The 107,768-nt window shown below is 62.5% G+C and carries 90 protein-coding genes and 1 tRNA gene (1 of these 91 cut by a window edge); 36 read left to right on the forward strand and 55 right to left on the reverse strand.

Annotation, left to right across the window (positions count from 1 at the left end):
- Positions 1–217, reverse strand: partial view of a hypothetical protein gene (locus BHQ40_RS01955; RefSeq protein WP_070151628.1) — the 5' end (the start) only. The gene continues 848 nt to the left of window position 1, outside the view; 217 of the gene's 1,065 nt are visible here — the first part of the coding sequence; its start codon is at positions 215–217; the stop codon falls past the left edge of the window.
- Positions 218–392: 175 nt separating this feature from the next.
- Between BHQ40_RS01955 and BHQ40_RS01960 the strand changes: the two genes are divergently transcribed.
- On the forward strand, positions 393–1,802 hold the full coding sequence (locus tag BHQ40_RS01960; RefSeq protein WP_070151629.1) for a porin: 1,410 nt from the start codon (positions 393–395) through the stop codon (positions 1,800–1,802).
- 79 nt (positions 1,803–1,881) lie between these two features.
- On the opposite strand, the gene BHQ40_RS26620 is transcribed toward BHQ40_RS01960, so the two are convergent.
- Together BHQ40_RS26620 and purD are read right to left on the reverse strand one after the other, a co-directional pair.
- Positions 1,882–2,733: a helix-hairpin-helix domain-containing protein gene (locus BHQ40_RS26620; protein ID WP_139139138.1), complete on the reverse strand. Its 852-nt coding sequence runs from the start codon at positions 2,731–2,733 to the stop codon at positions 1,882–1,884.
- Positions 2,734–2,905: 172 nt separating this feature from the next.
- Positions 2,906–4,186, reverse strand: a complete 1,281-nt coding sequence (purD, locus tag BHQ40_RS01970) for a phosphoribosylamine--glycine ligase (RefSeq protein ID WP_070151631.1) — start codon at positions 4,184–4,186, stop codon at positions 2,906–2,908.
- An 8-nt stretch (positions 4,187–4,194) separates the two neighbouring features.
- On the opposite strand from purD, the gene xseA reads away from it, so the two are divergent.
- From xseA to BHQ40_RS01985, 3 genes are read left to right on the forward strand one after another with little or no spacing between them, the layout of a single operon-like run.
- The gene (gene xseA / locus BHQ40_RS01975; protein ID WP_070151639.1) at positions 4,195–5,676 is read left to right on the forward strand and encodes an exodeoxyribonuclease VII large subunit; all 1,482 of its coding nucleotides are present in this window, start codon (positions 4,195–4,197) and stop codon (positions 5,674–5,676) included.
- 31 nt (positions 5,677–5,707) lie between these two features.
- A complete protein-coding gene (locus tag BHQ40_RS01980; RefSeq protein ID WP_070151641.1) occupies positions 5,708–5,935 on the forward strand; it encodes a DUF2093 domain-containing protein in 228 nt (75 codons plus the stop codon).
- A gap of 2 nt (positions 5,936–5,937) precedes the next feature.
- Entirely contained in the window at positions 5,938–6,855 is a 918-nt protein-coding gene (locus BHQ40_RS01985; protein ID WP_083276638.1) for a M23 family metallopeptidase, read from the forward strand.
- Positions 6,856–6,858: 3 nt separating this feature from the next.
- Here the strand turns inward: BHQ40_RS01985 and BHQ40_RS01990 are convergent, their stop codons facing one another.
- A complete protein-coding gene (locus BHQ40_RS01990; RefSeq protein ID WP_083276631.1) occupies positions 6,859–7,413 on the reverse strand; it encodes a hypothetical protein in 555 nt (184 codons plus the stop codon).
- A gap of 413 nt (positions 7,414–7,826) precedes the next feature.
- On the opposite strand from BHQ40_RS01990, the gene BHQ40_RS01995 reads away from it, so the two are divergent.
- The 4 genes from BHQ40_RS01995 to BHQ40_RS02010 all read left to right on the forward strand — a co-directional run bounded on the left by BHQ40_RS01995 (position 7,827) and on the right by BHQ40_RS02010 (position 14,532).
- Positions 7,827–10,904, forward strand: coding sequence for a TonB-dependent receptor domain-containing protein (locus BHQ40_RS01995; RefSeq protein ID WP_070151645.1), 3,078 nt, complete (start codon positions 7,827–7,829; stop codon positions 10,902–10,904).
- On the forward strand, positions 10,798–12,141 hold the full coding sequence (locus BHQ40_RS02000; RefSeq protein WP_253183226.1) for an aspartyl/asparaginyl beta-hydroxylase domain-containing protein: 1,344 nt from the start codon (positions 10,798–10,800) through the stop codon (positions 12,139–12,141). The genes BHQ40_RS01995 and BHQ40_RS02000 overlap by 107 nt, the downstream gene beginning before the upstream one ends.
- A gap of 43 nt (positions 12,142–12,184) precedes the next feature.
- Positions 12,185–14,188, forward strand: a complete 2,004-nt coding sequence (locus tag BHQ40_RS02005) for a tetratricopeptide repeat-containing sulfotransferase family protein (RefSeq protein ID WP_070151649.1) — start codon at positions 12,185–12,187, stop codon at positions 14,186–14,188.
- Between the two features lie 71 nt (positions 14,189–14,259).
- Positions 14,260–14,532 (forward strand): hypothetical protein, encoded by a 273-nt coding sequence (locus BHQ40_RS02010; RefSeq protein ID WP_139139139.1) that lies wholly within the window; start codon positions 14,260–14,262, stop codon positions 14,530–14,532.
- Between the two features lie 77 nt (positions 14,533–14,609).
- Here the strand turns inward: BHQ40_RS02010 and clpB are convergent, their stop codons facing one another.
- The gene (gene clpB / locus BHQ40_RS02015) at positions 14,610–17,186 is read right to left on the reverse strand and encodes an ATP-dependent chaperone ClpB (RefSeq protein ID WP_070151653.1); all 2,577 of its coding nucleotides are present in this window, start codon (positions 17,184–17,186) and stop codon (positions 14,610–14,612) included.
- A 196-nt stretch (positions 17,187–17,382) separates the two neighbouring features.
- Here clpB and BHQ40_RS02020 point away from each other — a divergent pair, with 196 nt between their 5' ends.
- A complete protein-coding gene (locus BHQ40_RS02020; protein ID WP_070151655.1) occupies positions 17,383–20,286 on the forward strand; it encodes a M16 family metallopeptidase in 2,904 nt (967 codons plus the stop codon).
- Positions 20,287–20,327: 41 nt separating this feature from the next.
- On the forward strand, positions 20,328–20,630 hold the full coding sequence (locus tag BHQ40_RS02025) for a hypothetical protein (RefSeq protein WP_070151657.1): 303 nt from the start codon (positions 20,328–20,330) through the stop codon (positions 20,628–20,630).
- A 162-nt stretch (positions 20,631–20,792) separates the two neighbouring features.
- On the opposite strand, the gene pal is transcribed toward BHQ40_RS02025, so the two are convergent.
- The 16 genes from pal to BHQ40_RS02105 all read right to left on the reverse strand — a co-directional run bounded on the left by pal (position 20,793) and on the right by BHQ40_RS02105 (position 32,546).
- Positions 20,793–21,299: a peptidoglycan-associated lipoprotein Pal gene (gene pal, locus BHQ40_RS02030; protein WP_070151659.1), complete on the reverse strand. Its 507-nt coding sequence runs from the start codon at positions 21,297–21,299 to the stop codon at positions 20,793–20,795.
- Positions 21,300–21,413: 114 nt separating this feature from the next.
- The gene (gene tolB, locus BHQ40_RS02035) at positions 21,414–22,751 is read right to left on the reverse strand and encodes a Tol-Pal system beta propeller repeat protein TolB (RefSeq protein ID WP_070151661.1); all 1,338 of its coding nucleotides are present in this window, start codon (positions 22,749–22,751) and stop codon (positions 21,414–21,416) included.
- Positions 22,748–23,605 carry a cell envelope biogenesis protein TolA gene (locus BHQ40_RS02040; protein ID WP_070151663.1) on the reverse strand — a complete coding sequence of 286 codons (858 nt, stop codon included), beginning with the start codon at positions 23,603–23,605 and terminating at the stop codon, positions 22,748–22,750. The genes tolB and BHQ40_RS02040 overlap by 4 nt, the downstream gene beginning before the upstream one ends.
- A 13-nt stretch (positions 23,606–23,618) precedes the next feature.
- A complete protein-coding gene (locus tag BHQ40_RS02045; protein ID WP_070151665.1) occupies positions 23,619–24,095 on the reverse strand; it encodes an ExbD/TolR family protein in 477 nt (158 codons plus the stop codon).
- Positions 24,095–24,802, reverse strand: a complete 708-nt coding sequence (tolQ, locus tag BHQ40_RS02050) for a protein TolQ (RefSeq protein WP_070151667.1) — start codon at positions 24,800–24,802, stop codon at positions 24,095–24,097. Before tolQ ends, BHQ40_RS02045 begins: the two co-directional genes overlap by 1 nt.
- On the reverse strand, positions 24,799–25,299 hold the full coding sequence (locus tag BHQ40_RS02055) for a YbgC/FadM family acyl-CoA thioesterase (protein WP_070151670.1): 501 nt from the start codon (positions 25,297–25,299) through the stop codon (positions 24,799–24,801). The genes tolQ and BHQ40_RS02055 overlap by 4 nt, the downstream gene beginning before the upstream one ends.
- 246 nt (positions 25,300–25,545) lie before the next feature.
- On the reverse strand, positions 25,546–26,568 hold the full coding sequence (gene ruvB / locus BHQ40_RS02060; protein WP_070151672.1) for a Holliday junction branch migration DNA helicase RuvB: 1,023 nt from the start codon (positions 26,566–26,568) through the stop codon (positions 25,546–25,548).
- Complete coding sequence (locus tag BHQ40_RS02065) at positions 26,565–27,116, reverse strand: hypothetical protein (RefSeq protein ID WP_070151674.1); 552 nt, start codon at positions 27,114–27,116, stop codon at positions 26,565–26,567. Before BHQ40_RS02065 ends, ruvB begins: the two co-directional genes overlap by 4 nt.
- Positions 27,113–27,718 carry a Holliday junction branch migration protein RuvA gene (gene ruvA / locus BHQ40_RS02070; RefSeq protein ID WP_070151676.1) on the reverse strand — a complete coding sequence of 202 codons (606 nt, stop codon included), beginning with the start codon at positions 27,716–27,718 and terminating at the stop codon, positions 27,113–27,115. The genes BHQ40_RS02065 and ruvA overlap by 4 nt, the downstream gene beginning before the upstream one ends.
- A 72-nt stretch (positions 27,719–27,790) precedes the next feature.
- Positions 27,791–28,228, reverse strand: coding sequence for a hypothetical protein (locus tag BHQ40_RS02075; RefSeq protein ID WP_139139140.1), 438 nt, complete (start codon positions 28,226–28,228; stop codon positions 27,791–27,793).
- 29 nt (positions 28,229–28,257) lie between these two features.
- Positions 28,258–28,695 (reverse strand): hypothetical protein, encoded by a 438-nt coding sequence (locus BHQ40_RS02080; protein ID WP_139139141.1) that lies wholly within the window; start codon positions 28,693–28,695, stop codon positions 28,258–28,260.
- A 303-nt stretch (positions 28,696–28,998) separates the two neighbouring features.
- Complete coding sequence (gene ruvC, locus BHQ40_RS02085) at positions 28,999–29,487, reverse strand: crossover junction endodeoxyribonuclease RuvC (RefSeq protein ID WP_070151682.1); 489 nt, start codon at positions 29,485–29,487, stop codon at positions 28,999–29,001.
- Positions 29,488–29,524: 37 nt separating this feature from the next.
- Positions 29,525–30,268, reverse strand: coding sequence for a YebC/PmpR family DNA-binding transcriptional regulator (locus BHQ40_RS02090; protein ID WP_070151684.1), 744 nt, complete (start codon positions 30,266–30,268; stop codon positions 29,525–29,527).
- A gap of 112 nt (positions 30,269–30,380) precedes the next feature.
- Positions 30,381–31,262: a sigma-70 family RNA polymerase sigma factor gene (locus tag BHQ40_RS02095; RefSeq protein ID WP_070151686.1), complete on the reverse strand. Its 882-nt coding sequence runs from the start codon at positions 31,260–31,262 to the stop codon at positions 30,381–30,383.
- Between the two features lie 39 nt (positions 31,263–31,301).
- Positions 31,302–31,751: a carboxymuconolactone decarboxylase family protein gene (locus BHQ40_RS02100; protein WP_246524935.1), complete on the reverse strand. Its 450-nt coding sequence runs from the start codon at positions 31,749–31,751 to the stop codon at positions 31,302–31,304.
- A 75-nt stretch (positions 31,752–31,826) separates the two neighbouring features.
- On the reverse strand, positions 31,827–32,546 hold the full coding sequence (locus BHQ40_RS02105) for a dienelactone hydrolase family protein (RefSeq protein WP_070151688.1): 720 nt from the start codon (positions 32,544–32,546) through the stop codon (positions 31,827–31,829).
- 128 nt (positions 32,547–32,674) lie between these two features.
- Here BHQ40_RS02105 and gpmA point away from each other — a divergent pair, with 128 nt between their 5' ends.
- The 4 genes from gpmA (at position 32,675) to BHQ40_RS02125 (ending at position 35,642) form a co-directional block, all read left to right on the forward strand.
- Positions 32,675–33,361, forward strand: coding sequence for a 2,3-diphosphoglycerate-dependent phosphoglycerate mutase (gpmA, locus tag BHQ40_RS02110; protein WP_070151690.1), 687 nt, complete (start codon positions 32,675–32,677; stop codon positions 33,359–33,361).
- A gap of 179 nt (positions 33,362–33,540) precedes the next feature.
- Positions 33,541–34,026 (forward strand): 5-(carboxyamino)imidazole ribonucleotide mutase, encoded by a 486-nt coding sequence (gene purE, locus BHQ40_RS02115; protein ID WP_070151692.1) that lies wholly within the window; start codon positions 33,541–33,543, stop codon positions 34,024–34,026.
- 10 nt (positions 34,027–34,036) lie between these two features.
- Positions 34,037–35,107: a 5-(carboxyamino)imidazole ribonucleotide synthase gene (locus BHQ40_RS02120; RefSeq protein WP_070151694.1), complete on the forward strand. Its 1,071-nt coding sequence runs from the start codon at positions 34,037–34,039 to the stop codon at positions 35,105–35,107.
- Between the two features lie 28 nt (positions 35,108–35,135).
- Entirely contained in the window at positions 35,136–35,642 is a 507-nt protein-coding gene (locus BHQ40_RS02125) for a dihydrofolate reductase (RefSeq protein ID WP_070151696.1), read from the forward strand.
- 113 nt (positions 35,643–35,755) lie between these two features.
- On the opposite strand, the gene BHQ40_RS02130 is transcribed toward BHQ40_RS02125, so the two are convergent.
- Complete coding sequence (locus tag BHQ40_RS02130) at positions 35,756–36,064, reverse strand: hypothetical protein (RefSeq protein WP_070151698.1); 309 nt, start codon at positions 36,062–36,064, stop codon at positions 35,756–35,758.
- A 121-nt stretch (positions 36,065–36,185) separates the two neighbouring features.
- Between BHQ40_RS02130 and BHQ40_RS02135 the strand changes: the two genes are divergently transcribed.
- From BHQ40_RS02135 to BHQ40_RS02150, 4 genes are all read left to right on the forward strand, one after another.
- Positions 36,186–37,127, forward strand: coding sequence for a bifunctional riboflavin kinase/FAD synthetase (locus BHQ40_RS02135; RefSeq protein ID WP_070151700.1), 942 nt, complete (start codon positions 36,186–36,188; stop codon positions 37,125–37,127).
- 155 nt (positions 37,128–37,282) lie between these two features.
- Positions 37,283–40,168 (forward strand): isoleucine--tRNA ligase, encoded by a 2,886-nt coding sequence (gene ileS / locus BHQ40_RS02140; RefSeq protein WP_070151815.1) that lies wholly within the window; start codon positions 37,283–37,285, stop codon positions 40,166–40,168.
- 145 nt (positions 40,169–40,313) lie between these two features.
- On the forward strand, positions 40,314–40,817 hold the full coding sequence (lspA, locus tag BHQ40_RS02145) for a signal peptidase II (RefSeq protein WP_070151702.1): 504 nt from the start codon (positions 40,314–40,316) through the stop codon (positions 40,815–40,817).
- A gap of 5 nt (positions 40,818–40,822) precedes the next feature.
- Positions 40,823–41,239, forward strand: a complete 417-nt coding sequence (locus tag BHQ40_RS02150; protein ID WP_070151704.1) for a DUF3035 domain-containing protein — start codon at positions 40,823–40,825, stop codon at positions 41,237–41,239.
- Between the two features lie 164 nt (positions 41,240–41,403).
- Here BHQ40_RS02150 and dxs read toward each other — a convergent pair whose 3' ends face one another.
- From dxs to BHQ40_RS02165, 3 genes are all read right to left on the reverse strand, one after another.
- Positions 41,404–43,329 (reverse strand): 1-deoxy-D-xylulose-5-phosphate synthase, encoded by a 1,926-nt coding sequence (gene dxs / locus BHQ40_RS02155; RefSeq protein WP_070151707.1) that lies wholly within the window; start codon positions 43,327–43,329, stop codon positions 41,404–41,406.
- 52 nt (positions 43,330–43,381) lie between these two features.
- Complete coding sequence (locus BHQ40_RS02160; protein ID WP_070151709.1) at positions 43,382–43,840, reverse strand: Fur family transcriptional regulator; 459 nt, start codon at positions 43,838–43,840, stop codon at positions 43,382–43,384.
- A 110-nt stretch (positions 43,841–43,950) separates the two neighbouring features.
- On the reverse strand, positions 43,951–45,258 hold the full coding sequence (locus BHQ40_RS02165) for a dicarboxylate/amino acid:cation symporter (protein ID WP_070151711.1): 1,308 nt from the start codon (positions 45,256–45,258) through the stop codon (positions 43,951–43,953).
- A 184-nt stretch (positions 45,259–45,442) separates the two neighbouring features.
- On the opposite strand from BHQ40_RS02165, the gene BHQ40_RS02170 reads away from it, so the two are divergent.
- The 3 genes from BHQ40_RS02170 to BHQ40_RS02180 all read left to right on the forward strand — a co-directional run bounded on the left by BHQ40_RS02170 (position 45,443) and on the right by BHQ40_RS02180 (position 49,821).
- Positions 45,443–46,840 carry a M20/M25/M40 family metallo-hydrolase gene (locus tag BHQ40_RS02170; RefSeq protein ID WP_083276632.1) on the forward strand — a complete coding sequence of 466 codons (1,398 nt, stop codon included), beginning with the start codon at positions 45,443–45,445 and terminating at the stop codon, positions 46,838–46,840.
- Between the two features lie 58 nt (positions 46,841–46,898).
- Positions 46,899–48,056 (forward strand): aromatic ring-hydroxylating oxygenase subunit alpha, encoded by a 1,158-nt coding sequence (locus BHQ40_RS02175; protein WP_070151713.1) that lies wholly within the window; start codon positions 46,899–46,901, stop codon positions 48,054–48,056.
- A gap of 157 nt (positions 48,057–48,213) precedes the next feature.
- Positions 48,214–49,821, forward strand: coding sequence for a phytoene desaturase family protein (locus BHQ40_RS02180; protein WP_070151715.1), 1,608 nt, complete (start codon positions 48,214–48,216; stop codon positions 49,819–49,821).
- Between the two features lie 114 nt (positions 49,822–49,935).
- On the opposite strand, the gene BHQ40_RS02185 is transcribed toward BHQ40_RS02180, so the two are convergent.
- From BHQ40_RS02185 to BHQ40_RS02195, 3 genes are all read right to left on the reverse strand, one after another.
- A complete protein-coding gene (locus BHQ40_RS02185; RefSeq protein ID WP_070151717.1) occupies positions 49,936–51,216 on the reverse strand; it encodes an amino acid permease in 1,281 nt (426 codons plus the stop codon).
- 94 nt (positions 51,217–51,310) lie between these two features.
- Positions 51,311–53,677: a TonB-dependent receptor gene (locus BHQ40_RS02190; RefSeq protein ID WP_070151718.1), complete on the reverse strand. Its 2,367-nt coding sequence runs from the start codon at positions 53,675–53,677 to the stop codon at positions 51,311–51,313.
- 158 nt (positions 53,678–53,835) lie between these two features.
- Positions 53,836–55,641 (reverse strand): tetratricopeptide repeat-containing sulfotransferase family protein, encoded by a 1,806-nt coding sequence (locus tag BHQ40_RS02195; RefSeq protein ID WP_070151720.1) that lies wholly within the window; start codon positions 55,639–55,641, stop codon positions 53,836–53,838.
- Between the two features lie 75 nt (positions 55,642–55,716).
- On the opposite strand from BHQ40_RS02195, the gene BHQ40_RS02200 reads away from it, so the two are divergent.
- From BHQ40_RS02200 to BHQ40_RS02215, 4 genes are all read left to right on the forward strand, one after another.
- The gene (locus BHQ40_RS02200) at positions 55,717–56,739 is read left to right on the forward strand and encodes a 2-oxoadipate dioxygenase/decarboxylase family protein (protein WP_070151819.1); all 1,023 of its coding nucleotides are present in this window, start codon (positions 55,717–55,719) and stop codon (positions 56,737–56,739) included.
- Positions 56,740–56,936: 197 nt separating this feature from the next.
- Positions 56,937–57,332, forward strand: coding sequence for a DUF2946 family protein (locus BHQ40_RS02205; RefSeq protein WP_070151722.1), 396 nt, complete (start codon positions 56,937–56,939; stop codon positions 57,330–57,332).
- Positions 57,333–57,424: 92 nt separating this feature from the next.
- Positions 57,425–59,752: a TonB-dependent receptor gene (locus BHQ40_RS02210; RefSeq protein ID WP_083276640.1), complete on the forward strand. Its 2,328-nt coding sequence runs from the start codon at positions 57,425–57,427 to the stop codon at positions 59,750–59,752.
- Positions 59,740–61,104, forward strand: coding sequence for a PepSY-associated TM helix domain-containing protein (locus BHQ40_RS02215; protein ID WP_070151725.1), 1,365 nt, complete (start codon positions 59,740–59,742; stop codon positions 61,102–61,104). The genes BHQ40_RS02210 and BHQ40_RS02215 overlap by 13 nt, the downstream gene beginning before the upstream one ends.
- A 50-nt stretch (positions 61,105–61,154) precedes the next feature.
- Here the strand turns inward: BHQ40_RS02215 and treF are convergent, their stop codons facing one another.
- A complete protein-coding gene (gene treF / locus BHQ40_RS02220; RefSeq protein ID WP_070151823.1) occupies positions 61,155–62,705 on the reverse strand; it encodes an alpha,alpha-trehalase TreF in 1,551 nt (516 codons plus the stop codon).
- Between the two features lie 28 nt (positions 62,706–62,733).
- Positions 62,734–63,777, reverse strand: coding sequence for an alpha/beta hydrolase (locus BHQ40_RS02225; RefSeq protein ID WP_070151727.1), 1,044 nt, complete (start codon positions 63,775–63,777; stop codon positions 62,734–62,736).
- Positions 63,778–63,976: 199 nt separating this feature from the next.
- Here BHQ40_RS02225 and BHQ40_RS02230 point away from each other — a divergent pair, with 199 nt between their 5' ends.
- From BHQ40_RS02230 to BHQ40_RS02240, 3 genes are read left to right on the forward strand one after another with little or no spacing between them, the layout of a single operon-like run.
- The gene (locus BHQ40_RS02230; protein WP_070151826.1) at positions 63,977–66,418 is read left to right on the forward strand and encodes a TonB-dependent receptor; all 2,442 of its coding nucleotides are present in this window, start codon (positions 63,977–63,979) and stop codon (positions 66,416–66,418) included.
- Positions 66,419–66,425: 7 nt separating this feature from the next.
- Positions 66,426–67,844: a sulfatase family protein gene (locus BHQ40_RS02235; protein WP_070151729.1), complete on the forward strand. Its 1,419-nt coding sequence runs from the start codon at positions 66,426–66,428 to the stop codon at positions 67,842–67,844.
- Positions 67,844–69,397, forward strand: a complete 1,554-nt coding sequence (locus BHQ40_RS02240) for a sulfatase family protein (protein WP_083276633.1) — start codon at positions 67,844–67,846, stop codon at positions 69,395–69,397. The genes BHQ40_RS02235 and BHQ40_RS02240 overlap by 1 nt, the downstream gene beginning before the upstream one ends.
- A 51-nt stretch (positions 69,398–69,448) precedes the next feature.
- Here BHQ40_RS02240 and atzF read toward each other — a convergent pair whose 3' ends face one another.
- The 8 genes from atzF to BHQ40_RS02280 are packed head-to-tail and all read right to left on the reverse strand — an operon-like array spanning position 69,449 to position 79,519.
- Positions 69,449–71,215, reverse strand: coding sequence for an allophanate hydrolase (gene atzF, locus BHQ40_RS02245; RefSeq protein WP_070151731.1), 1,767 nt, complete (start codon positions 71,213–71,215; stop codon positions 69,449–69,451).
- Positions 71,212–74,802: an urea carboxylase gene (gene uca, locus BHQ40_RS02250; protein WP_070151733.1), complete on the reverse strand. Its 3,591-nt coding sequence runs from the start codon at positions 74,800–74,802 to the stop codon at positions 71,212–71,214. Before uca ends, atzF begins: the two co-directional genes overlap by 4 nt.
- On the reverse strand, positions 74,799–75,434 hold the full coding sequence (locus tag BHQ40_RS02255; protein ID WP_171905731.1) for an urea amidolyase associated protein UAAP2: 636 nt from the start codon (positions 75,432–75,434) through the stop codon (positions 74,799–74,801). Before BHQ40_RS02255 ends, uca begins: the two co-directional genes overlap by 4 nt.
- Positions 75,435–75,465: 31 nt before the next feature.
- Positions 75,466–76,290, reverse strand: a complete 825-nt coding sequence (locus BHQ40_RS02260; RefSeq protein ID WP_070151735.1) for an urea amidolyase associated protein UAAP1 — start codon at positions 76,288–76,290, stop codon at positions 75,466–75,468.
- Positions 76,287–76,796: a CopG family ribbon-helix-helix protein gene (locus BHQ40_RS02265; RefSeq protein ID WP_070151737.1), complete on the reverse strand. Its 510-nt coding sequence runs from the start codon at positions 76,794–76,796 to the stop codon at positions 76,287–76,289. Before BHQ40_RS02265 ends, BHQ40_RS02260 begins: the two co-directional genes overlap by 4 nt.
- A 12-nt stretch (positions 76,797–76,808) precedes the next feature.
- Positions 76,809–77,591, reverse strand: a complete 783-nt coding sequence (locus BHQ40_RS02270; RefSeq protein ID WP_070151740.1) for an ATP-binding cassette domain-containing protein — start codon at positions 77,589–77,591, stop codon at positions 76,809–76,811.
- A complete protein-coding gene (locus tag BHQ40_RS02275; RefSeq protein WP_070151742.1) occupies positions 77,588–78,403 on the reverse strand; it encodes an ABC transporter permease in 816 nt (271 codons plus the stop codon). The genes BHQ40_RS02270 and BHQ40_RS02275 overlap by 4 nt, the downstream gene beginning before the upstream one ends.
- Before the next feature lie 30 nt (positions 78,404–78,433).
- Positions 78,434–79,519: a putative urea ABC transporter substrate-binding protein gene (locus tag BHQ40_RS02280; RefSeq protein WP_070151743.1), complete on the reverse strand. Its 1,086-nt coding sequence runs from the start codon at positions 79,517–79,519 to the stop codon at positions 78,434–78,436.
- A gap of 209 nt (positions 79,520–79,728) precedes the next feature.
- Between BHQ40_RS02280 and BHQ40_RS02285 the strand changes: the two genes are divergently transcribed.
- The 5 genes from BHQ40_RS02285 to BHQ40_RS02305 all read left to right on the forward strand — a co-directional run bounded on the left by BHQ40_RS02285 (position 79,729) and on the right by BHQ40_RS02305 (position 86,715).
- Positions 79,729–80,817 (forward strand): MBL fold metallo-hydrolase, encoded by a 1,089-nt coding sequence (locus BHQ40_RS02285; RefSeq protein ID WP_070151745.1) that lies wholly within the window; start codon positions 79,729–79,731, stop codon positions 80,815–80,817.
- Between the two features lie 17 nt (positions 80,818–80,834).
- Entirely contained in the window at positions 80,835–81,848 is a 1,014-nt protein-coding gene (locus tag BHQ40_RS02290; RefSeq protein ID WP_070151747.1) for an MBL fold metallo-hydrolase, read from the forward strand.
- Between the two features lie 30 nt (positions 81,849–81,878).
- Complete coding sequence (locus BHQ40_RS02295) at positions 81,879–82,805, forward strand: Vgb family protein (protein ID WP_070151749.1); 927 nt, start codon at positions 81,879–81,881, stop codon at positions 82,803–82,805.
- A gap of 313 nt (positions 82,806–83,118) precedes the next feature.
- On the forward strand, positions 83,119–84,093 hold the full coding sequence (locus BHQ40_RS02300; protein WP_070151751.1) for a sterol desaturase family protein: 975 nt from the start codon (positions 83,119–83,121) through the stop codon (positions 84,091–84,093).
- 195 nt (positions 84,094–84,288) lie between these two features.
- Positions 84,289–86,715: a TonB-dependent receptor gene (locus BHQ40_RS02305; protein WP_083276634.1), complete on the forward strand. Its 2,427-nt coding sequence runs from the start codon at positions 84,289–84,291 to the stop codon at positions 86,713–86,715.
- A 100-nt stretch (positions 86,716–86,815) separates the two neighbouring features.
- On the opposite strand, the gene BHQ40_RS02310 is transcribed toward BHQ40_RS02305, so the two are convergent.
- The gene (locus BHQ40_RS02310; RefSeq protein WP_070151754.1) at positions 86,816–88,384 is read right to left on the reverse strand and encodes a tetratricopeptide repeat-containing sulfotransferase family protein; all 1,569 of its coding nucleotides are present in this window, start codon (positions 88,382–88,384) and stop codon (positions 86,816–86,818) included.
- A gap of 520 nt (positions 88,385–88,904) precedes the next feature.
- Here BHQ40_RS02310 and BHQ40_RS25495 point away from each other — a divergent pair.
- The gene (locus BHQ40_RS25495; RefSeq protein ID WP_139139144.1) at positions 88,905–89,243 is read left to right on the forward strand and encodes a hypothetical protein; all 339 of its coding nucleotides are present in this window, start codon (positions 88,905–88,907) and stop codon (positions 89,241–89,243) included.
- A gap of 118 nt (positions 89,244–89,361) precedes the next feature.
- Here the strand turns inward: BHQ40_RS25495 and BHQ40_RS02315 are convergent.
- The 6 genes from BHQ40_RS02315 to BHQ40_RS02340 all read right to left on the reverse strand — a co-directional run bounded on the left by BHQ40_RS02315 (position 89,362) and on the right by BHQ40_RS02340 (position 95,273).
- Positions 89,362–89,437, reverse strand: a tRNA-Lys gene (locus BHQ40_RS02315).
- A 123-nt stretch (positions 89,438–89,560) separates the two neighbouring features.
- A complete protein-coding gene (gene rodA, locus BHQ40_RS02320) occupies positions 89,561–90,667 on the reverse strand; it encodes a rod shape-determining protein RodA (RefSeq protein ID WP_070151756.1) in 1,107 nt (368 codons plus the stop codon).
- The gene (gene mrdA / locus BHQ40_RS02325) at positions 90,664–92,712 is read right to left on the reverse strand and encodes a penicillin-binding protein 2 (RefSeq protein ID WP_070151758.1); all 2,049 of its coding nucleotides are present in this window, start codon (positions 92,710–92,712) and stop codon (positions 90,664–90,666) included. Before mrdA ends, rodA begins: the two co-directional genes overlap by 4 nt.
- Complete coding sequence (gene mreD / locus BHQ40_RS02330; RefSeq protein ID WP_070151760.1) at positions 92,709–93,221, reverse strand: rod shape-determining protein MreD; 513 nt, start codon at positions 93,219–93,221, stop codon at positions 92,709–92,711. Before mreD ends, mrdA begins: the two co-directional genes overlap by 4 nt.
- On the reverse strand, positions 93,218–94,207 hold the full coding sequence (gene mreC, locus BHQ40_RS02335) for a rod shape-determining protein MreC (protein WP_083276635.1): 990 nt from the start codon (positions 94,205–94,207) through the stop codon (positions 93,218–93,220). The genes mreD and mreC overlap by 4 nt, the downstream gene beginning before the upstream one ends.
- Before the next feature lie 19 nt (positions 94,208–94,226).
- The gene (locus BHQ40_RS02340) at positions 94,227–95,273 is read right to left on the reverse strand and encodes a rod shape-determining protein (protein WP_070151762.1); all 1,047 of its coding nucleotides are present in this window, start codon (positions 95,271–95,273) and stop codon (positions 94,227–94,229) included.
- Positions 95,274–95,421: 148 nt separating this feature from the next.
- On the opposite strand from BHQ40_RS02340, the gene mutL reads away from it, so the two are divergent.
- Positions 95,422–97,215, forward strand: a complete 1,794-nt coding sequence (mutL, locus tag BHQ40_RS02345) for a DNA mismatch repair endonuclease MutL (protein WP_070151764.1) — start codon at positions 95,422–95,424, stop codon at positions 97,213–97,215.
- Between the two features lie 18 nt (positions 97,216–97,233).
- On the opposite strand, the gene BHQ40_RS02350 is transcribed toward mutL, so the two are convergent.
- The 7 genes from BHQ40_RS02350 to ychF form a co-directional block, all read right to left on the reverse strand.
- Entirely contained in the window at positions 97,234–97,866 is a 633-nt protein-coding gene (locus BHQ40_RS02350) for a LysE family translocator (protein ID WP_070151766.1), read from the reverse strand.
- A gap of 85 nt (positions 97,867–97,951) precedes the next feature.
- Positions 97,952–98,419 carry a MaoC family dehydratase gene (locus BHQ40_RS02355; RefSeq protein WP_070151768.1) on the reverse strand — a complete coding sequence of 156 codons (468 nt, stop codon included), beginning with the start codon at positions 98,417–98,419 and terminating at the stop codon, positions 97,952–97,954.
- 10 nt (positions 98,420–98,429) lie between these two features.
- Positions 98,430–99,701 carry an alkaline phosphatase family protein gene (locus tag BHQ40_RS02360; protein WP_070151770.1) on the reverse strand — a complete coding sequence of 424 codons (1,272 nt, stop codon included), beginning with the start codon at positions 99,699–99,701 and terminating at the stop codon, positions 98,430–98,432.
- Between the two features lie 77 nt (positions 99,702–99,778).
- Positions 99,779–101,149, reverse strand: a complete 1,371-nt coding sequence (locus BHQ40_RS02365) for a hypothetical protein (protein ID WP_253183222.1) — start codon at positions 101,147–101,149, stop codon at positions 99,779–99,781.
- Positions 101,150–101,202: 53 nt separating this feature from the next.
- Positions 101,203–101,529: a hypothetical protein gene (locus BHQ40_RS02370; RefSeq protein WP_070151772.1), complete on the reverse strand. Its 327-nt coding sequence runs from the start codon at positions 101,527–101,529 to the stop codon at positions 101,203–101,205.
- Positions 101,530–101,570: 41 nt separating this feature from the next.
- Positions 101,571–102,068 (reverse strand): DNA-deoxyinosine glycosylase, encoded by a 498-nt coding sequence (locus BHQ40_RS02375; RefSeq protein WP_070151774.1) that lies wholly within the window; start codon positions 102,066–102,068, stop codon positions 101,571–101,573.
- Between the two features lie 99 nt (positions 102,069–102,167).
- Positions 102,168–103,268 (reverse strand): redox-regulated ATPase YchF, encoded by a 1,101-nt coding sequence (gene ychF, locus BHQ40_RS02380; protein WP_070151775.1) that lies wholly within the window; start codon positions 103,266–103,268, stop codon positions 102,168–102,170.
- A gap of 177 nt (positions 103,269–103,445) precedes the next feature.
- On the opposite strand from ychF, the gene BHQ40_RS02385 reads away from it, so the two are divergent.
- Entirely contained in the window at positions 103,446–104,132 is a 687-nt protein-coding gene (locus BHQ40_RS02385) for a DUF2490 domain-containing protein (RefSeq protein ID WP_070151836.1), read from the forward strand.
- A 129-nt stretch (positions 104,133–104,261) separates the two neighbouring features.
- Here BHQ40_RS02385 and pth read toward each other — a convergent pair whose 3' ends face one another.
- From pth to BHQ40_RS02400, 3 genes are all read right to left on the reverse strand, one after another.
- On the reverse strand, positions 104,262–104,831 hold the full coding sequence (gene pth / locus BHQ40_RS02390; protein WP_070151777.1) for an aminoacyl-tRNA hydrolase: 570 nt from the start codon (positions 104,829–104,831) through the stop codon (positions 104,262–104,264).
- A gap of 126 nt (positions 104,832–104,957) precedes the next feature.
- Positions 104,958–105,569 (reverse strand): 50S ribosomal protein L25/general stress protein Ctc, encoded by a 612-nt coding sequence (locus BHQ40_RS02395; RefSeq protein WP_070151779.1) that lies wholly within the window; start codon positions 105,567–105,569, stop codon positions 104,958–104,960.
- 265 nt (positions 105,570–105,834) lie between these two features.
- Positions 105,835–107,661: a DUF885 domain-containing protein gene (locus tag BHQ40_RS02400; RefSeq protein WP_070151838.1), complete on the reverse strand. Its 1,827-nt coding sequence runs from the start codon at positions 107,659–107,661 to the stop codon at positions 105,835–105,837.
- Positions 107,662–107,768: the final 107 nt, after the last annotated feature.

Raw genomic sequence — 107,768 nt, forward strand, 5'->3', positions numbered from 1 at the left:
GGCGCACCGTGTTTCCGAGCCAGCCCACCGCAACAAGCAGTATCGTTGCAGCAATAGTCACGAAAATATCGTTGAAGCCTGTCAGCAACCGGAAATGTTCTTCATCGACCAGGGGACTCGCGCGAAGCCGGGAAACATGGGCGCGAAGCGCCTCTGCCGCCTCGGCGCTAATGGCTCCGGCTTCCACGGCATTCTGGAGGTCACTCTCGCTATACATGGCCGATTTCCTCTCTTTGGCCGGAAGATAGCAGGGGTGTGTTGATATAGCAATACACATGCGGCGCGCCGTGATTGCAATAAAACTGTCATTAAAATTCCTCGAAACGGAAACAATACAGTCATAATTGCCCAGCGCGGACACGGCCGGACAACCGGACAAGGAATAGATATAGATGCGTATAAGATTGTTCGGAGCGACCGCGATTGCTGCTCTCGCCTGGCCGCATGCTGCTATGGCGCAAGGGTTGAGCGCCGAGGAGGCCGCGCAACTGCGTGCCGAAATCGCAGCGCTGAAAGCGCAGGTATCGAAGCTGGAATCCCGGTTGGACGGCGTGGAAGCCGCGGCGGCCGCACCTACTCCCGGCGCTGGCGCCGCCGGTGGAGCGCCCGGAACGCCGGCGCCCGCTCAGGTCGCCAGCGCGGCCCAGCCCGAAACCAAGATCGGCTGGAAGGGATCGCCGCTGTTCAGCCGTGGAGACGCCAGCTTCAAGGTGAAGGGGCGCATCCAATATGATGCGGGCTATGTCTCCGCGCCCAAGAGCGTTAATGATCGCGCGGTCGGTTTCTCCAATGAGCTTCGCCGCCTGCGCCTGGGGGGCGAGGGCAAGCTGGGCGGCGGGTTCGGCTATAAGCTGGAGACGGAGCTTTCCGACAATACCGTCGATCTGGTCGACACCTATATCACCTATGAGCATGGAAAGTGGCTGGTTACGCTTGGCAATCACAACCAGTTCCAGTCGCTGGACGAGTTGATAAGCGACACCGCCGGATCGGTGATGGAGCGCGCCGCGTTCACCGACGCTTTCGGATTTGAACGCCGCCTGGGCCTTTCCGTGCAATATCAGAACGGCCCGATCTTCGCGCAGGGCGGCATCTTTTCCGACAGCGCGGACTCCCTCACCAACGCCAGCGACGGTCCCAATGGCGGCGACGAAAATAACAGCTTTGGGCTCGACGGGCGGCTGGTGTTCGCGCCCAAATTGGGACCGGTGCAGCTCCATCTCGCCGGTTCCTATCATTGGCGCGATTTCAAACGCTTGTCGGAAACGCCGCAGCGGTACCGCCAGCGGGCGTTCCTGCATTCGATCAACAGCCGCTTCCTTTCGACCCAGGCCATTCCCGCAGAGGGGGAGAGCCATTACGGCGCTGAGGCCGGAGCGATTATGGGGCAATGGCATGTCGCTGGCGAGGCGCATTGGTTGCGGGTATTCCGTCCCGGCCTGGCCGATCCCACTTTCTTCGGCGGTTATGCGGAGATTGGCTATTATATCACCAAGGGCGATTCCCGGCCCTATAAGGCCGGCATCATGGGAACGGCCGATCCCAAAAATCCGGTCAGCAAGGGTGGGCCGGGCGCGATCCAGGTGAATCTGCGCTATGACTATCTGGATATGAATGACATGGGCATTACCGGCGGCAAGCAGAACGCCTATATCGCCGGCATCATCTGGACCCCGATCAACTATCTGCGCTTCAACATGAATTATGCGCACATCAGATATGACGACGCCGCAATCCTTGCAGGAACCCGCGCGGACTACGGCGTCGATGTGATGGGTGTGCGGGCCGAACTGGATTTCTGACGGCCAGCCCTGAAAGGTCCGGCCTGAATTGAGGAAAGCCGGCTTGCTCCTGTTGTCGCAGGAGCAAGCCACCCCAAGCCTAGAGCTTCCCGTATTTCGCTTCGAAACCGGCGATGTCGCCAGCCGCGAGATATTTTGCCTGATCGACCCAATGGTCGCGGACCGGGCGGCCCTTGAACGCGCCCAGTTGGGCATCGATCTTGGCGAGGTCTGTGTCGGTCCATCCCGCAATCTGCGCAAAGCTGGTGACACCAAGGTCGACGAGCATCGTATTCAGCTTGGGACCTACACCCTTCAACAGCAGCAGATCGTCGGGCGCTGAAGGCGCTGCGGGCGCGGGCTTTGCGGCCGCGGGTTCAGCCGTTTTCTTTGGAGCCGCCTTGGGCTTGGCTGCCGCCGCGGCAGGCTCCGCCTTCGGTTTCACCTCAGCCTTGGGTTTTGCAGGCTTTGCGGCGGGCGTTGCAACGGGTGCGGCGGCGGGCGCTGTGCTGGCCGCCTTCGGCGCGGCGGCTTTCTTGGGGGCTGGTTTCTCAGCGGCTGGAGCAGGCGTTGGAACTGCCGGCTCCTTAGCTGTTTTGGCTGCAGCTTTGGGCGTCTTGGCAGGGGCGGGTGCATCCACAACCGGCTTTGCGGCCGCCGCCTTTTTCGCGGCTGGTTTTTTCACGGCCGGAGCGGGTTCGCTGACCAGAGCGGCCGCTTTCGCAGGGGGAGGCGCGGCGGCGGGTTCGGCGGCCTTTGCCGGTTCGGGCGCTGGCGCAGGTTCCGCGGCGGCCTTGCTGGTCACCGGAGGCTTGATTTCCGTGGCGGCTGGCTTGATCGTTTCGGACGGTGGAGCGGCGTCCTTCTTGCCTGACAGGAAGAAGAACAGCACGATGATGATCAGCAGCGCAATCAGAAGCCACAGGCCATAGTCGGCAAAAAATGTGCTCATGTGGATAATCCTTTCCCGAACTAGGAATGATAGCGGGATGAACGGCCGAGTCCACATGCAACGCCCTGCAAAGGCAAGGGTTCATGCGGCATAATGGGACGACTGACGGGCCTTCGGCGCAAATTATACGGTAAGTTGCTGTTTTACAGTCATTCCTGCCGTCGATTTGGCATCATCCCGCCTTTTCGCGTTCCACCTCGCGCCAGCCAATGTCGCGGCGGCAGAAGCCGGTCGGGAAATCGATCCGGTCAACGGCGGCATAGGCGATGGCCTGCGCCTGTGTCGCGGAGCCGCCGGTCGCTGTGACATTCAGTACGCGCCCGCCATTGGCGACGAGCTTTCCATCTTTTAGCGCGGTGCCGGCATGGAAAACCTTTGCCCCATCCTGCTCAGCGCCATCCAGGCCGGAAATGGCGCCGCCCTTTTCCGGCGTGCCGGGATAGCCATTCGCCGCCATGACGATGGTCAGTGCCGTCTCATCGCGTAGCGTGACAGGGCCATGCTCCGCCAGCTTGCTCTGCGCCACGGCGAGCAGCAGTTCGACCAGATCGCCCTCCAGCCGCATCATCAGCACCTGGCATTCCGGGTCGCCGAACCGGGCGTTATATTCGATCAGTTTCGGCCCGGCGTCGGTCAGCATCAGCCCGGCATAGAGTACGCCGCTGTAAGGCATGCCTTCCGCCGCCAGCGTGTCCACGGTCGGCCGGATGATTTCCGCCATGACGCGCGCTTCCAGCTCCGGGGTCAGGACAGGCGCAGGGCTGTACGCGCCCATGCCGCCAGTGTTTGGGCCAGTGTCGCCATCGCCGACGCGCTTATGGTCCTGCGCGGAGCCGAAGGGGATGACCGTAGAGCCATCAGTTAGGGCGAAGAAGCTTGCCTCCTCGCCGGTCATGAACTCCTCGATCACCACTTCCTCGCCGGCCTTGCCGAACGCGCCGGAAAACATCTCGGCGATCGCGTCCTCGGCCTCCTGCCGCGTCATGGCGATGATGACGCCCTTTCCGGCGGCGAGGCCATCCGCCTTGATGACGACCGGTAGGCCGAAATCGTCGAGCGCGGCGAGTGCGCCATCCTTGCTCGTCAACCGCTCGTAACCGGCCGTCGGAATATTCGCACGCTTGCACAGGTCCTTGGTAAAACCCTTTGATCCTTCAAGCTGGGCGGGCTTCTTGTCCGGGCCGAACACCGGCACGCCCATGGTGCGCAGATTGTCGCCCAGGCCATCAACCAGCGGCGCTTCCGGCCCGATGACGACCAGGCCGATCGAATGGCGGATGCAGAAATCGAGGATGGCGCGATGATCGGCCGGATCGATATCGACCAGCTCCGCATGCTGCGCTATGCCCGGATTGCCCGGCGCGGCGTAAAGCTGCGTGAGCAGAGGCGATTGCGCCATCCGCCATGCCAGCGCATGTTCGCGCCCACCGCCGCCAAGCAAAAGGATGTTCATCGCCCGTCATGTCTCCTGAATATGATCCCGCCGGCCGCCTGTTAGCGGAGGAAACCCCCGGCGACAACGCACCCCCCCTGAGTGTCAGCGAATTGTCAGGCATGTTGAAGCGCACGGTTGAGGATCGCTTCGGCCATGTGAAGCTGCGCGGCGAGATTTCCGGGTTCAAGCGCGCGGCGTCCGGCCATCTCTATCTGGCGCTGAAAGATGACAGCGCCGTCATTGACGGGGTGATGTGGAAGGGCGGGGCGGGGCGTCTCGCCTTTTCGCCGCAGGATGGCGTGGAGGTGATCGCCACCGGCAAGCTCACCACCTATCCGGGCCGGTCGAAATATCAGATCGTGATCGATCGGATGGAACTGGCGGGTGAGGGCGCGCTGATGGCGCTGCTCGAAAAACTCAAGCGCCAGCTCGGCGCGGAGGGGCTATTCGATCCCGCGCGCAAAGTCCCGCTGCCCTTTCTGCCCAAGGTGATTGGCGTAGTGACCTCGCCTACCGGTGCGGTCATCCGTGACATTTTGCATCGGCTGGAGGATCGCTGCCCGACGCATGTGCTGGTCTGGCCCGTGCTGGTGCAGGGCGAGAGCGCGGCGGCGCAGGTGGCGGCGGCGGTGCGCGGCTTTGATGCGATGCGCCCCGGCGGTCCAGTGCCGCGTCCCGATCTGGTGATCGTCGCGCGTGGCGGCGGGTCGATCGAGGATCTCTGGGCGTTTAATGAGGAAGCCGTGGTGCGTGCCGTGGCCGAGTGCAGCATCCCGATCATTTCGGCCGTCGGGCATGAGACCGACACGACGCTGTGTGACTATGCGGCCGACGTACGCGCGCCCACGCCCACCGCCGCCGCCGAAATGGCGGTGCCGGTCCGCGCAGAGCTGCTGGCGATGTTGACCGAAAGCGGTCTGCGCGCTGGGCGGGCTGTGCGGCGCGGTGCGGGGCAGGCGCGAGAGCGGCTGGAAACGCAGGTCCGCCTGATGCCTCGCCCCGACACGCTGCTCGCGCCGCAAAGGCAGAGGGCTGACGATCTGGGTAAACGGCTGGGGCGCGGGCTTCGCCATCGCCTTACCGACGCGCGGCGGGAATTGTCGGACGCGGGCGGTGCGCTTCGCCCCATCCTCCTGCAGAACCGCCTCGCGCGGGAGTGGCAGCGGTTGCAGGGTGCGCGGCTGCGCCCGCAAATGCTGACCCGTCCGCTGGCTGACGGGCGGCAGGCGCTTGACCGGTTGTGGCGTCTGGCGGTTTCGCTGGACCCCGACCGGCCGCTTTCGCGCGGCTTCGCCAGGGTGATGGCGGGCGGCAAACTGATAAGGAGTGTGCATGACGCCAAGGCGGCAGGACACGTTATGTTGCACTTCCAAGACGGCGAAACCCCCGCCAGCATCGGCGGTGGGGTTGAGAAAGCGCCTCCGGCCGATATATCGGAACATAAGCAAGGCACGCGCAACAAGCCGCGTGCTCCTGATGAGACGCGGCAGCAGGACTTGTTCACCTGACTTGCCACAGATACGGACCGGAATATCGCCTATGCTCATGTCCAACAGCGAACGTCCGCCGGCGCGGCTTCATTACATGGCGTACAGCTTTCGCGTGCTGACCGCCGGGGACCATGTGGTGTGCGCGGTCAGCGGCGCGCGTATCCCGCTGGAGGATTTGCGATACTGGAGCATCGCGCGGCAGGAAGCCTATGCGACCGCGCAACTTTCGGTCGAGGCGGAGATCAAGGACCGGGCCGCGCGCGGATTGCCGGGGTGAACATGCGCATAGCGCCGGGACTTGCCGTCCTTGGCCTTCTCGCCGGATGTGCGGCGCCCAGGCAGGCTGGACCGGAACCAGCCATCGCCAGCGTGCCAGAGGTCAAGATCACCCAGGAGCCATCCCGGACTGACTTCGCCTTTGAAGGCGCAATCACCCAGGGCGGTGCCGTCATAGGCACTGCGCCGAGCGGCACAGTGGCTTTGCGCTTTGGCGCCATGACGGTTCCCGTCGCTGATGACGGGCGCTTTCTGATCGCCTTCGACCGTGATGCGGGACCTGTCGCCACGCTGTCCGCGCGCTTGGCGGACGGAACAAGCATCGCCAAATCGCTGAACGTCCTCCCGCGCGCCTGGCGGCTGGAGAGGGTCGATGCCCCCCTGCGCCCGGTCGCCAGCAGCGAAGCCTTCATGACAATCCGCAAGCCGGAACTGGACCGTATTGCGGCTGCCCGCGCCGTCCAGACCGGCAGTCAGGGATGGCGTCAGCGGTTCATATGGCCACGCACCGGCCGCATCTCCGGCCTGTTCGGCGCGCAGCGCATCTATCGCGGGGAGCCTGGGGCCTATCATGGCGGCATCGACATCGCCGCCGCGACGGGCGCGCCGGTGCTTGCGCCCGCCGATGGCGTCGTCATCCTCGCCGCCGCTGCGCCCTTCACGCTGGAGGGGTATCTGCTGATGATCGATCATGGCGCCGGTCTCAACAGCGCCTTCCTGCACCTCTCGCGTATAGACGTGAAGGAAGGGCAGGCGGTGAAGAAGGGGCAATTGATCGGTGCGGTGGGCAGCACTGGCCGGGCGACCGGTGCGCATCTCCACTGGGGATTGAAATGGAACGACGCGCGTATCGACCCGCTGCTGCTTACGGGGCCGATGCCGGGCGCTGGTGCGTCTGATCCCGGTATGCCCAGCGACTAGCAATTACCCGACGCGTTTGATCTTCACCGCTGGCCAGCCGTTGACGCTGGCCTTGTAAGAGCCGAGCGCTGCGCGTTTTATGCTGATCTTCAAACCTGGCTTTGGCGTGCCGTAGGGCATTGGATCGGCTGTCTGCCACTGCGATCCGTCCTCAAGTGTGAATACCCAGATGCCATAGGACATAGCGCGAAGATTTTTGATTGTGTCATCGATTTGCGTGACTCGGTTTTCGTCCTCATCGTCATTTTTGTCGTCATCACCGCCGCCCAGAAAAGGCAGCTTCGGCATGGAAAAGCCGAACAGGGATCGGCGGGTCTGACGCACATCCTCTTTGTCCATCACGACGACTTCATTTTTCTCTGTCGCCGATTCGATGGCGGAGACCTGTTCGTCATAGCAGGCGAGACGGGCGGCTGAATCCGTGATCGCGCGGCAGTCCAGAAGTTTGCTCAATGCGCGGGGAGGAGCTTTTTGCGCGGCTTGTACGGGGATTGCCAGCACAATGCCGGCGCACACCAATGTCGCGCCGATCCTGGTGGCTATTCTGTCCTTCTGCACCCCGGTCCTCCACATTCAGCAACGCTGCGGACGCTTATAGGAGCAAATGGGGACGGGCCGCTAGACCAAGGCAAGCGTGGTGCGCGGCAATGGCTTGGGCAAGCAAAAAACTATCTGGGCCAAAAGCCTGACTTTTCCTGTCGAATTCGCATTTTTTGTAACAACAAAATTGCAAAACCTTAAGATTTTGAGTCAATGGGCAGGCATGTGGTAAATTTGCTACACGATCGTGCAAAAGCAAAAACCAGCCATTCCCGCGCTTTACAGCCGTTGTGCGCCCGCGCAGATTGCGCCGCAGCCGTTTGGGATGTCACGCTGTCGGGCACTCCATCCTGAACGCAAGTAAATTGGGGCAGGCAAAAAAAGCCTGTCACAACTCCAGAGCAAGGGACTGGATAGTGAAAAAAATATCTATGACGGCGCGACTGCGCTCGACCGTTGCACCTGCCATTTTTGGTGCGGCGCTCATCTCCATGCCTGCTTTTGCGCAGGACGCCCCCCAGACCGCCGATGACGCCTCCGAAGGCGAAGCGATCATCGTTACCGGTTCGCGCATTCAGCAGGCGAACCTGACGTCGGCCGCTCCGGTCACCGTCGTCAACGTCAAGGATATCCGTGCACAGGGCACGACCCGCGTTGAAGATCTTCTGAACACTCTGCCGTCGGTGTCGGCTGGCCAGTCGAGCGGCGTGTCCAACGCCGCAACCGGCACGGCGACCGTCGACCTTCGCGGTCTTGGCGTGGCCCGTACGCTTGTTCTGGTCAACGGCCGCCGCCTGATGCCGGGCGATCCCGCTGACTCCTCGGCGGATTTGAACGCGATTCCCGCCACCCTGATCAAGCGCATTGAAGTGCTGACGGGCGGCGCATCGTCGACTTACGGCGCGGACGCGGTTGCCGGCGTTGTCAACTTCATGATTGATACCGACTATACGGGTTTCCGTCTGGACGCCCAGTACAGCATGTATCAGCACAACAACCGCAACAAGGTGGTTCCGCCGCTGCTCGATGCGCGTCAGCAGGCCGGCTTTGACGGTTACAGCTATCCGAGCGGCAGCGTCCTTGACGGTGGCACGATCGACCTGTCGGCGACTGTCGGCACCGACTTCGATGACGGCCGTGGCCATATCACTGCCTATGCCGGCTATCGCAAGGTCAAGGCGATCACGCAGGATCGTCGCGACTACAGCGCCTGTACGCTGCAGGATACCGCGACTGCGCTGCAGTGCGGCGGTTCGGCGACTTCGGCCGAGGGCAACATCGTTGCCTATGCGGACGGCACGTCGACCTTCTTCAACTTCGGCCCCAACCGCACGCTGCTGCCTGGACCGACGCGCTACAACTTCGCGCCGACCAACTATTATCAGCGTCCTGACGAGCGTTACACCGCCGGTTTCTTCGCGAACTATGAAATCAATGACTCCATCAAGCCTTATGTGGAGTTCATGTTCATGGACGACCGGACGCTGGCGCAGATCGCGCCGTCCGGTGACTTCGGCAACACGCTGCAGATCAACTCGGACAACCCGCTAATCTCGGCTCAGCAGCGCGACATTCTGTTCAGCGCGGACAATCTGGTGAACGGCTATCTCGGCAGCTTCCCGCTGACCAACGTGTCCAATCCCGGTTTCGCTCCCAGCACCTTCATCGATCCGACGACCGGTGCGACCTACAACCGCGGTTTCATGCAGTTGCTGCGTCGTAACGTCGAGGGCGGCCCCCGTATCGCTGACCTTCAGCACACGCAGTTCCGCACGATCATCGGTTCGAAGGGCGATCTGTCGCCTGCCTGGTCCTATGATGCCTATTATCAGTATGGCCGCACCAACTACTCGCAGGTCTATTCCAACGAGTTCTCGGTTGCTCGCCTGACCAACGCACTGGATGCCGTTACCGACACCCGTGCAGGTAGCGCGACTTTCGGTCAGCCGATCTGCCGCTCGGTCCTGAGCGGCTCGGATCTGAACTGCGTGCCTTACGACGTGTTCTCTGGTGCGCCCGCTTCGCAGGCCTCGATCGATTATCTGTCGGCGACCGGCTTCCAGAAGGCGGTTCTCTCCGAACAGGTCGTCAGTGCGTCGATAACCGGTCTGCTTGGCGAATATGGCTTCAAGTCGCCGCTGGCTGAAGATGGCGTCGCGCTGAACCTGGGTGCTGAATATCGTAAGGAATCGCTGGACCTGAAGACCGACCAGGCCTTCTCGACCGGCGACCTGACCGGCCAGGGTGCACCGACCCTGCCGATCCAGGGCAGCTTCAACGTCAAGGAAGTGTTCGGCGAAATCCAGATCCCGCTCGTCCAGAACGGCTTCGTGGATACGCTCGCCCTGAATGGTGGCTATCGCTACTCGAAGTACAGCATTTCGAACGGCAACGAGTTCAGCACCGACACCTACAAGTTCGGCATCGAATTCGCGCCGGTCAGCGATATCCGCTTCCGCGCCAGCTACAACCGTGCGGCGCGTGCGCCGAACCTGCAGGAACTGTTCGCTCCGAACATCATCGCGCTCGATGGTTCGACCGATCCGTGCTCCGGCTTCGTGATCACGGCAGCCGACGTTGGCTGTCTTGCCCAGGGCCTGGCCATTGGCGACACCGTCACGCCGAACCCGGCTGGCCAGTATAACGGTCTGATCGGTGGCACGGCGACGCTGCGTCCCGAAAAGGCGACCACGAAGACTCTGGGTGTCGTGATCCAGCCGCGCTTCCTGCCGCGTTTCGCCCTGACTGTCGATTATTACGACATCAAGGTCGATGGCGCGATCCAGGGCTTCGGTTCCGACGCGATCGTGAACTTCTGTACCGCTACGGCTGATCCGACGGCTTGCGCCCTGATCAATCGTAACCCGGTCAACGGTTCGCTGTGGCTGACGTCCGATGGCTACATCACCAATCTGCAGCAGAACATCGGTGGCGTCCGCACGAAGGGTATCGACGTCGGTGCTTCCTACTCGCACGACATCGGTGAAACCGGCACCGTCAGCCTGAACTTCCAGGGCACCTATCTCGACAAATTCTATGTCGATAACGGTCTCTCGGAGCCTTATGACTGCGCTGGTTACTATGGTTCGACCTGCTCTGCCGGTGGCGTTCCGTCGGCTCCGAACGCTCGTTGGAGGCACAAGGCTCGCGCCAGCTTCGACATGCCGAACGGTCTGGGCTTCTCGCTGCAGTGGCGCTATTTCGGCCCGGTCAAGGTCGACTTCCGCAACCCCAGCTCGACGACGCAGGGTTCGTTCGATCCGTTCTCGTCGCGCCTTGGCGCACAGAGCTACTTCGATCTGTCGACCAGCTACCGGTTCGCTGGCAAGTATGAGTTCCGCCTGGGCGTGAACAACATTCTTGACCGTCAGCCGCCGCTCGTCACCTCTGGTCGCTCCAGCGGTGCCAACAACCAGTGCCCCACCGGGCCCTGCAACGGCAACACCTATCCGGCGGTGTACGACGCTCTTGGTCGTTACATCTTCGCAGGCATCACGCTCGACTTCTAAGCGTCATGCAGGGATAAGGAGAGGCGGCGGTCCCAAGGGCCGCCGCCTTTTTCTTTGCCTTCCGCGGAGACAGAATTTGCAGGAAAGCGCACAGCCCCTAGCTGCTCAGGCCGATCGCGCAGCGGCTGCGGGTGATTTTCCTCAAGCGCGCAGATTGTTGCAGTCGGCCATTTCAGGGGAAAAGGCCAATGTCGATCTCTGGTTGAAACTCGCAGCGATCTGCCGTGCGCAAGGCGATATTCCCGCGGCTCTTGCAGCAGTTGCTGAAGCATTGAAGCTGGAGCCTCTGCACTTCGTTGCCCTGTTGTTGAACGCCAGCCTTTTGGAACGGCATGGGGCGCCGGATGCGGACGAACATTTCGGGCGCGCGCTGGCGCAAATGCCCGATGAACCGCTACCGCCGCAAATGGCCGCGATGGTTCGCCATGCTCAGGAACGATATCGCGCTTTTCAGGCGCAGACAGACGCGCATTTGTCTGCGGCCATCGGCAACGCCGTGCCTCAAGCCAGCGAAGGTGACGCAAGACGGTTGAACCGGTTCCGCACCAATGTCGCGCGTATTACGTCCACCTATCATTCGGAACCGACCGACTATCATTATCCCGGACTTGCGGAGTTCGAATTCTTCGACCGGGACCGGTTCGATTGGCTCGAACGGCTTGAAGCGGCGACCGAAGGGATCGCCGAAGATTTTGCGCGCGTTGCTGCTGCCGAACGCAGGGAACTGGTGCCCTATGTGCAGTATCCGGAAGGCGTGCCGCTACGCCAGTGGGAGGCGCTCAATCATTCGCGCGACTGGCTCGCCATCCACCTCGTGCGTAATGGCGAAATCGTCGAGGCGAATGCCCGGCATTGCGGATTCACGATGGACCTGCTCAGGACGCTGCCCCAGCCCGCCATCGATCAGGTTTCGCCCAATGCGATGTTTTCGCTGCTCGCTCCCGGCGCGCATATCCCGCCGCATCATGGGATCACCAATACCCGTCTTGTTTGCCACCTGCCGTTGATCGTCCCGGAAAATTGCTGGTTTCGCGTTGGCGCGGACCGGCGTCTATGGCGACGGGGCGAGGCTTGGTTGTTCGATGATACGATCGAACATGAGGCGGCGAATGAGAGTGATGCGCTGCGCGTGGTGTTTATTTGTGACATTTGGCATCCAGACTTAAATGCGCAGGAGCGCGCTGGCGTTCGTGCCGTGATTGAAGCGCATGAGAACAGAGGTAATGGCGCCCTCTAAAGCCCATATATGTCTCTGCACTATTCGTTGATGGGAGAATGACTTGCAGCAACTCACCCCTGCCGTCGCGGCGGCGCTGCGAGAAACAATGGCGCTCGCCAGTCGCGGCAATCTTAACGGTGCGCGCGCTTTTGCCGAAAAGGCGTTGAGGGAGAATGGTTCACAGGGGCCGATCCACGCGCTGCTTGGCATGATTTGCTGCCGCGCGGGCGATCTGAGTTCAGGCATCGAACATATGCGCGAGGCTTTGCGCAGCAATCCGAACGACCCGGTAATCGCCGCCAATCTGACCACTGCGATGATTGACAGCGGACGGTTTGGCGAAGCGGTGGAGATATGCACGCAGCAACGCGCAATGAACGATCCTTCGGGACGCATGTGGCGTCTCCGCGGCTTCATTCTGCAACAGACGGACGATCACGCGGCCGCCGCCAGCGCCTATGAACAGGTCGTGGCTATCGCGCCTGATGATTTTGAAAGCTGGAATAATCTGGGTAACGCCAGGGTGACTGCCGGCGAAATGGATGCCGGCATTGCCGCACTGGAACGCGCATCGGCACTGGCTCCCGCCAATGGCCCGGTGCATCTCAACCTTGCGGCGGCCTACAGCAACGCCGGCAATCTGACTGCCGCAGCGGACATTCTCAGCCGCTATACAGCCAAGGTACCGGATGACGCCACGGCGCTGGTGGAGCAGGCTACGGTGTTGCGCCATTTGTATCGCGATTCTGAGGCGCTGGAGGTTCTCGAAAAAGCCGTCGCCGCTTCGCCGGGCAACATCGATTTGCTGGTGCAAATGGGTGAGGAGCAGGGGGCTGCATGGCGCTTTGCAGATGCGGAAAAGACGCTTCGCCGGGCGCTGAACATGGATCGGCGACATGGCAGAGCGTTTGTCCAATTGGCGATCTTGCTAGAACATCTGAATCGCGAGGATGAGCTTCCGGTGCTGCTCTCTGAGGCTCAGTCCGCTGGCGCCGACCAGGGCACGGCGCATTTTCTACAGGCGCTTATCTGCCGCCGGGAAAAGCGGTTCGAGGAAGGGTTGCGTTTTCTGGCGGAAGTGCCCCGCGACATTGAGCCAATCCGGCTGGCGCAGTTGGAAGGGCAATTTCGTGACCGGCTGAACGACGCGGACGGCGCTTTTGCGGCATTCACCGAAATGAATGAACTGTTCAAGCAGGACCCATCCGAACCATTGGTCCGCGCTGCTCGCTACCGGTCCGCACTGCAGGCCGACCGGGACGTCGTGACGCCGGAATGGTTTGCGGGCTGGCGAGATCTTCCGCCAGGCGCAGGCGAGGGCAGTCCGGTCTTTTTGATAGGCTTTCCCCGATCCGGCACGACATTGCTCGACACCATGTTGATGGGGCACGACAATGTGCAGGTGCTGGAGGAACGCCCTACGCTTCAGAAGGTCGAGGAACGGCTGGGCGGGATAGCCCGGCTTGCTGACCTGAGCGGGGAGGAGGTAGATGATCTAAGGAAGCTCTACTTCCATGAGGTTTCCAACCATATCGAACGGCGACCCGGCGCCCTGCTCGTGGACAAATCGCCTTTGCATATGACCAAAGCGCCGCTGATCCAGCGCCTGTTTCCTGACGCCAAATTCATTTTGGCGCTGCGACATCCATGCGACGTGGTGCTTAGCTGCTTCATCACGAGCTTCCGATTGAACAATGCGATGTCGAATTTCCTGGACCTCGGCACTGCAGCAGAATTTTACAACGCCTGTTTCGGATATTGGGAACATTGCCGCAGCATCATCCCAATTCAGGTTCACCCCATATTCTACGAGCAGATGGTGAATGACAGCGAGGCGGAACTGCGGCCGTTGTTCGACTATCTGGGTCTGGATTGGCGGGAAGGGGTACTGGATCATCAGCGCACAGCGGCGGCGCGAGGTCTGATCTCCACGGCAAGCTATGCGCAGGTCACTGAACCTATATATCGCCGCGCGGCGGGCCGCTGGACCCGCTATCGCGATCACCTTAACCCCGTTTTGCCGGTTCTTCAGCCCTGGGTGGAACGGTTCGGCTACAGCATCTAGCATCTTGCCGATCGCGGAATTCCCATTGATAATGTTGCCAATCGAATTCCCGATGTTTCAAGGGTGATGAAATGGCTCGTATTTCTGCACTGGCGCTTGCCTCGATGATCGTTCTTGCGCCTGTATCCCTCCATGCTGCTGATGAACCGGCGAAGGCCGATCCGGCTGGCGACAAGGCCAAAAGCGATCGGGTCATCTGCAAGACCACCGAGGAACTGGGTACGCGGCTCAAGCGTAACCGGGTTTGCAAGACCGCGGCTGAGTGGAACACGGAGCGGCAGGAAAATCGCGCAATGTTGCAGCGTATGCAGACCAACAAGTCTTGCGGTGTCGATGGCTGCTAAGGCTTTTCGGCAAACTGTTTTACACATAGTATTTGAGCAAAAGAAACGGGCGGACCATCGATCCGCCCGTTCTTTTATTAAGTCTGCAGCACCAGCGCGCCATCTCCGTCATCGACCTTGACCGTTGATCCGTCGGGCACGTCGCCGCGCAGGATCAGGTCAGCGAGCGGGTCCTGCAGGTATCGCTGCACAGCCCGCTTCAACGGCCGCGCGCCATAGACGGGGTCATAGCCGACCCGGCCCAGCCACGCCCGCGCCCCGTCGGAGAGGTCGAGGGTTACCTTGCGGTCCTTCAGCAGCTTCTGCACCCGGCTCACCTGGATATCCACGATCGGCGCCATATTGTCGGCCGACAGGCGGTGGAACAGGATGATCTCATCCAGCCGGTTCAGGAATTCCGGGCGGAAATGCGCGCGGACGATTTCCATCACCTGCGGCTCCACCTCGGACATCTTCTGCCCGTCCGCCATCCCGGACAGATATTGGCTGCCCAGGTTCGACGTCAGCACGATGATCGTGTTGGTGAAGTCGACGGTGCGGCCCTGTCCGTCGGTCAAACGGCCATCGTCCAGCACCTGCAGCAGCACGTTGAACACGTCGCCGTGCGCCTTCTCCACCTCGTCGAACAGCACGACCTGATAGGGCCGCCTGCGCACCGCTTCGGTCAGCACGCCGCCTTCCTCATAGCCGACATAGCCGGGGGGCGCGCCGATCAGCCGGGCAACGCTGTGCTTTTCCATGAACTCACTCATGTCGATGCGCACCATCGCCGCACTGTCGTCGAACAGGAATTCGGCCAGTGCCTTGGTCAACTCCGTCTTGCCGACGCCCGTGGGGCCAAGGAACAGGAAGCTGCCCAGCGGCCGGTTGGGGTCCTGAAGGCCTGCGCGCGCGCGCCTCACGGCCGTCGATACCGCCCGCACCGCATCGGCCTGGCCGATCACGCGCTTGCCGATCTCCGCCTCCATGTTCAGCAGCTTCTCGCGCTCGCCCTCCATCATCCGCTCGACCGGAATGCCGGTCCAGCGAGCAACGACGCCGGCAATGTCCTCCGCCGTCACTTCCTCGCGCAGCATCGCGCCCTTGGTGACGGTCTCGGCCTCCTCCAGCTTGCGGGTCAGGTCGGGGATGGTGCCATAGGACAGCTCACCCGCGCGTGCGAGGTCGCCCGCCCGCTGGGCCTGCTCCAGTTCCAGCCGCGCGGCGTCCAGTTGCTCCTTCAGTTTCGCTTCGCCCGCAATCTTGTCCTTCTCCGCCTGCCAGCGGGCGGTGAGTTCGGACGATTGCTGCTCCAGATTGGCGAGATCGTCCTCCAGCGTTTCCAGCCGGTCCTTGGACGCCTTGTCGGTCTCCTTCTTCAGCGCCTCGCGCTCGATCTTGAGCTGGATGATGCGCCGGTCGAGATTTTCGATCTCCTCCGGCTTGCTTTCCACTTCCATGCGCAGGCGTGATGCGGCTTCGTCCATCAGGTCGATGGCCTTGTCCGGCAGAAAACGGTCGGTGATGTAACGGTTGCTCAGCGTCGCTGCCGACACAAGCGCGCTGTCGGTGATCCGCACGCCGTGGTGCAGCTCATATTTTTCCTTCAGTCCGCGCAGGATGGAGATAGTGTCCTCCACCGTCGGCTCGCCGACGAATACGGGCTGGAACCGGCGCTGCAGGGCAGGGTCCTTCTCCACATGCTTGCGATATTCGTCCAGCGTGGTCGCGCCGATGCAGTGCAGTTCGCCACGGGCGAGGGCGGGCTTCAGCAGGTTGGACGCGTCCATCGCGCCTTCGCCCTTGCCCGCGCCAATCAGCGTGTGCATCTCGTCAATGAACAGGACGATCTGCCCCTCTGCGCCTTTCACCTCGTCCAGCACGCCTTTCAGCCGCTCCTCGAACTCGCCACGATATTTCGCGCCCGCGATCAGGCTGCCCATGTCGAGCGCCATCAGCGTGCGGTCCTTCAGCGTGTCGGGTACGTCGCCATTGGCGATGCGCAGGGCGAGGCCCTCGGCGATCGCCGTCTTGCCGACGCCGGGTTCGCCGATCAGCACGGGGTTGTTCTTGGTGCGACGCGCCAGAATCTGCACGGTACGGCGGATTTCCTCGTCGCGGCCGATCACCGGGTCCAGCTTGCCGTCCTTCGCCGCCTGCGTCAGGTCGCGGGCGAATTTCTTGAGGGCGTCATAGCGATCCTCGGCGCTCTGCGTGTCGGCGGTACGGCCGCCGCGCAACTGGTTGATGGCGGCGTTCAGCGCCTCGGCCTTCACGCCCGCCGCAGCCAATGCCTTGCCCGCCGTGGTGGTGCTGGAAAGGGTGAGGGTGAGCAGCAGCCGCTCGACCGTGACATAGCTGTCGCCCGCCTTCTGCGCGACTTGCTCGGCGGAATCGAGGACCCGCACGGCGTCATTGTCCAGGCCCGGCGTCACCTGCGCGCCGCTGCCCGACACGGCGGGCACCTTGGCCAGCGCAGCGTCCGTCTCGCGCATGGCCACCGCCGGGTCGCCGCCCGCCGCCCGGATCAGGCCGGACGCCATGCCCTGATCGTCCTCCAGCAGCGCCTTTAGCAGATGCTCCGGGCTGATCCGCTGGTGGCTCATGCGGATGGCCACGGTTTGCGCGGATTGCAGGAAACCCTTGGCGCGATCGGTGAACTTCTCGATATTCATGACACCCTCTTGATGACTGTGGCAGCGATATAGTGTTGCCTATTTGCAACACAAGAGGCGTCTCCTCCCATCATCGATTTCACCTACAACTTTCTCCGGCTGAAACCGTATTGCACCGCTATAACGCCTTGCCTATTCTCCCGCCATATCGGGCTGCTCCGGCGCGGCCCTGCACGGTCATGCAAAGGATCCCCCCATGCTTCGTTCGATCGCTCTTGGCCTGATGGCCTCGTCGCTGGCGCTATCCTCATCCTTGGCCCATGCGCAAACCGCCGCACCCGTAGCGGCCGCCGCGCCAGCTCCGGCGGCGCCGGTCGAGGCGCTCGTCGCGGCGGTGGACATTCCCTACAAGCAATTCACGCTGAAAAACGGCCTGCGCGTCATCGTTCATACCGATCGCAAGGCCCCCGTGGTGGCGGTATCCGTCTGGTACAATGTCGGGTCGAAGAATGAGCCGAAGGGCAAGACCGGTTTTGCCCATCTTTTCGAACATCTGATGTTCAACGGGTCGGAAAACGCGCCCGGCGATTTCTTCGAACCCCTGCAGCAGATCGGCGCGACGGACCTCAACGGATCGACCTGGTTCGACCGCACCAACTATTATGAGACCGTGCCCACCTCTGCGCTGGAGGTGGCGCTGTTCCTGGAGAGCGACCGCATGGGGCATCTGCTCGGCGGCATCGACCAGTCGAAGCTGGATAACCAGCGTGGCGTTGTCCAGAACGAAAAGCGGCAGGGCGACAATCAGCCTTATGGCCTTGTCGAATATGCGCAGCTTGCCGGCCTGTTGCCGGACGGTCACCCCTATCAGCACTCCACGATCGGCTCGATGGCGGACCTGGACAGCGCCAGCCTGGCCGATGTGAAGGACTGGTTCATCGGACATTATGGCCCGAACAACGCGGTGCTGGTGTTGGCGGGCGATATCGACGTGAAGACGGCAAAGACGCTCGTCACCAAATATTTCGGCGATATCCCGGCGGGGGCGAAGGTCGCGCCGGTCAATGTCCCCGTGCCGACGCTCCCGGCGCGCAAGGATATGGTGATGAAGGACCATGTGGCCACCACGCGCCTCTATCGCTGGTGGACCGTGCCGGGCCTCAACGATCCCGATTCCGTGCCGCTGGGCATCGGCGCCAGCGTGCTTGGCGGCCTTGCGTCGTCGCGGCTCGACAATATTCTGGTGCGCGATGAGCAGCTTGCCGTCAGCGTGACGGCCGATGTTCAGGACTTTGCGCAACTCGCCTTCTTTGAGGTGACGGCCAATGTGAAGCCCGGCATTGACCCCGCTGTCGTTGGCAAGCGGCTGGACGAAATTCTCACCGACTATTTCGCGAAAGGCCCGACCGCCGACGAGGTGAAGCGGGTGGCGACCACCGATCTGTCTGGGCGCATAGGCGGGCTGGAGCAGGTGGGCGGTGACGGCGGCAAGGCCGTCACGCTGGCCGAGGGCGAGCTATATTCCAACGATCCAGCCTTCTACAAGAGGGAGCTGAAGGAGATGGCGGCCGCCACGCCTGCGCAAGTCACCGCCGCCATGCAGAAATGGCTGACCCGCCCTGTATTCGCCCTGACCGTCGAGCCGGGCGAACGCGACGCCTATGAGGAAGCGGGCGGAAAGGTGTCGAAGCGTACCGGCATCGTCGCCGCGCCGGCGCATTATGTGGCGGAGGATGGCGAGACCGCTCCTGGCGCATCGGCGAAGGGACCGCTCGCCGCCGTTGATCGCAGCAAGCTGCCCGACGTCGGGCCGATCCCGAATATTGATTTCCCGGCCGTGGAAACGACGACGCTCTCCAACGGCGTAAAGGTGTATTTCGCGCGACGTGACACCGTGCCGACGGTTCGCATGTCCGTGGTGTTCAACGCGGGCAATGCCGCCGATCCCAAGGATGCTTTGGGTACCCAGGCGCTGATGCTGACGATGCTGAAGGAAGGCACGCGGACGCTGAACAGCGTCCAGATCGCGGAGGCGCAGGAACGTCTCGGCGCCGCGATCGCCACCAGCGCCAGCATGGATAGCACGTCCGTATCCATGTATGCGCTGACGCCCAATCTGGCGCCTTCGCTCGACCTGCTGGCGGACGTTATCAAGAACCCGGCGTTCGATGCGAAGGAGCTTGAACGCATCCGCGCGACGCGGCTTGCGCAGATTGCGCAGGAACTGACGGAGCCTCGCGCAATCGCCAGCCGCACCTTGCCGCCCCTGCTTTATGGGAAGGACCATCCCTATGGCCGCCCCACCAGCGGCACTGGCGATCCCGCAGTAGTGGCGAAGCTGACTCGGAACGATCTGGCGAGCTTCCACAATAAATGGATTCGCGGCGACAATGCGGCGATCTTCGTTGTCGGCGACACCACGCTTGATGTCCTGAAGCCCATGCTGGAGGAACGGTTCGGCACCTGGCGGATGACCCGCGATCTGCCGGGCACCAAGGATTTCAACGTGCCCGTACCAGCCGCCAAGCCGCAAATCGTGCTGGTCGACCGGCCGCAATCGCCGCAATCGATGATTTATGCGGGCCAGTTGCTCGACGCCAAGGGAACCGACGATCTTGTCGATTTCCTGCAGGCGAATGATATCGTGGGCGGCAATTTCCTCAGCCGCATCAATATGGATCTGCGCGAGACAAAGGGCTGGTCCTATGGCGTGCGCTCGACGATCAACCGGTTTGAGGGGCAGATACCCTTTGTCGTTCTCGCCCCGGTTCAGGCGGACAAGACGGGCGCGTCGATTGCCGTCCTGAAACAGCAGATTGGCGATTTCCTGACGACAAAGGGGATCACGCAGGCTGAACTGGAGCGCACCATTAATGGCAGCATCCGGGAGCTTCCGGGCAGCTACGAAACGTCAGCCGATGTGCTGGGCGAGATGCAGCGGGACGTCATGTATAAGCGGCCGTTCGATTTCGTCGAGACGCTGGCGGAGCGATACAGGAAGTTGACCGCGCCGGAGCTGGATGCGGTCGCGCGCAAGATGATCGATCCGGCCAAGCTGACCTGGGTCGTCGTGGGCGACAAGGCTCAGGTGCTGCCGCAGCTCAAGGAGCTGGGCATGCCGATCACTGTCGTTGACAGCAAAGCCGCACCCGCGAAATAAGCGCGGGCAGGGTCGATACGCATCAAGAATGGAGACGAAGAATGGCCAAGGTAGACGGCGCCTATGATTGCATCACGAAAACGCCGATGGGCGATCAGCCGAGCGTTTTCACGGTCATAAGCAGCGGCGACAGCTTTCACGGCACCAATGCCGGGCCGCTCGGTTCCCTGGACGTCAAGGACGGGGAAGTGGACGGCAATCGCCTGACCTGGAAGATGGAGATGACAGTGCCCATGCCCATGGTGCTGGAGGCCGAGGCGATCATTGAGGGCGACACGCTGACGGGCACGATCCAGCTTGGCGCGTTCGGATCGGCGGCGATGACGGGAACGCGGCGCAAGTAGCGCCAAATCGAAAGAATGCCCGGCTTCCGTTCGCCCTGAGCGTTAGGAGTGCTGGGCTTCGACAGGTTCAGCCCGAACGGCCCAAATGCGACGGCATATGCTTCCAATAAAAACCCGCCGATCTCATCGATCGGCGGGTCTTCTTTTTTACCTGCGCCAGTCTTACTGGACGGTGACGGTCACCGCGCGGCGGTTCTGCGCCCATGCGCTCTCATCCGAACCCATCGCAGCCGGCCGCTCCTTGCCGTAGCTGATGGTGGTGATGCGGCTGGGATCAATGCCGATCGAGGCGAGATAGTTCTTGGCCGAATTGGCGCGCTTCTCGCCCAGTGCCAGGTTGTAGTCGCGGGTGCCGCGCTCGTCGCAATGGCCTTCGATGGTCACGCGAACGGTCGGGTTGGCCTGCAGCCACTGGGCCTGGCTCTGCAGCGTCGCCTGATCCTGCGCGTCGATGTCGAACTCGTCGGTGCCGAACAGCACGCGGTCGGACGATACGCTGGCCAGGAAGTCCTCCTGGCTGCCCTTGATGGGGCCGCTGGGTGCGGGCGGCGGCGCAGGCGTGCTGTTGTCGACGGGAGCGGGGGGCAGCTCCTCTGGCGGCTTCTTCGAGCATGCCGCCAGCGCGATGACGGCGGTGGCCATCATCAGGGTACGGGACACTGTTTTCATGTTTTTCTCCTCATTACGCATGTTGGATAGGTGCCTGCACCAGTGAAAATCAAGACTTCTGCGAGATTGTTACGCTGTCAAGACGATTGAGTTCCATGCCGTTGAAAATTCATTTCACGGAAGCAACGGGCCCCATGCCGGATCGGAGCCGTTAAGCGGGGTCGGAATGCGCCGTTCGTTGACGCCCGTAAGGTCGACTTGCCACACCTGACTGCCGCCGCTGCGGCCCGGGCTGGTGCGGAAGAATTGCAGGACGCGGCCGTTCGGCGCCCATGTGGGCTGCTCATCCTGCCAGCCATTGGTCAGGATGCGCTCATTGTCGCCGCCCGGCGTCATGACTGCGATTTTGAAGTCGCCGCTAATCTTGGTGAAGGCGATCTGGTCGCCGCGTGGGCTCCATTCCGGCGTGGCGTAGCGGCCGCCGCCATGGCTGATCCGCTGCTGGCCGGAACCATCGGCATTCATGACGTAAATCTGCTGACTGCCGGAACGGTCGCTTTCAAAGACGATCTTCGAACCGTCGGGAGAATAGCTGCCGCCCACGTCGATGCCCGGCGAGGTTGTCAGGCGGACGGGCGTGCCGCCGGCGGCGGGAACGCGATAAATGTCCGTATTGCCCGCAACCGCCATCGAGAACAGGATGGAGCGGCCGTCCGGCGACCAGCGCGGCGCGAAAGTGGCGTTCGAGCTTTCGGTCACAAGCCGCTGTTTTCCCGTGCCGATGTCATAGACGAAAATGCGGACGCGACGATTGAGATAGCTCACATAGACGATCGAGCCATAATCCGGTGAGAAGCGTGGGGTCAGCGCCAGCGACTGTCCGTTGGTGATGAAGCGGTGGTTGGCGCCATCCGAATCCATGATGGCGAGCCGCTTCACGCGGTTATCCTTGGGGCCGCTTTCAGCGATGTAGGCGATGCGGCTGTCGAAGAAGGGACTTTCGCCGGACAGGCGCGCATAGATGGCGTCGGCGCATTTGTGCGCGGCGCGGCGCCAGTCGCGCGGCGAGACGACATAACCCTGACGCGTAAGCTCGGATTTCAGGGCGACATCGTAAAGATAGCAGCCAACGGTGATTTCGGCATCTCCGCCGGTGGAGCGGACATAGCCCTGCACCAGCGCCTCCATGCCCATGGAGGACCAATGATCATATTGGGGGAAGGTGACTTCCGGCACTGTCACCGCCTTCAACCCCGCCGGACCGGAAGGTTCGAACAGACCCGACCCCTTAAGATCGGAGGCAATGACTTCCGCTATCTTGCGGCCCAACTCGTCGGTGGTGCCCGCAGGGGTCGAAACCGATTGTTGCGCCGGCATGGCGGGCACGGCGATTTTCAGGTTCGATGCGCTTTCATCCGTCACGTCGACGCTGAGCTGCGCCTGTGCTGGGGCAGCGAGCGCCACGAGGGCTGTAGCGGTGGCGAAGGCGATCCTCTTGATAATGGGGGTCATTGTGAGAGCCTCTTGTCGAATGCGATACGAAGGGATTTCCAGCCGTCATAGAGATCGGCCGGAAGCTTGAAGGGAGAAGCAAGCTTGATGGCCTTGATGGCCTGTTCCTGATGCAGCTTGACCTGCGAACGATTGCTGGCGGTTTGTCCGGTAGTCTCAAAGATCTCCGGCGCGCCGGAGATAGAGCCGTCCCGGTTGAGCTCTACGGCGACTGTGGTGCGCAGCAGTTCCACATCCGAACCCGTCGGGGATTTCCAATAGGGTTTGAGCTGGCGACGGATTTCGGCGTCCAGCGCCGCCTTCTGGGCAGGCCCAACGGACGTTGCCGGAGGCGCGGCGGCCTTGACCTTGCTCGGCGCTTCGGTCTGGATGCCCTTCAGGAAATCGTCGCCCAGCAAGGATCCGCGCGGCCGGTCGGTCTTGCCCTTGGCGGTCGAATTTGACGGCTTGGCGGGCGTTTCCTTGGGCTTTTCCTTGACCGGCTTTGGTTTCTCCGCCGCCTTTGCGGGGGCGGGCGGCTTGGGTTTCGCTTTTTCGGCTTCCTTGCGCGGCGGCGCAGGCTTGGGCGGCGGCGGCGCGGGCACGACCTCCGGCTCCACTTCGCGTGGAGAGGGCGCGGGCGCGGCTTCCTCCGTCGGTCCCTTCTCCGGCGCTTCGCTGGGCGGCGGCGGCTCGACGGAGATTTTCGGCGCGGCGGATTTCAGCGCGATCTCATCCACCATCGACACGTCGATCGGCGGGGAGTTGAGCTTCAGCGGATTGGGCGTCGAGAGAAAGGTCGTCGAAAGCGCGCCAAACAGCAGCACGTGCGCCGCCGTCGCGATTCCAAGGCCGATCTTTTCCGTTCTTTCCATGCCGGGGAGGACCTTATGGCTCTCTTTCTGAATCCATGCTGACAGGGCGGGTGCGTTCCTGCGATGCCGTGCTGACCAGCGCGACCTTGTTAAGGCCCGCGCGGTTCAACTCGCCGAGCACAAGGCTGACGCGGCCATAATCGATCCCTTTGTCCGCCCGCAGGAATATCTGCGGGGGCTGATCATCCTGCGTTCCCGCCGACCGGATTTCCGCGAGGCGGCTGGGCAGATCGGTTTCCGTCACCTCTGAATCGTCGACGAAGATCGCCCCGTCGCTGTCGATGGAGACCACGGAGGGTTTCTGGTCCTGATCCAGCGCCTTGGCCCGGTTCTGCGGCAGGTTCACGGGCACGCCAGTCACCAGCAGCGGCGCGGTGACCATGAAGATGATGAGCAGCACCAGCATGACGTCGACCAGCGGCGTCACATTGATGTCCGCCATCGGCGCGCGGCGACCGCCCCGGCGGTTGGAGGGGGAGCCCATGCCCATTATTTCTGGGCCTCCAGCTCACGGCTCAACATGGCGTAGAAACCGTCGGCAAAGCGCGCCAGCTTCGCCTCCAGCCGGTTGATGCCATGGCTGAACCGGTTGTAGGCGATGACGGCCGGGATCGCCGCGAACAGGCCGATGGCGGTGGCGAACAGCGCCTCCGCAATGCCCGGCGCGACAACCGCGAGGCTGCTATTCTGCTCTGCCGCGATCGAGGTGAAGGCGCGCATAATGCCCCAGACGGTGCCGAACAGGCCCACAAAGGGCGCGACGCTGCCTACAGTTGCCAGGATATTCAGGCGGTCGGAAAGCTGGTCGATCTCGGAAGCGGACGCGCTGCTCATGGCGGTGGCCAGACGGTCGCGGGTGCCGTCGCGGTCGATGGCGCGGGCGGCGGTGGAGCGGCGCCACTCGGTGACGCCAGCGGCCATGACCTTCGCGGCCGGAAGGTCGGACTTCGACTTGCCTTCGAAAAAGCGGTCAATATCCTCGGTCCGCCAGAAATCCTTTTCGAACTGGTCGCATCCCTTGCGGGTGCGGGAAAGCTTGACGCCGAAGCTGATGATGATCGCCCAGGTCCAGATGCTGGCGAGCAGCAGGCCCAGCATGACGATCTTCACGACGATATCGGCCTGAAGAAACAGGGCGACGGGTGAAATTGTGGCAGCGCCGGTGGCAAGGCTGACGCTGGGTAGGGCGATGCTCATATGCGGAGGTCTTCCCCTTGGCTGAGGCGGGTGAAAATTTCGATCCAGTGCCGCGGCTGACGCCGGGGGCGGCCCTGGGGTGTGATAAAGGCGACAGTGACGGTGCCTTCGGTCAACATATCCTCGCCGCGCAGCACCGACTGGTGGATCGTGCATGTCGCGGCGCCGATCGATTGCACCGTACTTTTCACCACCAGGTCATCGTCCAGGCGGCCCGGACGGCGATAGGCGATGGAGAGATCGGCAACCGCATAGACGCCTTCGCCCCCCTCCAGGTTCCCGCGCTGGTCGATCCCGGCCAGGCGCAGCATGTCCGATCGCGCGCGCTCCATATAGCGGAGATAATTAGCGTGATAGACCACGCCCCCGGCGTCGGTATCCTCAAAATAGACCCGCACCGGATAATAATGGACGCCCGACGCAAACAACCCGCCCACAGGCGCAGGCAGGCAAGGCGCATCAGGAAGTGCCGGCTTGGGCTGAAGGCGGGCAGGCATTGGGCCTTTAACCATGATGCGACTCGCAGGCAAAGCAAGAAATGACGGGAACGAAACCATTTGCGGAGCGGATGGCTCGGTTCGTCCTTGATGCGGAACGGCAGATCGATGGCCTATGGCTGCGGCTTTTCTATCGATCCGTTCGCCCTGAGCTTGTCGAAGGGCTGCACTTCTCTTTGGTAAGGACAGCACTTCGACACTGACAAGAGTCACGCGCCTCTTGTCAGCAGTCCGAACGGATCCGCCTTAATCGAACAGCCCGTCCTGCGACCCTTCGGGCGGGGTGAGGCCCAGATGCTTCCAGCCGGGACCGTTGAGGCAGCGCCCCCGCGCGGTCCGGGCGATGAGGCCCAACTGGATCAGATAGGGTTCGATCACTTCCTCAACCGTGTCGCGCGGTTCGGAAAGACCAGCGGCCAGCGTCTCCACGCCCACGGGGCCGCCGCGATAAACGTCCGCGATCATGGTGAGATAGCGCCTGTCCATCAGGTCGAGGCCCAGATGGTCGACCTCCAGCCGGTTCAGTGCGGCGTCGGCGACCTTCGCGTCGACTTGCCCCGCATTCGCGACATTGGCGAAATCGCGCACCCGGCGCAGCAGCCGTCCGGCAATGCGCGGCGTCCCGCGAGACCGGCGGGCGATCTCGGTCGATCCCTCCGGCGTGACTGTAAGGCCAAGCAGCCCGGCGGCGCGGCGCACGACCAGTTCCAGCTCCGGCACCGTGTAGAATTGCAGGCGCACGGGAATGCCGAAACGGTCGCGCAGCGGCGTCGTCAGCAACCCCTGCCGCGTCGTCGCGCCGACCAGCGTGAAATTGGGCAGGTCGATGCGCACGGAACGGGCCGACGGGCCTTCGCCGATCATCAGGTCAAGCGCGCGGTCCTCCATCGCCGGGTAGAGGATTTCCTCGACAGCGGGGTTCAGGCGGTGGATTTCATCCACAAACAGCACGTCGCCCTCATCCAGATTGGTGAGGAGCGCGGCAAGGTCGCCGGACTTGGCGATGACGGGGCCGGACGTGGCGCGGAAACCTACGCCCATCTCCTTCGCCACGATCTGGGCGAGAGTGGTCTTGCCAAGGCCGGGCGGGCCGAAGAACAGCACATGATCCAGCGCCTCGCCTCGCTGCTTCGCCGCCTGGATGAAGATGCGCAGATTCTCCCGCGCCGCCTGCTGCCCAATGAACTCGTCAAGCGACTTGGGCCGCAGCGCGGCGTCCGCGTCCTCAGCGCGGCGAGCGGGCGTGATGAGGCGGTCGGTGTCGGTCAATGATTAGAACTCTGGAAATCGTGATGCTCGTTGTGTGTTGGGATCGAAGAGGGCAGAGGCGAATATATTAGCATTATGCCGACGCTGATCACTCCGAGGGAAAAGAAGACGGCAGACGCCCAACCTGCAACCTGAGTAGGCCTAGCTTGCTGCACTGCAGATTGAATTTTCTGGTTGATCGCTTCGAAAGCTTCGGGGAGCAATTCGCCATCGTGAGCGACCGTTATCCAATAGCCCATCAATTCACCAAGCGGTCCAATAAGTGCCCGATTGGCGCGCTGACTCAGATAGCTACTCAATAGAGCTGCCATTATTCCTAGATAGAATAAAATCGCAATTATAACTCTCGCTCTAATGGAAATTAGCTGAAAGCTGAGCAAAGTGAAAATTCCTGCACTATTGATAGCCAGCAGAGAAGCAAGAAGCCACTTGTATGCGTCTTGATGAGCTTCCAATAAAACAGTTCTTGAATGAGTTGCGCTAGCAAGCTCTAACTCTCCAACCCGCCGTATAATGTCGGGATTAATATCGGTTGCGTCGTTGCTCACTTCGCCGCCTTCCGTAGCGCCAGCCGCACCAGCGCATCCAGCGTTGCGCCGTCACCGGCCTCCGCTTCGGCCGCTGCCACGGCGGCGCTGGCTTCGGCGGGCTTGAAGCCCAGATTCTGGAGGGCGGATACGGCGTCGGCGCTATGGCTGCCGCCGGGAAGGGGGGCGGTCCCCGCAGCAATCGCCGCGCCCGCCGGAGCCACGCCGATCTTGTCCTTCAATTCCATGACGATGCGCTGGGCGAGCTTCGGTCCGACGCCATTGGCGCGGGAGACCATGGCCTTGTCGCCCATGGCTACTGCTCGGTGGATTTCGGCAGGCTCCAGCGCGGACAGGATGGCCAGCGCCACCCGCGCGCCCACACCCTGCACGCCGGTCAGCAGGCGGAACCAGTCGCGCTCCTCCGCGCTTGCGAAACCGACGAGGCGGATGGCGTCATCGCTGACCAGCATTTCGGTGTGGACGGTGACCGCTTCGCCTGCAAACCCAAGCGCGGCGAGGGTGCGGGACGAGGCGCCGACAAGATAGCCGACCCCGCCGACGTCAATGACGGCATGGTCGATGCCGGTGCTGTCCAATATGCCCCTCAGCTTCGCAATCATGCGATGGGCTTAGCGATGTTCCCGGTTCGTTTCGAGCGGAAAATTAAGCGTATAGCTAAATTGCGGGTGCAATCACCCGTAGGTGACTGACCATGTATGGATCGCCGCCACGCCATTCCCCCGCATCGGCTCCATGCCCAGCGATACGCCATTGAACCACTCATTGCCGGTCAGCACGCCGCGGTTCATCAGGAAGGTGTAAGCCCCTTTGATATCCAGCATTCCCGTGAGCAGATCGCCGCTGCCGTGCAGGAACATGACGAAATCGTCCACCTTCGTCACTGTCCAGCTTCGCCCTGCATTGTCGACATAGGTGCCGATGGGCGTGCCGCTGCGCGCGAAGGACGCGGACCGAGGAGTGCTGTGCGTGTAGAATCCGATCTCCAGCTTCGTGCCGAAATCCTTCGCCGCGCCCGTCAGGAAGGATTCCGCCAGAATGTTGAACTCGCCATCCCCCGACAGGGACATATCGAACTGCATGGAGAGGGTGCGGATGTTCTTCACCTGCATCGGCTGCATCTTCGCCGCGCTGTTGACGGTCAGATAATGGCCGAAGGTGATCGCGTTATAGCCATAAACGCCGCACCGGGAAACGGTCGGGTAATTGTCCGGGACTTTGCCGAAATCACGACATCATTGGGGAAGGTCGATCGCAGGATGCTGATGGTGTCGACGATATTGCGGCCCACCGCCAGCGAAGGGTCATAGGTCGCGCACCAGGGCGAGGCATAAGCGAAATAATCGCCCGGTGCATAAAGCGTGTTGTCGGGCAGGAGCAGGCGCTCCTCGGCCGCCGCTGCAGCGGGCGAGGAGGTCGGTGCAGGCGTAGGGGCCTGGGCTGGCAAAGCTGTCGCCACGCCCGCCTGCTCACCCTTTTGGGATGATGCCGATACCGGCGCGCCATCGGACCCGCCGCCGCATGCGGCAAGGCCGCCAGCCATCATCCCCAGAATCGAGGACTTCCAAACAGATTTCATGATTGCCCACCGCAATAGTGCGGAACTTACGTCCGCGTGTTAATGGTTATCGCATTGCACCATTACAGTAAATTTAAAGCTAAGCTCTTATTCGCTGCGGAGTAAATTTGCCTTTTTTCTTATTAACTTAAGTCAATAAGTTTCATGGTTAACGCGATATTGGCCTGTCCGGCGCCGCGTGAACAAAACGGAAATATTGGAGTGAATTTGGTGCAGCGCCAACGAAGAAATTAAGCTTTTCCGGGGGTCGATTCGCTGTCGTCACAAGGCCGTCGGGGAGCCAATATTGCCCCGGGAGGCTATCTATCGTGCAATGCGCCGCGCCGTTGCCTGATGATGGGCATGGGTGATCGCCACAGCGAGGGCATCGGCCGCATCGGGACCTGCAATGGCCGCGCCCGGCAGAAGGCGGCCGACCATTGCGTGAATCTGATCCTTGCTGGCGTTGCCGACGCCAACGACTGATTTCTTGACCAGTCGCGCCGCATATTCGCCAACGTCCAGATTGGCGCGCGCTGCGTTCAACAGGCAGACCCCGCGCGCCTGGCCGAGCTTCAGCGTGGATTGCGGATTGGCGTTGACGAACACTTCCTCGACCGCCGCGCCGCCCGGCCGATGCATCAGGATCAGGTCGGTGAGCGCAGCGTCGAGGGCAAGCAGGCGTTGGGCGAGGGGCGCCTTAGCATCTGTCCGGATCTGGCCGTTGGCGACATGGCTCAGGCGATTGCCATCGGCGGAAATAATGCCCCAGCCGGTCGTGCCCAGGCCGGGGTCGATGCCAAGGATCAGCATGACGACAGCCCCTCTCCGTCCGGGGAGGGGCCAGTCATCAGCCCAGCTTCTCCATCACCGCGTCGGAGACTTCGTAATTGCCCCAGACCGTCTGGACGTCATCATCATCTTCCAGCGTATCGACCAGCTTGAGCAGGGTCGCCGCGTTGGTCTCGTCCATCTCGACCGTGGTCTGCGGCTTCCACGCAAGCTTGGCGCTCTCGGCCTCGCCCAGCGTGGCTTCCAGGGCCTTTGCGACTTCATGCAGGGCATCCATCGCGGTCCAGATCTCATGCTCGTCCTCGGACGAGGCGACATCCTCGGCTCCAGCTTCCAGAGCGGCCTCGAACACCTTCTCGGCGTCTCCCGCGGCGGCGGGGTAGGTGATCAGGCCCATGCGATCAAAACCATGGCTGACCGCGCCGGATGCGCCCAGATTTCCGCCATTCTTGGAAAAGGCCGTGCGGACGTTGGTGGCGGTGCGGTTGCGGTTGTCGGTCAGCGCCTCTACAATGATCGCGACGCCGCCGGGGCCGTAACCCTCATACCGCACTTCTTCATAATTCTCGCCGCCCGCCGCAGCCGCCTTGTCGATCGCGCGCTGGATATTGTCCTTGGGCATCGACTGCGCCTTGGCCGCGTTGACCGCCAGGCGCAGGCGCGGGTTCATGTCCGGGTCGGGCATGCCCATCTTCGCGGCGACGGTGATTTCGCGCGAAAGCTTGGAGAACATGGCGGAGCGCTTCTTGTCCTGCGCGCCCTTGCGATGCATGATGTTCTTGAATTTGCTATGGCCGGCCACGGCCTGCTCCTGACATATCTGGTGTGAAGTGGGGCGCTGTCTAGCGGGCGGTCCCCGTCGAGGCAACATCTCGATGATATAGGCGGCTGGGCCGTTAATTCGGGCCACTAATTCAGGCTGGCGACGACGCCAGTTGCGCCAGATGGCGGAGCTTGTGCGGATTGCGGATGATGTAGATCGCCTTGATCCGCCCATCCTCGATGTCGAAGGCCGTGGATTGCAACGTGTCCCCCCGCTCCATGCTGACATAGCCGGGCAGGCCGTTGATCCGCCCGCGCCACAGGATGCGGCGTGGATAATCGCCGGACTTGTGCACGATGCCCAGGAAGAAGCGCGCCACCTTGTCCGCCCCCTTGATGATGTTCATGGCGGCGATCTTCACGCCGCCGCCATCGCCATGGAAGGCGACATCATCGGTCAGCAAACTGGCGAAAGCGCTGGTCTCGCCGCTCTGCGACGCTGCGAGAAAGGCGTCGACAAGCCGGTCGCCTTCATCCTGCGCAATGCGGAAGCGGGGCTTGTCGGTCTGCACATGCGCCCGTGCGCGCGCTGCAAGCTGGCGGCAGCTCGCTTCCGAGCGGCCGAGCTGGGAAGCGACCTCCGGATAATCCATGTCGAATATGTCGTGCAGCAGGAACGCTGCGCGTTCGAGCGGAGAAAGGCGCTCCAGCGCCAGCAGCAGGGCGACGGAGAGGGAGTCGGCGCGCTCCGCCTCGACATCCGGCCCGACGCCTTCGGCCACGGGGTCCGGCAGCCACGGGCCGACATATTCCTCCCGCCGCGCCCGCGCCGACTTCATCTGGTCTAGGCACAAATTGGTGACGATCCGGGACAGGAAAGCGCGCGGATTGGCGATACCGTCCTGCTCCGTCCGTTCCCAACGCAGCCAGCTTTCCTGCACGATGTCCTCCGCCTCCGCCAGCGAGCCCAGCATCCGGTAGGCGACGCCCAGAAGGTGCGACCGGTGGGTTTCGAAGGCGTGGGCGGGGAGCATCGGCGGGTTCTACAATCCGGCGCGAGGGACGGGAATGGCCTAATTCCGCAGCGGGTGGACCATGCCGAAGCCGACGCCGAAGCGGTTCCAGCCGTTGATCGTGACGATCAGCAGCGTCAGTTCCACCTTTTCCGCATCGGTGAAATGCGCGTCGAGCGCTTCATGGGCCGCCGCATCCGGGTGACCGGAGGCGAGCGAGGTCATTGCTTCGGCCCACGCCAGCGCAGCGCGTTCGCGCCCAGAAAATACCGGCGAATCGCGCCAGCCGCTCAGGACGAAGATGCGCTGCGGATTCTCGCCCGCCTTGATCATGTCGTGGCTGTGCATGTCCATGCAGAAGGCGCAGCCGTTCATCTGCGACACCCGCATGCGGACCAGCTCGGCCAGCGGCTTTTCGATCGCGCCTTTCAGCACCGCGCCCTCCAGCGCCATCATGGCCTTTGCGGCGGCGGGCTGGGCGTCCATCCAGTTCAGTTGCGTATGCATCATCTTGTCCTTTCATCAGGTGATGCCGACAAGACGAGACAGCCCCATGCTCTGTGACATGGGGTGCGCATTTTTTGTTCAGGCGAAGATTTCCTCCAGGAAATCCATCGACGCCTTCCAACTGCGGCGGTCCGCATCCGGGCTATATCCGAAATGCTGGCCGGGCATGTTGACCGATTCATCGGTGAAGGCATGGCCGGTATGGCCATAGGCGTGGATCTGCCAGTCGGCCTTGCCCTCGGTCAGTTCCTTCGCCAGCGCGGCCGTGGCATCCGGCGGGCATAGCGGATCGTCCCACCCGTGGCAGACCAGCACTTTCGGCCCGATCGGCGTGACGTTGGGATAGGGCGGGGCGTCATAGACGCCGTGGAAACTGACGACGCCCTTCACATCCAGGCCAGCGCGCGCCATGTCGAGAACGCATTTGCCGCCGAAGCAGAAGCCGAACGCCGCGCATTTCGACGGGTCGGTTTCCGGCATGGCCTTCAGCGCATCCAGGGAAACGCCAAGCCGCGCCTTCAGCAGCGTGCGGTCATTGTTCAGCTCCGTCATGTAGCGCGCCCTGTCCGGGTCGTCGCGGGTGGGGCGCTTGCCCTGGCCGAAGACGTCGGCGACAAAGACCGAATAGCCCAGCGCTGCAATCTTTTCGCCACGCAGGAAATCATCCTCCTTGGTGCCCAGCACGTTCGGGATCAGCAACAGGCCGGGGCGCGGTCCCGCGGCCGGATCGGCAATGGCCATGCCCTCGAACGGGCCGCCGGGGCCGTCATATATCGTCACGCGCCGCTCGATGCCCATATCTCACTCCTCCTCTATGGCGCGGCTGTCCTTCCATGAAACAGTTGGGCGGGGCAAGTTGCGCAGGACGGATTTGCCGTTATGGAGGGCCGCAATTGGGCAAACCTAGCTTACGGAGACAGCGACCCATGCCGACACTCGTCCTCATCCGCCATGGCCAATCCGCGTGGAATCTTGAAAACCGCTTCACCGGCTGGTGGGATGTGGATGTGACGGAGAAGGGCGCGGGAGAGGCGCGTGCGGCCGGCCAGTTGCTGAAGGAGAAGGGGCTTGATTTCGATTGCTGCTTCACCTCCGTCCAGACCCGCGCGATCAAGACGCTGAACATCGTGCTGGAGGAAATGGGGCGTCTCTGGCTCCCCGTCGAAAAGGACTGGCGCCTCAATGAACGCCATTATGGCGGGCTGACCGGTCTCAACAAGGCGGAAACCGCGGCCAAGCATGGCGATGCGCAGGTCAAGGTGTGGCGCCGCAGCTTCGATACGCCGCCGCCGCCGCTGGAGGCGGGCGGCGAGTTCGATCTGTCGAAGGACCGCCGCTATGACGGCATCGCCATCCCGTCGACCGAGAGCCTGAAGGACACGATCGCCCGCGTGCTGCCCTATTGGGAAAGCCGCATCGCGCCGGAACTGAAAGCGGGCAAGCGGGTCGTCATCTCCGCCCACGGCAATTCGCTGCGCGCGCTGGTCAAGCATCTGTCGGGTATCCCGGATGCGGAGATCACCGAGCTGGAGATCCCGACCGGCCAGCCGATCGTCTACGAACTGGACGACAATCTGGCGGCGCTCGACCGCTATTATCTGTCGGAGCGCTGAGAGGCTTATCATGATCCGTTCGGGCTGAGCGGAGGCGAAGCGGCTTCGACAAGTTCAGCTATGCCCTTCGACTTCGCTCAGGGCGAACGGATGTATGCTGGACGGCGCAGATTCATCCGGTTAAGGGGCTGTGCTTCCGGGCGGCGCAGCCGCGCGCTTTAGGGGTGGGAAGCACGGCAATGGCGGATCAGGTTCAGGTCGGCATCATCATGGGCAGCAGGTCCGATTGGGAGACCATGCGCCATGCGGCCGAAATACTGGATGCTCTGGGGATCACGCACGAGTGCAAGGTGGTGTCCGCCCACCGCACGCCGGACCGCCTGTATGATTATGCGAAATCGGCCGCCGGGCGCGGACTGAAGGCGATCATCGCGGGCGCGGGCGGCGCTGCGCATCTTCCCGGCATGGCGGCGGCGATGACGCGCCTGCCGGTGCTGGGCGTGCCGGTGGAATCCAAGGCGCTCTCTGGCATGGACAGCCTGCTTTCCATCGTTCAGATGCCGGCCGGCATTCCCGTCGGCACGCTGGCGATCGGCAAGGCGGGGGCGACCAATGCGGCCTTGCTGGCCGCAGCGATGCTGGCGACCACGGACGATGACCTCGCCGGACGGCTTGAGGTCTGGCGGGCGAAGCAGACGGACTCCGTTGCGGAAACGCCGGAATGAAGGCGCGTTGATGACGGTCATTCCTCCCGGCTCCACCATCGGCATATTGGGCGGCGGCCAGCTTGGGCGAATGCTGGCGATGGCGGCGGCGCAGCTTGGCTATCGCACGCATATCTTCGCGCCGGAGGAGAGCGGTCCGGCGGCCGATGTTTCTCCCCACTGGACGCAGGCCGACTATACGGACGGGCAGGCGTTGGCGAAATTCGCCGACATGGTCGACGTCGTCACCTATGAGTTTGAGAATATCGACACGGCGGCGCTGGATGTGCTGGCGGGCCATGGCTTGGTCCGGCCGGGCGTCAACGCCTTGCGGATCGCGCAGGACCGGCTGGCCGAGAAGCGCTTCGTCTGCGACCTTGGCGGCGTGACTGCGCCTTTCTCACCGGTCGATAGTCTCGACGATCTGGAGACGGCGCTGGAGCGGATGGACGCGCCCGCGATCCTCAAGACCAACCGCATGGGCTATGACGGCAAGGGGCAGGTGCGGATCGGCGATGCTGGCGAGGCAGTCGGCGCATGGAATGCCGTGAAGCGCGCGCCGTCGATCCTGGAAGGATTTGTCCGCTTCGATCAGGAGTTTTCCGTCATCCTGGTGCGCGGCGGCGATGGCGACCTGCGCTTCTGGGACAGCGCGGCCAATGTCCATGTGGGCGGCATATTGGCGACCTCCACTGTTCCTGCCGGACCGGTGATCGCCGGACAGCTTGACGCGGCGCGCAGCATGGCGCGGGCCATTGCCGAGAAGCTGGATTATGTCGGCGTGCTGGCGGTCGAGTTCTTCGCGTCCGCCGAAGGACCCGTGTTCAACGAAATGGCGCCGCGCGTCCACAATAGCGGCCACTGGACCATCGAAGGGGCGCTGACCAGCCAGTTCGAAAACCATATCCGCGCGATCTGCGGCCTGCCGCTCGGCGACACCGGCCTTGCCGCAAGGACGGTCGAGATGCGGAACCTGATCGGCGACGAAGCGGCGGCATGGCCGGAGATACTCGCCGATCCGGCCAGCCATCTCCATCTCTATGGTAAGCATGAGGCGCGGCCGGGCCGGAAAATGGGCCATGTAACCCGGCTGGGGTTTTGATGATGCACCGAGGAAGGGAAAACGACCGATGCCGCTGACCCATCCCGCCACTCACCCCGAAATCGTCCTGATCCTGGCCCGCGCGGACAATGGCGTTATCGGCCGCGACGGAAAGTTGCCCTGGCATCTCCCGGCCGACCTGCGCCGGTTCAAGACATTGACGCAGGGGCGGCCGATGGTGATGGGGCGCAAGACCTTCGACAGCCTGCCCGGCCTGCTGCCCGGCCGCCGCCATATCGTGCTGACCCGCGACGAGGCGTGGAGCGAGGAGGGGGCGGAGGTCGCCCACAGCGTAGACGCCGCCATCCGGCTGGCGAATGCGCCGTCCATGTCGGTGATTGGGGGGGCGGAAATCTATGCCCTGTTCCTGCCCCATGCGGACCGGATCGAACTGACCGAGGTGCATGCCGATGTCCCCGGCGACGCCAGCATCCCCTATCCCGATCCTGCTGCGTGGCGGGAAATTGCGCGGGAAACGCATCCGGTGGAGGGGGTAAGGCCGGCCTTCAGCTTCGTGACGCTGCGGCGGGCATAGGAGCTGGAAGAATCATACCGTTCGGGCTGAGCTTGTCGAAGCCCTGCCCTTCACCTCAAAGAAAAAACAGCCCCCCTACGGCGAAGTTCAGGGCGAAATGTCAAACGCCTCGCTTACGCATAACTGCCGTCAGCCCGTTTCGGCCTCATCTGCGCCTCAGCGACCTTGCGCACGGCTTCTGCGATTTCCTTGTCGATCGCAGTGCGCTGTTCGGTGGAGAGCCCCTGATATTGCGCCTCCGACAGGTCATGCTTCTTGAGCACAGCGTCGCGGGCGCGCTCCATCGGCGTTTGATGGCCGACCTTCTTCAATTCGTCGAGAATGGCGTCGAAGGCGGTCTTTACGCCCTTTGCGGCGGCCGGTCCGGCGACCGCCGATGTGGCGGCGCTGGCGATGCCGCTGATTGCGGAAGCGATAGTCATGCAAAAGTCCCCCCGGATATGTGGCTGCACCATGCCGCATCATGCTTAACATCGGGTTTCGGCGTGCCCGCGCGGGGCTTATGGATTGCGCGGGTTCGCCTGCCCCCCTATAGCCCGCGCCATGCGGCGGCTGGATAGCGGCGCACCGATGCCCGCCGACCTGCGCGGAGCCATCGTCGCGCTGGGCAATTTCGACGGATTTCATCTGGGTCATCAGGCCGTGGTCGCGCGCGCCGTCGAACGGGCGCGTGCCGAGGGGCGGCCTGTTATCGTCGCGACCTTCGATCCCCATCCCGTGCGCCTGTTCCGCCCGGATACGCCGCCATTCCGCCTCACCAGCCTGGACCAGCGGGAAAGGCTGTTCGCGGCGGCGGGCGCGGATGCGATGCTGGTGTTCCATTTCGATCATGCGCTGGCCGCAAAGACAGCCGATGATTTCGCGGCGATGCTGGTCGACGAAATTGGCGCCGCCGCGGTGGTCACGGGCGAGGATTTCACCTTCGGCCGCAACAAGAGCGGCAATGTGTCCCGCCTTGCCCAACTCGGCAGGGCGCTGGGCATCACCAACGAAGCGGTGACGGCGGTCGTCGATGCGGAGGGGAATGTCGTATCGTCCAGCCGCATCCGGGACGTGCTGAAGGCCGGGGATTGCGCCACGGCGACAGCGCTGATGACGCGGCCCTTCGCCATTCAGGGTACCGTCCAGCATGGCGACAAGCTGGGCCGGACCATCGGCTATCCCACCGCCAATGTGGATATGGGGAAATATCTGCGCCCGGCCTACGGCATCTATGCGGTGCGCGGCGTGCTGCCGGATGGCCGGGTGCTGGACGGGGCGGCGAACCTGGGCATCCGCCCGACCTTCGACCCGCCCAAGGAATTGCTGGAACCCTATTTCTTCGACTTTTCCGAAAGTCTCTACGGCCAGTGCATAGAGGTGCAGTTGATCGAATATCTGCGGCCGGAGGCGAAGTTCGACGGGCTGGACGCGCTGGTCGCGCAGATGGACGCCGATTGCGATCGCGCGCGGCAAATCCTTGCGGCGACGCCACGGGTCGCCTAATGCCCCCGGGATATTTCTCTCAGCCGTTCGTGCTGAGTAGGGACTGAGCTTGTCGAAGGCCCGTATCGAAGCATCCGCGCAGGTCCTTCGATATGCCATTTCGACAAGCTCAATGGCTACTCAGGACGAACGGGGTTTTGTTTGACCGGACCCGCATGACCGACCAGCCTGACTTCAAAGACACCGTATTCCTTCCCAAGACCGACTTCCCCATGAAGGCGGGCCTGGCGCAGAAGGAGCCGGCGATCGCCGCGCGCTGGGCGGAGATGGACCTGTACGGCAAGCTGCGCGAGAAGCGGAAGGGGCGTGAGCGCTTCATCCTGCATGACGGCCCGCCCTACGCCAATGGCGACATCCATATGGGCCATGCGATGAACAAGGTGCTGAAGGACATCATCGTCCGCAGCCAGTCGCTGCTCGGCAAGGATGCGCCTTACATCCCCGGCTGGGACTGCCACGGCCTTCCGATCGAATGGAAGATCGAGGAGGAATATCGCAAGAAGAAGCTGAACAAGGACGAGGTCCCGGCGGCCGAGTTCCGCGCCGAGTGCCGCGCCTATGCGGAGAAGTGGGTCGCGGTGCAGCGCGCGCAGTTCGAGCGGCTGGGCGTCATGGGCGACTGGGAAGACCCGTATCTGACCATGAAGTTCGACGCCGAGGCGACCATCGTCGGCGAATTGCTGAAGTTCGCGCAGAGCGGCCAACTCTATCGCGGCGCGAAGCCGGTCATGTGGTCCCCGGTCGAAAAGACCGCGCTGGCCGAGGCCGAGGTCGAATATGAGGATGTGACCTCGACCCAGATCGACGTGGCGTTCGAGATCGTCGAAGCCCCGAACGCGCCGGAACTGGTCGGCGCGCATGCCGTGATCTGGACGACGACGCCCTGGACGATCCCGGTGAACCAGGCTTTGGCCTATGGGCCGGAGGTTGAGTATGTGCTTGCGGAGATTAGCGGTCGATCATTTTTGGTTGCGCTGGCGTTGTTGCCAGCTTTCGCGCGCAGAATGGGTTATCAGGGTCTAAAGGCTGCAAATACTGATGCGGAATTTTCGCAAGGCGTAATCGATCTGCCGAATGCTTCCACGCTGATAAAGGGCTCCCAACTCGCCGGTGCCGTCGCCCGCCACCCCATGCACCACCTCGGCGGCTTCTTCGCCAAGCCGCGTCCGTTCCTGCCCGGCGATTTCGTCACCACTGACGCCGGCACCGGCCTCGTTCATATGGCCCCGGATCATGGCGAGGATGATTTCGAGCTGTGCAAGGCGAACGGCATCAACCCCGTCTTTGCGGTCGATGGCGACGGCAAATATCGCGAGGACTGGCTGTGGCTCGGCGGACAGGGGAGCGTCATCAACCCCAAGTTCGTGAGCAAGGATGGGCCGATCTGCACCGACCTGCGCGAAGCGGGCGGACTGCTCGCGGCGTCTGACGATTTCAAGCACAGCTATCCGCATAGCTGGCGCTCGAAGGCGAAGATCATCTTCCGCTGCACCCCGCAATGGTTCATCCCGATGGACAAGGCGCAGGAAAGCGGCGTCGTGGACTTGGACGGCGGCGTCCTGCCCACGGCGGTCGCCACCGGCAACGGCCCGACCCTGCGCGAAATCGCGCTGGACGCGATCGCCCATACCCGCTGGGTGCCGGAGCGCTCCACCAACCGCATCCGCTCGATGGTCGAGGGCCGCCCGGACTGGGTGATCTCCCGCCAGCGCGCATGGGGCGTGCCGATCGCGCTCTACGTCAATCGCAAGACCGGCGACTATCTGGTTGATCCGGCCGTGAATGCCCGCATCGTCGAGGCGTTCCGGGCGGGGGGGGCGGATGCGTGGTTCGGCGCGGACCATCAGGCGCTGCTGGGGACCGACTATGACCTCAATGACTATGAGGTGGTGAACGACATTCTCGATGTTTGGTTCGACAGCGGCTCGACGCACAGCTTCGTGATCGAAGGGCGCTATGGCGAAGGTGTGCGCGCCGATCTGTATATCGAGGGGTCGGACCAGCATCGCGGCTGGTTCCAGTCCTCGCTGCTCGAAAGCTGCGGCACGCGGGGGCAGGCGCCCTATGGCGCAGTGCTGACCCACGGCTTCGCGCTGGACGGGCAGGGCAAGAAAATGTCCAAGTCGCTCGGCAATGTCGTCGATCCGCTCAAGATCATTGCGGAGAGCGGCTCCGACATCCTGCGCGTCTGGGTCGCCAGCACCGATTATTTCGACGATGTGCGCATCGGCAAGGAAGTGCTGGCCGGATCGTCCGACGCCTACCGCAAATTACGCAACACTTTCCGCTATTTGCTGGGTGCTCTTTCCGACTTCACGGAGGAGGAGCGCGTCGCCCCCGCCGACATGCCGGAGCTTGAGCGCTATATGCTGCACCGGCTGGCGGAACTGGACGCGGAGATGCGCTCGGTCGTCGACAAGAGCGCAGGCAGCGAGAACTGGCTGGAATTCAGCCGCTACACCCGCGCCCTGATGGACTTCGCCAATAGTGACCTGTCGGCCTTCTTCTTCGATATCCGCAAGGACTGCCTCTATTGCGATGCGCCGTCCGATCCCAAGCGCCGGGCCTATCGCACCGTGCTGGATACGCTGTTCCATGCGCTGGTCCGCTATGCCGCGCCGATCATCCCCTTCACGGCGGAGGAAGTGTGGCAGAGCCGCTATCCCGACCCGGATGACAGCGTGCATTTCCTGGACTGGCCGGAGGTTGACGCTGACTGGCTGGATGAGGGGCTGGGCGAGAAATGGGCGAATCTCCGCGCCAAGCGCGATGAGGTGAATGAAGCCATTGAACCGCTGCGCCGCGAGAAGATCGTTCGCTCCAGCCTGGAGGCGGATGTGACCATGGGCGAACTGGTCGCCGCCGGAGATGTGGATTTCGCCGAACTGGCGATTGTGGCGCGGGTGGAAATGGGCGTTGGCGACGGGATCACCGTCAAACCCTCCGACTGGCACAAATGCGGCCGCTGCTGGCGTCTGCTTCCCGAAGTGACGGATGACGGCGCGCTCTGCGACCGCTGCGACGATGTGCTGAAGGCATGAGCGCTCCTCTCCCTTATCGTCATCCCGGACTTGATCCGGGATCCACGAGCATCGGCGCTTGTGCGATGGAACGACCAGTGAGCCAATGGATCCCGGATCAAGTCCGGGATGACGAAGTGATAATAAAAGGCCAAGGAAGGTCGGTATGAACCTGCATCACCGCCCCCTGGGCTTGTCCGTCGCCGCGCTGATCTATCTGGCCGATCAGTTCGTCAAATATGTGGTGTCGGTTCCGCTGGCTCTGCGTTCCCGCGCGGACGCAGGGATAGAGATATTGCCCTTCTTCAACCTGCGCTGGCTGGAGAACAGGGGCGTATCGATGGGCTTCTTCCATGCGAGCAGCGACACGATGCGCTGGGCGCTGGTGGGCATGACCACGGCCATCGCCGCCTTTGTCGCCGTCTGGCTGTGGCGGGAAAAGGCGCGGCAGGACGTGCTGGGCCTCGCGCTCATCCTGGGCGGCGCGCTGGGAAACATTACCGATCGCGTGCGTCTGGGCTATGTCATCGACTATGCCGATTTGCATTTCGGCGAGTGGCGGCCCTTCCTGATTTTCAACCTGGCTGACGCGGCGATCACCATCGGCGTGCTGATCCTGCTTGCGCGGGCGTTGCTGCTGCGCGAGAAGACGGTAAATACGGAGTCATGATAGCAATGCGTAAATTCCTCCTCGCCGCCGGTATGCTTGCCGGTCTTGCGGCTGTTTCGGCCTGTGGTTCGCGGGGCCTTTCCGGCCGCGACCGCCCGGATGAATTCGCCGTGTCGCGTCAGGCTCCTTTGATCATTCCGCCTGATTTCGCGCTTGTCCCGCCTGCTCCGGGCGCTGCTCCGGCAGCTTCGGCCGATTCCAGCCGGCAGGCGATGGACGCCATGTTCGGCGGCGCGGCCGCCCGCAGCCCCGCCGAAGCCGCTGCGCTCCGCGCCGCTGGCCGCGACAGCGCTACGCCGGGCATCCGTTCCGAAGTCGGCGAGACCAGCGGTACAGTGGTGGACAAGGGCGCGACCGCCCGCGACATCATCGCAGCGCCGGAAGGCGACGGCCAGAATGCGAAGGCGTCGATCCCGCAATAAGCGGTTTCCTCGACACCATTGGAAAGGGCGCCTCAAGGCGCCCTTTTTGTTTTGCGGGATTTTTATTCGTTCGGGCTGAGCGACGTCGGAGCCTTCCGCCGAACGCAGTGCGGTGCTTCGCCTCCGCTCAGCCCAAACAGAATTGAGCTTATCCGATCTGGATACTAGGCCCGCGCGCCTTCGCTGACGCCGGCGCTGTTGTGGCGCAGCGCGGTCAGCACCGTGTTGACGATCCCGTCGGCATCAAGCCCGGCGTCGGCATATTGCTTTTCCGGCTTGTCCTGATCCTGGAAGATGTCCGGCAGGCGCAGCGTCCGGATTTTCAGGCCCGCATCGGTCAGGCCGGTATCGCTCGCCAGCGTCAGCACATGCGCGCCGAGGCCCCCGACCGCGCCTTCCTCGACCGTGATCGCCACTTCATGCGTGGTGAGCAGCTTGCGGATCAGCGCTTCGTCCAGCGGCTTGGCGAAGCGCAGGTCGGCAACCGTGGTCGACAGCCCGCGCGCGTCCAGCGCATCGGCGGCCTTCAACGCTTCCTCAAGCCGGGTACCGAGCGAAAGGATCGCCACCTTCTTGCCCTCGCGGACGATACGGCCCTTGCCGATTTCCAGCCGTTCGGGCGTTTCAGGAAGGGCGACGCCCGTGCCGTTCCCGCGCGGATAGCGCACAGCGATCGGTCCGCTGTCATGAACGGCGCAGGTATGGACCATATGGACCAGTTCGGCCTCGTCCGCCGCCGCCATGACGACGAAATTGGGCAGGGTAGCGAGGTAAGTCACGTCGAAGCTGCCCGCATGGGTGCTGCCGTCCGCGCCCACCAGACCGGCCCGGTCGATGCCGAAGCGCACCGGCAGGTTCTGGATCGCCACATCATGCACCACCTGATCATAGGCACGCTGCAGGAAGGTCGAGTAAATGGCGCAGAAGGGCCGCATGCCCTGCGCAGCCAGACCCGCAGCGAAGGTGACGGCATGCTGTTCGGCGATGCCGACGTCGAACGTGCGGCCGGGAAAGCGGTCCTGAAACTTGTCCAGGCCCGTGCCGGAGGGCATGGCGGCGGTGATCGCCACAACGCTCTCGTCCCGCTCCGCTTCCGCGATCAGGGCCTTGGCGAATATATTGGTGTAGCTGGGCGGGCCGGGAGGCGCCTTGGCCTGCGCGCCGGTAACGACATCGAATTTCTGCACGCCATGATATTTGTCGGCGGATTTTTCGGCCGGGGCGTATCCCTTGCCCTTCTTGGTGACGACATGGATCAGGCACGGCCCCTCGGCCGCGTCGCGCACATTCTCCAGCACCGGGATCAACTGGTCCAGATTATGTCCGTCGATCGGGCCGACATAATAGAAGCCCAGTTCCTCGAACAATGTGCCGCCCATCGCCATGCCACGCGCATATTCGTCGGTTTTCTTGGCGGCCTTGTGCAGCGGCCCCGGCAGCTTGCGGGCGAGGCGCTTGAGCGTATCGCGCACGGACAGAAATTCGCGGCTGGACACGATCCGCGCCAGATAGGCCGACAGGCCGCCAACCGGGGGCGCGATCGACATGTCATTGTCGTTCAGGATGACGACCAGCCGGTTGCCCGCCTCCCGCGCGTTATTCATCGCCTCATAGGCCATGCCGGCGGACATCGCGCCGTCGCCGATCACCGCGATCGCCTTGCCCGGCTTGTTGGTCAGCTTGTTGGCGATGGCGAAGCCAAGCGCCGCACTGATCGATGTGGAGCTGTGCGCCGCGCCGAACGGGTCATAGTCGCTTTCCGCCCGCTTAGTGAAGCCGGACAGGCCGCCGCCCTGGCGCAGGGTGCGGATGCGGTCGCGCCGCCCGGTCAATATCTTGTGCGGATAGCATTGGTGGCCGACATCCCACACCAGCCGGTCATCGGGCGTGTTGAACACATAATGGATGGCCGTCGTCAGTTCGACCACGCCCAGGCCGGAACCCAGATGCCCGCCGGTGGTGCCGACGGCGGAAATGGTTTCCTGCCGCAGTTCGTCGGCGAGCTGGCGGAGTTGGTCGGGCGCCAGCTTGCGCAGATCGGCCGGCACATCGACCCGGTCAAGCAGCGGCGTTTGGGGACGGTCGTTCATGAAAGGGAATCGATCCTTATGGACTCTGGCCTATACTTAGCCTCAACCGGCCTTACGCGCACTTGGCGCAGGTGCCGAGCACTTCTATCACCGGGCGCTCGGCCGTGAAGCCTTCATGCGCGGCCACTTGCCGGACATCCCCCGTCAACGCATCGTCATCAACATGGGTTGCCTCACCGCATTGGCGGCAAACCAGGAAAATGCAATCGTGAAGGCAGCCGGGATGGGCATTGGCCACATAGGCATTGGCGCTTTCGACCCGCATGGCCAGGTTGCTGGACACGAACAGGTCAAGGATGCGGTACACGCTGTTGGGCGCGACTCGCTTGCCGCGCGCCTTCGACACCGTATCGGCTATGTCATAGGCTGATGCAGGCTTCTCCTCGGACGCCAGCGCATCGAAAATGGCGGCGCGCATGGGCGTCCACTGCTCTCCACGCGCCTCAAGCGTGCTGCGCGCGGCATCCGACAGGGACGGACCGGCATGTTCATGATGATGGTGCGAAGCCATCCATCCTATCTATGCCTCTGAGGTCAAAGCGGCAAGGGGCAGGAGGTAGGTCGGTTTAGCGGGGAGCGTGCTCCTGCCATCTCAGGCGCGCTCTCCATTGGGATTGAGGTTCAGGCCGGAACGGCGGTTACCGGGGCCTCGTTCAGCGCATCCGCCTCCAGCAGCCCTTCCTGCTTGGCGACAATCGTCGCGACCAGCACCTGCCCGGCGACATTGACGGCTGTCCGGCCCATATCGAGGATCGGATCGATGGCGAGCAGCAATCCCGCGCCTTCCAACGGCAGGCCAAGCGTTGAAAGGGTGAGCGTCAGCATGACGATCGCGCCCGTCAACCCGGCCGTGGCGGCGGAGCCGATCACTGATACGATGACGATCAACGCATAGTCCATCGCGTGCAAGGGAATGCCATAGAAGCCCGCCACAAAGATCGCGGCGATCGCCGGATAGATTGACGCGCACCCGTCCATCTTGGTGGTCGCCGCAAGGGGGACGGCGAAGGCAGCATAGCCGCGCTCCACGCCCATGCGCTCCGTCACGCTCTCCGTTACCGGCAAGGTGCCGACCGAGGAGCGCGAGACAAAGCCGAGCTGGATCGCGGGCCAGGCGATCGAGAAGAAGCGCAACGGATTGATGCCGTTCAGGATCAGCAGCAGCGGATACACGCCCAGGATGATGATCGCGAGGCCCAGATAGACGGCCCCCGCGAACGATCCGAGCTGCGCCAGCGCTGTCCAGCCATAGGTCGCGACCGCCGTGCCGATCAGGCCCGCCGAGCCGATGGGCGTCAGGCGGATGATCCAGCCGAGCAGGGTGCGGACCACGGCCAGCAGGGAGCGCACGAACGCCAGGAAGGGATCGGCCCGCTCACCGAGCTTGAGTGTGGCCAGGCCCACTGCAATGGAGATCACCAGCAGTTGCAGGATATTGAACGACAGGCTGGTCGTCGCCTTGCCGTCATCCGCGATCTTGGTGCTGCCCGACAGGCCGAGCGCATTGTCGGGGATCAGCCCCTTCAGAAAGTCCAGCCAGCCGCCGACCGATGTGACATGCCCGGCGGGTATGGGCGCGCCCTTGGCGCTGAGGCCCGGCTGGATCAACAGGCCGACGGCCAGGCCCACGACCACGGCGATCAGCGCGGTGATCGCAAACCACAGCAAGGTGCGCCCGGCGAGCCGCGCCGCATTGTCGAGCGCGCGCAGATTGGCGATGCTGGCGACGATGGCGGCAAACACCAGCGGCGCGACGATCGCTTTCAGCAATTGCACGAAAATGCCGCCGATTGTCTTGAGCGCCTGTGACAGCGCATTGAGTTCACCGTCCGGCCCGGCGCCCATGGAGCGCGCCAGCAGGCCGAGCAGCAGTCCGATGACCATGCCGGCCAGAACCTGGAATCCGAAACTGCGATAATTGAGCGTCATGGCGTGGCGTCCCTAGCTTGGCTTTGCATATCGGCAGCCAACAGCGATCTTGCGACCAAGCTTTTCTAGCAGCCGGGAAAGCGCGGATAAGGAGGCCCTCTTTCCGCAAACGCCAACCTTCGCGATTGGCGAGCGGTTCCCTCTATGCCACACATGGCGCAACAATCCATCGGGGAGCAAAAAAATGAAATTGTCTGCCACATATCTGGGGTCGGCCCTGATGGCGCTTGTCCTGATGACGCTTGTCCTGTGCGGCGCGCCGGCGATGGCCGCGTCGGACCCGGAGGCGGCCAAGGACGTGCTGAAGCGTTCCGTCGCGTTCGAATCCTCCCTGGGCAAAGGGCAGGTGCCAGCGCTGGCCGCTTATTACGCCTCCGTGCTCAAACAGGCCGGTTATGCCGATGGCGACATAGAGATCACGCCCATGGGCGAAACGGCGACGCTGGCCGCGACGCTCAAGGGCAGCAATCCGAAGCTCAAGCCGATCCTGCTCAGCGGCCATATGGATGTGGTGGCGGCCAACAAGGCGGACTGGACGCGCGACCCCTTCGTGCCCGTGGAGGAGAATGGCTACATCTTCGGCCGGGGCGCGGAGGATAATAAATATGACGTCGCGATGATGATATCGACGATGGCGCGACTGAAGAAGGAAGGCTTCCGGCCGAAACGCTCGATCATCTTGCTGCTGTCGGGCGACGAGGAAACGTCGATGACGACGACGCGCGCGCTGGCGCAGAAATATAAGGACGCCGAATTGCTGCTGAACGGCGATGGCGGCGGCGGCACGCTGGGTGAAGATGGCAAGCCTGTCCTCTACAAGATCCAGGCCGGGGAAAAAACCTATGCCGATTTTGAGGTCAGCTTCACTGATCCGGGCGGCCATTCCAGCGCGCCGACCGCGACCAATCCGGTGTACCGCATGGCGAAGGCGATCGGGCGGCTGGAAGCGTTCAAATTTCCGCCCATGTCGAACGAACTGACCCGCGCCACGCTGAAAGTCGCGGCGGGCCGGGCCGGGGGCAGCGACATTGGCGCGGTGCTTGCCCGCTATGCCGCCGATCCCACGGATGTCGCAGCGGCCGACCAGCTTTCGACGCACCCGGAATTTATCGGCCAGGTCCGCACCACCTGCATTCCCACCATGGTCAACGGGGGGCATGCCGAAAACGCCCTGCCGCAGCGCGCGGCGTTCAATATCAATTGCCGCATCTTCCCCGGCGTGCCGGTTGAGACGGTGAAGGCGGAGCTGGTCAGGGTTATCGCCGATTCCAGCGCCACCGTCACCACCAAGGACGATCCCACCTCCAGCGATGCCTCGCCCTTGCGCAAGGATGTGACGGCGGCGGTCACCAAAGCGGTACGCGCCCGCTATCCTGGGCTGGAGGTCGTTCCCGGAATGGATGCGGGGGCGACGGACAGCCTGTATTTCCGGGCGCTCGGCGTGCCTTGCTATGGCGTGGCGTCGCTGTTCACCAAGCCCAGCGACAGCTTTGCTCATGGCCTGAATGAACGTGTTCCCGTCGCGGGCATCGGCGCGTCGCTGGACCAATGGTATTCCGTGGTGACTGATCTGTCGAAATAGACGCGCATCTTGCGTGAATCGTCATCCTGTTTTACACTCGAACAACAGGAGAAAATATTTGGTCGCACTGGCACCCGTCGCATCGCAACCCGACCCGCTGGAAGGATGGAGCCTTCCTGCGTGGACCTATGACGACCCGGATTTTTTCCGGGCGGAGCAGGAGAAGGTGTTTGCGGCAAGCTGGCAGGTGGTGTGCCATGTCAGCGACGTGCCGGGGCAGGGCGACTGGCATGCCCTCGAATTTCTGGGTGAGAGCATCATCGTCGTGCGCGGAGAGGACGGCCAGGTCCGCGCCTTCACCAATGTCTGCCGCCACCGCGGGTCGCGCATCGTCGATGGCGCCAGTGGCTGTGCAAAGAAGCTCGTCTGTCCTTATCATGCCTGGACTTATAGCCTTGACGGGCGCCTGACCGGCGTGCCGCAGAAAAGCGATTATCCCGGCCTCGATACCAGCCGCCACGGGCTGACCCTCGTGGACATGGAGATATGGCGGGGCTTCATCTTCATCAGGCTGGCGGGCGGCGGTCCTTCGGTCGCGGATATGATGGCCCCCTATGATGCGCAGGTGGAGCCGTATCGGTTCGAGGATCTGCGCGCGCTGGGCCGGGTCACGCTGCGCCCGCGCCCGGTGAACTGGAAGAATGTGGCGGACAATTATTCCGACGGCCTGCATATCCCGGTCGCGCATCCCGGCCTCACGCGCCTGTTCGGGCGCAGCTATGGCGTCGAGGCGGAGGCGGAGGTCGACCGCATGTGGGGCGATCTGGTCGAGCGGCCCTCGGCCAACTGGTCCGAGCGGTTGTATCAGACACTATTGCCTTCCGTGCCGCATTTGCCGGAGGCGAACCAGAAACGCTGGCTCTATTTCAAGCTCTGGCCGAACGTCGCCTTCGACATCTACCCGGATCAGGTGGATTTCATGCAGTTCCTGCCGATCAGCCCCACCGAGACGCTGATCCGGGAGATCAGCTATGTGTTGCCCGACGACCGCCGGGAGATGAAGGCGGCGCGCTACCTCAACTGGCGCATTAACCGCGAGGTGAACGCAGAGGATACGGCGCTGATAGCCCGCGTGCAGGACGGCATGCGTTCGCGCAGCTTCTCCATCGGCCCGCTGGGGGAGAGCGAGGTGTGCCTGCGCAGCTTCTGCCGCCGGATGCGCGCGCTGATCCCCGAAGCCCGGCGCGAGGAGCGGCCTGCGGCGGGGTGGTCCTGAAATTCCCCTCCCTTTCAAGGGAGGGGCTAGGGGTGGGTGCGAGCGCAGTGAGCCTCTCCCACCTTTCTGTCAAAAGTGGCGGAGGGGGCATTGAGCCCCCGCCACCCCTTCACCCACCCCCGGCCCCTCCCTTGAAAGGGAGGGGGGAGATTATGCGATGACCAAGAGATACGACGCCATCATCATCGGCGCAGGCCATAACGGCCTCGTCTGCGCCTTCTATCTTGCGCGGGCGGGGTTAAAGGTGCGCGTGCTGGAACGGCGCAATGTCGTGGGCGGCGCTGCGGTGACGGAGGAATTTCACCCCGGCTTCCGCAATTCGGTGGCGAGCTATACCGTCAGCTTGCTGCAGCCCAAGGTCATCAAGGACATGAAGCTGGCCGATTATGGCTATCGCGTCATCGAGCGGCCGATCTCCAATTTCCTGCCACAAGAAAATGGCGACTATCTAAAGCTTGGCGGCGGGCTTCAGCGGACCCAGGCGGAGTTCAAACGCTTTTCGGCCAGGGACGCCGCTGCGCTGCCGGGCTATTATGACGCGCTGGAAAATGTCGCGGAGGTGCTGCGCGGGCTGGCGCTGAAGGCCCCGCCGAATATCGGCGACGGCCTGCGCACTATGATTGACGGCGTGAAGCAGGGCAGGGCGCTCTCCAGGCTGACGATGGAGCAACAGCGCGACGTGCTGGACCTGTTCACCAAATCCGCCCGCACTTTCCTGGATAGCTGGTTTGAGAGCGAGGCGGTGAAGGCTGCTTTCGGCTTCGACGCGGTCGTCGGTAATTATGCGTCCCCCGACACGCCGGGCAGCGCCTATGTCCTGCTCCACCACGTCTTTGGTGAGGTGAATGGCAAGAAGGGCGCATGGGGCCACAGCATCGGCGGCATGGGTACGATCACCCAGATCATGGCGCGGATATGCCGCGACCTGGGCGTCGAGATCAGCATTGAAAGCCCGGTTGCGCAGGTGCTGACGGACGGCGCCACGGTCGCGGGCGTGCGGCTGGAAAGCGGGGAGGAGATCGCCGCCAAATATGTCGTCGCCAATGTCGGGCCGAAACTGCTCTACGAACGCATGATGGCCCCGTCCGACCTGCCCGCTGATTTCCTGAAGCGGATCAAGGCGTTCAAGGCGGGATCCGGCACCTTCCGCATGAATGTCGCCCTATCGTCCCTGCCGCGCTTCACCAGCCATCCGGAACCGGGCGAGCATCACCAGTCCGGCATCATCATCGCGCCGACGCTCGATTATATGGACAATGCCTTCATGGACGCGAAGCGCGACGGCTGGTCGAAAGCGCCGATCGTCGAGATGCTGATCCCCTCGACCGTTGACGACAGCCTCGCGCCGGAGGGTTGCCATGTCGCCAGCCTGTTCTGCCAGCAATTCGCGCCCGTCCTGCCCGACGGCCGGGACTGGGATGACGAGGAAGAAAAGGCGGCCGACGCGATCATCGATACGGTCGAGCGTTATGCGCCCGGTTTCCGCGACTCGATCATCGCCCAGACGCGCCTCAGCCCGAAGGGGCTGGAGCGCAAGTTCGGCCTTGTCGGCGGCGACATCATGCACGGCAACATGTCGCTGGACCAGCTATGGGCCGCGCGCCCGGTGCTTGGCCATGGCAGCTATCGCGGGCCGCTCGCCGGCCTCTACATGTGCGGCGCGGGCACCCATCCGGGCGGCGGCGTCACCGGCGCCCCCGGCCACAACGCCGCCCGCGTCATCCTGTCCGACGGCAGCCTGTTCGGCCGGATGCGGGGGAAATAGATCCCTGTTTCCTGCTCCCGTTTGCCAGATCAAACCAACACCCGTTCATTTCGAGCGTAGTCGAGAAACCAGCGCACAGGCTTCTCGACTATGCTCGAAGCGAACGGATATTCTCTAGGCCAGGGCTGCCCCGGCTTCTCGCCGCGCCATCCAGTAGAGCGGAAAACCCACCAGCATCAACAGTAGGCTATAGCCGCTGATATCCAGTCCCGCGCCCCACAGGGTCCAGAGCGAATAGACCACGCCTACCGCCGCCACTGGCAAAACCAGCCGGAACTTCAATGCCGTCAATGCGCAGCACAGATACAGCCACAGCGTCGCTGAGGTGGAGAGCAACGCCATCGTCTGGAACAGGTCACCCATGCCGCGCAGACTGTTCGAAAGCAACAATAGGCTGCCAATGATGCTGGAGATAATCAGCGCGCGGACGGGCGTTCCGCGCCCGTCGGTCTTTGCCAGCCATTGCGGCAATTGCCCCGCCTTGGCCATGGCGAGCGGCACCTCGCCCTGCAGCAGCAGCCAGCCGTTGAGCGCGCCGATCGCGCTGATCGCAGCGAACAGGGCGATGAAATAGGATGGGCCGGGCGACCAGAAACGCGCGACGAAGGTAGCGAAGGGCGCGTCGCTGTGCGCGGCGACGGCTTCTGGAAGCAACAGGGCGATTCCGGAACAGATCAGGAGATAGATGAGGCCAGTGACCGCCGTCCCGATCATCGTCGCGCGCGGGATCGTCCGTTCTGGATCGGCGACCTTGCCCGCGCAGGCGCTGGCGGATTCAAAGCCGAGCAATGCCCATAAGGTGAGCGCCGCTGACGCTGTGACGGCGGGAAGGCTCAGCCCCTCCGCAGGGAAAGGACGCAGCGGCGCTGTGCCCTGTGTCGTCAACACCAGAATGATGATGACGAATACGACGAGCAGCGGGACCAGCTTGAGCGCCACGGTCAAAATCTGGAAACCGCCCGCCGCCTTCGCCCCCCGGATGTTGAGCAGGGTCAGCAGCCAGAGCAGGGCAAAGCCGGACGCCGCCGCCAGTCCCGGCACTTGTCCGATGATGGGCATGAAGATGCTGAGATAGCTGACCGCCGCGATGGCGATGGCGACATTGGTGGTCCAGATGGACACCAGATAGATCCAGCCGACCGCGAAACCCGCGATCGGTCCGAACGCTGCGGCGACCATCTCCGGCGGGCCGCCCGTCCCCGGCAGGCGCTTTGTCAGCGCCGCAAGCACCCAGGCCAGCGATAATGCGCCGCCGATGGTCAGCACCCACCCGGCAACGGCGTTCCATCCAAAGGGCGCGAGCGCGGCCGGAAGCAGGAACACGCCCGATCCGATCATGTTGCCCATGACCAGCGCGATGCAGGCGAGGAGGCCCAGCGGGCGCGTGGATGTCATCGCTGCATCAGGCCCCAAATTGCGGCCGAATGCAAGCTGCCGTCACCGGCGGAGGAGGCAGCCCCTCCGCTGATGACGGAGGGGCGCATCCCGGTCAGAATTTGAAGCCCACCTTGGCGCCGATGGTGCGCGGCTGGATGGGCGTGCGATATATTTTCGGCCCGATGGCGGTCACGCCGTCCGGGTCGCCGCAGGTCGTTTCCAGACATTGAACGCCAACTGTCGAATAGGCGCGCTTGTCGAACAGGTTGTTGGCGAAGATTTCCGCCGACCAGATGCCCATGGTGAAACCGGCGTTCAGATCGACAGTGGCGTAACCAGGCAAATCTCCCCTGATCGCTTTTTCGACAGTGCGCAGGTCCGAGGTCCGCTTGCCTTCATAGACCATCGCCGCCTGCAGATGGACGTTGGAATCCCCGACCGGGAATTCGTAACGGGCGACGGCATTTGCCTTCAGCTTCGCGGTGACGGGAAGGCGCGTGCCTTTGGGCGCGAGGATCGCATCCCCTGGCGAACAGTCGGATTCGCAATAATCCTTGGTCAGTTTAGCGTCATTATAGGATGCGCTGCCGGTCAGGGTCAGGCCGCCGAACGGCCGGGTCCACAATTCCGCCTCCACGCCGCGGATGCGCGCGCGGCCTGCATTCTCGATCTGCGTCAAGCCGTTCGCGCCGAGCACGGAAATCTGCAGGTCGGTCCAGTTGAGCTGATAGATTGCGCCGTTGAACCGAATACGATTGTCGGCCCAGCTCGTTTTCCAGCCGATCTCGTAATTCTCGATGAAGTCGGCGTCATAAGGCGGCAGGTCCCCGCGCCGGTTGATGCCGCCCGGACGATAGCCGCGCGAGGCTGTGCCGTAGATCAGTGCGTCGTCGGTGAACTTGTACGTGACGTTAAGCTTGTGAAGCCAGCCGACATCCTTGGTGCTCTTGTCCAGATTGGTGCAGGGCGAGCCTCTTACGACCGCCGGACTTTGGCAGGCATAGACCGGATTGCCGCTGAAACCGGGATTATTATAGCCGAAGAAGCCGACCAGGCTGTTGTCATATTTATAAACGCGCGCGCCCATGGTGACGCTCAACTTCTCGGTTACATCGGCGGTCAGCTCGCCGAAGGCCGCATAGTCGCGGTCCACGCGGAGCTGCTTGGTCAGCCAGATATTGTCGATCGTGCCGGGCACCTGTTGAGCATCGGACAGATTGTCGATGATATAATGCTGCTCGATATTATGCGCCTGCCGCTGGTAGAAAGCGCCGCCAACGAAACGGACGACGCCATCGGACGGGGACGTGAAGCGCAGTTCGTGGCTCTGCTTGGTGAAGCGGTCTATGCCCCGGATATACTGGTTCGGGCTGATGACGTTGCCGGCATTGTCGTAGAGATAGGCGCCAGACCCGAACAGCGCGTCATAGAAATAGGAATAGTCGGCATAGTCGCTGTTCGTCGTGACCTTGCGCTTCAGATAGGAGCCGGCATAGGTGACATCGAAGCTGCCGATCTTGCCCTCGATGGTCAGGGCCGCCTGATACCAGTTGTCCCTCGCGCCCTCCGGGTTGAACTGCATCGTCTGCAAATCGCCAAGGCCGCTTTCGACCGCGAAGCTGCCGTTCGATTTCTGCTTCTGGCCCATGATCTGCGGCGTGACGGTCCAGTTGTCGTCAAGGTCGATCTTCAGCGCGGCGCGGCCGCCATAGGTCTCGACGTCATTATAGTCCTTCTCGACATAGGGCGCATTGTCGAGCGTGACGCCGGATGAGGGGAAGGTCAGGCTACCCGCGATATTGTCGATATAGCCGGCGTCCTTCTTGTACCAGCCGACCGCGCGCAGGGCCATGCGGTCATTGAAGGGCACGTTGATGAAGCCTTCCGCCGTATAGCCTTCACCGCCCTTGGATACGGAATTGACCTCGAAATCGGCGCCCATCTCGAACTTGCCGGTGTCCGGCTTGTTGGTGATGATGCGGATCGTGCCCGCCTCGCTCGACGCGCCGTACAGCGTGCCCTGCGGTCCGGCCAATGCCTCGACGCGCGCGATGTCATAGACATGGACGTCCAGCGCGCCCTGGATCGTGGTGATCGGCTGCTCGTCCAGATAGATGCCGACCGACGGCTGCGATGCGGAATGGTTGGCGTTTTCGCCGCTGGCGACGCCGCGGAAATAGACTTTGGCCGATCCGGGGCCGCTGGTCTGGTAGGAGACGCTGGGCAGATAGCGGGCATAATCCTCGAACTTCTGCACCTGCATCTGTTCCAGCTTCGCCGTGCCGAAGGCGGTGATGGCGATGGGCACGTCCTGCAGATTCTCGGACCGCTTCGTCGCTGTGACGATGATCGCGTCGCCGTCCTCCGCCGCAGCCGCCGCTTCCTGGGCGAAGGCTGCGCCGGACAGTGTCAGCATGGTGGATGCAAGGAGGATCGCAGCGCCGGTCTTGCCTGCGCGCTGGAGGGAAGTGAACTGCATGGACGGCCCCTTTTGCCTGCTTTGTTCTCTTGCGGCAGTTCCCCACTTTTTGCGGCGCAGAGCAAGCCGGTTTTTTACGATCGTATGACAGGCGCAGACGAATTTGCCCCGCTGTTGCAGGTTTGACACGATTGCTGCCGTGAATCAGCGTGATCGGTTCATTCTGGCCAGGTTTTCGCGACATCGCCCAGCGCATCGCGCAATGGCCCCAGCCATGCGTCATAGTGCCGCCATCGATCCATGCCGTCCCGGTTGATCGGGCGGCGGACCTGTTCGCTGCTGGCCGTCCGCACAGCGCGGTCATTCTCGTGAAAACGCAGGCAGGCGGGGTCGAAGGGCAGACCGATATGGTCGAGCAGGCGGCGCACTTCGCCTTCCGGGTCGTCCACCAACCGCTCATGGATCACCCGGTGCACCCGGCCGGGCAGCACCGTATCGAAATGCCGCATCAGCCGGACATAATCGGCATAATAGCCGCCCATATCGGCCAGATCATAGCTGAACGCCTGCCCGCGCGCGAAATGCTGGCGGAAGTTGGAGAAGCAGCAGTCCATCGGGTCGCGCCGCGCATCGATGATCGTCGCATTGGGCAGGATCAGGTGGATGAAGCCCAGATAGGTCCAGTTGTTCGGCAGCTTGTCGATGAACAGCGGCCTGTCCGTCTTGCGCTGGATGCGCGTGCGGTCGAGATATTCCGCGCCAAGCTCGGCCAGCCTTTCGCTCGTCATGTCCGCAATGGCGTCCACCCATCCGCGCGGCCCGCCGCCGCTGTCCCGCCCTTCGCGCAGGGCCATGGCGGGAATGTCGGGCAGTTCCATTGTCCCCTCCACCTGCGGGTGGGAGGCGAGGATTTGTTCGATCAGGGTCGATCCGGCGCGCGGCATGCCCAGGATGAAGATGGGGTCGCGGGCGGCGTGGCCCTGCCCGGCGCGGGCGGCGAGAAATTCGGGGGTGAAGCGCGCGATGATGGCGTCGACCAGCCCGGACATGTCGGCCATGTCATAGTCCAGTTCCGCTTTCCGCAGGCGATTGCCCTCCGCATAGTGGCGGAAGGATGGCTCCCATTGCCTGGCGTCCTCCATCGCCTTTCCAAGCGCGAAATGGAGGTGGTAGCGATCCTCCGCCGATGCCGCGCCGCTGTCCAGCGCCGCCTGCATCGCATCCACATCCGCCCCGGTAAATCGGACGGTTTTCAGATTGGCCAGGCTCCACCACACTTCGCCCAGCGCCGGCTCGGCCGCCAGTGCGGCGCGGTACGCGGCGATGCTGTCCTCCTGCCGTCCGACGGTCTTGAGGATATGGCCATGGCTCATATGAAGTTTGGCGTGATCAGGGAAACGGCGGGTCAGCGCGTCATACAGCGCCACCGCCTCCTCATAGCCGCCAATCCGGCCCAGAGCCGCCGCTTTCAGATTGCTGCTGGAGGGATCGTCCGGTTCGTCGGCCAGCACCAGATTGAGTTGCTCGATCGCATCCCCGAACCGGTTCTGCTTGTAGAGGACAGTGGCAAGGTTCGCCCGCGCCGCGCCGAAGCCGGGCGCAAGTTCGACGGCGCGGCGCAGCAGGTTTTCGCTGTCCGTCAACCGGCCGATGCGGGCGGCGAGTTCCGCCAGCATGCGGATGGCGGCGACATCGGTGGGCTGTTCGCGCAACCGCCCTTTCAATATGGGTTCGGCGACGTGCAGTTCATTCTGAAAGAGCGCGCTCGCCGCCTCAATGAGTTCAGGATCGTGGATCGACTGGCGCACCGCCTCCAGATCGGCGGCTTCGCCTTCCTCCGTGCGGCCCAGCTTTCGCAGGGCGAGCGCGGCCAGGCGGTGCGCTTCGGCGGTCTCCGGCTGCACGCCGATGATTTCCCGCAATTGCGCCAGAGCGACCGCAGGGTTTGCGGGCAGGGTGCGCCGGGCGAAAGAGAGCGCTTCGGCAATTGAAATAGCAGGGGCGGGCTGGGTTCGGGCCGTCATGGATCCGGTGATAGCGCGTCCCGCAGGTCACGCCTAGCGGCGCGCACGGGCCTTCGCTATATAGAGGGCATGAATATGACATCTGTAAAACTAGCTGCGCTGCTGAACGCCACGCTGGGCGAGGATACGGCTGCGGCGATCGACGATATCGTCATTCCGGCTGGCGTGGCGGACAGTGGACCCGATAGCGTCACCCGCGCCGAGTTCGCGGTGGCGATGACCGTAGCGCTTCACTGGGGGCTGCTGCAGCGGGTGCCGACGGGCGAGGCCTATGCGGCGGACTGCCGGGCGGCGGGGCGTAAGATCATGCTGGACCATGGCGCGCTCCGCACCATCGCCTTGCCCGGCGGCGCGCCCACAGGCGCAATCCCGGCGGGCGTCGCGGCCTTCTCGCGCATCCTGGAACCGCTGGGTTATGTGGTGGCCGACGCTTATCCGCTTGAACGGCTCAGGATGACGGGCTTTGCCTATTGTCATCAGGATGCGCCGGACGAGATCGCCCAATTCTTCATCAGCGAACTGCATGTCGACCGGTTCGACGGCGCATTTGCGGATGCGGCGGGCAGGTTGTTCGGCACGACTGCCGATCCTCTGGACGCCGCGGCGCGTGAGGCGCTGGCGGTATTCGCCAGGGACGGAAAGGCGTCGCTCGACGTCGCCATGGCGGCGATGCCTTCCATTGTCGGGGCCTTTGACCGGCACCATGCCTTGCCTTCGCTTGCCGATTATGAAGTGCTGAAGGGCCAGAGCGCGGAGGCGGCGTGGATCGCGACGGAGGGCAATGCCTTCAATCACGGCACTGACCGGGTGGAGAATGTCGACAGCGTCGCCGACGCGCAGCGGGCGCTGGGCCGGGCGATGAAGGACAAGGTGGAGGTGTCGGGCAGTGGCCGGGTGCGTCAGACCGCCTATCGCGCCGACTGGGTTGAGCGCGATTTCACGGGTGAGGCTGGCGAGGTGCTGACCTTGAAGGTGCCCGGCTCCTTCTATGAGTTCATCGATCGCGCAAAGGATCCGGAGAGCGGAAAGCTGGACCTGAAGTTCGACAGCGCGAACGCGCAGGGCATATTCAAGATGACGGCATCGCTCGACGCCTGAGTCCGTCGGCCGCGCGGACGGGTTGGCGCCATAGGAAAGCCGCAGAAATGCGCGCTTTTCCTGAAGAATCCAACAGCATGTCCAACAGCCATGCCCGCTTTCCAACAGTGCGCGCGGATGGGCGCGCCGGTACGGCCGCTGGGCTATGACCGTTCGTCCTAGTGACATCGCTCCCGCGGCGCATTAAGGCGCATCCCATGCTGGGGGCGATAAGGCATTCGGATAAGGCACGGGCGCTGTTCGCGGCGCTGGCTTTGCTCGTGCTCGCAATGCGCGTGGTCATGCCGAGCGGCTTCATGCCCGTCGCCACCGCGCATGGCGTCGTGGTGACGCTGTGTACCGGGCAGGGCGCGGTCAATGTCATCGTCGATCACGGCCAGGCCCCCGCCAAGCCCGAACCCAAGAGCATGGCGGGCGAACATTGCCCCTTTGCCGGTGGTGCCGCCCCCCTGCTTGCCGACGCCATGCTGGGCGTCACGCTGCCCACCTGGCAGCTTCCGAACGGCCCGGTCGCCTTTGCGCTGCGCACCGGGTGGATCGCGCGGCTGGCCGCGCCGCCGCCGCCATCGTCCGGGCCGCCCGCGGCCGCCTGACGCGGCGGTTCTCCTACCACAGATCTTCGAACCGCCTTTCCGTCCGGGTGCGCCGCGCCCGGACGTCTGACGCTTTTTCGAAGGTTCTTTTTATGCCCATTCCACGACATGCTTACACCGTCGCGTTCCTCATCGCATTTGCAGGACTTTCGCCGCCCCTTCATGCCGGGGAGGATGCCGCTGACAGACCCGACATCATCGTCGTCGGTCAGAGCAATGCGCCCATGACAATTGAACCGCGCGGCCTCTCTGTCAGTCTGGGCGAGGAGCAGTTTGCAGGCGTTAACGCCTTCAATGTCGAGGATTTAATGAAATATGCGCCCGATTTCTTCGTGCGCAGCCGCTATGTCGGCGACAATAATGGCGTGCCCGGATTTCGCGGCACCCACTCCACGCAGTCGGCGCGCGCGCTGGTGATGGTGGACGGTTTTGTCGTCTCGAATTTCCTCGGCAACAGCTTCGCCTTTCCACCTGCCTGGGGTGTGATTTCTCCCGGCGAAGTGAAGCAGTTCGATATCGTCTACGGCCCCTATTCGGCGCGCTATTCCGGCAATGCGATGGGCGGGATCGTCAACATCACGACCCGCGCCCCGGAACGGACGGAGGCGTTCGTGAATATGCAGGGTTTCGTGCAGCCCTATGACCAATATGGCACGCATGACGACTATTGGGGCTGGTCCGGCGAGGCGGGTTTCGCGCTGAAGCAGAAGGACGGTCCCTTGTCCCTGCGCGTGTCGGGCCGGCGGCTGATCAACCGGGGGCATCCGCAGCAATTCTATCAGTTCGGTTATAGCGCTGCGAACTATGGCAATCCCTCTGCCGGAACGCCGGTCACTGGCGCGGTCGTGGACAACGGGATGGTCCCGGTAACGGGTACAGCGATCCGCGCGCCCATCGTCGGCGACTATTCCTCGGTCGATACTCGGCAGGATCAGTTGCGCGGCCAGCTTCGCTTCGATCAGGGCGATGTCCATGCCGAGGCTTTCTTCACCTATTGGTGGAATGAGGAAAAGACGCTCGACCCGCAAAGCTATCTGCGCGACGCCAATGGGCAGCCCTATTATGGCGGCGGTCTCGTCAGCTTCGGCGGACATACCTATAGCCTCAACGCCGCCTCTACCTTCAATTGGGGGATCGCCCGCAAGGATGAATGGCTGGCGGGCGTGAAGCTGGATGCGCCGCTGCTGGGCTTCGACACGCGCACCACGCTGTCGACCCTGCGATTCGACCGGCAGGATGCGCTGCAGTCCAGCGGTTTCGCCAATGGCCGGAACAATGGCGCGGGGCAGATCACATCGCAGGGACCGACCGGCTGGTATACCGGCGAATTTCAGGCCAGCCGCATCTTCGGCGCACACAGCATCGCCTGGGGCTTGTCCGGGAATCGCTACGACACGGACCGCAGCGTTTACGGCACGGCCAACTGGCGGGATGCGACGGGGCGGACCTTCCGCAACCGGACGTTCGGGCGGACACGGCTGCTGGGGGCCTTCATCGAGGATGAGATTGCGATCGGCGACGCGATAACCTTGACCGCCGGGTTGCGGGCGGAAAGCTGGCGCGCCTTTGGCGGCGGGCTGACGGCTCTTGCCTCAGCCGGAGCGCAGGCGGGGCAGGCGGTGACGCAGCGTTATGCCAGCCGGAAGGACAGCGCATTCAGCCCGAAACTGGCGTTGCGCACGATGCTTTCACCGGACTGGTCGGCGGAGCTGAGCCTGGCCACGGCCACCCGTTTCCCGACCGTGGGCGAACTGTTCCAGGGGTCGCTCAATGGCGACGGCAGCTTCAACCAGAATAGCTTCGACCCGAATTTGAAGGCGGAGAAAAGCCGGGACGCCAACCTGCTGCTGCGCCATCATATGGGTCCGGTGACGCTGACCGGCAGCCTGTTTTACCAGCGGGTGCGCGACGCAATCTTCAGCTATATCGGTTTCAACCAGAACGGCGTGTCGACATCGAGTTTCAAGAATATCGACCTGACCCGGCAATATGGCGCGGAGCTGATCATGGAGAGCCGCAACTGGCCGGTCGAGGGGCTGGACATGGAGGCGAACGCGGCATGGATCGATGCGGAAACGGTGCGCAATAGAGCCGATCCTCTATCGGAAGGGGTGCAATTCCCGCGCATCCCGCGCTGGCGGCTGAACGGCAGCATCCGCTATGCAGTGACGCCCACCCTGCAATCCTCGCTGGGCTTCCGCTATGCCTCGCGGCCCAACACGGACCTGGATGGTCTGCAGCGTGGCGACACTTATGGCTATACGTCGGAACTGTTCGCGCTGGATGCTAAGCTGACCCAGCGGTTCGGAAACGGAATGCGTGTTTCGGCCGGGGTCAACAATATCACCAATGACAAAGCCTGGGTGTTCCATCCCTATCCGCAGCGCAGCTTCCTGATCGAAGCGGGGTGGACGCTGTGAGGGAGGAGAATCTCTACCGCACCGTCTGGCGCTGGCATTTCTATGCCGGGCTGTTTTGCGTGCCCTTCATCCTGTGGCTGTCGGCGACCGGCGGGCTGTATCTGTTCAAGCCGCAGATAGAGGCGATGATCGACCGGCCCTATGCGGGCCTGCAATATACCGGCCCGCTCGCCAGTCCTTCGGCACAGGCGGGCGCGGCCATGGCGGCGGCGCCGGGTTCGGTTCTCCATCGCTTCGTGCTTCCCGACAGGATCGATCAGGCGACGCAAATCGTTGTTGGCAAAGGGGCGGAGGAGACGCGCATCTACATTCATCCGCAGACGCTGGCCGTCCTGAACAGCGTGGGTGAGGAGGACCGGTTGATGCGGCTGGTCTTTCGCCTGCATGGGGAGTTGATGGCGGGCGCCGCAGGTTCGCTGATCGTTGAACTGGCGGCGAGCTGGGCGATTGTCATGCTGCTGACCGGACTGTTCCTCTGGTGGCCGCGCTCCGGCGCGGGACTGGCGGGGACTGTCTATCCCAGGCTCCGCCGGGGCAAGGCTGCATTCTGGCGGGACTTGCATGCGGTGACGGGCATATGGATTTCCCTGCTGGCGATATTCCTGATCCTGACCGGGCTGCCCTGGGCCAATAATTGGGGCAATTATCTCAAGGCCGTGCGCGGCATGGCCGCCAGCTATTCGGAGAAACAGGACTGGTCGGCGGGCAGCGCGGCCGATGCGCGCGACCGGGCGGCGCTCGATAGGGGCGCGCGTATGATGATGGGCGAACATGCGGAACATGGCGGAATGGTCATGGCGCATGCCGCCGGTCCTCTGGGCGCGCTTGATCTGATCGTGCCGCGCGCGCAGGCGCTCAATCTGGCGGAGCCAGTCGAGATTTCGCCCCCGGCCGGGCCGGATAATATGTGGCTGGTGAAATCCAATGCCGCCAACCGGCCGCTCCGCACCACCATCGGCATGGATGGGAACACGGGCGAGATCATGAGCCGGGAGGATTTCGGCCAGCGGCCCTTTATCGATCGCGTGATCGGCATAGGCGTTGCCGCGCATGAGGGCGCGTTGTTCGGATGGGTGAATCAGGCGATCGGGCTTGTAACGGTGCTCGGCCTTATCCTGCTTGCCCTGTCCGCGATTGTCATGTGGTGGCGCAGGCGGCCGGGCGGGGCGCTGGGCGCGCCATCGCCGCAGGGAATGATCCGGCATAGCTGGCTGCTGGTCGGACTGGTGGTGGCGCTGGCCTTTCTGGCGCCGCTGTTCGGGGTCAGCCTGGCGGTGGTGATCGCTTTCGAGCGGCTGTTGCTGCGGCGTGCGCAGGGACCGGCGCGCTGGCTGGGGTTGCGGGCTGGGTGAGCGGCTAGGCAACCGGTCAGAGGATCGCTGAGAATCCTCCGACCCTTGGCTCACAGGCCGGGATATTTCGCCATGATCGCGCTGGCGACGCCGTTGGTCCATCCAAAGCCGTCCTGTGTCGGATATTCGCCGCCGCCGCCGGGCTTGCGTTCCTCGACATCATATTTTTCCAGCATCTTGCCCGTCTCGACATAGGCTGCGGTGACCGTACCCAGCCAACGCTGGGCGATGTCGCGCGCGAGTGCGGGCTGGCCGGACCGTTCCAGTCCCGCAATCGCGATCCACTGCAGCGGCGCCCAGCCATTGGGCGTGTCCCACTGCTGTCCGGTCCGCAAAGTCGTCGTGCGCAGGCCGCCGACAGCGAGCAGGTCACGCTTTACAGTCTCGCCGACAGCTTGTGCCTGCTTCGCGGAGGCAGCGCCCGCGAACAGCGGATAGAGCGTCGCGGCCGAAAGACGCGGGGTCGGCTTTTTGGCGATCCTGTCCCAGTCGGCATAACGGCCCTCGCGCGCGACCCAGAAATAGCGGTTGAGCGCATCGCGCCGTTGCGCCGCCAGCCGCGTAAATTCGGTGACGCACGCGCTGTCCTTCACCTCTGTGCAGCGGCGGACGATGGAGTCCTCCATGATCAGCATCAGGCTGTTGAGATCGACCGGCACGATGTCGGTGGTCCGAATGGTGGACAGGCGCTTTGGGTCGTCCAGCCATCGGCTGCTGAAGTCCCACCCGCTTTCGGCTCCGGCGCGCAGATGGCGGTACAGGACCTCGGCGGGCCGGGACTGATCCTCAGCGGCGGTGGCGACATCCTCCGCATAGGATTCATCGCGCGCCTGGGGGATATCGTCCCAGTACCGGTTGAGCAGCGCGCCATTCGGCATGCGCACCACGCGCGCGCAAGCGCCGTTGGCGTCCAGGCAATTCGCTCCCTTCATCCAATAGGCATGCTCACTGCGCAACGCCGCCAACCGGCGCGCCGCCAGCGTGGCGTCGCTATCTTTTGAGAGGTCGAGCATCAGCGCAAAGAAGGGCGGTTGCGACCGGCCAAGATAATAGCTCCGCATGCCGTTAGGGATATGGCCGTATCGCTCGATGGTGGCCGTGAAATCCGCCAACATGGATTCAATGAGCGGTTGCTGCCCATCGACTGCCAGCCCCAGCATCGTGAAATAGCTGTCCCAATAATAAATTTCGCGGAAGCGGCCGCCGGGCACCACATAGGGCGCATCCATGGGCAGGGCGGAGCTGCCCGGTTTGACAGCTTCCGGTTGCCGCACAAGCGTCGGCCACAGCGTCTGGATATGGCGGCGCAGCGACGCTGCATCGCGATCATTGATGCCCGGCACAGCGAAATTGGCGAGTATGAAGGCGCGCAATGCTTCTCCCTGCGGAGTGCTGCGGCGATAATCCTCCATGATCGCTTCTGGCGCGCGCTTCGGCACTGCATCGACGAAAGTTTTGCCATCGGGGAATATGCGCTCCGTCTGCACCGTGCGGAACAGGTCGCCATACATATCTACGGGTGTGCGCTGGGCCACCGAAGGCTGTGCGAGCAACAGGGCCGCGGACAGTAAGGCTCCACGCCATAGCGATGATATCTTCATGATATGCTGCACTTTCATAGGAACCCTCTCAATGGCTCTTTAGCGGCTTCACGCCCAGATGCCGGTCAAAGAAGCCCGACACAAGCTGATATGCCTCAACGGATTCCGGCATGTCGGGCCAGACGAAAAAGGAATGGCCAAGGCCGTCGAACAGATGCAACTCGCTTGTCACGCCCAGCATCGTCAGCCGCCGGTCCTGCCACGTCAGAATGCTGGCGGCAAAATCGCGGCTCCCCGCCAATTGCAGCACGGGTGGAAACGCCGCCATCACCTTGTCCGAACTGAGAGGATAGGCGAGGGGATCATTCGCCGCGACCCCGTCCATATAGGGGTTTGCCAATGCTCCGGGCAGCGGCCCGTTGCGTATCGGCCTTCCGCTGACGAGCGGATCGGAAAGATAGGCGCTATCGCCCTGATAGGGCGCTCCCGTGCCGCAGAATGTCCCCAGCGCGCCGGGCCGCGGCAGCTTCTCCTTCTGGAGCCAGGCGACGGTCTGCGCCGATATGACGCCGCCCGCCGAGCAGCCATATATGCCGATATTTTCGGGCGGATAGTGTTTCAGCAATGCGGCATAGACCGCCGCGACATCCTGTGAGGCGGCGGGGTAGCGATGCTCCGGCGCCAGGCGGTAATCCACCGTCACCACCTTTACACCCATGGTTGCCGCAATCGGGATCGCCTCGACCAGAGCGCCGCTGCCCGCGCCCCACTGAAACGCCCCGCCATGCACATTGATCAGCACGCGATTGGCGTTTTTCGCTGATATGCCGTTCGATGGCGTGACGATATCGACCGGGACGCCACCGATCGACGCATGCTGTTCGCTAGTGCTGAAATGCGCGCGCATCTCGGCAAGACGGTCATCATTATACCGTCCCCAAAATGCGCGCGCGGCCATGATGTCCCCCGCAAAATCGGGCGCTTTGATTGCCTGCTGCCGTGCGATGACCTTCCGCGCCTGCGCGCTGAGCAGGGTCGATGGCGGCAGGGACATTGCCGGAACCTCTATGGTTTGCGCGACGGCCGGAAGGGCTGCGGCGCCCAGCATCATGGCGATGAATTGAGCTTTCATAGGCCTTCTGAAAATGGTGGCGAAAAACGACAGCGCCTAGTGTGACTTTATGACAACGCTGTCAAAATATTAGTGCGGAATCCCTCCTTTGCCCGGTCCGAGCGTTCCAATGGCCCGGAAGAATGGCTAAAGGGCGTCGCCTTACCAGGAGATGGGCAAGGCATCGACCGCGCCTGCTCCCAAGCGCAGGGGATTAAACATGCAGAAAATTTCATATCGCCATTTGATGGCTGGCGCTGCATTCAGCGCATTGTTCACCGCCATTCCCGCATTCGCGCAGACCGCCGACACCAGCGCGCCTGCCGCGGATGAGATTGAGGAAATCGTCGTCGTCGGCACCGCTGGCGCAGGCACCCGCCGCCAGGATGCGTCCTTCGCCGTAACCACGCTGAGCAGCGACGCGATCACGCGCGCCGCCCCCAACAGCACCGCAGACCTTCTGCGCACCGTGCCGGGCGTGATGGCGGAAAGCTCCGGCGGCCAGAATGGCGCGAACATCTTCGTGCGCGGCTATCCGTCCGGCGGTGACGCCCAGTTCGTGACTTTCCAGATGGCGGGCACGCCGATCTTCGCGCCGCCAACGCTGTCCTTCCTTGAAAACTCGCAACTCATCCGCCTGGATGAGACTGTCGAGCGCGTCGAAGCCGTCCGTGGCGGCACCGGTTCGCTTTTCTCGGCCGGTCAGCCGGGCCTGACCGTGAACGTCGTGCCCCGCACCGGCGGCGCCACGCTGAAGGGCTTTGCGAAGCTGTCCTACACCGATTTCGACGAGATCCGGGGCGATGCCTGGATTTCCGGTCCGCTGGATGACAGCACCGGCTTCATGGTCGGCGGCTATTATGCGCAGGGCAACGGCATTCGCGATCCGCGCTATCGCGCCGAAAAGGGCGGTCAGATCACCGCAAACATCCACCATGACTTTGATGGCCGTGGCTCGGTGGAAGTTTACGCCCGCTATCTGAACGATCGCGGCCAGTGGCTGTTGCCGATCCCGGTCGTGTCGGACAGCAATGGCAAGGTCCGCGCTTATCCCGGTTTCGATCATGGCACCGGCACGCTTAACGGCCCCGACACGCAGATCACCACCAATGTCGTCGGCCGCACGCTCAACCTTTCCGAAGGTCGCGGGGCCAAGGTTATCAACACCGGCATCAACTTCGACTATGAACTGGTTGACGGCCTGCGTTTCCGGGAGCGGACCAGCTATCTGGGCGGCAACGCCGATACGCTCGGCCTTGTCCCGGTTGAAGCGCCGACCTCCGCTGCGACGATGGCGACGCGGCTTGGCGGGGCGGGTTCGACCCTCGCATCGCTTTCCTATGTGAATGGCGGCACCGCAGTTGCTGGTGGCGCGGATGCGCAAGTGATGCGCGCAGGCATTTGGGAAGTGCGCAAGAAAATCTCGTCCTTCGTGACCGATAGCTCTCTGGAATGGACTGCCGGCAACAACAAGCTGACCGGCGGTTTCTACTATACCGGCTTCAGCTCGCGTGACGTGTGGGCGCTGGGCAATCAGGTGCTGCTGGCTGCTGAGCCGAACGCCCGGCTGCTCAACATGACGCTGACCAATGGCGCTGGCGCGCAGCAGACGGCGACGCTGAATGGCTTCTCCAGCGGCCCGGCATTCCAGGTGCGCGGTTTCTATCAGGGCAGCGACTATGCCTTCTACGCGGTCGACGAACTGCAGATCACGCCGGAACTCCGCATTGACGGCGGCGTGCGCTGGCAGCGTCACGTCATTGACGCGACGCTCAGCACCTCGGCCAATGGCGGCACGGTGAATCTGGATGGCAACCCCAACACCCTTTACGACAACAGCGTCACGCAATTGGGTGAAAACCGGTTCATCAACTACAAGGACTCGGCCTGGTCTTGGACGGCCGGCGCCAATTACGACTTCAGCCGTGAGATTGGCGTGTTCGCCCGCTACAGCCGTGGCAACAGCTTCCCGCAGTTCGACAATCTGCGTGAGGCTTCGGCCGTCAACATCGCCGACGGCACTGGCCTCGCCGCAGTCGCCAAGGTCGATACCTATGAAGCTGGTCTGAAGTTGTCGACGCGGTTCGCCAACCTCTATGCGACCGTGTTCCACAACAAGTTCGACGGCCTGGCGACCACCACGCTGATCAACAACGTACCGGTCAGCTCGAACGGCGGCGCGAAGGCGACCGGCGTTGAGCTGGAAGGCGTGATCCGTCCCTTCGCCGGGTTCAGCATCGCTGCGGCGGGCACCTGGCTGGATGCCAGCTATCGCGACTTCTTCACCGGCAATGGCGCGATCGACAATACCGGCAATCAGGTACAGCGGCAGCCGAAATGGGCATGGCGCGTCACCCCGGCTTATGAAGTCGAGATCGGCGGCCTGAAGCCGGCGATCTTCGCGACGCTGCAATATACCGGCGACCGCTTCTCCGATCCGGAGAACAACCAGGTCCTGCCGCACTTCTATCAACTCGATGCCGGCATCTCGGTCGACATCAATGAGCGGGTGAAGCTGGCGGTGACTGGCAACAACCTGACCGACGAGCTGGGCCTGACCGAAGGCAACCCCCGCATCATCGGCGGGCAGGGCACCGGTGCAATCCTTGCGCGTCCGATCCTCGGCCGGTCGTTCCGGTTCAGCGCGGCGGTCAGCTTCTGATCGCCCAATGGACCGCAGGGATGTCCTGAAGGGAATGGCCGGGGCGGCGGCAATGTCCGTCGCCCCGGCTGCCCTTGCCCAGGCGGCCAAAGGCAGGCAGCGCAATATCCTGCTTCTGATCTCCGACGATCAGGGGCTGGATCTGGGCTGTTATGGCGTGCCGATCCGCACGCCCCGTCTCGACCGTTTCGCGCGGGAGGGTACGCGCTTTACGCAGGCTTATGCCGCGGTTTCGTCATGCAGCCCCAGCCGGGCGGTGATCAATACCGGCCTCTACACGCATCAGAACGGCATGTACGGCCTGCAGCACGACGTGCACAATCAGTCGCTGTTGCCGGGTATCGAAACACTGCCGTCCCTGCTGCGCGCTGCGGGTTATGCGACCGCGCTTGTCGGCAAGAAGCATGTAGGGCCGGATTCCGCATTTCCCTATGAGGCGGAACTGGTCCCTGAGCGATCCGGTATCCGCGATGTGCGGGAACTGGCGATCGCCACCTCCAGCTTCATCCGCTCGACGGATGACCGGCCTTTCTTCGTAACTGTCGCCTACAGCGATCCGCATCGCGCGGCGGTTGATTATGGCAATGACCGCCGCTGGCCGGATGTGGAGCCTGTCGTCTACGATCCCCGCAAGGTTCCGATCCCCTCGCATCTACCGGACCTGCCAGCGGTGCGCGCGGACCTTGCCGAATATTATGAGGCGCTCAGCCGCCTCGACAGCGGTGTCGGCATGATCCTCGATGATCTCGCCGCCACTGGCCGGACGGACGATACGCTGGTGATCTTCCTCAGCGACAATGGCCGTCCTTTTCCGGGGGCCAAGACCAATCTCTATGATCCCGGCCTGCACCTGCCGTTGATCGTGCGCGCGCCGGGCGCTGCGCCTGCGGTCAACGACGCGATGGTAAGCTGGGTCGATGTCGCGCCGACGGTGCTGGAGTGGGCAGGGGTCGCGCCGCCCAGCGCCTATAAATTGTCGGGCGGCTCCCTGCTTCCTCTGCTTGGCAAGCATGATGATCCTTCGCGCGACGCGATATTCGCCAGTCACGACTTTCATGAGATCAACCAATATTATCCCATGCGCGCCATCCGTACCCGGACGCACAGCTACATCCTCAATCTCGCCAGTCCGCTGGACTATCCGATCGCGGGAGACGTTGGCGGTTCGCCATCGTGGAAGGCGATCAGCGCCGATCCGTCGATCCCGATCGGCAAGCGGACGCAGGCGGCCTATCTGAAGCGAGACGCAGAGGAATTATATGATCTGGCCCGTGACCCGGACGAACTGGTCAATGTCGCCGCCGATCCTGCCTATGCGTCTATAAAGGCCGCGCTTGCCGAACGCCTCCACGCGGTGCGGGCAGAGACAAAGGACCCATGGCTGGCCGGGCAAACCGATCCCTATGCCCATGTCGGGAAACATTGATGCCGAAAGATATCGACCGAAGGGGTATTTTACTGGCGGGCGGCGCTGGCGCTTTCGGTCTGTATAGCTGGACTGCCGCTGCCTCTTCGGCGGCTTTGGCCAAAAAGGAATTGACCCTCCAGCGCCGGCCCGGCGTGAAGCCGAAAAATATCCTGGTCGTTCTGACGGACGATCACCGATATGATGCCATGGGCTTCATGAAGGCTCAGTCCTTTGGCGAAACGCCGACGCTTGATCGGCTGGCGCGGGAGGGCGTGCATTTCAAAAATGCGTTTGTCACGACGGCGCTGTGCTCGCCAAGCCGGGCGTCGATCTTCACCGGACTCTACGCGCACCAGCACCGGGTGGTGGACAATAACCATCCGATCCCGCCGGGCCTGATCTATTATCCCGAATATCTCCAGCATGCGGGATATGAGACGGCGTTTATCGGCAAATGGCATATGGGAATGGAAACCGACACGCCCCAGCCGGGTTTTGATCGCTGGGTCAGCTTCAAGGGGCAGGGTACTTATCTACCCAGCGAGGACGGCCTGAACATCGATGGCCGGAAGGTGCCGCAAAAGGGATATCTGACCGACGAACTGACCGACTATGCGCTCGACTGGATCGGTAGCCGGACCGGCAAGCGCCCCTGGATGATGCATCTCGCGCATAAGGCTGTGCATGCGGAGTTCATTCCGGCGGAACGGCACGCGGGACGTTATGCGAAAGAGACGTTCCGCTATCCCGAGAATATGAAACCGGGCGTTCCCGGCCGTCCGATGTGGGTCGAAAACCAGCGCAATAGCTGGCATGGCGTCGATTATCCCTATCACGGGCAACTCGACATCGGCGAATATTATAAACGCTATATGGAGACATTGCTGTCGGTCGATGAGGGTCTGGCGCGCATCATGGAGTTGCTGGAGCGCCGCGGCGAACTCGACGACACGCTGATCCTGTATATGGGCGACAACGGCTTCATGTTCGGTGAGCATGGCCTGATAGACAAGCGCGCCGCCTATGAGGAATCGATGCGCGTGCCGATGCTTATGCGGTGTCCGTCTCTGTTTGGTGCGCGAACGGTGGACCAGGTGGTTGCCAATATCGATGTCGCGCCGACCATGCTCGCGGCGGCCGGACTTGATGCTCCGAAGGGCATGATGGGCGCGGACATGCTGCCGCTGGCGCGGGGAGAGCATACGCCTTGGCGCAGCGAACTGATGTATGAATATTATTGGGAGCGGAATTTCCCCCAGACGCCGACCGTCCACGCGCTACGCGAGGACCGGTATAAATATATCCATTTCCACGGCATCTGGGATGTGGACGAACTTTACGATCTAGCCGCCGATCCGCACGAGAATGACAATTTGCTGGCCCGTCCCGGCCATGAAGATCTGGCAGAAAAGATGAGCGCGAAATTATTCCGCATGCTGGAGGATACGAACGGCATGCAGATTCCGCTCAGCGCCGATGCGGGAGAACGCAACGAACTGCGCGACCCCGCGAAGCCTGGCGCACAGGGCGCGCCATTTCCGCCACGATTTTTCCGTCCACCCTCTCGCTGAAGGCATGGTTTGCGCTTCAGGCGCGGTAAGGATCGCCGGTGGCCGGATCCTTCAACCCCTCGCTATGAATGCGCGCCATCCGCCAAGATGCGTGATGTCCTCCGCACCGGTCATGGCGCGTGGTTCGGCCACGAAACCCTTGACGCTGGTGCCGTCACCCAAGGTTACCGTTCCAATGGCCAATGGAGCGGGCACTTCCGCGACGAAGCTGCCGAAGGCGGCGACATCAAGCTCGTAAACCTCGACGGCAATGGGCGCTCCATCCTGGCTGTGGATCAGTGCGGGCTTGGGCGGAACGCTGTCCGCCATCGCATAAAGGCGATAGGTGGGGGCAGTTTCAAATGCGCCCACAAAGGTCGCGTCCCTTGACGTAAGTTGCCAGTGCAGCGGCATATCCTTCAAGTGCGCGCCGACGACGGCCAGTTTCACGCTTTGCATTTTTCCCTCCATGTCGAGTGGTGGCAGGCGCGGCAGATCAGCCGCCGCGAAATAGCTCTCGGCCACGGCAAGAAGGCCATGGTCGCTGTCGGCAGGACCAATCAGCGTGATTCCGAAACCTGTCCCGTTGGACCGCACGCCGGCGGGAACGGCGACCGCCGCCATGTCGAGCAGATTCACGAAATTGGTATAGGCGCCCAGATTGCTGTTCAGCGCGATCGGCGCCGCCTGCAATTCAATGACGCGATATGTCGTGCCGGTCGTCGGGAATGCGAGCAGGTCGATTTCGTCCCAGAGTTCATCCGCATGGCGTTTCAATTCAGCAAGGCGGTAGATGCCGTTGAACAGGTCAACCGCGCTGATGGACGCGCCCGGTTCCACCACCTCGCGAACCGTTTCGTCTATTGCGCCCGGATTATTGGTCAGCAGATCGGCGATGGCGGCTGCGCGTTCCGCAACCCAAGGGCCACTATAGAGGAGCCGCGCCGCCTCCTGCAGGGGCGCCATGTCGATCTCGACGATCTCTGCCGTCGCAGCCAGAGTGTCGAGTGCGCGATCGTAAAGATATTCGGATTCGCCGTCCCCGAACCATAGGCGCTGGTCGCGGCGAGGGACACCGATGCGCTTGGGCTGGACCGGGCGATCGGCCAGCGGTTTGGAATAGGGATCGGCCGGATCGAAGCCTGCAATAACTTCATCGACGAGCCGCGCGTCCGAAATCCGGTCTGTGAATACAGTGATGCAATCGAGCGTGCGGCAGGCGGGAACCAGGCCGCGCGTGCTCCACCGGCCCTTGCTGGGTTTGAAGCCGATCAGATGATTGAAGGCGGCGGGGACCCGGCCGGAACCCGCCGTGTCGGTGCCCAGCGCAAATCCGACAAGCCCTGCAGCAACGGCGACAGCGGAACCGGAACTGGAGCCGCCGCTGACATAAGCGAGATTATAGGCATTGCGGGGAATGCCATAAGGGCTGCGCGTGCCGACCAATCCCGTTGCGAACTGGTCAAGATTGGTTTTGCCGACGCAGATCGCGCCAGCCGCTTCCAGCCGGTCGATGACGGATGCGGATGTATCGGGGCGATAGGCGAAAGCGGGGCAGGCGGCTGTCGTCTCTAAACCGGCGACGTCGATATTGTCCTTCGCCGCATAGGGCACGCCGGCAAGGGGCAGCCGCTCTCCGGCTGCGATCCGCGCATCTATTGCGCGGGCTGCAGCGCGCAGGGCGTCTGGCGCGGTGCGGCTGATCCAGATTTGCGGCTGGATGGCGTCGTAGGCAGCGATCCGGGCCAGCGTTTCTTCCGCCACAGCAAGGGCGGTCGTTTGCCCGCTGTTGACGGCGGCGGCGATGGAGGCGACGCCGCAGCGGTCAAGGCCGGTCATGGATGCCGCCTCAGGGCCAATAGCGGCGTGCCCGGCTGCAGGGATTGCCGTTCCTGCATATATAGCGCGGCGATTGTGCCACTGCTGGGGCTTTCCAGTGGGCACTCCATCTTCATCGCCTCGATCACTGCGATGACATCGCCGGTCTTGACCGTGTCGCCGGGCGCCACCAACAGCTTCCAGACACTGCCGCCAAACGGCGCCTCGATCACGTCCGCGCCTTCGGGCACGTCTATGGCTGTCGTTGCAGCCCCGGTGTCGGCGCTATCTGTCAGATCAGTGACGCGATCAAATTCGCCCGACCGCTGCCATTCGGCGCGTTCTTCATCGAAAGCGGCCTGGCGCTGCGCCTCAAAACTGGCGATCGATTCTGCATTGTCCGCAAGAAGCTTGCGATAGTCGGCCAGCCGGAACTCTGATTCCTCGACCTGGATGGAACGGCGGCCATTGGGAAAATCGCGACGCCATTCGACCAGTTCCTCCGCGCTCACCTTGAAAAAGCGTATTTGGTCGAAGAAGCGCAGCAGCCACGGTTTGCCATCGACGAAGGCGTCCGTTTGCCGGTGCGTATTCCAGACCTGAATGGTGCGGCCGAATAGCTGATAGCCGCCTGGACCCTCCATGCCATAAATGCACATATAAGCGCCGCCAATGCCCACGACATTGGGCGGGGTCCATGTGCGGGCGGGGTTATATTTGGTGGTGACCAGTCGGTGCCGGGGATCGACCGGCGTCGCCACCGGAGCGCCGAGATAGACGTCTCCCAATCCCAGCACGAGATAGCTGGCGTCGAAAATCAGATTCTCGACAGCATCGGCGTCGGGCAGGCCGTTGATGCGGCGGATGAACTCGATATTGTCCGGGCACCAGGGCGCATCGTCCCGTACAGCGCCCATATATTTTTCGATCGTTTCAATCGTTGCCGGGTCGCGCCAACTGAGCGGCAGGTGGACGATGCGGGAGGGGGCCGAGAAATCCTCAAGGTCGCCCAGCCGTTCCTCCGCCTCCATCAAGGCCGTAAGCGCGCCACGCTGGTCCAGCACATCGCCGTCGAAATGGAGCTGCAGCGACCGTATGCCGGGCACGATATCGATGACGCCTGGCAAGGCGAGCCGTTCAAGCTCCGTCATCAATGCCTGAACGCGAATACGAAGCTCTATGTCGAGGACGATCGGGCCATATTCGACCAGGATATTGCGGTCGCCCTGCTGTCTGTAGACGGTGCGCGGGCGCGATCCCTGCGCGGGGATATCCGCAAGGATAGGCGACAGCGCGGCGATATCGCGCGCCGGAGTCAGGTCTGCAGCAACAAAATCCGGCGCAGCGCTGCTCGCCGCCGCGGCATCCTCTGCGGTCACTGGAACGAAGCGCAAGCGGTCGCCGGGGGCGAGCTGCCCGATCTTCCAGCGGTCCGCGGCGATCACCACGAACGGACATACGAACCCGCCCAATGAGGGGCCATCCGGACCAAGAATGATCGGCATGTCGCCGGTGAAGTCGACCGCCCCGATAGCATAGGGGTTGTCATGAATATTGGAGGGATGCAGACCGGCTTCGTCGCCATCCGTTCGCGCCCATTGCGGCTTTGGCCCGACGAGGCGGACGCCGGTGCGGTTGCTGTTGTAATGCACCTGCCAGTCCGCGGCGAGGATGACGTCTATGTCGTCCCCAGTGAAGAAATCCGGCGCGCCATGGGGGCCGTAAAGAACGCGAAGCGTCCATGCCTCTCCGAAGTCCGGCAGGGGGAGGGGAGAAAGCGGCGCAACCACTTCCGCACCGCCAAGGTGCAACGTATCCCCCGCAAGCAGCCGCCGCGCCGCATGTCCGCCAAATTGGCCGAGTTCGAAGGTGCTCTGGCTATGGAGATAGGGCGCGATGTCGAGACCACCGGCAAACAGGATATAGCCGCGAATGCCGCCGCCGGTGACGCGGCCGAGCGTGAGCGTCTGCCCAGCCGCCACATCAATCGCGACGCCGCGTTCGACCGGCGTCTCGTCCAGCCTTGCGCCGAAATCGGCGCCGGTGAGGCACAGGCGCGCAGGGGCGTTGAAGAACAGTGTCGGCCCGCTGACCGTGACCTCCAGGCCTGCCGTGCCTTCGGCATTGCCGAGCAGCCGGTTCCCGATGCGGAAGGATTGATCGTCCATCGGGCCGGACGGGGGAACGCCTATCGCCCACAGCCCCTGCCTGCCCGGCCAGTCCTGAACGGTGGTTGCAGTGCCGCCGCTCACCACGCGAATGCTGCGCGGATGATAGGCGATTGTGTCGAGCAGGCGGGTCGAGACCTCTCCGCTGATGAACGGCCCGGTCCGCACCACATCGCGCAGCCAGCGCAGGTTGGTCTCTATGCCGTCTATCCGGCTTTCGTCCAATGCGGACTGCATTGCCGATATCGCCGCTTCGCGCGTGGGCGCGTGCACGATCAGCTTTGCGAGCATTGGATCATACCAGGCGCTGATGGCGCTGCCGGCCATGATCCAGGTCTCTGCGCGAATGTCCGATGGAAAGCTGACGGCAGTCAGCGTGCCCGTGGTTGGCCGGTAATCAAGGGCGGGATCTTCGGCATAGAGCCGCACCTGTACGGCATGGCCGCGCGGGACGGGTGGTTTGGCATCCAGAAACGCGAAATCCTTTGCCGCGCCCCGGATCATCCATTCGACCAGATCGATACCCATCACCTCCTCGGTGACGCCATGTTCGACCTGAAGGCGGGTGTTCATTTCCAGGAAAAAGAATTGCTGCCTCTCGGCATCGTAAAGAAATTCCACTGTGCCGGCGGAGCGATATTTGGCGGCTTCGCCGAGCCGGACGGCGGCCGCGATAAGTTCGGCGCGGATTGCGTCAGGCAGCAGCGGCGCGGGGGCTTCCTCGACGACTTTCTGGTTGCGCCGTTGCAGTGAACAGTCGCGTTCACCCAGTGGCATGACCCTTCCGGCTCCGTCGCCGAATATTTGCACCTCTATGTGGCGGGCGCGGCGGATATAGCATTCGAGGAATACGCCAGCGTCACCGAAATTGCCCTCGCCAAGGCGCGCGACGCCCGCAAAGCCCTGCCGCACCGCAGCTTCATCCTCGCAGATGCGCATGCCGATGCCGCCGCCGCCAGCCGTAGCCTTCAGGATGACAGGGTAGCCTATCTTTGCCGCTGCCTCTGCGGCTTCCTCCTCGCCGGTCAACAGGCCGGTGCCTGGCGCGAGCGGCACGCCATGTTCGGCGGCCAGTGCGCGGGCGCTGTGCTTCAAACCGAATGTGCGGATATTTTCCGGTGTGGGACCGATAAAGACAATATCGGCGGCGGCGCACGCTTCCGCGAAATCGGCATTTTCGGCCAGGAAGCCATAGCCCGGATGAATCGCCCCCGCGCCAGTTTCTTGCGCGGCCTTCAGGATCGCGGCGGTGTCGAGATAACTTTCCGGCGCGGGCGCTGGCCCGATGCAAACCGCCACATCCGCCTGCGAGACATGGAGCGATGCCGCATCCGCCTCCGAATAGACGGCGACAGAACGCAGGCCCATCTGGCGCAATGTGCGGATGATCCGGGTGGCGATTGCCCCCCGGTTCGCAACCAGGACTGTGTCGAAGCTCATGCGGTGACGATCATCCGTACGGGCGTGGGGTTGAAGGCATTGCAGGGATTGTTGATCTGAGGACAGTTGGACACCACGACGATGACATCCATTTCAGCGCGCAGGTCGACCGTTAGGCCAGGCGCGGAAATGCCATCGACGATGCCGAGCGCGCCATCCGCCTCGACGGGCACATTCATAAAGAAGTTGATATTGGAAACGATGTCCCGCTTGCCGCGGCCTTCGGTCAGGTTGGCCTCCAGGAAATTCTCGACGCAGGCATGCTGGGACTTGGTGTGGTGACCATAACGCAGCGTGTTGGACTCGCAGGAGCATGCTCCGCCGATTGTGTCATGATATTCTACGGAGGTGGCGGCGATGGTCATCATCGCGCGGCCTTCGTTCGACCTTAGCACCGTGCCAGCGCGCAGGAACAAATTGCCCTGCGCAGCGACAGTATCCTGTGCGCTGTACCGCTCGGCGTCGTCGGCCGCGGAGTAGAGGAGGAAATCGACGGCCTGATTGCCCTCCAGATCGACAATGCGCAGCGTCTGGCCTGCCGCGACATGATGCAGCCATGGCGCGCGGGCGGGCACAATCTCATCATGGACGACAGTGCCGGAGAGGCCTGAGATATGCGGGTCGCCGGAAATAGTTGAAGGGGTCATTTCGGCCTGTTCCATTCTAGCGACGGAAATAGTCTTCGACGTTGAGGAAGGCGCGTAGACCCTCCGGCGTTGCCGCGCGAATAGGGTCGTCGGAGGGCGTGACTGCACCTCGCCAGGCCGATGCGCGGAGAGGCGTGACGGTCCATTCTTCACGCGGGTCCAGAACATGCGGGCAATTGGCGATCACGACGATCACGTCCATTTCCGCGCGCAGGATCATCGTGCGTCCGGCCTCATAGGGGCCAATAAGCGGCGTGATGGTCCCGTCAGCCTCGATCCGCGTGCCCTTGAACAAATTCACGCATGGATGGACATCGCGCCGCTGCAGCCCATGCTTCGCGGAACCGAGCAACAGGCGGTCGCGGGCGTTGGGAAAGGCGCCGCTGTTCCGGCCCTCGCCATATTTGGCGTGGTTCGTCGCGGTGTTGGATGCGCCGCAAAAAGCGTCATGCGTACCGGCGCCATCTTCCAATATGCTCATGAGCACACGTCCCATATCGGAGAGGAGCAACTTGCCCGTGCCGAGATAGGCGTTCCATTGTATCTTCACCGTGTCCGCGACGTTGAGGCGCTCGCTCGGCATCTCTGCATTATAGATCAGCATCGATGCGCAGGCGTCGCCCTGCACATCTATCAAGCGAAGGCGGGAGCCGCGCGCGAGCCTGCGGCTCGCATAGCCGCCTGCCGCGATCTTTTCTTCCCACAGCAGGTCATCGGACGATACCACGGCGGCGAGATCATTGGCGACAGGCGGCACGATCGGCATCGCCTCCACAACCGTTCCCGCCATGGCGCGCGCATGGTCGCGCGCGGCCATGGGATCGGCGAGCACCGCCGTCATGCCGCGACGCCCTTGCTGGCCTGGGTTTTGGTGGAAGCGCTAGAATCCTTATTCTCGAAACCATCCTGCTTGTGGAGCGGCGGCAGCAGCGCGGTCGTTGTGACAAGCTGTAGCTGGTGTACGCCGCGAATGCCCCGCAGCGCGTCGCACAGTTCCTTCAATCGCATGGCCGGACCCTGAACCAGCAGCACTTCCAGCGACTGGTCGTCCTCCAGGAAAACATGCTGGGAAGAAATAACTTCCTTCAGATATTCCGCCTGGGTCTGGGCCAATTGATGCCGGACCCGGCCCCGGTCCCCCCGGTAAACGATCGTGACAGTGCCTGCCAGCGTATCTTCGGGACGGGTCAGCGCCTCATGCTCGGCCAGTGCGTGACGGATAAGCTCGGCGATAAGTTGCGATCGGGAGGGCAGGCCGCGCTCCTCGACCATGACGTCGAGTTGCCGGAACAACTCTGCTGGAAGACTCATGCTGAGGCGAGCGAGGCTGGTCGGTTCGGTAGTCATGCTGCAGCCTTCTCAATTATTACTAACATCGTCAAGTTTAATACTTTCGTCGTCATTGCCGATCGGTGGAGCCTGTTTTGCAAGCGGCAGATCATAGACCGCCGTGGCGCCGAACCGATGCGGCGCATGCGGATCGCGGCGGCGCTTGTCGAGAGTGAGGACGCGGGTTCCCAGGGAGAACGCCTCCCGAATGTCATGCGTGACCATGATGATCGTCAGCGAATAATCGCGCCATAAACGGGTAATGAGGGCGTGCATGTCCGCCCGTATTCCCGGATCGAGCGCACCGAACGGCTCATCGAGCAAGAGGATGCGCGGCCGTTTGATGAGAGCCTGCGCAATCGCGAGTCGCTGCTGCATGCCGCCCGACATCTGCGCGGGATAAAGATGCAGGCTGTCGCCCAGTCCCACAGCCGTCAGCATCTCTTCCGCTTCGGCTATTGCGGCGCGACGCCGCGCGCCGAAAAGCCGGGCGGTAAAGGGCGCCTGCGCGCATTCCAGCCCGAAAACCGTGTTGCGGAGCACGGACAAATGCGGAAACACTGAATAGCGCTGGAACACGACGCCGCGATCCGGCCCGCATTCGGGTTTAAGGGGTATGCCATCGAGCAGGATCGACCCGCGCGTAGGCACTTCCTGCCCAAGTATGACGCGCAGCAGGCTGCTTTTTCCAGCGCCCGACGGCCCGATGATCGAGACAAAGGAGCCTGCCGCGATATCAAGGTTTACGCGTTCAAGAACGACCTTGTCGCCATATTCGACCCAGACGCCGCGGAGACTGAGGAGCGCGCTCAATGCTCCTCTCCATGCGCCCATGAGAACAGGCGGCGGCTGGCCCATGTCAGGAGCATATCCATCGCGATCGCCAGCAACGCGATCCAGGCGACATAGGGCAGGATGATGTCCATGGAGAGATAGCGGCGGACAAGAAAGATGCGATAGCCAAGACCTATGTCGGACGCGATCGCTTCGGCCGAGATCAGAAAGACCCAGGCTGGGCCGAGCGACAGGCGCACAGCCTGAATAAGGCGCGGCATCGCCTGTGGCAGCGCCACGCGCAGCATCAACTGCCAGCTACTGGCTCCCAGCGTCTGCGCCTTGACGATCTGTTCCCTTGGCAAAGCGGCGATATGGGCCGCGACGTCCCGGATCATGAACGGCGCTATGCCTATGACGATCAACGCCACTTTTGCCGTTTCGCCAAGGCCGAAGGCGATGAACAATATCGGCAGCAGCGCGATGGGCGGTATGACGGCGATCCCCGTTACCAAGGGGCCGAATGTGGCGCGTACAGGCGGCAAAACGCCCAGAAGCAGACCCACCAGCAATGCCGATAGGGTGGATATGCCAAGCCCCATACCGAGCCGTTGCAGACTGGCGAATGTATCCGCCCAGAAGATGAACTGCCCGGAGAGTTGGTCGGGCTGGAACAGCAGCGCCGACATTCCTTCGGCCATGCCGCCGGGCAAAGGCAGAATCTTGTCGTTCGGATTGGCCGCATGCCGGCCGGCGGCAATCACTAGGTACAGCAGCACCAGCAACAGGATCGGGATCGCGCCGAGGAGGATGCGATTACCCCGCCTGATGCGTCGGTTCACCCACCGCATGGCGAAATATCCCCGATATTGGCCGCCGGATCAGAGCTTACCATCAGCGGCCATCTGCATATAGCTCGCGTCGAAGCGCAGGGTGATGTGGCCGGCGTCCCCCAACGTCTTGTTGCCTGGAAAAGCCATGCCGACCGCATCAGCGGATTTTGCACCCTGGCCGAACAGCCCCTTGGAATAGCTGAAATCCCGCACGCGCGTCATGGTGGTGATGAGGGCGGGCGCTGACGTGGCCGCGACGGCTGCCTTCGGATCGGCATAGAGATAAGTGGTGGACAGTTGATTGTCGAACAGTTCCGGCTTGGTGCCTGCAAGCTTAGCCATGGCGGCCCGCGCCGCTTTTCCTTCCGCATCCTGCCGCTGCATCAGCGCGGTTGTCTCATACCAGATGCCGGCTAGCGCTTTGCCGAGATTGGGGTTGGTTTTCAGCGTAGCTGTATCGACGACCAGCAGATCGAGGATCTCGCCGGGAATATCTGCAGAGCTGAATACCTGTTTCGCGCCCGGCGCCGCCCTCATCACTGAAAGCTGGGGGTTCCAGGCGACGGCGGCGGTCACCTCCGGGGCGGCGAAGGCCGCGACAATGTCCGCGTCCGACGTGTTCACCGTTTTAACGTCGGTCAACGCCATGCCGATGGACCCAAGGCCACGCGCAAGCAGATAGTGCGATACCGACAGTTCCGCGAGATAAACCTGTCGGCCCTTGATTGCAGCCAGCTTGTCCGCGCCTTTCAGCATGATCCCGTCATTGCCGTTTGAATAGTCGCCGACGATGATGGCGCTGGTGTCCTTGCCTCCCGCTGCGGGGATCGTGAGCGCGTCCATATTCGCAACCGTGACGCCATCCAGCTTCCCGGCGGTATATTGGTTCACCGACTCCACATAGTCGTTCACCTGGACGATGTTGATCTTGAGGCCGTATTTGTCGGCCCATTTCTTCACGATGCCGGCCTGCTGGGCGTATGGCCAGGGCATCCAGCCTGCATAAATCGACCAACCGATGCTGAACTCGGTCCGCGGCTCCTGTGGCGCGTTCGATGAGGGTGAGCAGGACGCCGCCATAAGTGCGCACGCCATGAGTGCGATTTTTCCCGCGCCGCGAATCCGGTTGAGCATGATTCGTCCCCTTTCGCACTGCAGCATTGCCGCAAATCGAACCTTTGTCCATGCATCATTATTACTGTTGCGGCATTTGGTAATATCAATACTATGGCCGCAGCGTTGGTCGGACGGGCTTCGATCCACAAGACGCGTCGACGGGGAGAGCATGCATCGGAAGGCGCTGTGGCGAAAGCTGCTCGACGGTTCATATCCGGGGGATTTCGATGGCGCAGAGTTCCACAAAAAAACCATCTTCAACCGGCGCTTCGCAGTCAGCGGCAGCGCGCACCTACCCCAACGGCAATCCCGACCTGGACTATAATCCCGTTGGCGTCCGCAATACGGACAGCGCCGTGCCGCTGCATCGCAAGAAGGCTGTTGTCCATGATTATGCATGCGACGGCGCAGCACCCGGCAATCTGGCGTTCCGTTGGATATTCGGTTCCAACGTCGCCGCCACGAACCGCGATCCGCGCGTTCAGGTCGTGCAGTATAATGAGGACAGCTTCATCCTGCGGCAGAATGTCTGCGCGCATTGGGAGGCGCCTTTCACCTATCTCCTGTTCGGCAACAAGGGCGCCCTGCTGATCGACAGCGGCGCTACCGCAGACGCGCAGCATTATCCGCTGCGCGAGACGGTGGACGCCATCATTACGCGATGGGGGCAGGCGCGCGGGCGGAGCAAGGTGCCGCTCACCGTCGCGCTGACATCCGGCGAGGATATCGCGCAAAATCAGGGCCTGGTGCAATTTGCGGGGCGGCCGGATACGATGATCGTGCCCAAGCCGCTGGAAGTGATGAAGCGCTTCTACGGCCTGGGAAGCAGTTGGCCTGGGGGTACCGGCAAAATCGATCTGGGCGATCGCGTGATAGAGGTGATCCCGACGCCGGGCACGCATAAGGATGGCGTCAGTTTCTACGATCCCTATTGCGATTTCCTCTTTACCGGCGACCTCCTGTTTCCCGGCAAGATCAACATCAGCAATGACGGCGATTTCGTGGCCTCTCTGGAGCGGCTCAAGGACTTTGCTACGCGCCAGCCGGTCAAATGGATCATGGGCGGCCATATCGAGATGATGTTCGTGCCGGGCAAATATTACCGGCGCTTCGTCAATTACAAACCTTATGAACGCGTGCTGGAGATGGAACCCGCGCTGATCGATGAGGCGCTGCAATATGCCCGTGAAGTGCAGGGCAAGGACATGATGCTCATCCGTCCCGATTTCGCGCTTTTCAACGGCGTCAGTCCTGATCAGCGCACACGGGTCTGGCCAGAGGGCGTACCCAATATCACGCCGCCATTCCATTTCTGAAGATCGGGAGAGCTTATATGGATCGCCGCACTTTCCTGACCTACAATGCCGTTGCCGCCGCTGTGCCGCTGTCTGGCGCAATGATGACCGGCATCGCCCAGGCGGCGTCGGCCGCCGCACGCCCGGCTCCCATTGATTTCAAGAGCAACCTTCCCGCCAAGGGCAGCTTTCCGGAAAAATGGATTTGCGGATCGTCGTCCTGCATGGACAACACCGATCCCCCGGTCCAGGTCCACTGGTACAATCCGCACACCGCGATCCTGCGGCAGAACAAGGCATATAGTTACGAGGCGCCCTTCGCCCCGCTCTACTTCGGCAACGACCGTGTGTTGCTGCTGGACGAGGGGTTCACGCAATTACGCAATGAGTGGGACCTTCGCGGCGTGGTGGACCAGTGCATCAACGAATGGTGCGCCCGCAATGGCCGTGATCCCGCCAGCCTGGAGCTGCTGGTCGCCTACAGTCATTTGCATGGCGATCACTATATGGCGGTCAACCAGTTCGCTGATCGTCCCAACACCCGTTATATGGGCCAGACGCATGAGGAGATGGTCGGCTTCTGGGGCATGACCAATTTCCCGGAGGAGCGGGTGACGCTCGACCTTGGCGGGCGCGACATATTGATCTGGGGGTCGCCCGGACATGTGGTGTCGGAGTTCGCCTATTATGACAGCTACACCCAGATTCTCTACACTGGCGACATGTTCTACCGCGGACGCTGCTACATCAGTTTCTGGCAGCCCTGGTTCGACAGCATGAAGCGGCTGATCGACTTTTGCGATACGCATCCGGTGACGCATGTCATGGGATGCCATGTGGAGATCAGCAAGGACGGCCAGGACTACGCCTATGGCATGACCTGGCAGCCTGACGAGGCGCCTGTGGAGATGACCGTGCAGCAATTGCGCGAAGCCTTCGCCCATGCCCAGAAGATCACTGAACCCGGCATTTATTTCACCGGCACGGTTTTCCTCTGCAACCAGACGCGGGGCACGACCACGATCGACAGGAACCCATATCGTTACGGCTGAGGCGCCACATTGTCAGAGGGAAATGAGAGCATGAAAAAGCCCATTGGTTTGACGCTGTCATTGGTCGCGTTGTGCGCTGCGGCTCCACCGGATCCAAAAGCGCTGAGCGAGCAGGAATTCACCGTGCCAGGCTTCGCCGATTTTCTGGCGGTGGATGGCGACTCCGTGTGGACAACAAATGACGGCCGCGTCGAAAAATGGTCGGCCAAAGGTAAGCAGGCGTCAGTCGATATGCCAAAGCCCTGCGGCGCGATGGCGATGGCGTTCGGTTCGCTTTGGGTGGCGAATTGCAAGGGCGGCGAGGTTTACCGGATCGATGCCAAGACGGCGCGCATAGTTGCAACTATCCCGGTCGGCTTAGGCCCCAGCGGCGAATTGAACGTGGTTGCGGGTGCGGGTTCGATATGGGCGCCCAGCGAGACGACCGGCAAGATCGCCCGGATAGATCCGGCCACTGACAAGGTGGTCGCTTCCATCGATGTAGCGCCCGGCACGTCTTATCTGACCTTCGGATTTGACGCGCTATGGGCTGCAAGCGGCAAGGCGCAATCGCTTCAGCGGGTGGATCCTAAAGTCAATGCAGTGACCCACACGATCGCGCTGGGCAAGCAACCGGGCTTTCTTGTTGCGGGCGAGGGCGCCGTCTGGGTGCAGGAACAGGGCGACGGTACTTTGGCGCGCATCGATCCGGCCACCGCCGCCGTGTCCGGTCGCGTCAAGGTCGGCAAGACGCTGATCTATGGCGATATCGACGCGGGGGGCGGAGTGGTTTGGCTTCGCACTACCGAAGACCAGACATTCGTGGCGATCGATCCGAAATCGATGGAGATACTCGTACGCGCGGGCAAGCCGGCGGGCAGCGGGGCCTTGCGCTACACGCCCTCTGGCATCTGGACCAGCGCGCATGACGTTCATACCCTGTCCTGGTGGAGCGCTGCGCCAAAGGAGAAGCCATAGCCTCGCCTCTCCATCTAGGAACGCGGTTTACGAATCAGCGGGATGCCAGCCGCTTTCATTCAACGATGTTAAGCGCATTTTTGGACCAAGTGACTTTCATCTACGCGGGTTGCGCGCAATCGTTTTCGTAAAAAGCGCCGTTTTCTGGCGTTTATCGAAAGACGCAGGCGCGGCGGGCAACCTCATAATTAATACTCTTGACGCAATAAGTAATATCAATACCGTGTGTCATATCGCAGTTCAGAGCGACGTCACCGAGAGAGAGAGGATCGAAATGTTGGGCCGGTCACCGGCTTGATTGGGGAGATCTTTTGTGGATCAGATTCCTGCTCATAATGCTGCTCTCTCGGGCGACCTTCAATCCGTCGCTGGCGGCGCTTACGATGCGCGGGTGGGGCAGAGTGGGATCGGGAAGACCTTGGTCAACCTCATTCCCCCGGCAATGGTTGTCGCTGTCATATTATTCTGGATGTACGGTCCTCAGGCCTGGATCAAGAATGATTGGTCAATACTTATAGCTGGCGGCCTGACCACGGCCTTCGTGCTTTCGCTTGAATGGGTGTTTGAGCGGCATGCGGGCTGGCGTTTGAACAGGCGCGAATTTGCCACAGACCTTTTCTATGTGATCTTGAGCTATACGGTCATTGCCTGGGTCACCAGCACGCTCGCCGAGGAGCCTTTGAAGGCGGTCAAGAAATCTCTTGGCATCACCACTGAATGGGCCACGCACATGCCGTTCGTGTTGCAGGTCGCGCTGGTGATTTTTCTCATCGAATTCGGCCAATATTGGATGCACAGGCTGATGCACAACTGGCATCCCTTCTGGCTGACCCATGCGCCGCATCATCACATTACGCAGTTGAATGCGATGAAGGGCGCCGTGGGTAATCCGGTGGAGTTGTTCCTGATCAGCCTAAGCGTGGTCGCGCTTTTCGACTTTCAGCAGTCTGCGCTGTTCTGCGCGTTCAACGTACTGGGCGTGGTGTCCACTTTCGCGCATGCCAATGTGCGGTCCGACCCGCCGCTATTCTATTCCTTCTTCTTCACGACAATCCGCCATCACAGCCTGCATCATTCAGTGGGTTATGAGGAAACGCGCTGCAATTACGCCAATTCGCTGATCCTGATCGATCGCGTTCTGGGCACCTATCGTGAGGGTGAAGGCATTCTTGTCGGGCAAGATGATCGCAGGAGGCTCTCAATCTGGGAGCAGTTCATGTTCCCATGGTTGTCCTGGATCGAAAAGATCAAGGCGAGACGGAAAAATTCAGCCGTCGCGGCAAGTTGATAAGCTGCGGATGGCAGGAATTGCGCCGGATTTACCAGTTCGACGGGTTTTGAAAGTCGGACTGCACTACGTCAGCAAATAATCCGAAAATCGGAGCTGACGCATTCAAAAGGGGTCCTCGATCAAAGGACCAATCAAGTTCTGGCGGAGAGGCGTCAGGGCGCGGGAGAGCTTTACCAAAAAAAGGGGAAACACATGTCATATCGCGCGAAACTTAGGCTAGGGCTTTTATCCGCAACCATATTCACGAGCGCCGCGCTCGCAACGCCGGTGATGGCGCAGGAGGCTCAGGAAGCCGCTGCAACGGATGGCGATTATATTATCGTCACGGGCACGCGCCGCAGCACGACGATCATGGAAACGCCGATCAACATTTCGGCGGTCAGCGCGGAGGAACTGGCGCGGCAGCGGATTCAGGATGTGCGCGACCTGGCTGATTTCACGCCTGGCCTGACAATTTCCGACACTGGCCCTGGTACAACTGGAGCAATCGTGCTGCGCGGCCTCAGTGCATCTGATGTGGACGCTACTGGCACGAACTATGACGATTCTCTTGGCGTTTATCTGGGTGAGGTTCCGCTTTATTACGACTTCAAGCTTCTCGACATCAATCGAGTAGAAGTACTGCTTGGGCCGCAGGGCACGCTCTATGGTCTCGGTACGCTGGCGGGCGCGATCCGCTACATCCCAAATCGTCCGGACGTCAGCAATTTTTCCGGCGAAGTCCATGGCAGCTTTTACGGCAAGAGCCACGGCAGCAAGCCCGGATATCAGGGGGACGCCGTCCTCAATATCCCGATTGTCCGGGACTATATCGCTTTCCGGTCGACCACAGGATATTATTATGATCCCGGCTTTATCGACTATCCGCTGCTGATCCAGACGCCCGGCGTGTCGTTGCCACAACCGGACGGCCCGGACGGCGTTTCTGACGCTGGCTATGCGGCAAACCTGACGGGCCGCAAGGATCTGAATTTCGAGAAAACCTTCACGACGCGCAACCAACTGTTGTTCTACATTGACGAGGATTTCTCCGCCAACATCACTTACGCATTCCAGCGGACGAAAACCGGCGGCTCCCAATCCAACAGCGTCGGCGTTCTGGGTACTGGAAAATATGAGAATGCGAGCCGCTATGCCGAGCCGGTAAATCGCCGGGCGCACCTTCTCAGCCTGGAAGTTAACGCCAATATATTTGATATCGCTGATCTGGTGGCGACGACCGCCTATACCGAAGTCAAGTCCGACGCGCAGAGAGACAACACGGATCTGCTGCTCGATCTCGACTATGATTATGAATTGTTCCCGGCCTTCACCAGTTGGAATGAATCGCACACCAAGCGTAAGCAATATAACCAGGAAATCCGCCTCGTCTCCAGGCATGGCGGGCCGTTCAGTTGGGTGCTCGGCGGCTTCTACAACGAGAACCGCTATGGCAGCGACTATGCCGAGCATATTCCGAACCATCCCTGGGCCGATCCCGTCACCAATCCCGAATATCTTGAATATGTGAGCTACATCCGATCGAAAGTCACTGAGACGGCATTCTTTGGCGAAGGATCGTTCAAGATCACTCCGGAGTGGCAGGTTACTGCCGGTGCCCGCTACTTCAAATACACGTCGAACATCGCTGGCGCACAGACGCTGCCGATCCTGGGTGACCCACTCAGCCCCTATGAGCTGACCGCGCGAGGCGGGGAGGCTGGTAAGAGCGGATGGGTGTGGAAATTCAACAGCTCGTACAATTTCTCCGAGAACCTGATGGCCTATGCAACCTACAGCAAGGGCTATCGCATCGGCGGCCCGAACAGCGTAGCGCCTTGCCCCAATCCGTTGCCCAACGATCCTGACGGCGACAATGTCAATAACACCCAGATCATCTGCGGCTTGCCCAACGAAATCCAGTTTGGCCCGGATACCACCAAGAATATCGAGGTCGGTGTTCGCACCCAGCTTTTCGACAGGAAGCTGACGTTCAACTTCAACGTATATCAGATCAAATGGCAGGGTCTTCAGGTTGATTCCGCTACCTTGAACGGAATTACCAGCATTACGGTCAATGGCGGTAGAGCCAAATCCGAAGGCTTTGAAACGTCCTTTCAGGTAAGGCCGTTCCCCGGATTCTCGATCCAGGGCACCTATTCCTATACCGACGCCAAGCTGACCGAGGATGTACCTGGCATCATCCCGGTCAACGATCCGGCTGGTTCCTATCCCAGCGCGCCCATCACGCTAGCCGCGCTTTCGGGCGATCGCCTGCCCGGCTCCGCTAAGAACAGCGGCAGTTTGGGCGCAACCTACACAATGCCTGTCATGGACGGCAGCCTTATCGCCAACTGGACGGCAACGTACCGCGGCAATGTCGTAACGCGACTTGGTTGGGATCGCGCCTATGGCGATAAGCTCCCCAGCTATGTGATGCATCGGGCGTCGCTGACTTATGAGCGTGATAAATATAGCGTCAGCCTGTTTGCCAACAACATCTTCGACAAATTCGCCGTTGTCTCCGTCCAGAATGACAGGTCTCGCGTCGGCCTCAATGACGGTGTCCTTCTGCGCTATTACAAGCACGCAATTGCGAACCCACGCACCTTCGGCATCGAAGCGCGCGTCAAATATTGATTGCTGTAAAGGGACAGGGGCGCTCTCCAGAAATGGAGAGCGCCCCTGTTCTGTTTTCCGTCCGCAACAAGCTGCAGGCGTTGGACGGCGATAGCGCCGGCTATATGATCTTGATGCCCTGAGCCTCCAGCCAGGCCCTCGCGGGTTCTAAGGCATCTGCATAAGACCGCCATTTCCCGACGGCATCGGCATTGATTGGACGGCGCACCTGTGCCGCGCTTGGCGTCGCCACCGCTGCTCTATTCTCATGGAATGACAAGCAGGCTTCATCCCATTCCAGATGGCAATGGTCCAGCAGGCGGCGTGTCTGCCCCTTCTGGTCGGCGACCAGCGCCTCATAGGATAGTTGCAGCACCCGATCAGGGTAGAGGCGTTCCCACATCGCCATCAGCCTGTCGAAGCGCATATAATATCGCGCCGTATCCATCAGATCATAGGAATAGGCGTAATAGGCGGACTGACTGGCGAACAGATTCTTGTAGTTGCTCCAGACAGTATCCATCGGATTGCGGCGCAGGCAGACGATCCGGGCATTTGGCAGAGCGCGCGCGATATGGCCGATGTAGAGAAAATTGGCGGGCAGCTTGTCCGTAAATCGCGCTACGCCCTTGGGCCTGTGATGGCCCGCCCGTTCCATATAGGCGTCACCGATCTCGGTGGGATTGACGCCGCCGCTCGCCAATATGGTTTCAGGATCGATAACGACGCGGGATGACGTGCCTGTCAGCCGCTTGACTGCGAGCGGCATGGCCTGAAGCTCGCCCGCCGATCCAACATCCCGGTGCGAAGACAGGATACGGTCGACCAGCGTGGTTCCGGTACGCGGCATGCCCACCACAAATATGGGGGCCGGGTCCGCATTGCCTCGCCCGGCCGCAAGCGAATGCGCGCGATCGGTAAACAGCGCTTCGACTGCATCGAATATCGCGGCATCCTGGCCGAAATCATACTGGATCGCGCGTTTATGCGCGGCATTGGCGGCGGAAAGATGCTGAAAGGCATCCCCACTATTTCCGATATCTTCCAGTTCCTTCGCCAGCGCATAACGAATGCGCAGCGCATCGTCCGGCTTGCTGGCCTTGGCCAGCGCGCTTTGCAGTCTGGCCACATGATTTGCCAGCGCGGTCTGACGCGATAGAATGGCGAGTGCATAGTGGGCGCGCGCATCGCCGGGGTCTTTGGCCAGGATCGTTTCATAGTGCGCGCGCGCATCATCCACCCGGCCGGTAAAGCCGCTGGCCGCCGCGAGATTATAGCGATAGTCCAGATTGCCCGGCTGAGCCTTTACCGCCGCCGCAAACGGCATGAGCGACCCCTCATGGTCCCCAAGCCGGGCCAGCACGCAACCGATAGTGTCGAGCGTCAGCGCGTCGCCAGGCGCCAATGTCATGGCCGCCCGCGCGGCGTTGGCGGCTTCCCCATCCCGCCGCAGCAGGATCAGCAGCCTTGCCAACTGGGCCAGATGCTCCGCTTCCGGTCCCCGTTCTACGGCTGCCTCGATCAGCGGAACCGCCTTGGCGATCTGGCCCGCCTCAGCCGCCGCCATGCCCAGCAGGAAAAAGCCCGCCGGCTGTTCCGGGCTGGCAAGGGCAAGCGCCTTGGCGGCGGCAGCAGCGGCAGGCAGATCGCCACGCCGCAGAGCTGCTCTCGCCTGTGCTTCCAGCGTCAAATCATAACTCCCGTAAAAGCGTTCACGCGCGGATTAGACCAGATGGGACAGGGACCGGCTATCGGAAAAACTTCCAGGCATTGGGAGCCATGCGCCCGGCTAAACGGGTAATCCCGATATTCAGTGTCGAATATATCATGCCGTGTGGCCAAACCCTTTGTCCGTTCAATGGTCATCACTGCCCAAGCCGACCCCCGCGCATGAGAAATCACGCCTGACTGCACTGGCTGGTCCTAAAACATTCCTGCGGCGCAAGGACAGGCCGCCATATTACACGTGGCGGTTGATTGATGCCCAGTTCGCATCCTTATGCCGGGCTGATATCAGAGATGCAGGGATTGCTAAGATCTGCGTTAACGCCTCGGACTTCATAACAAAAATGGCGGTCGTCGATGCACTGCACCGCTGGGAAGGGGACGAGACATGGAGCGGTGCACATGTTCACTGACGGTGATCCTGCGTGGCTGGTAGCATTAACGCAATAGCTGACATGGTCTGACGCCTGCCTTATGAGGCAGATATGGCTATCGATTTTTGCACCGTCTCTACAAACGCTTGGCTTTTAATCGATGCAACGGCGGCCATCACAGGCTGCGTAGTAGGATATTTGGCCTATGTCTTGATAAAACGGGCAGTGCGCGATCCGCTTTCGCTTTCGGTGCCGAACTTTTTGGGTGGATGTCTGTTTCCAACAATTGTGGCAGGCATCGCTAGCTACGCGGTCTATCTCAGTGTGCCCGCCGATCCATGTAGTGGGGCGTTTACGGACGATGGGCAGTTTATCCCCCCGATCATTTTCGTGATCATCGGCCTCAGCGGTGTAACATCCTTTTGGATAGCCGCTTGGCGAAAGCTGTAGCCCTTAGCCGCTGTTATAAGCAGGTTGAGCGGCTAGAAATACGCCAGAAAGCAAATCGTAAGCGGCTTTTGGAGCTGGCCCCGCGCGGGATGAATTACTGTATTTACTAAGGAAATTTTGGTGGACGCACTTGGGCTCGAACCAAGGACCCGCTGATTAAGAGTCAGCTGCTCTACCAACTGAGCTATGCGTCCAACGTGGCTGCCAGGGCCGCGTGCCGGGCTGGTTTTCCCGGTGAGGCGCGGCGGTTAGCATGATCTTCCGCCTTTGCAAACATCAAATGCGGAAGGCTGGCCGATTTTTCGTGGCGCCGCGCATCAGGTCCAACTGCCGGGGGACTTTTTGTCCCGGTCTATGGCCATGATGATGCCAATGCACAGCATCACCGTGAGCATTGATGACCCGCCATAGGACATGAAGGGCAGGGGAATGCCGACGACCGGGGCAAGGCCCATGACCATCAACGTATTGATCGCGACGTAGAAGAATATGGTGGTGGTGAGTCCGGCGGCGGCAAGCCGGGAGAATTTGTCCTGGGTTCTGAGCGCTACCCTGATGCCCCAGCGGAACAGCAGCCCGAACGCCACGATCAGGGCGATGCCGCCCACCAATCCCCACTCCTCCGCCATCGTTGCGAATACGAAGTCGGTGTGTCCTTCCGGCAGATAGTCGAGGTGGCTTTGCGTGCCGTTGAGGAAGCCCTTGCCGAAAATACCGCCGGAGCCGATGGCGATCTTCGACTGGCTGATATGATATCCCGCGCCAAGCGGATCGCTTTCGGGATCGAGGAAGATGAGTACCCGTTTCTGCTGATAGTCATGCAGGAAGCTGAAGGCGACCGGGATCGCGGCGGCGACCGCCAGGCCGGACCCGATGAACAGGCGCAGCGGCAAGCCGGCAAGAAACATCACGGTAACGCCTCCGGCCACGATCATGGTGGATGTGCCAAGGTCTGGCTGGATAAGCACCAGAACGGCGGGAAAGCCGATCAGGGTAAGCGCGGGCCATATGGCGGCCCAACGCCGCAATTCTCCCACCGGAAGCCGCGCATAAAATTGGGCAACGGCCAGCACGATCATCGGCTTCATGAATTCCGACGGCTGCAATTGCATAAAGCCCAGATTTATCCACCGCTGACTGCCGCCGGCAACGCCGCCGATCAGTTCCACAAGCACCAGAGCGATAAGAACACAGGCATAGCCGGGAAGCGCGATTTTCGAGAAAAGGGAAACCGGCAGGCGGGACAGGGTGAGCGCCATGGCCAGGAATATGCAGAAGCGAGCGCCCTGGTTTATCGCCCAGGGCGTAAGGCTCCCCCCAGCAGCGCTGTAGAGCACCACTGTTCCAAAGCTGGCGATGCAGGTGAGCAGGATGAGCAGCCGCCATGGCAGGCTGGCTATGGGGGCGGGGACCAGGCTGCTCATTCGGGCACATCCCCGTCATGCGCGGCGTTGGAAGGGGGTTGGGCCGCATCCTCGGCCGCGTTCGCCACATTCGCCGCATTGGCGTCCGTCGGCGGCGCGGCATCGCCTGGCACGGCGGCCAGACCCTTGGCCCGGCGATATTCGGCCATCTGCGCCGCCAGCCGGGTGGCCGGTGGACCGCCCCAGTCCTTCTCATATTTTTCCAGCCGTTCCACCGCTTTGGCTGGATCGAACAGATAGCTGATGACATCGGCCGATATCATTGGCGCGTCCTGTATCCGGCTGACATGGCCGCCATGCTCGATGATCGTGCCGACGGCGTAGCGGGGATTGTCATAGGGCGCGAATCCCTGAAACAGCGCATGGTCGCGCAGCTTGAATGGCAGGGAGGCATTGCCTCGCACGCCGCCTGCGCGTTCCGCCATCGTGATGCGCCGCACCTGCGCCGTGCCGGTTTTGCCCGCCATCAGCACGTCAGGCACCGGAAGGCGGGCGGCGCCCCCGGTGCCGCCACCGTTCACGACCGCGCTCATGGCGTTGTGGATGACCGAAAGATGCTCCTGCGACACGCCCAGAGCCTTGGGAGGCTGGCGGTTCGCCTTGTACATCAATTGCGGCATCAACTCCTTGCCCGAAGCGATGCGCGAGGCCATGACGGCAAGCTGGGTCGGGTTAATGAGCATATAGCCTTGCCCGATTGTGGCGTTTACCGTGTCGTAAATCTGCCAATCCTGCTGATATTTGCGCAGTTTCCATGCCGGGTCGGGTACGGTGCCATAGCTTTGACTGGGATAGGGCAGGGGGAATTTCTGGCCCATGCCCAGCCGCCGGGCCATATCGGCGATCACCTGCATGCCCATCCGTTGCGCCATCACATAGAAATAGATGTCGCAGCTTTGCGCGATCCCTCGATGCATGTTGACGGCGCCATGGCCGCGACGGCTCCAGCAGTGGAACAGGGCATTGCCGACGCGGATGGCTCCGGAGCAATTCACCGTTTCCTCCGGGCGCAGGCCAGCCTCCAGAAAGGCCAGGGCAGCCATTGGCTTGACGGTCGAACCGGGGGGATAGAGGCCCTTGAGCGTCTTGTTGCGCAGGGGCACATGATCATCCTGCGACAACATATCCCATTCCGCGTGGGAAATGCCGTCCGAGAAGCTGTTCGGATCGTAGCTGGGCATCGATGCCATCGCCAGCAGGTCCCCGCTGTGACAATCGATGACCACCACTGACCCAGATTGCGTGCCAAGGCGCCGGCCGGCATATTCCTGCAATCCCGCGTCGATGGTCATGCGGATCGTCTTGCCCGGCGTGTCGGGACGCGTGGTCAATTCCCGTACGATCTTGCCGCGAGCGGTGACTTCCACCCGCTTTGCGCCCGGTTTCCCGGTCAGTTCGCGTTCCAGGCTGCTTTCCAGGCCGTCCTTTCCGATCTTGAATCCCGGCGTGATCAGAAGGGGGTCGCGCCGCGTCTCATAATCCTTGGCCGACGCCGTGCCGACATAGCCGATGAGATGGCCAACGGCGGCCCCGGCCGGATAATGCCGGGAAAAACCCTGAGCGGGCGCGACGCCGGGCAAATCGGGCAGGCGGACGCTGACAGCGGCATATTGTTCGTAATCGAGATTGGCGGCGACCTCCACCGGCTGGAAACCGGCCGCCTTTTCCAGATCCTCATGGATGCGTTCGACCTCATCCGGCTGGATGGCCAGAATCCGCGCGAGGCTGGCGATGGTCGCATCCTTGTCCCGCAACCGGTCAGGAATGATGTCGACGCGGAAATCGGTGCGGTTGTTGGCGAGCGGGCGGCCGTGACGATCAACGATCCATCCGCGCCGGGGCGGGATGAGGGTCAGGTTGACGCGGTTGCTTTCGGAAAGAAGTTGATATTTCTCATTTTCCGCGACGCTGATCCAGGCCATCCGCCCGGCCAGAAGCAGGCCGACGCCCCCCTGTATGCCGCCCAGAACCATGGCGCGGCGCGTGAAGGAGAAGGACTGGCTTGCCTGGGTAACGATCTTGCCGCTGGACTTGCCGAATTTCATGCCATGATGCGCCAGCGATCAAGCCACGCACACTGACGCGCGACGAACGGGTAAAGCAGTACGGACCACAGAATCTGCGGCGCAATCAGCATCATCGTTCCCCCGCCGCCGGTAAGGCGCGCGAACAAGAGACCCCCTGAAAGGCAGAAGATAATCGCAGCGGCGGCGATAAGCCAGTCCTGCCAATAATCCCTCCAGTAGAGTTGCCGCTCCGTGGAATCGATACCGATCAGGGTGATCGTCCACAGGAACATGGCGCTGCCCAGCGGCTGGCCGCTCATCACGTCATCGAACAGGCCGAGGGGCAGGGCGATCCACGCCTGCCACAGCTCCGGCCGCAACAGCCGCCACGATAGGAGCAGCAGCAGACCGAACGGCGGCATGACCGGCGAGGACACCACGACGGGCAAAGCCGTCGCCATAGAGCCAAGCATGACCGTAATCACCGGCGTTCCCTCCAGCCGGAAGCGGGAGGGGTGATTGCCGAGTTTCGGGCCTTGCGGGATCATTGCGCCACGCTCACGGCGTTGTCCGCGGACGTGGCGGGCGCGGTATTGGCCGAGTTTGGAGCGGTCGCCGGAGGAAGTGCGACAGGAGCGGCAGGTTGCCGGCCCGTGCTTTGCTGCTTGCTCGTGCCCGGCGATCTGGCCAGGCTTTCCTCGAACGGGCGCTGCACCATCACCATCTCGACGCGCGCCGGGCTGGCAAGCGGCACCGCAACGGCGTCATCCCCGGCGATCCGCACCACGATCGCCACTGGAATGTTCGGCTGGTACAGGCCGCCGGTTCCGGAAGTGACCAATATGTCGCCGGGCTTGAACGGGTTGCGCCCCGCGCTCAGGGATTTGATCTGCAGCGATCCGTCATCCGCGCCGGTGGATATGCCCGCGATATTGTCGGTCGAACGACGGACGGGCACGACATTGCTGCTGTCGGTAAGAAGCAGAACATCGGACGTGTTGGGACCGGCCGTATAGATGCGGCCGATGAGCCCTTCCGGCGCACGCACGGGCATGCCGGGATAGGCCCCTTGCGACCGGCCTGCGTTAAGACGCGCCAGCCGCCGTGTGCTGGACGACGAGGAACTGATCAGGCGAGCGGTCGCCACTTCATCCTTTTCCTCCTCCACCAGTTTGAGCAGCTTCTTGAGCCGGACATTCTCCTGCTCAATGGCGGCCGCTTCGATCAGGCGGGTGCGGTTTATGTCCACCTGGCGGCGCAGGGACACATTCTGTGAGCCTGCCCGGTAAAAGGCGGCGATCCGTTCGTCGACGGTGCCGATTCCGCTGACAAGTTCCTTAAGGCCAGAAGACGCCGGGCGCGTGATTTCCGCGCCAGCGGATCGGATCGCGGCGAAACCGGTCGGGTCGAACATGGCTATGATGATCAGCAGCAGGCCGGCCAGCGCTCCGGTGACGGCAACGACATAGCTTGCAAAGAGGCTATATTGCGCCTTCCGGTTCTGGCCGGGGCGCCGGCTGGGCGGCCGCGCCATCTTTTATCCCCTTTTACGCCTAAGCGGTCTGCAACACGCCCCGGAACATCGGATCTTCCATCGCGCGGCCGGTGCCGATCGCGACGCAGGTCAATGGATCCTCTGCGACGGTGACGGGCAGGCCGGTCTCGTCGCGCAGTTCGTCATCCAGACCCTTGAGCAGCGCGCCGCCGCCAGTGAGCACGATGCCCTGATCGACGATATCCGCCGCCAGTTCCGGCGCGGTATTCTCCAGCGCGATGCGCACGCCCTCGACGATGGTGCTGATCGGTTCGGCCAGCGCGTCGGCAATCTGGCCCTGATTGATCGAGATTTCCTTCGGAACGCCGTTTACGAGGTCGCGGCCCTTGATGTGGATCGTCTCGCCTACGCCGTCGCTGGGCGCCTGCGCCACGCCATATTGCTTCTTGATCCGCTCGGCCGTCGCTTCGCCGATCAACAGATTATGATGGCGGCGGACATAGGAGACGATGGCTTCGTCCATCTTGTCGCCGCCGACGCGGACGGACGTGGTGTAGGCCAGGCCGCGCAGCGAGAGCACGGCGACCTCAGTGGTGCCGCCGCCGATATCGACGACCATCGAACCGATCGGCTCGGTCACGGGCATGTCGGCGCCGATCGCGGCGGCCATCGGCTCCTCGATCAGGAACACCTGACTCGCGCCCGCATTGCTGGCGGCATCGCGGATAGCGCGGCGCTCGACGCTGGTGGAGCCGGAGGGGACGCAGATCACGATTTCGGGGAAGCGCCACGGGCGCGCCTTGCCGCCATGTACCTTCGTGATGAAGTGCTTGATCATCTGCTCGGCGACGTCGATGTCGGCGATGACGCCGTCGCGCAGCGGCCGGATGGCCTCAATCGAATCGGGGGTCTTGCCCATCATCAGCTTGGCGTCGTCGCCGACCGCCTTCACCCGCTTGATGCCGTTCAGCGTCTCCACCGCCACCACGGACGGCTCGTTGAGGACGATGCCGCGTCCGCGCACATAGACCACGGTGTTGGCGGTTCCGAGGTCGATGGCCATGTCCTGAGAGGAGAATTTGAACAAACGCGAGAAGACCGACATGCTGTTTCCTGTCCCGTGCGAAGGCCCCGGAGCGCTCAGGGACACCGCGCAATATTCATCTGTTTTCCGCATAGCACGGCCTGAACGGGCGAAATATTTGTCGGGCGGCGGGTCGCGGAAAGCGTTCGCTTGGGCTAGTCCCTGACATATGTCAATACGCCGCCTGCCCGAGCATCTGGTCAATCGCATCGCCGCGGGCGAAGTGGTGGAGAGACCGGCCAGCGCGCTCAAGGAATTGGTTGAAAACGCCATCGACGCCAGTGCCCGGCGAATCGCTGTCCGGCTGTCCAATGGCGGGCTGGACGGGATAGAGGTCAGCGACGATGGGTGCGGCATGAGCCGCGCCGACATGGCCCTCGCCCTGGAACGGCACGCCACGTCAAAGCTTCCCGACGATGCGATAGAAATGGTTTCGACGCTGGGTTTCCGCGGCGAAGCGCTGCCCTCCATCGCCAGTGTCGCGCGCATGTCCATCGAAAGCCGGCCGGATGGGGCCGAAGGATGGCAGCGAGTCGTCGATAATGGAGCCCTGCTTTCCGAAGGGCCGGCCGCCATCCCGCGCGGCACGCGGATCAAGGTGGAGCAGCTTTTCGCGCGTGTGCCCGCGCGCCGGAAATTCCTGCGTTCCGCGCGATCGGAATATGCCGCCTGTCTGGATGTCGTGAGGCGTCTGGCGATGGCGCGGCCCGACATCGCCTTCTCCCTGGAACATGACGGCCGCCGCGCGCTGGGCGTGCAGGCTGACGAAGGGCGTGAGGACCGAGTCGCGGCGCTGACCGACCGGGCGCTGGCCGACAATCACGTCGTCATTGATCTGATCCGGGACGGCACTGCGCTGACGGGGGTGGCGGGTCTGCCCACCTATAATCGCGGTGTGGCCGACCATCAGTTTCTGTTCGTCAACGGCCGCCCGGTGCGGGACCGGCTGCTCGTCGGCGCCGTCCGCGCCGCGTATGCCGACATGCTGGCGCGGGACAGGCATCCCGTCGTCGCGCTGTTTCTGGATATGCCGCCCGGCGAGGTCGATGTGAATGTGCATCCGGCCAAGACTGAAGTGCGGTTCCGTGAACCCGCGTTGATCCGCGGCATGATCGTCAGCGGCATTCGCCGTGCGCTCGATGATGCCGGTTTTCGATCCGTGCAGCGGGCGGACCCGGCGGGACTGGGAGCATGGCGCGCCGAGCCTGTTTCCCCCACACCCATTGGGACGATGCCCATTTTCGATGCGGCGGGGCAGACAGCGATCCTGCTGGACCGCGCGCCGAACTATCAATCCGTCGCTGACCGCCGTCCATCCTTCCTGACGCCGCCGCCGATGGCGCGAGCGGAGACGGCGGAGCAGGCCCCGCCAGAGGCGCAGAGCTTCCCGCTGGGCGTTGCGCGCGGGCAGGTGGCCAAGACCTATATTGTTGCGGAGGCTGAGGACGGGCTGGTGCTGGTCGATCAGCATGCGGCGCATGAGCGCCTGGTGCTGGAGCGGATACGGCGGGCAATGGATGGGGCAGGCGTGCCGTCGCAGGCGTTGCTTCTGCCGGAGGTGGTGGAACTGGACGAACCCGCCTGCGACCGGCTGGAGGCGCGCATTGCCGAATTGTCGGAATTTGGGCTGGAACTGGAACGCTTCGGTCCCGCGGCCATGCTCGTTCGGGCCACGCCCGCCATGCTGGGGGCGGGCGATGTGCAGGGGCTGGTCAATGACCTCGCCGATGACCTTGCCGCGTACGACTCCGCGCTGAGCCTGAAGGAGCGGCTGGACCATGTGGCGGCGACGATGGCCTGCCACGGGTCGGTCAGGGCCGGGCGCGTCCTGTCAGTCACTGAAATGAACGCCCTGCTCCGCGAGATGGAGGTCACGCCTCGCAGCGGCCAATGCAATCACGGCCGCCCGACTTGGGTAAAGCTGGGTCACGCCGATATAGAGAAGCTGTTCGGGCGGAAATGATCCGAAGGCGGGGCTTTCCTACCGTCCCGCTTCCGTTGCCATCCGCACCGCCAGTCCACCCAGCACGGTCGCCATCAGCCAGCGCTGAATGGTCGCCCAGCTTGGACGCTGCACGAGCAGGGTGGCGATGGAGCCTGCCGTCATGGCGATCAGGGCATTGACCGCGACGCTGATCGCGATTTGCGTGCCGCCCAGAATGAGTGACTGGCCAAGAACATGGCCGCGCGCGGGATCTATAAACTGAGGCAGCAGCGACAGGTAGATTACCGCGACCTTGGGATTGAGCAGGTTGGTCATGAAGCCCATGACGAACAGCCGTCGCGGGGAATCCGGCGGAAGATCGCGGACCTGGAAGGGTGACCGGCCGCCGGGCCGGATTGCCTGCCATGCCAGCCAGAGCAGGTACAGCGCCCCAGCGAAGCGAAGCGCATCATAGGCGAACGGCACCGCCATCAGCAGCGCGGTGATGCCAAGAGCGGCGCAGAGCATGTAAAACAGGAAGCCTGCCGCCACGCCGCCAAGCGAGATCAGGCCAGCGCGCCGCCCCTGACAGATGGATCGCGAAATGAGGTAGAGCATGTTCGGGCCGGGCGTCAGCACCATGCCCAGCGCGATCAGGGCGAAGGCGGCGAGATTGGCGAGCGTCGGCATGGCGGTCCCCCTATGGTCGGCGGTTCCATGGGGGATAGCGGGGTGGTTAATCAAGACATGTTTTGCCGGGGTAGGGAAAGTCCGCCTATGCTGGATCGTCTGGCCGGGTGCGGATGATCAGGATCGCGATCATGGTCATTACCGGCGCATCATCCTGATTGATGACTGTCGTGAGCACGCGGACGACGCCCCGGTCGGGCTTGCTGCGGGACGGGATTTTTTCCAGCACTTCCGATTCGCAGCGCAATATGTCGCCGGGATAGACGGGGCGCAGCCAGCGAAGCTCGTCGATCCCTATCGCTCCCAGGCTGGATTCCTGAACGCCGGGCCTTTCCTGCATGCGGGCGACGGTCATCGCCATCATCATGGAACCTGTGTGCCACCCGCTCGCCGCCAGCCTGCGGAAATGGGTGGGGGCGGCGCCCTCGTCGGACAGGTGAAAGGGTTGGGCGTCATATTTCGACGCGAAGCCGATCACTTCTTCGCGCGTCACCTCATAACGGCCGAAACTGTCCTTCGCGCCGACCTCAATATCTTCAAACCATGCTGTCATGACCGATCGACTATGGCGTGGCGGAGAGCCGGTCAAGCGTCGCCGGGTCACCATCGCCCGGCTGTGGCGCGACACCGATAAGCCGGGCCAGCAGGGGATAGACATCGACATTGTCGAAGCCGGGTTTGACCGGAACGCCCCTGCGGATTGCGGGGCCGTTTGCGATGAACAGCGCCGCCATATCCGGCGCTGCATTGTCATAGCCGTGCGTGCCGCCGGACGACGCTTCTTTCGGCGCTGTCTTTTCGATCAGCCAGCCGTTTTCCGCGAGGCAGAAATAAGGCGGGACGCGCGGATTGGCGCCGTAATGGAGGCGCGCGGGAATGTCCGCCTTCCGCCAGCAATTCAAATGAGCGTGCGGTTTAAGCAGCGCCGCCTCCAGTTCCTTCTCATGACCGGGAACGGGGTAGATGCTGGCGAAGGGGCCAGTCTCCAGCACGCGATAGTCGGCCGGATCGGCAAGCGTGTCGAGCGCGATCCAGCGATCGGTGGATGTCGCCGCCATGCCATGATCGGAGACGATGACAAGATTTGCTGTCTGGCCCAGCATAGCCAGGCCGCTGGTCAGCCTGCCGATGCTCCGGTCCACCTGCGCGATGGCGTCACGGGTCTGCGCCGCATCCGGCCCGAACTGATGACCGGCGGTGTCCACCGTATCGAAATAGAGCGTCAGGAAACCGGGACGGGTGCCGGCCGGGCGGCGGAGCCAGTCGATCACGGCATCGACGCGCTGGTCTCCGGTGACTGTCTGGTTGAACTGCAGCCAGTTTGACGGGCGCGTGCCCCCGGCGATCGGGTTCGGCCATTTGGGATCGCGAATGCCGCCCCAGGCGACGTTAGAGCCGGGCCAGAACATCGTTGCCGTTCGCACCCCCGCCTTTTCCGCGGCGACCCAGATGGGTTCAGCCTCATTCCACCAGAAGGGATCATCGCTCGCCATGGTGAACGTCTCGCCCGGACGGCGCGCATCCTCCATGCTGTTGGCGACGATGCCATTATGGTCGGGCCGCTTGCCGGTGACGATGGCCCAGTGATTGGGGAAAGTCTTTGACGGAAAGGAGGGGCGCATGGACGCGCTGACGCCCTCGGCCGCAAGCCTTGAGAGATTGGGCGTCACGCCCCGATCCAGATAGTCGGGCCGGAAGCCGTCTATCGAAATCAGAATGGTGACGGGTGGCCGCGCATCCTGCCCGGCCGGCATTGTGGGCCGCTCTCGCACGGGCGCGCAGGCGGCGGCCATGAGCAGGAAAGAGAGGAAAACAACACGCAGAAACAGCGGCATCAGCGAATCCCGTTCGTCTATCCTCCCCCTAACAGAGACCCGGTGACGGAACCATGACGCCACCGGGTCTCTTTGGATCAATCGCCGAGCGAGAGTTTGGCGAATGCGGTCAATCCGACCGGATTTTTGCCATAGGCCGCATCCAGCGCGCGGGGCTTGTCATAGATGGCAGCCGATCCGCCTAGAGCGAGGCCGAACATCTTGCCGAGAGGGATGCGATAGGCATAGCCCGCCTGCATCTTCGTCACCCGGAACGCCGCGCCATGCAGCGGGTCACCCTCCGGGAACAGCTCGTCATTCTCGACATTCTCGATCCGGCCGAACAGATTGTGGCCGCTTGCCGGATTCCAGTTCGCCTCCAGCAGCCAGGCGGTCAGCACAGGTCCGGGAAGGCGGTTCTTGGCGGAGAAGGCGCCGATTACGGACAGCCGGTCATCGCCATAGCTGACACTCGCCGTCAGCCGCCCTTCATCCTCATCGTCATGCAGGGCTTCCGGGCTTTTGATCCGGCCATAGCTGAGTTGCGCCGCCCAGTTGGACGAAGGACTCCACGTCCCGCGTACGGACCAGCTATCGAGCTTTGGCGTTTCAATGCCCCATCGTTCCTCGTCCGGCTCACGGCCGCGGAAGGCCGACGCCTCGATCTGGAACGCGCTGGCGGAAACGCCAGCCGTCACCACGCCATAGGTGATATGGGTGCTGTCGAACCAATGATGGGTGATCGGCGCTTCCGCATTGTAGCGGGAGGAACGGCGCATCATGAAGGCGCTTGGCCCCAGTGCGGGTTCGCCGACCGGGCCGCCATAGAGGAAGGCGGATGCGCCGGGGGCGATATCCACATCGATCCGCGCCGCCAGTTCCATGAACAGGTCATGAGGGTGCTGCCGGTCGATCAGGGCGATGCCGTTCGCCGTCTCTCCAGTCGCGAAAAGATTTGGGTAGCCGCGCGCTGACATCAGCGGTTCCAGGCTGAACATGGATTTGAGCGTCAGCCGCGCGCCATCGCCCAGCGGACGTTCGGCGGTCGCCATCAGCATCGACTGGACATAGGCTTTGTCATCGCCGCGCGCGCCGCCCTGATCGGTATAGACGCCCCAGGCATATCCATGCGCCATCAGCATCCAGTCGCCGGTCATGACGTGGAGGCCGTTCATGCTGCCCTCCACGCCCGGTATGCGGGCGGTGCCGGAACCTATGCTGGCGCGGTTCCGTTTTGGGGCCGCCGGCAAGATCATGGTTCCATCATCCAGTACCGATCCTTCGGTGTAATGGTCGATGGTATTGCCATGATCCATCTGGCCATGATCTCCTTGGCCATGTTCAGTATGGCCGTGGTCCATCATGCTGTGATCCATATCCTGCGCCATTGCGGGTATGGAAATCCCCGCCGCAGGCATTGCAATCGCCGCCGCAGCCGGAGCCACGACTCGCCAATATCGTCTGTTCATTGTGAGTATCCTGTCTGTAAACGCAATTAGGAAGTCGAGGGTCTTCCGATGGTTCAGACGAGGCGTTTGGGAGGGGGCGTTTCCGGCGCGGGCGCAGACGCCAGGCGCAGGGAAGGGGCCGTGCGATCATGCCGCAAGGCAAGGACGTGGCGGACCGAAGCTGCAAAACGCGCAATGCCGTGGGTCGGCGGAATGCAGCCTATGCATTCATGCGCGGCCATCGCTTTGGCGGGCATGGGGTCTGGGGATGACGGCGCATGCCCCTCATGTCCATGATGCGAGACGGCAGGCTCCTGGGCAGGCGCAGGCTCGGCGCAATGCGCCCCGGCCAGTGCGGGAGCCGTCAGACAGGCGATCAGAAGGGCGATGAGCAGGCGCATGTGGGGCGCTGATACAGGATTGGCGCCGCCCTAGCCACCCGTCACAACAGAAATGGCGTAATTTCGCGCCAAGCCGCCAATTTCCTATCGCGGGGGAGGCCAGCATAGGCGGCGCTGGAGGACGGAAGGTCGATCAGCGCATAGCGATCAACGTCCGCCAGTTGCCTGCGTCCGCGCCGGGCCGCCTCGCCGCCGTTAAAGGCGATGGCGCGCAAATCCGGCAACGTCGCGGCAAGTCCGACGAGGTCGCGATGCGTGGCGTCGCGGATCGCGCCGTCCAGGCTGCCCTGCCGCCACGCCGTGGCGATGACGTCCCAAAGGCCGATGTGGCGCGCTTTCAGCCGGGCCAGGCGTTCGGCATAGGGCAGGGCTGGCAGCGGTTCGCCAATGACTTCGCCGACCAGCCACCAGAAGGCGTTGGTGGGATGGGCGTAATATTCGTTTGCCGCCAACGAGCGTTCGCCGGGCAGGCTACCAAGGATCAGGACGCGGGTCTGCGCGTCGATGCTGGGCGGGAAGGCGGATTTGAGGGAAGTCACCTTAGCTCTACCCTCAAGTGCTCCTGCGAAAGCAGGAGTCCAGAGGATGGGGCGGAACGCGGGGCACTGGATTCCTGCTTTCGCAGGAATACCGTACAATCACACATTAAACCGGAAAAGCATGATGTCGCCGTCCTGGGTGACATATTCCTTGCCTTCCGCGCGCCACTTGCCCGCCTCCTTGGCTCCCGCCTCGCCATTATATTGGACATAGTCGGCATAGGCCATGGTTTCGGCGCGGATGAAGCCTTTCTCAAAATCGCTGTGGATCGCGCCGGCCGCCTGCGGGGCTTTCGAACCGCGCGTCACTGTCCAGGCGCGGGCTTCCTTCGGGCCGACGGTGAAGAAGGTGATGAGGCCAAGCAGTTCATAGCCCGCGCGGATGATGCGGGCGAGACCGGCTTCGGTCAGGCCCAGAGCCTCCAGATATTCGCCGCGCTCCTCAACCGGCATGGTGATCAGCTCAGCCTCGATCGCGGCGGAAACGATGACCGCCTTTGCGCCCTCTGCGGCTGCCTTTTCGAACACGCGGGCGGAATAGGCATTGCCTTCCGATGCCGCGGCTTCCTCGACATTGCACACATAGAGGACGGGCTTGGCGGTCAACAACTGCGCCTGTTCGAACAGGCGGGCTTCCTCCACATCCTTGGGCTGGGTCAGGCGTGCGGGCTTGCCCTCGCGCAGCAGGTCGAGCGCCTGGCCGAGCACGGCGGCCGCCGCCTTGGCTTCCTTGTCGCCCTGCTGCCCTTTTTTCAACAGGTTGGGAACGCGCTTTTCCAGGCTTTCGAGGTCGGCGAGCATCAGTTCGGTCTCGACCGTTTCCGCGTCGGCGATCGGATCGACCTTGCCCTCGACATGGGTGATGTCGTCATCCTCGAAACAGCGCAGGACATGGACGATGGCGTCGGTCTCACGGATGTTGGCGAGGAACTGGTTGCCCAGACCCTCGCCCTTCGATGCGCCGCGCACAAGACCGGCGATATCGACGAAGGCGAGTTGCGTCTCGATGATCTTGGCGGAGCCGCCGATCTTGGCAATCTGCTGCAGCCGGTCGTCGGGCACCGCGACGCGGCCCTCGTTCGGTTCAATCGTGCAGAAGGGATAGTTGGCCGCCTGCGCCGCCTGCGTTTCCGTCAGCGCGTTGAACAGGGTCGACTTGCCGACATTGGGGAGGCCGACGATACCGCAACGAAAACCCATGAGACTATCCTGTATGCTGGCCCGCAATCTGGCCTGTAATCCTGAAAGTAGCGCCCGATACAGGCTTAGGCGCGGATTGGCCAGTGGCTTGGGCGATGCAGCGGGAAACGCGCCAGCGACAAAATGTAACCTCGCGGACATCTCTCGAAAATGCAGGGTCATTATCGGCCCGATCCCATGCGAAAATTGCTTCCGGCCCTGATGGCCGCCGCCCTTGTCCTGCTTCCCGCGATGGCGCAGGCCGAGACCCGGCATGACGAACAACTGTGGATCAACCTGACCGTGATGGGGCCGGTATCCGGCGATCTTGTCTATTTCGGCGAGCTGCAGCCGCGTTTTGGCGATGGCGTGTCGCGGACGGAGACGGCGATCATGCGCGGGGCGATCGGCTGGCGGTTCAGCCCGGCCGTCACTCTGTATCAGGGCTATGCCCATGTCGTGCAGCCGGTCGATGGCGGCCGCGACGTGAATGAGGAGCGCAGTTTCCAGCAGATAAGCTGGAACATCGGCAAGCCCTGGGGCGGGGAGCTGTCGTCCCGGACGCGGCTGGAGCAGCGCTGGCGATCCGACGGACGCGACATGGGGTGGCGCGCGCGGGAGATGTTAAGGTACGAAAAGCCGCTGAAGCCGGGCGTTCAGGGGCCAAGCGCATTGATATATTCCGAACTGTTCGTCGCGCTGAACGATACGGATTGGGGCGCGCGGGGCGGATTCGACCAGATCCGCAACTTTGTGGGGCTGGAGATTCCGGTAAAGGGAGCCACGACGATCGAGGCGGGGTATCTGAACCAGTGGATCGACCAGGGCGCCGGGCGTAGCCGGATGAACCATGCCGCCGCGATCAGCCTGTGGGTGCGGCATTAGGGTTTATTATATTCAGGCGGATGCCAAGACGTGCTCCTGCGAAAGCAGGAGCCCAGGCCCACGCTCCAAACTGGGCTCCTGCTTTCGCAGGAGCACGTTGTATTTCAGATTATCGGTGCGGGCCTTATTTTAGTCCACCAAACGCCCCGCCACATCGCTCATAAAGCGGACATCATCATTCTTCGCCAGCCATTCCGCCTCTGCGCCGATGGCGGCGAGCATGTCGGATAGCGGGTCCATCTCGACCCTTGCGTAATTGCCGAGCACATAGCCGTGCACACGGTCCTTGTGCCCCGGATGGCCGATGCCGATACGCACCCGGCGGAACGGGTTGCCGATATGCGCCTCGGTCGAGCGCAGACCGTTATGCCCGGCGGTGCCGCCGCCGCGCTTCACCTTCACCTTCATGGGCGCAAGGTCCAGTTCGTCGTGAAAGACGGTGACGTCCTCGGCGGCGAGCTTGTAGAAGCGCATGGCTTCGCCAACGGCGCGGCCGCTTTCGTTCATGAAGGTAGCGGGCTTCAGGAGCGCGATCTTTTCCGGGCCGATGCGGCCTTCGGAAAACCAGCCCTGAAACTGGCGTTTCGGCGCGGAAAAGCCGTACATCTCCGCCAGAACATCGGCGGCCATGAAGCCGACATTATGCCGGTTGAGGGCATATTGCGGACCCGGATTGCCAAGGCCGACCCAGAGTTGCACGGCATATTCCCCAAAAATAAACCCCGTTCGTCCTGAGCTTGTCGAAGGAATGCCTGATCTTCAAGGAAGAACAGGGCTTCGACAGGCTCAGCCCGAACGGGGATAAGCGGTGCGAGAAAGAAAGGCTTACGCCTCTGCTTCACCCTCCGCCGCAGTCTCGTTGTCGCCTTCCTGGCTCTTGAGCGCGGACGGGGCGACGATGGTCGCGATGGTGAAGTCGCGGTCCTCAATGGCCGACTTCGCGCCCTTGGGCAGCGTGACGGCGCTGATGTGGATCGAATCGCCGACATCGAAGCCGGTCAGGTCGACGACCACGTCATCGGGAATTTCGGCCGCATCGACGATCAGTTCGACTTCGTGGCGAACGATGTTCAGCACGCCGCCGCGCTTCAGGCCGGGCGAGGCTTCCTCATTCTTGAACAGGACGGGCACATTCACGTGTACCGAAGCATGTTCGGACACGCGCAGGAAATCGACATGCAGCGGGCGATCGGTAACCGGATGGAAGGCAACGTCCTTCGGCAGGGTGCGAACGCCGTTCACCATCACCACCGAGTTGAAGAAGTGGCCGGTTCCAAGGAGCTTCACCAGCGCCTTTTCTTCGACGTGGACGATCGACGGTTCTTCATTATTGCCATAAATGACGGCGGGTACGCGGCCCTCGCGGCGGAGAGCGCGGGAGGCTCCCTTGCCTGCCCGATCGCGTGCCTCGGCCGACAGCGTAAGCTGATCGCTCATTGCATGTCTCCAAAAGCTGTTTGAGTGTTCATGCCCGTCACGCCTCCAGGGATGACCATGCCGGGACGCGGGGCCATTAGCGGGGGATGGTGGGAAAAGCAAGGGGGGTAGGACGCGGGCGGCTATGCTCCCCTACACCCGTTCGTCCTGAGTAGGCATTGAGCTCGTCGAAATGCCGTATCGAAGGATTGAGGCAGGGCGCTTCGATACGAGCCTTCGCCTTCGCTCAGTCTCTACTCAGCACGAACGGAGATTGCAGTCGGCGCTACGCTTTCGATCGCTCCGCAATATGGGCGTCGATGTTCCGGCCCAGCACGGTCATCGGCACATTGCCGCCCTTGACGACTGCATCGTCGAACAGGCGCAGATCATATTTGCCGCCCAGTTCCGCCTTTGCTTTCTCGCGCAGGCGGACGATCTCGCTGTGCCCGACCTTGTATCCGCAGGCCTGGCCCGGCCATGCGCAATAACGGTCGACCTCGCCCTGGACTTCCTCGACCGTGGAGCCGTTGGTGCTGGCGAACCAGTCTATCGCCTGCTGCCTTGTCCATTTCTTGGCATGCAGGCCGGTGTCGACGACAAGGCGGCAGGCGCGGAAGGAGATGGACTGGAGATAACCGAGCTTGCCGACCGTATCGCCTTCATAGACGCCCAACTCGTCGGCAAGCTGTTCGGCATAAAGCGCCCAGCCCTCCGAATAGGCGTTGAAGGCGAGGAGGGAGCGGACCAGCGGCAGCTTGAACGTATATTCGCCCTGCCAGATATGGCCGGGAATGCCCTCATGATAGCTGAGCGTCGGCAGCGACTGGCGCGGCCACATGCTCGTATCGCGCAGATTGATGTAATAATTGCCCGGCACCGATCCATCCATCGTGCCCGGCCCGGCATAGCCGCCAGGCGCGCCCGCCTCGATCTCCACAGGGACGCGCTTCACGATCAGCCGGCCGGGGACCAGTGTGGCGAAGGCGCGGGGCAGGCGGGTGCGGATGTCGGCGATACGGCCGTTGATATAATCCAGAATTTGCTGCCGCCCGGCATCGGTGTTCGGGAACAGATATTTGGGATCATTGCCCAAAGCCGTCATCCGCTCACCCACAGTGCCCTGGGTCATGCCAAGACTCTTGAGCAGCGTGTCCATTTCCGACTGGAGCGCCTTGAGCTGATCCAGGCCCATAGCATGCACTTCATCCGGCGACATGGTGGTCGTCGTTCCGGCCTTCAGCGCCCAGGCATAATAGGCTTCGCCATCCTTCAGCTTCCATACGCCTGCGTCATCGGTCGCCTTCGCGCGATGGGCGGTCAGTTCGGCGACCTGCCGGTTAAGGGCGGGCGCGACCTTGTCTGTAACAATCTTGAGCGCCTTCGCGCCATAGTCGCCGGGATAATCCTTCGCGCGTTTCGCGATTGACGTGACCGGGACCCATTGGTCGAGCGGCTGGGCGAGTGCGCCCTGCTGTTGCTTCAATGTCTTGTCGAGCAGGAAGGAAGGCAGGATCACGCCCCGCGCCGCATCCGCCTTCAGCCGCTGCGTTTCCCCGTCCAGATTTCGGGCATAGCTTTCCAGCCGGGCGAGATAGGCGTCGGCATCGGCCGGGGACGCGATCTGGTGGCCGCTATCCAGGAAATCCGGGGTTTCGACGAACGCGCCGGTATTCTGCGCCACGACATAGGGCGAATTGCGGTAAGACCAGTTGCTGTTGATCGCGGCCATGTCGCCAAAGGGAAAGGCGAAACCCTCCAGTGCGGTCTCATGCGCTGTGCGCACGACATCGACATCCGTGGCGGTCCCGGCGGAGAGAGCCTTGAGGTCGATGGCCTTGAGCTTCTTCAGGCGCGACAAGGCGTGGTTCTTCGTCGCTTCGATACCGGCGGGCGTGCGGTCGAACAGGCGCGACTTGAGCGGCGCGCGCGCATCCTTGTCTATGCCCAGGCTGGTCGCGCTTTCCGGATAATCGGCGAGCATCTGCTCCGCCATGTCGGACAGAGTTGCTTCCGCCTTGGCGTCGCTCGACTGGGCAGCGTTTGCCGGGAAGGTGGACAGGGCAAGGGTCGCGCCCGATGCGATCAGGAAATCGCGGCGGCTGGTGGTTATGGGGGAGGGCATTGGGGGAGGTCTCCGGCTTTATCTTTGCCGGGGTTATGGGCCTGGTGTTTCGCCTTGGCAACACAGGCGGTGGTAATGGCGTCTATTATACCTTG

It is taken from the genome of Sphingobium phenoxybenzoativorans (genome assembly GCF_001757355.1).
GTDB lineage: Bacteria > Pseudomonadota > Alphaproteobacteria > Sphingomonadales > Sphingomonadaceae > Sphingobium > Sphingobium phenoxybenzoativorans.

Excerpts from the sequence above, each read along its gene's own strand:
- BHQ40_RS01960 (WP_070151629.1), top strand. The coding sequence starts at position 393 with ATGCGTATAAGATTGTTCGGAGCGACCGCGATTGCTGCTCTCGCCTGG.
- BHQ40_RS26620 (WP_139139138.1), bottom strand. The coding sequence starts at position 2,733 with ATGAGCACATTTTTTGCCGACTATGGCCTGTGGCTTCTGATTGCGCTG.
- purD (WP_070151631.1), bottom strand. The coding sequence starts at position 4,186 with ATGAACATCCTTTTGCTTGGCGGCGGTGGGCGCGAACATGCGCTGGCA.
- xseA (WP_070151639.1), top strand. The coding sequence starts at position 4,195 with ATGTCTCCTGAATATGATCCCGCCGGCCGCCTGTTAGCGGAGGAAACC.
- BHQ40_RS01980 (WP_070151641.1), top strand. The coding sequence starts at position 5,708 with ATGCTCATGTCCAACAGCGAACGTCCGCCGGCGCGGCTTCATTACATG.
- BHQ40_RS01985 (WP_083276638.1), top strand. The coding sequence starts at position 5,938 with ATGCGCATAGCGCCGGGACTTGCCGTCCTTGGCCTTCTCGCCGGATGT.
- BHQ40_RS01995 (WP_070151645.1), top strand. The coding sequence starts at position 7,827 with ATGACGGCGCGACTGCGCTCGACCGTTGCACCTGCCATTTTTGGTGCG.
- BHQ40_RS02010 (WP_139139139.1), top strand. The coding sequence starts at position 14,260 with ATGGCTCGTATTTCTGCACTGGCGCTTGCCTCGATGATCGTTCTTGCG.
- clpB (WP_070151653.1), bottom strand. The coding sequence starts at position 17,186 with ATGAATATCGAGAAGTTCACCGATCGCGCCAAGGGTTTCCTGCAATCC.
- BHQ40_RS02020 (WP_070151655.1), top strand. The coding sequence starts at position 17,383 with ATGCTTCGTTCGATCGCTCTTGGCCTGATGGCCTCGTCGCTGGCGCTA.
- BHQ40_RS02025 (WP_070151657.1), top strand. The coding sequence starts at position 20,328 with ATGGCCAAGGTAGACGGCGCCTATGATTGCATCACGAAAACGCCGATG.
- pal (WP_070151659.1), bottom strand. The coding sequence starts at position 21,299 with ATGAAAACAGTGTCCCGTACCCTGATGATGGCCACCGCCGTCATCGCG.
- tolB (WP_070151661.1), bottom strand. The coding sequence starts at position 22,751 with ATGACCCCCATTATCAAGAGGATCGCCTTCGCCACCGCTACAGCCCTC.
- BHQ40_RS02040 (WP_070151663.1), bottom strand. The coding sequence starts at position 23,605 with ATGGAAAGAACGGAAAAGATCGGCCTTGGAATCGCGACGGCGGCGCAC.
- BHQ40_RS02045 (WP_070151665.1), bottom strand. The coding sequence starts at position 24,095 with ATGGGCATGGGCTCCCCCTCCAACCGCCGGGGCGGTCGCCGCGCGCCG.
- tolQ (WP_070151667.1), bottom strand. The coding sequence starts at position 24,802 with ATGAGCATCGCCCTACCCAGCGTCAGCCTTGCCACCGGCGCTGCCACA.
- BHQ40_RS02055 (WP_070151670.1), bottom strand. The coding sequence starts at position 25,299 with ATGCCTGCCCGCCTTCAGCCCAAGCCGGCACTTCCTGATGCGCCTTGC.
- ruvA (WP_070151676.1), bottom strand. The coding sequence starts at position 27,718 with ATGATTGCGAAGCTGAGGGGCATATTGGACAGCACCGGCATCGACCAT.
- BHQ40_RS02075 (WP_139139140.1), bottom strand. The coding sequence starts at position 28,228 with ATGCAGGTGAAGAACATCCGCACCCTCTCCATGCAGTTCGATATGTCC.
- BHQ40_RS02080 (WP_139139141.1), bottom strand. The coding sequence starts at position 28,695 with ATGAAATCTGTTTGGAAGTCCTCGATTCTGGGGATGATGGCTGGCGGC.
- ruvC (WP_070151682.1), bottom strand. The coding sequence starts at position 29,487 with ATGCTGATCCTTGGCATCGACCCCGGCCTGGGCACGACCGGCTGGGGC.
- BHQ40_RS02095 (WP_070151686.1), bottom strand. The coding sequence starts at position 31,262 with ATGCTCCCCGCCCACGCCTTCGAAACCCACCGGTCGCACCTTCTGGGC.
- BHQ40_RS02100 (WP_246524935.1), bottom strand. The coding sequence starts at position 31,751 with ATGATGCATACGCAACTGAACTGGATGGACGCCCAGCCCGCCGCCGCA.
- BHQ40_RS02105 (WP_070151688.1), bottom strand. The coding sequence starts at position 32,546 with ATGGGCATCGAGCGGCGCGTGACGATATATGACGGCCCCGGCGGCCCG.
- gpmA (WP_070151690.1), top strand. The coding sequence starts at position 32,675 with ATGCCGACACTCGTCCTCATCCGCCATGGCCAATCCGCGTGGAATCTT.
- purE (WP_070151692.1), top strand. The coding sequence starts at position 33,541 with ATGGCGGATCAGGTTCAGGTCGGCATCATCATGGGCAGCAGGTCCGAT.
- BHQ40_RS02120 (WP_070151694.1), top strand. The coding sequence starts at position 34,037 with ATGACGGTCATTCCTCCCGGCTCCACCATCGGCATATTGGGCGGCGGC.
- BHQ40_RS02125 (WP_070151696.1), top strand. The coding sequence starts at position 35,136 with ATGCCGCTGACCCATCCCGCCACTCACCCCGAAATCGTCCTGATCCTG.
- BHQ40_RS02130 (WP_070151698.1), bottom strand. The coding sequence starts at position 36,064 with ATGACTATCGCTTCCGCAATCAGCGGCATCGCCAGCGCCGCCACATCG.
- BHQ40_RS02135 (WP_070151700.1), top strand. The coding sequence starts at position 36,186 with ATGCGGCGGCTGGATAGCGGCGCACCGATGCCCGCCGACCTGCGCGGA.
- ileS (WP_070151815.1), top strand. The coding sequence starts at position 37,283 with ATGACCGACCAGCCTGACTTCAAAGACACCGTATTCCTTCCCAAGACC.
- lspA (WP_070151702.1), top strand. The coding sequence starts at position 40,314 with ATGAACCTGCATCACCGCCCCCTGGGCTTGTCCGTCGCCGCGCTGATC.
- BHQ40_RS02150 (WP_070151704.1), top strand. The coding sequence starts at position 40,823 with ATGCGTAAATTCCTCCTCGCCGCCGGTATGCTTGCCGGTCTTGCGGCT.
- dxs (WP_070151707.1), bottom strand. The coding sequence starts at position 43,329 with ATGAACGACCGTCCCCAAACGCCGCTGCTTGACCGGGTCGATGTGCCG.
- BHQ40_RS02160 (WP_070151709.1), bottom strand. The coding sequence starts at position 43,840 with ATGGCTTCGCACCATCATCATGAACATGCCGGTCCGTCCCTGTCGGAT.
- BHQ40_RS02165 (WP_070151711.1), bottom strand. The coding sequence starts at position 45,258 with ATGACGCTCAATTATCGCAGTTTCGGATTCCAGGTTCTGGCCGGCATG.
- BHQ40_RS02170 (WP_083276632.1), top strand. The coding sequence starts at position 45,443 with ATGAAATTGTCTGCCACATATCTGGGGTCGGCCCTGATGGCGCTTGTC.
- BHQ40_RS02180 (WP_070151715.1), top strand. The coding sequence starts at position 48,214 with ATGACCAAGAGATACGACGCCATCATCATCGGCGCAGGCCATAACGGC.
- BHQ40_RS02185 (WP_070151717.1), bottom strand. The coding sequence starts at position 51,216 with ATGACATCCACGCGCCCGCTGGGCCTCCTCGCCTGCATCGCGCTGGTC.
- BHQ40_RS02190 (WP_070151718.1), bottom strand. The coding sequence starts at position 53,677 with ATGCAGTTCACTTCCCTCCAGCGCGCAGGCAAGACCGGCGCTGCGATC.
- BHQ40_RS02195 (WP_070151720.1), bottom strand. The coding sequence starts at position 55,641 with ATGACGGCCCGAACCCAGCCCGCCCCTGCTATTTCAATTGCCGAAGCG.
- BHQ40_RS02200 (WP_070151819.1), top strand. The coding sequence starts at position 55,717 with ATGACATCTGTAAAACTAGCTGCGCTGCTGAACGCCACGCTGGGCGAG.
- BHQ40_RS02205 (WP_070151722.1), top strand. The coding sequence starts at position 56,937 with ATGCTGGGGGCGATAAGGCATTCGGATAAGGCACGGGCGCTGTTCGCG.
- BHQ40_RS02210 (WP_083276640.1), top strand. The coding sequence starts at position 57,425 with ATGCCCATTCCACGACATGCTTACACCGTCGCGTTCCTCATCGCATTT.
- treF (WP_070151823.1), bottom strand. The coding sequence starts at position 62,705 with ATGAAGATATCATCGCTATGGCGTGGAGCCTTACTGTCCGCGGCCCTG.
- BHQ40_RS02225 (WP_070151727.1), bottom strand. The coding sequence starts at position 63,777 with ATGAAAGCTCAATTCATCGCCATGATGCTGGGCGCCGCAGCCCTTCCG.
- BHQ40_RS02230 (WP_070151826.1), top strand. The coding sequence starts at position 63,977 with ATGCAGAAAATTTCATATCGCCATTTGATGGCTGGCGCTGCATTCAGC.
- BHQ40_RS02235 (WP_070151729.1), top strand. The coding sequence starts at position 66,426 with ATGGACCGCAGGGATGTCCTGAAGGGAATGGCCGGGGCGGCGGCAATG.
- BHQ40_RS02240 (WP_083276633.1), top strand. The coding sequence starts at position 67,844 with ATGCCGAAAGATATCGACCGAAGGGGTATTTTACTGGCGGGCGGCGCT.
- atzF (WP_070151731.1), bottom strand. The coding sequence starts at position 71,215 with ATGACCGGCCTTGACCGCTGCGGCGTCGCCTCCATCGCCGCCGCCGTC.
- uca (WP_070151733.1), bottom strand. The coding sequence starts at position 74,802 with ATGAGCTTCGACACAGTCCTGGTTGCGAACCGGGGGGCAATCGCCACC.
- BHQ40_RS02260 (WP_070151735.1), bottom strand. The coding sequence starts at position 76,290 with ATGACGGCGGTGCTCGCCGATCCCATGGCCGCGCGCGACCATGCGCGC.
- BHQ40_RS02265 (WP_070151737.1), bottom strand. The coding sequence starts at position 76,796 with ATGACTACCGAACCGACCAGCCTCGCTCGCCTCAGCATGAGTCTTCCA.
- BHQ40_RS02275 (WP_070151742.1), bottom strand. The coding sequence starts at position 78,403 with ATGCGGTGGGTGAACCGACGCATCAGGCGGGGTAATCGCATCCTCCTC.
- BHQ40_RS02280 (WP_070151743.1), bottom strand. The coding sequence starts at position 79,519 with ATGCTCAACCGGATTCGCGGCGCGGGAAAAATCGCACTCATGGCGTGC.
- BHQ40_RS02285 (WP_070151745.1), top strand. The coding sequence starts at position 79,729 with ATGGCGCAGAGTTCCACAAAAAAACCATCTTCAACCGGCGCTTCGCAG.
- BHQ40_RS02290 (WP_070151747.1), top strand. The coding sequence starts at position 80,835 with ATGGATCGCCGCACTTTCCTGACCTACAATGCCGTTGCCGCCGCTGTG.
- BHQ40_RS02295 (WP_070151749.1), top strand. The coding sequence starts at position 81,879 with ATGAAAAAGCCCATTGGTTTGACGCTGTCATTGGTCGCGTTGTGCGCT.
- BHQ40_RS02305 (WP_083276634.1), top strand. The coding sequence starts at position 84,289 with ATGTCATATCGCGCGAAACTTAGGCTAGGGCTTTTATCCGCAACCATA.
- BHQ40_RS25495 (WP_139139144.1), top strand. The coding sequence starts at position 88,905 with ATGGCTATCGATTTTTGCACCGTCTCTACAAACGCTTGGCTTTTAATC.
- rodA (WP_070151756.1), bottom strand. The coding sequence starts at position 90,667 with ATGAGCAGCCTGGTCCCCGCCCCCATAGCCAGCCTGCCATGGCGGCTG.
- mrdA (WP_070151758.1), bottom strand. The coding sequence starts at position 92,712 with ATGAAATTCGGCAAGTCCAGCGGCAAGATCGTTACCCAGGCAAGCCAG.
- mreD (WP_070151760.1), bottom strand. The coding sequence starts at position 93,221 with ATGATCCCGCAAGGCCCGAAACTCGGCAATCACCCCTCCCGCTTCCGG.
- mreC (WP_083276635.1), bottom strand. The coding sequence starts at position 94,207 with ATGGCGCGGCCGCCCAGCCGGCGCCCCGGCCAGAACCGGAAGGCGCAA.
- BHQ40_RS02340 (WP_070151762.1), bottom strand. The coding sequence starts at position 95,273 with ATGTCGGTCTTCTCGCGTTTGTTCAAATTCTCCTCTCAGGACATGGCC.
- mutL (WP_070151764.1), top strand. The coding sequence starts at position 95,422 with ATGTCAATACGCCGCCTGCCCGAGCATCTGGTCAATCGCATCGCCGCG.
- BHQ40_RS02350 (WP_070151766.1), bottom strand. The coding sequence starts at position 97,866 with ATGCCGACGCTCGCCAATCTCGCCGCCTTCGCCCTGATCGCGCTGGGC.
- BHQ40_RS02355 (WP_070151768.1), bottom strand. The coding sequence starts at position 98,419 with ATGACAGCATGGTTTGAAGATATTGAGGTCGGCGCGAAGGACAGTTTC.
- BHQ40_RS02360 (WP_070151770.1), bottom strand. The coding sequence starts at position 99,701 with ATGCCGCTGTTTCTGCGTGTTGTTTTCCTCTCTTTCCTGCTCATGGCC.
- BHQ40_RS02365 (WP_253183222.1), bottom strand. The coding sequence starts at position 101,149 with ATGAACAGACGATATTGGCGAGTCGTGGCTCCGGCTGCGGCGGCGATT.
- BHQ40_RS02370 (WP_070151772.1), bottom strand. The coding sequence starts at position 101,529 with ATGCGCCTGCTCATCGCCCTTCTGATCGCCTGTCTGACGGCTCCCGCA.
- ychF (WP_070151775.1), bottom strand. The coding sequence starts at position 103,268 with ATGGGTTTTCGTTGCGGTATCGTCGGCCTCCCCAATGTCGGCAAGTCG.
- BHQ40_RS02385 (WP_070151836.1), top strand. The coding sequence starts at position 103,446 with ATGCGAAAATTGCTTCCGGCCCTGATGGCCGCCGCCCTTGTCCTGCTT.
- BHQ40_RS02395 (WP_070151779.1), bottom strand. The coding sequence starts at position 105,569 with ATGAGCGATCAGCTTACGCTGTCGGCCGAGGCACGCGATCGGGCAGGC.